The sequence below is a fragment of the Acinetobacter sp. AS23 genome (assembly GCF_023612055.1).
GTDB lineage: Bacteria > Pseudomonadota > Gammaproteobacteria > Pseudomonadales > Moraxellaceae > Acinetobacter > Acinetobacter oleivorans.
The window spans coordinates 807,401-922,743 of the sequence record NZ_CP082274.1; the positions used below are offsets into that span (position 1 = coordinate 807,401).

66 protein-coding genes and 4 tRNA genes (1 of these 70 cut by a window edge) are annotated in these 115,343 nt (G+C 41.2%); 42 read left to right on the plus strand and 28 right to left on the minus strand.

The features are described from left to right. Positions 1-230: 230 nt before the first annotated feature. The gene (gene trpS / locus K6I41_RS03940) at positions 231-1,244 is read right to left on the minus strand and encodes a tryptophan--tRNA ligase (protein WP_004789430.1); all 1,014 of its coding nucleotides are present in this window, start codon (positions 1,242-1,244) and stop codon (positions 231-233) included. A 207-nt stretch (positions 1,245-1,451) separates the two neighbouring features. Between trpS and K6I41_RS03945 the strand changes: the two genes are divergently transcribed. The 6 genes from K6I41_RS03945 (at position 1,452) to K6I41_RS03970 (ending at position 36,997) form a co-directional block, all read left to right on the plus strand. Further along, positions 1,452-2,381, plus strand: coding sequence for a DUF808 domain-containing protein (locus tag K6I41_RS03945; RefSeq protein WP_250375237.1), 930 nt, complete (start codon positions 1,452-1,454; stop codon positions 2,379-2,381). A gap of 26 nt (positions 2,382-2,407) precedes the next feature. Beyond that, positions 2,408-3,307 (plus strand): KPN_02809 family neutral zinc metallopeptidase, encoded by a 900-nt coding sequence (gene ypfJ / locus K6I41_RS03950; RefSeq protein WP_005310083.1) that lies wholly within the window; start codon positions 2,408-2,410, stop codon positions 3,305-3,307. Positions 3,308-3,548: 241 nt separating this feature from the next. Further along, entirely contained in the window at positions 3,549-5,051 is a 1,503-nt protein-coding gene (locus tag K6I41_RS03955) for a cation:proton antiporter (protein ID WP_004789435.1), read from the plus strand. A gap of 456 nt (positions 5,052-5,507) precedes the next feature. Further along, positions 5,508-33,470, plus strand: a complete 27,963-nt coding sequence (locus K6I41_RS03960) for a BapA/Bap/LapF family large adhesin (protein ID WP_250375238.1) — start codon at positions 5,508-5,510, stop codon at positions 33,468-33,470. Positions 33,471-33,614: 144 nt separating this feature from the next. Then, positions 33,615-35,270 (plus strand): glycoside hydrolase family protein, encoded by a 1,656-nt coding sequence (locus K6I41_RS03965; protein WP_250375239.1) that lies wholly within the window; start codon positions 33,615-33,617, stop codon positions 35,268-35,270. Continuing rightward, complete coding sequence (locus K6I41_RS03970) at positions 35,267-36,997, plus strand: CapA family protein (protein ID WP_250375240.1); 1,731 nt, start codon at positions 35,267-35,269, stop codon at positions 36,995-36,997. The genes K6I41_RS03965 and K6I41_RS03970 overlap by 4 nt, the downstream gene beginning before the upstream one ends. Before the next feature lie 5 nt (positions 36,998-37,002). Here the strand turns inward: K6I41_RS03970 and K6I41_RS03975 are convergent, their stop codons facing one another. Beyond that, on the minus strand, positions 37,003-37,719 hold the full coding sequence (locus K6I41_RS03975; protein WP_199944284.1) for a zinc metalloprotease: 717 nt from the start codon (positions 37,717-37,719) through the stop codon (positions 37,003-37,005). 81 nt (positions 37,720-37,800) lie between these two features. On the opposite strand from K6I41_RS03975, the gene K6I41_RS03980 reads away from it, so the two are divergent. Beyond that, positions 37,801-38,130: an MGMT family protein gene (locus tag K6I41_RS03980; RefSeq protein WP_081309557.1), complete on the plus strand. Its 330-nt coding sequence runs from the start codon at positions 37,801-37,803 to the stop codon at positions 38,128-38,130. A 70-nt stretch (positions 38,131-38,200) separates the two neighbouring features. On the opposite strand, the gene K6I41_RS03985 is transcribed toward K6I41_RS03980, so the two are convergent. The 5 genes from K6I41_RS03985 to carA form a co-directional block, all read right to left on the minus strand. Next, complete coding sequence (locus tag K6I41_RS03985; protein ID WP_250375241.1) at positions 38,201-38,638, minus strand: universal stress protein; 438 nt, start codon at positions 38,636-38,638, stop codon at positions 38,201-38,203. 123 nt (positions 38,639-38,761) lie between these two features. Beyond that, positions 38,762-39,394 carry a CatB-related O-acetyltransferase gene (locus K6I41_RS03990; protein WP_174765457.1) on the minus strand — a complete coding sequence of 211 codons (633 nt, stop codon included), beginning with the start codon at positions 39,392-39,394 and terminating at the stop codon, positions 38,762-38,764. Positions 39,395-39,468: 74 nt separating this feature from the next. Beyond that, positions 39,469-39,945 (minus strand): transcription elongation factor GreA, encoded by a 477-nt coding sequence (gene greA / locus K6I41_RS03995; protein WP_005307940.1) that lies wholly within the window; start codon positions 39,943-39,945, stop codon positions 39,469-39,471. Between the two features lie 88 nt (positions 39,946-40,033). Beyond that, positions 40,034-43,264 (minus strand): carbamoyl-phosphate synthase large subunit, encoded by a 3,231-nt coding sequence (gene carB, locus K6I41_RS04000; RefSeq protein ID WP_004790453.1) that lies wholly within the window; start codon positions 43,262-43,264, stop codon positions 40,034-40,036. Positions 43,265-43,278: 14 nt separating this feature from the next. Next, complete coding sequence (carA, locus tag K6I41_RS04005; protein WP_005307938.1) at positions 43,279-44,418, minus strand: glutamine-hydrolyzing carbamoyl-phosphate synthase small subunit; 1,140 nt, start codon at positions 44,416-44,418, stop codon at positions 43,279-43,281. Between the two features lie 123 nt (positions 44,419-44,541). On the opposite strand from carA, the gene K6I41_RS04010 reads away from it, so the two are divergent. Both K6I41_RS04010 and K6I41_RS04015 read left to right on the plus strand, forming a co-directional pair. Further along, a complete protein-coding gene (locus K6I41_RS04010; RefSeq protein ID WP_081399114.1) occupies positions 44,542-44,700 on the plus strand; it encodes a hypothetical protein in 159 nt (52 codons plus the stop codon). 29 nt (positions 44,701-44,729) lie between these two features. Next, a complete protein-coding gene (locus K6I41_RS04015) occupies positions 44,730-45,317 on the plus strand; it encodes a hypothetical protein (RefSeq protein WP_049837312.1) in 588 nt (195 codons plus the stop codon). 59 nt (positions 45,318-45,376) lie between these two features. Here the strand turns inward: K6I41_RS04015 and K6I41_RS04020 are convergent, their stop codons facing one another. Further along, positions 45,377-45,913 carry a DOMON-like domain-containing protein gene (locus K6I41_RS04020; RefSeq protein WP_250375242.1) on the minus strand — a complete coding sequence of 179 codons (537 nt, stop codon included), beginning with the start codon at positions 45,911-45,913 and terminating at the stop codon, positions 45,377-45,379. Positions 45,914-45,929: 16 nt separating this feature from the next. Then, on the minus strand, positions 45,930-46,253 hold the full coding sequence (yhbY, locus tag K6I41_RS04025) for a ribosome assembly RNA-binding protein YhbY (RefSeq protein WP_004790462.1): 324 nt from the start codon (positions 46,251-46,253) through the stop codon (positions 45,930-45,932). A 199-nt stretch (positions 46,254-46,452) separates the two neighbouring features. Between yhbY and rlmE the strand changes: the two genes are divergently transcribed. The 4 genes from rlmE to K6I41_RS04045 all read left to right on the plus strand — a co-directional run bounded on the left by rlmE (position 46,453) and on the right by K6I41_RS04045 (position 50,566). Continuing rightward, positions 46,453-47,103, plus strand: a complete 651-nt coding sequence (gene rlmE, locus K6I41_RS04030; RefSeq protein WP_004790464.1) for a 23S rRNA (uridine(2552)-2'-O)-methyltransferase RlmE — start codon at positions 46,453-46,455, stop codon at positions 47,101-47,103. 133 nt (positions 47,104-47,236) lie between these two features. Then, positions 47,237-49,132, plus strand: coding sequence for an ATP-dependent zinc metalloprotease FtsH (gene ftsH, locus K6I41_RS04035; protein WP_034591375.1), 1,896 nt, complete (start codon positions 47,237-47,239; stop codon positions 49,130-49,132). A gap of 135 nt (positions 49,133-49,267) precedes the next feature. Beyond that, positions 49,268-50,119 (plus strand): dihydropteroate synthase, encoded by an 852-nt coding sequence (gene folP / locus K6I41_RS04040; RefSeq protein WP_250375243.1) that lies wholly within the window; start codon positions 49,268-49,270, stop codon positions 50,117-50,119. Positions 50,120-50,251: 132 nt separating this feature from the next. Beyond that, entirely contained in the window at positions 50,252-50,566 is a 315-nt protein-coding gene (locus K6I41_RS04045) for a DUF5713 family protein (RefSeq protein ID WP_005307931.1), read from the plus strand. Between the two features lie 418 nt (positions 50,567-50,984). On the opposite strand, the gene K6I41_RS04050 is transcribed toward K6I41_RS04045, so the two are convergent. Further along, positions 50,985-51,070, minus strand: a tRNA-Leu gene (locus K6I41_RS04050). A gap of 196 nt (positions 51,071-51,266) precedes the next feature. Between K6I41_RS04050 and K6I41_RS04055 the strand changes: the two genes are divergently transcribed. Further along, entirely contained in the window at positions 51,267-53,030 is a 1,764-nt protein-coding gene (locus K6I41_RS04055) for an alkaline phosphatase D family protein (RefSeq protein WP_250375244.1), read from the plus strand. A 104-nt stretch (positions 53,031-53,134) separates the two neighbouring features. On the opposite strand, the gene K6I41_RS04060 is transcribed toward K6I41_RS04055, so the two are convergent. Continuing rightward, positions 53,135-53,220: transfer RNA gene (locus K6I41_RS04060), tRNA-Leu, on the minus strand. An 11-nt stretch (positions 53,221-53,231) separates the two neighbouring features. Continuing rightward, a tRNA-Cys gene (locus K6I41_RS04065) sits at positions 53,232-53,305 on the minus strand. Between the two features lie 152 nt (positions 53,306-53,457). Here K6I41_RS04065 and folD point away from each other — a divergent pair. Both folD and K6I41_RS04075 read left to right on the plus strand, forming a co-directional pair. Further along, positions 53,458-54,306 (plus strand): bifunctional methylenetetrahydrofolate dehydrogenase/methenyltetrahydrofolate cyclohydrolase FolD, encoded by an 849-nt coding sequence (folD, locus tag K6I41_RS04070; RefSeq protein WP_013196999.1) that lies wholly within the window; start codon positions 53,458-53,460, stop codon positions 54,304-54,306. Positions 54,307-54,546: 240 nt separating this feature from the next. Next, a complete protein-coding gene (locus K6I41_RS04075) occupies positions 54,547-55,215 on the plus strand; it encodes a class I SAM-dependent methyltransferase (protein WP_250375245.1) in 669 nt (222 codons plus the stop codon). Between the two features lie 21 nt (positions 55,216-55,236). On the opposite strand, the gene K6I41_RS04080 is transcribed toward K6I41_RS04075, so the two are convergent. Both K6I41_RS04080 and K6I41_RS04085 read right to left on the minus strand, forming a co-directional pair. Next, a complete protein-coding gene (locus K6I41_RS04080) occupies positions 55,237-55,659 on the minus strand; it encodes a hypothetical protein (RefSeq protein ID WP_005307920.1) in 423 nt (140 codons plus the stop codon). 116 nt (positions 55,660-55,775) lie between these two features. After that, positions 55,776-57,107 carry an MFS transporter gene (locus K6I41_RS04085; RefSeq protein WP_151768202.1) on the minus strand — a complete coding sequence of 444 codons (1,332 nt, stop codon included), beginning with the start codon at positions 57,105-57,107 and terminating at the stop codon, positions 55,776-55,778. 372 nt (positions 57,108-57,479) lie between these two features. On the opposite strand from K6I41_RS04085, the gene glpK reads away from it, so the two are divergent. Beyond that, the gene (gene glpK, locus K6I41_RS04090) at positions 57,480-58,988 is read left to right on the plus strand and encodes a glycerol kinase GlpK (RefSeq protein WP_250375246.1); all 1,509 of its coding nucleotides are present in this window, start codon (positions 57,480-57,482) and stop codon (positions 58,986-58,988) included. Between the two features lie 153 nt (positions 58,989-59,141). Continuing rightward, positions 59,142-60,659, plus strand: coding sequence for a glycerol-3-phosphate dehydrogenase (gene glpD / locus K6I41_RS04095; RefSeq protein WP_250375247.1), 1,518 nt, complete (start codon positions 59,142-59,144; stop codon positions 60,657-60,659). Between the two features lie 41 nt (positions 60,660-60,700). On the opposite strand, the gene K6I41_RS04100 is transcribed toward glpD, so the two are convergent. After that, the gene (locus K6I41_RS04100; protein WP_005307903.1) at positions 60,701-62,533 is read right to left on the minus strand and encodes a phosphoenolpyruvate carboxykinase (GTP); all 1,833 of its coding nucleotides are present in this window, start codon (positions 62,531-62,533) and stop codon (positions 60,701-60,703) included. Between the two features lie 389 nt (positions 62,534-62,922). On the opposite strand from K6I41_RS04100, the gene K6I41_RS04105 reads away from it, so the two are divergent. The 5 genes from K6I41_RS04105 to groL all read left to right on the plus strand — a co-directional run bounded on the left by K6I41_RS04105 (position 62,923) and on the right by groL (position 76,423). Then, positions 62,923-63,861 (plus strand): diacylglycerol/lipid kinase family protein, encoded by a 939-nt coding sequence (locus K6I41_RS04105; protein WP_151768408.1) that lies wholly within the window; start codon positions 62,923-62,925, stop codon positions 63,859-63,861. Further along, entirely contained in the window at positions 63,842-64,600 is a 759-nt protein-coding gene (locus K6I41_RS04110) for a metallophosphoesterase family protein (RefSeq protein WP_250375248.1), read from the plus strand. The genes K6I41_RS04105 and K6I41_RS04110 overlap by 20 nt, the downstream gene beginning before the upstream one ends. A 302-nt stretch (positions 64,601-64,902) precedes the next feature. After that, a complete protein-coding gene (locus K6I41_RS04115; RefSeq protein WP_250375249.1) occupies positions 64,903-74,199 on the plus strand; it encodes an Ig-like domain-containing protein in 9,297 nt (3,098 codons plus the stop codon). 240 nt (positions 74,200-74,439) lie between these two features. Next, on the plus strand, positions 74,440-74,730 hold the full coding sequence (locus K6I41_RS04120) for a co-chaperone GroES (RefSeq protein WP_002120604.1): 291 nt from the start codon (positions 74,440-74,442) through the stop codon (positions 74,728-74,730). Positions 74,731-74,788: 58 nt separating this feature from the next. Next, on the plus strand, positions 74,789-76,423 hold the full coding sequence (gene groL / locus K6I41_RS04125; RefSeq protein ID WP_005307896.1) for a chaperonin GroEL: 1,635 nt from the start codon (positions 74,789-74,791) through the stop codon (positions 76,421-76,423). A gap of 170 nt (positions 76,424-76,593) precedes the next feature. Here groL and K6I41_RS04130 read toward each other — a convergent pair whose 3' ends face one another. Then, positions 76,594-76,968 carry a diacylglycerol kinase gene (locus K6I41_RS04130; RefSeq protein ID WP_016137277.1) on the minus strand — a complete coding sequence of 125 codons (375 nt, stop codon included), beginning with the start codon at positions 76,966-76,968 and terminating at the stop codon, positions 76,594-76,596. Positions 76,969-77,074: 106 nt separating this feature from the next. On the opposite strand from K6I41_RS04130, the gene K6I41_RS04135 reads away from it, so the two are divergent. Beyond that, positions 77,075-78,037, plus strand: coding sequence for an MBL fold metallo-hydrolase (locus tag K6I41_RS04135; RefSeq protein WP_250375250.1), 963 nt, complete (start codon positions 77,075-77,077; stop codon positions 78,035-78,037). 44 nt (positions 78,038-78,081) lie between these two features. On the opposite strand, the gene K6I41_RS04140 is transcribed toward K6I41_RS04135, so the two are convergent. Next, on the minus strand, positions 78,082-79,224 hold the full coding sequence (locus K6I41_RS04140; protein WP_250375251.1) for a glycerophosphodiester phosphodiesterase: 1,143 nt from the start codon (positions 79,222-79,224) through the stop codon (positions 78,082-78,084). A 263-nt stretch (positions 79,225-79,487) separates the two neighbouring features. On the opposite strand from K6I41_RS04140, the gene K6I41_RS04145 reads away from it, so the two are divergent. Continuing rightward, positions 79,488-82,583 carry a multidrug efflux RND transporter permease subunit gene (locus tag K6I41_RS04145; RefSeq protein ID WP_250375252.1) on the plus strand — a complete coding sequence of 1,032 codons (3,096 nt, stop codon included), beginning with the start codon at positions 79,488-79,490 and terminating at the stop codon, positions 82,581-82,583. 72 nt (positions 82,584-82,655) lie between these two features. Further along, positions 82,656-83,231, plus strand: a complete 576-nt coding sequence (locus K6I41_RS04150) for a DUF4112 domain-containing protein (RefSeq protein ID WP_013197011.1) — start codon at positions 82,656-82,658, stop codon at positions 83,229-83,231. 49 nt (positions 83,232-83,280) lie between these two features. Here the strand turns inward: K6I41_RS04150 and htpX are convergent, their stop codons facing one another. Then, positions 83,281-84,186, minus strand: coding sequence for a protease HtpX (gene htpX / locus K6I41_RS04155; RefSeq protein ID WP_250375253.1), 906 nt, complete (start codon positions 84,184-84,186; stop codon positions 83,281-83,283). A gap of 246 nt (positions 84,187-84,432) precedes the next feature. Beyond that, entirely contained in the window at positions 84,433-85,293 is an 861-nt protein-coding gene (locus K6I41_RS04160) for a lytic transglycosylase domain-containing protein (RefSeq protein ID WP_215898301.1), read from the minus strand. Positions 85,294-85,798: 505 nt separating this feature from the next. Here K6I41_RS04160 and ttcA point away from each other — a divergent pair. Beyond that, on the plus strand, positions 85,799-86,704 hold the full coding sequence (gene ttcA / locus K6I41_RS04165) for a tRNA 2-thiocytidine(32) synthetase TtcA (RefSeq protein WP_005307874.1): 906 nt from the start codon (positions 85,799-85,801) through the stop codon (positions 86,702-86,704). A gap of 205 nt (positions 86,705-86,909) precedes the next feature. After that, a complete protein-coding gene (locus K6I41_RS04170) occupies positions 86,910-87,293 on the plus strand; it encodes an SCP2 sterol-binding domain-containing protein (protein ID WP_002118641.1) in 384 nt (127 codons plus the stop codon). A 90-nt stretch (positions 87,294-87,383) separates the two neighbouring features. On the opposite strand, the gene K6I41_RS04175 is transcribed toward K6I41_RS04170, so the two are convergent. Then, a complete protein-coding gene (locus K6I41_RS04175; protein ID WP_250375254.1) occupies positions 87,384-88,496 on the minus strand; it encodes an MltF family protein in 1,113 nt (370 codons plus the stop codon). Positions 88,497-88,868: 372 nt separating this feature from the next. Between K6I41_RS04175 and greB the strand changes: the two genes are divergently transcribed. Together greB and K6I41_RS04185 are read left to right on the plus strand one after the other, a co-directional pair. Then, positions 88,869-89,363 carry a transcription elongation factor GreB gene (gene greB / locus K6I41_RS04180; RefSeq protein ID WP_004790517.1) on the plus strand — a complete coding sequence of 165 codons (495 nt, stop codon included), beginning with the start codon at positions 88,869-88,871 and terminating at the stop codon, positions 89,361-89,363. Between the two features lie 89 nt (positions 89,364-89,452). Beyond that, a tRNA-Ser gene (locus K6I41_RS04185) sits at positions 89,453-89,542 on the plus strand. 106 nt (positions 89,543-89,648) lie between these two features. Here the strand turns inward: K6I41_RS04185 and K6I41_RS04190 are convergent. Both K6I41_RS04190 and K6I41_RS04195 read right to left on the minus strand, forming a co-directional pair. Beyond that, complete coding sequence (locus K6I41_RS04190) at positions 89,649-90,431, minus strand: SDR family oxidoreductase (protein ID WP_250375255.1); 783 nt, start codon at positions 90,429-90,431, stop codon at positions 89,649-89,651. Beyond that, entirely contained in the window at positions 90,431-90,754 is a 324-nt protein-coding gene (locus tag K6I41_RS04195; protein WP_250375256.1) for a nuclear transport factor 2 family protein, read from the minus strand. The genes K6I41_RS04190 and K6I41_RS04195 overlap by 1 nt, the downstream gene beginning before the upstream one ends. Before the next feature lie 107 nt (positions 90,755-90,861). Here K6I41_RS04195 and K6I41_RS04200 point away from each other — a divergent pair, with 107 nt between their 5' ends. From K6I41_RS04200 to K6I41_RS04210, 3 genes are all read left to right on the plus strand, one after another. Further along, a complete protein-coding gene (locus tag K6I41_RS04200) occupies positions 90,862-91,764 on the plus strand; it encodes a LysR family transcriptional regulator (RefSeq protein WP_009393614.1) in 903 nt (300 codons plus the stop codon). A gap of 278 nt (positions 91,765-92,042) precedes the next feature. Further along, entirely contained in the window at positions 92,043-96,041 is a 3,999-nt protein-coding gene (posA, locus tag K6I41_RS04205) for a delta-poly-L-ornithine synthetase PosA (RefSeq protein WP_250375257.1), read from the plus strand. A 466-nt stretch (positions 96,042-96,507) separates the two neighbouring features. Continuing rightward, positions 96,508-97,386, plus strand: a complete 879-nt coding sequence (locus tag K6I41_RS04210) for a MetQ/NlpA family ABC transporter substrate-binding protein (RefSeq protein ID WP_005307722.1) — start codon at positions 96,508-96,510, stop codon at positions 97,384-97,386. Between the two features lie 276 nt (positions 97,387-97,662). Here the strand turns inward: K6I41_RS04210 and K6I41_RS04215 are convergent, their stop codons facing one another. Further along, entirely contained in the window at positions 97,663-99,033 is a 1,371-nt protein-coding gene (locus K6I41_RS04215) for an SIR2 family NAD-dependent protein deacylase (protein ID WP_250375258.1), read from the minus strand. 664 nt (positions 99,034-99,697) lie between these two features. Between K6I41_RS04215 and K6I41_RS04220 the strand changes: the two genes are divergently transcribed. Then, positions 99,698-100,258 (plus strand): TetR/AcrR family transcriptional regulator, encoded by a 561-nt coding sequence (locus tag K6I41_RS04220; RefSeq protein WP_151822382.1) that lies wholly within the window; start codon positions 99,698-99,700, stop codon positions 100,256-100,258. A 75-nt stretch (positions 100,259-100,333) separates the two neighbouring features. Here K6I41_RS04220 and K6I41_RS04225 read toward each other — a convergent pair whose 3' ends face one another. Continuing rightward, positions 100,334-100,951 (minus strand): TetR/AcrR family transcriptional regulator, encoded by a 618-nt coding sequence (locus K6I41_RS04225; RefSeq protein ID WP_198308123.1) that lies wholly within the window; start codon positions 100,949-100,951, stop codon positions 100,334-100,336. A 78-nt stretch (positions 100,952-101,029) separates the two neighbouring features. Between K6I41_RS04225 and adeD the strand changes: the two genes are divergently transcribed. Further along, positions 101,030-102,154 (plus strand): multidrug efflux RND transporter periplasmic adaptor subunit AdeD, encoded by a 1,125-nt coding sequence (adeD, locus tag K6I41_RS04230; protein WP_250375259.1) that lies wholly within the window; start codon positions 101,030-101,032, stop codon positions 102,152-102,154. A 9-nt stretch (positions 102,155-102,163) separates the two neighbouring features. Next, positions 102,164-105,277 (plus strand): multidrug efflux RND transporter permease subunit AdeE, encoded by a 3,114-nt coding sequence (gene adeE, locus K6I41_RS04235; RefSeq protein ID WP_250375260.1) that lies wholly within the window; start codon positions 102,164-102,166, stop codon positions 105,275-105,277. Positions 105,278-105,354: 77 nt separating this feature from the next. On the opposite strand, the gene K6I41_RS04240 is transcribed toward adeE, so the two are convergent. Both K6I41_RS04240 and K6I41_RS04245 read right to left on the minus strand, forming a co-directional pair. Continuing rightward, a complete protein-coding gene (locus tag K6I41_RS04240) occupies positions 105,355-105,960 on the minus strand; it encodes a nitroreductase family protein (RefSeq protein ID WP_250375261.1) in 606 nt (201 codons plus the stop codon). 33 nt (positions 105,961-105,993) lie between these two features. Continuing rightward, positions 105,994-106,779: an SDR family NAD(P)-dependent oxidoreductase gene (locus K6I41_RS04245; RefSeq protein WP_192837065.1), complete on the minus strand. Its 786-nt coding sequence runs from the start codon at positions 106,777-106,779 to the stop codon at positions 105,994-105,996. A gap of 122 nt (positions 106,780-106,901) precedes the next feature. On the opposite strand from K6I41_RS04245, the gene K6I41_RS04250 reads away from it, so the two are divergent. After that, positions 106,902-107,468 (plus strand): TetR/AcrR family transcriptional regulator, encoded by a 567-nt coding sequence (locus K6I41_RS04250; RefSeq protein WP_250375262.1) that lies wholly within the window; start codon positions 106,902-106,904, stop codon positions 107,466-107,468. Here K6I41_RS04250 and K6I41_RS04255 read toward each other — a convergent pair. Next, positions 107,465-108,622, minus strand: coding sequence for a glycerate kinase (locus tag K6I41_RS04255; RefSeq protein ID WP_250375263.1), 1,158 nt, complete (start codon positions 108,620-108,622; stop codon positions 107,465-107,467). The two genes, K6I41_RS04250 and K6I41_RS04255, sit on opposite strands and share 4 nt — an antisense overlap. Before the next feature lie 396 nt (positions 108,623-109,018). Between K6I41_RS04255 and K6I41_RS04260 the strand changes: the two genes are divergently transcribed. The 5 genes from K6I41_RS04260 to epmA all read left to right on the plus strand — a co-directional run bounded on the left by K6I41_RS04260 (position 109,019) and on the right by epmA (position 114,977). After that, the gene (locus tag K6I41_RS04260) at positions 109,019-111,427 is read left to right on the plus strand and encodes an FdhF/YdeP family oxidoreductase (RefSeq protein ID WP_250375264.1); all 2,409 of its coding nucleotides are present in this window, start codon (positions 109,019-109,021) and stop codon (positions 111,425-111,427) included. A gap of 78 nt (positions 111,428-111,505) precedes the next feature. Continuing rightward, positions 111,506-112,291 (plus strand): formate dehydrogenase accessory sulfurtransferase FdhD, encoded by a 786-nt coding sequence (gene fdhD, locus K6I41_RS04265; RefSeq protein WP_107882995.1) that lies wholly within the window; start codon positions 111,506-111,508, stop codon positions 112,289-112,291. A 150-nt stretch (positions 112,292-112,441) separates the two neighbouring features. After that, the gene (locus K6I41_RS04270; RefSeq protein WP_250375265.1) at positions 112,442-112,834 is read left to right on the plus strand and encodes a YkvA family protein; all 393 of its coding nucleotides are present in this window, start codon (positions 112,442-112,444) and stop codon (positions 112,832-112,834) included. A 104-nt stretch (positions 112,835-112,938) separates the two neighbouring features. Continuing rightward, positions 112,939-114,006: a 4-phosphoerythronate dehydrogenase gene (locus K6I41_RS04275; RefSeq protein WP_250375266.1), complete on the plus strand. Its 1,068-nt coding sequence runs from the start codon at positions 112,939-112,941 to the stop codon at positions 114,004-114,006. Next, on the plus strand, positions 114,003-114,977 hold the full coding sequence (gene epmA / locus K6I41_RS04280; protein WP_250375267.1) for an EF-P lysine aminoacylase EpmA: 975 nt from the start codon (positions 114,003-114,005) through the stop codon (positions 114,975-114,977). The genes K6I41_RS04275 and epmA overlap by 4 nt, the downstream gene beginning before the upstream one ends. Positions 114,978-115,035: 58 nt before the next feature. Here the strand turns inward: epmA and K6I41_RS04285 are convergent, their stop codons facing one another. Then, positions 115,036-115,343, minus strand: the 3' portion of a protein-coding gene (locus K6I41_RS04285) for a Tim44 domain-containing protein (protein WP_013197042.1). It continues 685 nt past the right edge of the window; 308 of the gene's 993 nt are visible here — the last part of the coding sequence; its start codon lies beyond the right edge, outside the window — the gene reads right to left on this strand; the stop codon is at positions 115,036-115,038.

Consider the following 115,343-nt stretch of genomic DNA (forward strand, 5'->3'; position numbering starts at 1 on the left):
GTTTCGGTTTAAGGAGAAATGTCGTGAGGTTCATATAATGTAACCTACATGATGAATAATAGAGATAGTTAAGAAATTCTTCATCGCTATTAGCGTTAATAAGTGTTACTTCACGTTAATAGGGTAAAAGCATGTGAATAGTCGTCAATACATTAGTAATTCTAAAAAATTATGCTATGAATAAAATAAGCATAAAAAAAGCCCCGAAGGGCTTTTAGTTTTTAAAGGAATTAGAATTTAAATAATCCTAAACCGTCTTTAACTTCATCTAAGGTTTGTTGAGTAATAAGACGACACTTATCTGTACCTTGACGTAAAACATCCATAATGTAGTCAGGATCTTTAGCAAGTTCTTCACGACGTTCACGGATAGGACTAATCAATTCTTTCAAAACACCTTCAAGGCGTTTTTTAACAGTTCCATCACCTAAACCACCACGACGATAGTGTGCTTTTAACTCTTCAACTTCTTCTTTATTCGGATCAAATGCATCTAAGTAAGTAAATACAATATTTCCTTCAACCTGACCTGGATCTTCAATGCGAAGATGATTTGGGTCGGTATACATTGCGTTTACAGCTTTTTTAATGTCTTTATCAGACGCATTTAAAACAATGGTATTACCTAATGATTTAGACATTTTTGCCTTGCCATCAAAACCAGGTAAGCGTGCCATATTTGAAAGCAAAGCTTTACATTCAGGTAAAAGGTCTTGACCAATCTGACGATTTACTCGACGTACGATTTCATTGGTTTGTTCAATCATTGGAATTTGATCTTCACCCACTGGAACCACAGTCGCTTTAAAAGCAGTAATGTCTGCCGCTTGTGCAACAGGGTAGCAGAGGAAACCAGCCGGAATGTCACGCTCAAAACCGCGCATTTGAATCTCAGACTTAATGGTTGGGTTACGCTCTAAGCGTGCAACTGTCACGAAGTTAAGATAGAGCATAGTAAGCTCATTCAGTGCTGGTAAGCATGATTGAACGCAAATCGTGGTTTTTGTTGGATCAATGCCTACAGCTAAATAATCTAGAGCAACTTCCAAAATATTGCGACGGACTTTATCTGGGTTATCTGCATTGTCTGTTAGGGCTTGTGCATCTGCTAACAAGAGATGTTGATGATGGCTATCCTGTAAACCTACACGAGAACGCAAAGAACCGACAAAATGCCCAAGATGAAGTTGTCCGGTTGGGCGGTCGCCTGTCAAAATAATTGGACGCTGATCAACATTACTCATTATTTATTCCACTGTCTTATTGGCTTAATCAGGGGTAGTAAGCCCTGCAATATAAAAGATTGGCATTATTGTACGGGAAATAAAAAAAATTCGTCAGCGATTGGTTAAACTTTTCTTAAAATAATATTGTGAATTTATTCAGTAAAATTACAGAAATTGAAAAAAATCATCTTACAATAGCCTAATAAATACAAACTTGGATAAGAAATGGCAAGTGGCTTACTTTTATTACTAGATGATATTGCAACAATTTTAGATGATGTTGCTTTAATGAGCAAAATGGCAGCAAAGAAAACTGCTGGTGTTTTAGGTGATGATTTGGCTTTAAATGCACAACAAGTTACAGGTGTGCGTGCAGATCGTGAAATACCTATTGTTTGGAAAGTGGCCAAAGGTTCATTTGTTAATAAACTTATTTTAGTTCCTTTGGCTTTGTTGATTAGTGTGATTGCGCCTTGGCTGATTAATCCACTCTTAATGTTGGGAGGCTTATTTTTATGTTATGAGGGAGTTGAAAAAGTTCTTCATACCATTATGCATAAAAAGCCATCTACATCAGAAGAAGCAAAAGCAGAATTTGATAGTGAAGAATTAGATTTAGCAAATTTTGAAAAAGAAAAAGTAAAGGGAGCCGTTCGAACAGATTTTATTTTATCGGCTGAAATTGTTGTTATTTCTTTAGGTACCGTGGCTACAGCTAGTTTAATGACTAAGGTAAGCGTACTTAGTATTATTGCTATTGTTATGACAATTGGTGTTTATGGCTTAGTTGGCATGATTGTTAAGATTGATGATTTGGGATTATATTTAACTAAGCAAACTGCTTCATTTAAGCAAACTATAGGTCGAGGTTTATTAGCTTTTGCACCTATTTTAATGAAACTACTTTCAATCGTAGGCACCATTGCAATGTTCTTAGTTGGTGGCGGAATTATTAATCATACGATTCCACTACTTCATCACTTAACTGAAAACACAGTGGACCATGTAGAAACGATACCAGCAGTAGGCAATATTATTGGTGCTTTAACACCGACACTGATTAATTTTGGAATAGGATTGGTTGCGGGTGCAATTGTTCTATTAATTGTAAGCTTAATACAAAAAATGTGGCCAAAAAAAGCATCGGGTTCATGATGCCATTCTAAAATAAGAGGGAAATTATGCGCTGGAAAGGTCGTCGAATTAGTACCAATGTGGAAGACCGTCGAGGTGGGGGCGGTGTTAGAGCAGGTGGTATCAGCATTATTGGTTTGGTTGTTGCATTTGTTGCGTGGAAGTTTTTTGGGGTTGATCCACAACAAGCTTATCAGGCAACTCAGCAAGTCACTGCGTCACAGCAGTCAAATGCAACTGCGCCAGAAAGTTTAACACCCGAGCAAAAAGAAGCCTCTGATTTTGTTGGAACTGTTTTGGCTGATACAGAGGATACGTGGACTCCTATATTTAAACAGTTAGGTAAAACATATACGCCACCAAGGTTGGTGTTATTTAGTGGAATGATTCAATCTGGATGCGGTACTGCTCAATCTGCAATGGGACCATTTTATTGTCCAGCAGACCAAAAGGTTTATATCGATACAGAATTCTTTAAAGATATGCGTCAGCAAATGGGAATTTCTGGTGAGCAAAACCAAACTGAACTTTCTAGACAAGATCAGGCAGGCGATTTTGCTCAAGCTTATGTGGTTGCACATGAGGTAGGGCACCATGTTCAAACCCTGCTTGGTATTTCTTCACAAGTACAACAAGCCCGTGCACAAGCGAGCCAAAGAGAAGGTAATCAATTATCCGTTCGTCAAGAATTGCAAGCCGATTGTTTAGCGGGTATTTGGGCGAGTCATAATCAGCAACGTACTCAATTTTTAGAGCAAGGTGATATTGAAGAAGCGATGGATGCTGCTCAAAAAATTGGAGATGATTATTTACAGAAACGCTCAACTGGTCAGGTTGTTCCAGATAGCTTTACGCATGGTAGTAGTGAACAGCGAATGCACTGGTTTCAGGTTGGTTTAAAAACTGGCGATATTAACCAATGCGATACTTTTAACAATCCAGTTTAATCTTTTCTAGGATGAGTCTTGTTAAACATGTTTAAGAAGCTCATCCGTTTTTCTTTAGATCATAACTATAAATAATGTTAAGAAATTTAACAGAGTGATAGATTGTTCAATCAATTCGTTAAACTTGTGTCCTAATTTCTGTTTTTATGATTATGGCATTCTTCATGCCAGTTTTTTATTAAGTTTGGTCGATCTAACAAAGTTTCTCTTATTTGGTCGTTGACCCAGAAGAAGGGTATTCATGGGTAATTTTTTTCTACTACAAGCATTCACAGTGGTTTTTGCGCTATCAATCGCAACCACGATCTTCAATAAGCGCATTTTAGGCTTTCCTCAGGCTATTGGTGTGCCGCTGGTCTCAGCAATTTTTGTCTTTATTTTGCAATGGGGCGCAAGCCTACTAAACGGTAACCAGTTTATTACCATTAATATTCATAATATTGAAGAAGCCGTGCGCCATATCGATTTTTATGATTTTTTAATTAATGGTGTCATTTGTTTTATTTTAACTTCTTCAGCACTTAAATTTAAAATTTCTGATTTAAAAAGTTACTGGAAGCAAATTAGTATTTTGGCCACCATTGCATTAGTCATTTGCGCCGTTTTATTTGGTGGATTGCTCTACGGGTTCCAACTACTGGTTGGATATCATGTGCCAATTCTAGTGCTTTTACTTTTAGGTGCAGCTTTAGGAGCAACAGACCCTATTGGTATTAAAGGTGTACTTAGTTCGATTCGTGCACCGCATCATTTGATTGTTAAGCTGGAAGGTGAGTCACTCTTTAATGATGCAATGTGTATTGCATTGTTTATGACCTTACTCAATGTTTTACAGGGTGAACATTTCTCGTTGATGGCGACACTAGAAGCTCTACTCTATGAAATTGTTGTTGCGGTCGGGATTGGTTGGGCATTTGGGGTAGGGGTGTTGCGTCTATTACGTGGTAAACACGAAATGGAGTCCCTGATTTTGACAACAGCTTTGCTTGCGAGTGGAGCATATTTAGTGGCTTTGTTTGCCCATGCATCAGCACCGATTGCCTGTGTAATAGGTGGTTTAATTGTTGGAAACAAATGGAAAGAAATACGAGAAGAGCGAGAGATTCAAGAAGTTAATCATTTTTGGCATACCGTAGAAGGAATCATCAACTCATTCCTATTTACTTTAATTGGTCTAGAGTTATTTATTCTTGATTTAAACTTTAGCCTAATTTTAGGCGGTATTGTTGCGTTCTTTATCCTACATATCTCTCGTTTTGCAGCCAACTTCATGGCTTTCGCCTTTTTCCCGAATATGCGGAAAATGAAAAGTTATAATGGTAGCTTGACCATTTTATCTTGGGGTGGTGTACGAGGGGGGATTTCACTTGCATTGATTTTGGCGGTTGCCAATATTCCTGCATTAAGTCCTTATAGCAGTATTCTGATTGGCTATACTTTTATTAGTGTGTTGTTATCAGGCATCGTATGTGGTCTAGGCCTACCAGCTGTGATGAATGCTTTCTATTACAATCCGAATGAAGAAACCGAAGGCTTAAAAGGTCTCTATCAACGATTGTGTCATAAGATGAATCGAAGAGGCTTTCAATATATTGTTGGCGAGGATGCTCTAGGTAGAGAAACAATTACCGTTTTTAACCCGGATATTCTGGTTGATCAAAAAACTGAAGATGGAATTGCAACGATGCATGACCCAAATAAGTTACAAGAAGTAAAACGATTTGAGAGCCCAGATAATTTCTAAATATTTGCAGTTTTAAATTTTATAAAAGATTTATAAATTAGGTTTTAGTGTAATAGTGAAATATTACCTAAAGCCTTTTTTTTCTATATATATCATTAATAATATATTTTATTTTATTAAGATATTAATAATTGTTATATGAATATTTTAATTAAATGACATTTCAACAAATGGTAAATATAAAAAAAGAAATTTGTTTTATATATAAAACATTTAAAGAAATTTTCCATTAAATTAACACAAGATAAACTCAAAGAAGACTTATATATAATTTCTATTAATTAAAATTTTTTCTTTAGGTACTTTAGTATTTGTTTTTTTTATTTTAAAGTGGTTAATGTAAAAATGATCACATTACTTAATGTTTTTAAGTTGTAGGTCAAAAACTTGAAAACATTAAGTAAAAAGAATTATACAAAAAATCATTTAAATCAATAATATAAAAGGAATACAGATATGCCTGAAATACAAATTATTGCCAAGGATAGTCACGACACCTTGTCAACCATCAAGGGAACTTCCGCATCGCTTACAGAAGCATCGGTTGTATTGGTAAAAGTGGCTGCCAGTGATGTATTGGTAGTGAATAGGGAGGGAACCAATGCAGTCATTCGCCTTAAAAATGGCGAGACAATTGTTATTGAAGGCTTTTTTAGTGGAACAGCTGAGCCTAAAGATAACAGCCTTGTTTTTCAAGACGAAAATGGACAGTTAATCTGGGCAAAATTCAAAGATGCTGAAAATGATGCAGACGCGGACGCAGACGCGGATGCTGATGCCGACAGTGATGTTGAGCCACAAGCACTCGTAGCTGAAGATTTACCAGCTGCTTTACCAGCAGAGGCACCACAAGAGTTGGTGTCTGATGTCATTTATCAGCCTATTTCTTCAATTGAACCATTGCTTTATCACGATGGCGGCATAAACCCATGGCTGTGGGCTATCCCATTAGTTGCGGGTGGTATTATCGCAGCAGCATCGAACCATGATAGTAATAATGACTCTTCAACACCTACCGATACTACTCCACCAAATACAGATGGGGTAACTTTCTCTGTTAATTCAGTTACATCTGATAATGTACTTAATGCCTCAGAAGCAGCAGGTAATGTCACGATTACTGGTATTTTGAAAAACATTCCAGCAGATGCAGCAAATACTGTTGTGACCGTTGTAATCAATGGTGTGACTTATAATGCGATAGTAGATAAGGATGCGGGTACATGGAGTGTAAGTGTACCGGGTAGTGGTTTAAAAGCAGATCCAGATCAAACTATTGATGCTACTGTAACGTTTACAGATGCAGCAGGTAATAGCAGCACTGTTAAAGATACGCAAACTTATACAGTAGATACCACAGCGCCAAATGCACCAGTAATTGATCCGGTGAATGGGACAGACCCGATTACAGGTACAGCAGAACCTGGTTCAACAGTAACAGTGACTTATCCTGACGGTAGTACAGCAAGCGTTGTAGCAGGACCGGATGGTAGTTGGACTGTGCCAAACCCAGGTCTTAATGATGGTGATGAAGTTACGGCAGTTACAACAGATCCTGCAGGCAATACATCAGGACCTGCAACAGGTGTTGTGGATGCGCTTGCACCGACAGTCGCTCTTAATGATCTATTAACCAATGACAGCACACCAGCACTCACTGGTACAGTGAATGATCCGACTGCAACTGTGGTGGTGACTGTGGATGGTGTGAACTATCCAGCGACCAACAATGGTGACGGCACTTGGACCCTTGCAGACAATACACTGCCAGCATTAACAGACGGTCCACACACGATTACCGTGACTGCAACAGATGCAGCAGGCAATGTGGGTACGGATACTGCTGTGGTGACAGTGGATACCACTGCACCGAATGTGCCAGTGATTGACCCGGTTAACGGGACAGACCCGATTACAGGTACAGCAGAACCTGGTTCAACAGTAACAGTGACTTATCCTGACGGTAGTACAGCAAGCGTTGTAGCAGGACCGGATGGTAGTTGGACTGTGCCGAATCCAGGTCTTAATGATGGTGATGAAGTTACGGCAGTTACAACAGATCCTGCAGGCAATACATCAGGACCTGCAACAGGTATTGTGGATGCGCTTGCACCGACAGTCGCTCTTAATGATCTATTAACCAATGACAGTACACCGCCTTTAACAGGTACGGTAAGTGACCCAACTGCAACTGTGGTGGTGACAGTGGATGGTGTGAACTATCCAGCGACCAACAATGGTGACGGCACTTGGACCCTTGCAGACAATACACTGCCTGTATTAACAGACGGTCCACACACGATTACCGTGACTGCAACAGATGCAGCAGGCAATGTGGGTACGGATACTGCTGTGGTGACAGTGGATACCACTGCACCAAATGCACCGGTCCTTGATCCAATCAATGCGACTGATCCAGTAACAGGTACAGCAGAACCGGGTTCAACCGTGACTGTAAGCTTCCCTGACGGTACGACAGCAACTGTGGTTGCAGGTACAGACGGCAGCTGGTCAGTACCAAACCCAGGTGACTTGACGGATGGTCAAACGGTTACCGCAACAGCAACTGACCCTGCAGGCAATACTTCATTGCCAGGTTCAGGTGTGGTGTCTGCGGACATTACTGCACCTGTGGTTGCGCTCGATGATGTGTTGACCAATGACAGCACACCAGCACTCACTGGTACAGTGAATGATCCGACAGCAACTGTGGTGGTGACTGTGGATGGTGTGAACTATCCAGCGACCAACAATGGTGACGGCACTTGGACCCTTGCAGACAATACACTGCCAGCATTAACAGACGGTCCACACACGATTACCGTGACTGCAACAGATGCAGCAGGCAATGTGGGTACGGATACTGCTGTGGTGACAGTGGATACCACTGCACCAAATGCACCGGTCCTTGATCCAATCAATGCGACTGATCCAGTAACAGGTACAGCAGAACCGGGTTCAACCGTGACTGTAAGCTTCCCTGACGGTACGACAGCAACTGTGGTTGCAGGTACAGACGGCAGCTGGTCAGTACCAAACCCAGGTGACTTGACGGATGGTCAAACGGTTACCGCAACAGCAACTGACCCTGCAGGCAATACTTCATTGCCAGGTTCAGGCGTGGTGTCTGCGGACATTACTGCACCTGTGGTTGCGCTCGATGATGTGTTGACCAATGACAGCACACCAGCACTCACTGGTACAGTGAATGATCCGACAGCAACTGTGGTGGTGACTGTGGATGGTGTGAACTATCCAGCGACCAACAATGGTGACGGCACTTGGACCCTTGCAGACAATACACTGCCTGTATTAACAGACGGTCCACACACGATTACCGTGACTGCAACAGATGCAGCAGGCAATGTGGGTACGGATACTGCTGTGGTGACAGTGGATACCACTGCACCAAATGCACCGGTCCTTGATCCAATCAATGCGACTGATCCAGTAACAGGTACAGCAGAACCGGGTTCAACCGTGACTGTAAGCTTCCCTGACGGTACGACAGCAACTGTGGTTGCAGGTACAGACGGCAGCTGGTCAGTACCAAACCCAGGTGACTTGACGGATGGTCAAACGGTTACCGCAACAGCAACTGACCCTGCAGGCAATACTTCATTGCCAGGTTCAGGCGTGGTGTCTGCGGACATTACTGCACCTGTGGTTGCGCTCGATGATGTGTTGACCAATGACAGCACACCAGCACTCACTGGTACAGTGAATGATCCGACTGCAACTGTGGTGGTGACTGTGGATGGTGTGAACTATCCAGCGACCAACAATGGTGACGGCACTTGGACCCTTGCAGACAATACACTGCCAGCATTAACAGACGGTCCACACACGATTACCGTGACTGCAACAGATGCAGCAGGCAATGTGGGTACGGATACTGCTGTGGTGACAGTGGATACCACTGCACCAAATGCACCGGTCCTTGATCCAATCAATGCGACTGATCCAGTAACAGGTACAGCAGAACCGGGTTCAACCGTGACTGTAAGCTTCCCTGACGGTACGACAGCAACTGTGGTTGCAGGTACAGACGGCAGCTGGTCAGTACCAAACCCAGGTGACTTGACGGATGGTCAAACGGTTACCGCAACAGCAACTGACCCTGCAGGCAATACTTCATTGCCAGGTTCAGGTGTGGTGTCTGCGGACATTACTGCACCTGTGGTTGCGCTCGATGATGTGTTGACCAATGACAGCACACCAGCACTCACTGGTACAGTGAATGATCCGACAGCAACTGTGGTGGTGACTGTGGATGGTGTGAACTATCCAGCGACCAACAATGGTGACGGCACTTGGACCCTTGCAGACAATACACTGCCAGCATTAACAGACGGTCCACACACGATTACCGTGACTGCAACAGATGCAGCAGGCAATGTGGGTACGGATACTGCTGTGGTGACAGTGGATACCACTGCACCAAATGCACCGGTCCTTGATCCAATCAATGCGACTGATCCAGTAACAGGTACAGCAGAACCGGGTTCAACCGTGACTGTAAGCTTCCCTGACGGTACGACAGCAACTGTGGTTGCAGGTACAGACGGCAGCTGGTCAGTACCAAACCCAGGTGACTTGACGGATGGTCAAACGGTTACCGCAACAGCAACTGACCCTGCAGGCAATACTTCATTGCCAGGTTCAGGCGTGGTGTCTGCGGACATTACTGCACCTGTGGTTGCGCTCGATGATGTGTTGACCAATGACAGCACACCAGCACTCACTGGTACAGTGAATGATCCGACAGCAACTGTGGTGGTGACTGTGGATGGTGTGAACTATCCAGCGACCAACAATGGTGACGGCACTTGGACCCTTGCAGACAATACACTGCCAGCATTAACAGACGGTCCACACACGATTACCGTGACTGCAACAGATGCAGCAGGCAATGTGGGTACGGATACTGCTGTGGTGACAGTGGATACCACTGCACCAAATGCACCGGTCCTTGATCCAATCAATGCGACTGATCCAGTAACAGGTACAGCAGAACCGGGTTCAACCGTGACTGTAAGCTTCCCTGACGGTACGACAGCAACTGTGGTTGCAGGTACAGACGGCAGCTGGTCAGTACCAAACCCAGGTGACTTGACGGATGGTCAAACGGTTACCGCAACAGCAACTGACCCTGCAGGCAATACTTCATTGCCAGGTTCAGGCGTGGTGTCTGCGGACATTACTGCACCTGTGGTTGCGCTCGATGATGTGTTGACCAATGACAGCACACCAGCACTCACTGGTACAGTGAATGATCCGACAGCAACTGTGGTGGTGACTGTGGATGGTGTGAACTATCCAGCGACCAACAATGGTGACGGCACTTGGACCCTTGCAGACAATACACTGCCAGCATTAACAGACGGTCCACACACGATTACCGTGACTGCAACAGATGCAGCAGGCAATGTGGGTACGGATACTGCTGTGGTGACAGTGGATACCACTGCACCAAATGCACCGGTCCTTGATCCAATCAATGCGACTGATCCAGTAACAGGTACAGCAGAACCGGGTTCAACCGTGACTGTAAGCTTCCCTGACGGTACGACAGCAACTGTGGTTGCAGGTACAGACGGCAGCTGGTCAGTACCAAACCCAGGTGACTTGACGGATGGTCAAACGGTTACCGCAACAGCAACTGACCCTGCAGGCAATACTTCATTGCCAGGTTCAGGTGTGGTGTCTGCGGACATTACTGCACCTGTGGTTGCGCTCGATGATGTGTTGACCAATGACAGCACACCAGCACTCACTGGTACAGTGAATGATCCGACTGCAACTGTGGTGGTGACTGTGGATGGTGTGAACTATCCAGCGACCAACAATGGTGACGGCACTTGGACCCTTGCAGACAATACACTGCCAGCATTAACAGACGGTCCACACACGATTACCGTGACTGCAACAGATGCAGCAGGCAATGTGGGTACGGATACTGCTGTGGTGACAGTGGATACCACTGCACCAAATGCACCGGTCCTTGATCCAATCAATGCGACTGATCCAGTAACAGGTACAGCAGAACCGGGTTCAACCGTGACTGTAAGCTTCCCTGACGGTACGACAGCAACTGTGGTTGCAGGTACAGACGGCAGCTGGTCAGTACCAAACCCAGGTGACTTGACGGATGGTCAAACGGTTACCGCAACAGCAACTGACCCTGCAGGCAATACTTCATTGCCAGGTTCAGGCGTGGTGTCTGCGGACATTACTGCACCTGTGGTTGCGCTCGATGATGTGTTGACCAATGACAGCACACCAGCACTCACTGGTACAGTGAATGATCCGACAGCAACTGTGGTGGTGACTGTGGATGGTGTGAACTATCCAGCGACCAACAATGGTGACGGCACTTGGACCCTTGCAGACAATACACTGCCAGCATTAACAGACGGTCCACACACGATTACCGTGACTGCAACAGATGCAGCAGGCAATGTGGGTACGGATACTGCTGTGGTGACAGTGGATACCACTGCACCAAATGCACCGGTCCTTGATCCAATCAATGCGACTGATCCAGTAACAGGTACAGCAGAACCGGGTTCAACCGTGACTGTAAGCTTCCCTGACGGTACGACAGCAACTGTGGTTGCAGGTACAGACGGCAGCTGGTCAGTACCAAACCCAGGTGACTTGACGGATGGTCAAACGGTTACCGCAACAGCAACTGACCCTGCAGGCAATACTTCATTGCCAGGTTCAGGCGTGGTGTCTGCGGACATTACTGCACCTGTGGTTGCGCTCGATGATGTGTTGACCAATGACAGCACACCAGCACTCACTGGTACAGTGAATGATCCGACAGCAACTGTGGTGGTGACTGTGGATGGTGTGAACTATCCAGCGACCAACAATGGTGACGGCACTTGGACCCTTGCAGACAATACACTGCCTGTATTAACAGACGGTCCACACACGATTACCGTGACTGCAACAGATGCAGCAGGCAATGTGGGTACGGATACTGCTGTGGTGACAGTGGATACCACTGCACCAAATGCACCGGTCCTTGATCCAATCAATGCGACTGATCCAGTAACAGGTACAGCAGAACCGGGTTCAACCGTGACTGTAAGCTTCCCTGACGGTACGACAGCAACTGTGGTTGCAGGTACAGACGGCAGCTGGTCAGTACCAAACCCAGGTGACTTGACGGATGGTCAAACGGTTACCGCAACAGCAACTGACCCTGCAGGCAATACTTCATTGCCAGGTTCAGGCGTGGTGTCTGCGGACATTACTGCACCTGTGGTTGCGCTCGATGATGTGTTGACCAATGACAGCACACCAGCACTCACTGGTACAGTGAATGATCCGACTGCAACTGTGGTGGTGACTGTGGATGGTGTGAACTATCCAGCGACCAACAATGGTGACGGCACTTGGACCCTTGCAGACAATACACTGCCAGCATTAACAGACGGTCCACACACGATTACCGTGACTGCAACAGATGCAGCAGGCAATGTGGGTACGGATACTGCTGTGGTGACAGTGGATACCACTGCACCAAATGCACCGGTCCTTGATCCAATCAATGCGACTGATCCAGTAACAGGTACAGCAGAACCGGGTTCAACCGTGACTGTAAGCTTCCCTGACGGTACGACAGCAACTGTGGTTGCAGGTACAGACGGCAGCTGGTCAGTACCAAACCCAGGTGACTTGACGGATGGTCAAACGGTTACCGCAACAGCAACTGACCCTGCAGGCAATACTTCATTGCCAGGTTCAGGCGTGGTGTCTGCGGACATTACTGCACCTGTGGTTGCGCTCGATGATGTGTTGACCAATGACAGCACACCAGCACTCACTGGTACAGTGAATGATCCGACTGCAACTGTGGTGGTGACTGTGGATGGTGTGAACTATCCAGCGACCAACAATGGTGACGGCACTTGGACCCTTGCAGACAATACACTGCCAGCATTAACAGACGGTCCACACACGATTACCGTGACTGCAACAGATGCAGCAGGCAATGTGGGTACGGATACTGCTGTGGTGACAGTGGATACCACTGCACCAAATGCACCGGTCCTTGATCCAATCAATGCGACTGATCCAGTAACAGGTACAGCAGAACCGGGTTCAACCGTGACTGTAAGCTTCCCTGACGGTACGACAGCAACTGTGGTTGCAGGTACAGACGGCAGCTGGTCAGTACCAAACCCAGGTGACTTGACGGATGGTCAAACGGTTACCGCAACAGCAACTGACCCTGCAGGCAATACTTCATTGCCAGGTTCAGGCGTGGTGTCTGCGGACATTACTGCACCTGTGGTTGCGCTCGATGATGTGTTGACCAATGACAGCACACCAGCACTCACTGGTACAGTGAATGATCCGACAGCAACTGTGGTGGTGACTGTGGATGGTGTGAACTATCCAGCGACCAACAATGGTGACGGCACTTGGACCCTTGCAGACAATACACTGCCAGCATTAACAGACGGTCCACACACGATTACCGTGACTGCAACAGATGCAGCAGGCAATGTGGGTACGGATACTGCTGTGGTGACAGTGGATACCACTGCACCAAATGCACCGGTCCTTGATCCAATCAATGCGACTGATCCAGTAACAGGTACAGCAGAACCGGGTTCAACCGTGACTGTAAGCTTCCCTGACGGTACGACAGCAACTGTGGTTGCAGGTACAGACGGCAGCTGGTCAGTACCAAACCCAGGTGACTTGACGGATGGTCAAACGGTTACCGCAACAGCAACTGACCCTGCAGGCAATACTTCATTGCCAGGTTCAGGTGTGGTGTCTGCGGACATTACTGCACCTGTGGTTGCGCTCGATGATGTGTTGACCAATGACAGCACACCAGCACTCACTGGTACAGTGAATGATCCGACAGCAACTGTGGTGGTGACTGTGGATGGTGTGAACTATCCAGCGACCAACAATGGTGACGGCACTTGGACCCTTGCAGACAATACACTGCCAGCATTAACAGACGGTCCACACACGATTACCGTGACTGCAACAGATGCAGCAGGCAATGTGGGTACGGATACTGCTGTGGTGACAGTGGATACCACTGCACCAAATGCACCGGTCCTTGATCCAATCAATGCGACTGATCCAGTAACAGGTACAGCAGAACCGGGTTCAACCGTGACTGTAAGCTTCCCTGACGGTACGACAGCAACTGTGGTTGCAGGTACAGACGGCAGCTGGTCAGTACCAAACCCAGGTGACTTGACGGATGGTCAAACGGTTACCGCAACAGCAACTGACCCTGCAGGCAATACTTCATTGCCAGGTTCAGGCGTGGTGTCTGCGGACATTACTGCACCTGTGGTTGCGCTCGATGATGTGTTGACCAATGACAGCACACCAGCACTCACTGGTACAGTGAATGATCCGACAGCAACTGTGGTGGTGACTGTGGATGGTGTGAACTATCCAGCGACCAACAATGGTGACGGCACTTGGACCCTTGCAGACAATACACTGCCAGCATTAACAGACGGTCCACACACGATTACCGTGACTGCAACAGATGCAGCAGGCAATGTGGGTACGGATACTGCTGTGGTGACAGTGGATACCACTGCACCAAATGCACCGGTCCTTGATCCAATCAATGCGACTGATCCAGTAACAGGTACAGCAGAACCGGGTTCAACCGTGACTGTAAGCTTCCCTGACGGTACGACAGCAACTGTGGTTGCAGGTACAGACGGCAGCTGGTCAGTACCAAACCCAGGTGACTTGACGGATGGTCAAACGGTTACCGCAACAGCAACTGACCCTGCAGGCAATACTTCATTGCCAGGTTCAGGCGTGGTGTCTGCGGACATTACTGCACCTGTGGTTGCGCTCGATGATGTGTTGACCAATGACAGCACACCAGCACTCACTGGTACAGTGAATGATCCGACAGCAACTGTGGTGGTGACTGTGGATGGTGTGAACTATCCAGCGACCAACAATGGTGACGGCACTTGGACCCTTGCAGACAATACACTGCCAGCATTAACAGACGGTCCACACACGATTACCGTGACTGCAACAGATGCAGCAGGCAATGTGGGTACGGATACTGCTGTGGTGACAGTGGATACCACTGCACCAAATGCACCGGTCCTTGATCCAATCAATGCGACTGATCCAGTAACAGGTACAGCAGAACCGGGTTCAACCGTGACTGTAAGCTTCCCTGACGGTACGACAGCAACTGTGGTTGCAGGTACAGACGGCAGCTGGTCAGTACCAAACCCAGGTGACTTGACGGATGGTCAAACGGTTACCGCAACAGCAACTGACCCTGCAGGCAATACTTCATTGCCAGGTTCAGGCGTGGTGTCTGCGGACATTACTGCACCTGTGGTTGCGCTCGATGATGTGTTGACCAATGACAGCACACCAGCACTCACTGGTACAGTGAATGATCCGACTGCAACTGTGGTGGTGACTGTGGATGGTGTGAACTATCCAGCGACCAACAATGGTGACGGCACTTGGACCCTTGCAGACAATACACTGCCAGCATTAACAGACGGTCCACACACGATTACCGTGACTGCAACAGATGCAGCAGGCAATGTGGGTACGGATACTGCTGTGGTGACAGTGGATACCACTGCACCAAATGCACCGGTCCTTGATCCAATCAATGCGACTGATCCAGTAACAGGTACAGCAGAACCGGGTTCAACCGTGACTGTAAGCTTCCCTGACGGTACGACAGCAACTGTGGTTGCAGGTACAGACGGCAGCTGGTCAGTACCAAACCCAGGTGACTTGACGGATGGTCAAACGGTTACCGCAACAGCAACTGACCCTGCAGGCAATACTTCATTGCCAGGTTCAGGTGTGGTGTCTGCGGACATTACTGCACCTGTGGTTGCGCTCGATGATGTGTTGACCAATGACAGCACACCAGCACTCACTGGTACAGTGAATGATCCGACAGCAACTGTGGTGGTGACTGTGGATGGTGTGAACTATCCAGCGACCAACAATGGTGACGGCACTTGGACCCTTGCAGACAATACACTGCCAGCATTAACAGACGGTCCACACACGATTACCGTGACTGCAACAGATGCAGCAGGCAATGTGGGTACGGATACTGCTGTGGTGACAGTGGATACCACTGCACCAAATGCACCGGTCCTTGATCCAATCAATGCGACTGATCCAGTAACAGGTACAGCAGAACCGGGTTCAACCGTGACTGTAAGCTTCCCTGACGGTACGACAGCAACTGTGGTTGCAGGTACAGACGGCAGCTGGTCAGTACCAAACCCAGGTGACTTGACGGATGGTCAAACGGTTACCGCAACAGCAACTGACCCTGCAGGCAATACTTCATTGCCAGGTTCAGGCGTGGTGTCTGCGGACATTACTGCACCTGTGGTTGCGCTCGATGATGTGTTGACCAATGACAGCACACCAGCACTCACTGGTACAGTGAATGATCCGACAGCAACTGTGGTGGTGACTGTGGATGGTGTGAACTATCCAGCGACCAACAATGGTGACGGCACTTGGACCCTTGCAGACAATACACTGCCAGCATTAACAGACGGTCCACACACGATTACCGTGACTGCAACAGATGCAGCAGGCAATGTGGGTACGGATACTGCTGTGGTGACAGTGGATACCACTGCACCAAATGCACCGGTCCTTGATCCAATCAATGCGACTGATCCAGTAACAGGTACAGCAGAACCGGGTTCAACCGTGACTGTAAGCTTCCCTGACGGTACGACAGCAACTGTGGTTGCAGGTACAGACGGCAGCTGGTCAGTACCAAACCCAGGTGACTTGACGGATGGTCAAACGGTTACCGCAACAGCAACTGACCCTGCAGGCAATACTTCATTGCCAGGTTCAGGCGTGGTGTCTGCGGACATTACTGCACCTGTGGTTGCGCTCGATGATGTGTTGACCAATGACAGCACACCAGCACTCACTGGTACAGTGAATGATCCGACAGCAACTGTGGTGGTGACTGTGGATGGTGTGAACTATCCAGCCACCAACAATGGTGACGGTACCTGGACCCTTGCAGACAATACACTTCCAGTGTTGGCAGATGGCCCGCACACAGTGAGTGTGACTGCAACAGATGTAGCAGGTAACGTTTCAACGCCGGTAACAGGCACAGTGACTGTTGATGCAACAGCACCAACCCTTGCAATCACGACAGATGACCTTGCACTTGCGGCAGGTGAAGATGCCAACATCAGCTTCACGTTCAGTGAGGCGGTAGCAGGCTTTGATGCAAGCGACATCACAGTGGTAGGCGGTACATTGACTGGCCTGACTACGACTGACAACATCACCTGGACAGCAGTGTTCACACCAGATGGCACAGGCACAGCACCAAGCATTGCCGTGGCTGACGGTAGCTACACTGATGTCTTGGGTAACTTGGGTACAGGTGATGTACTTGATGGTACAGACGGCTTTATCGTTGACCTTGTTGCACCGGTTGTAAGCTTCCCGGATGTATCGACCAACGATACGACTCCTGCGTTGACTGGTACGATCGATGATCCTGCTGCGACTGTGGTAGTGACTGTGGATGGCGTGGATTACCCAGCCACCAACAATGGTGACGGTACCTGGACGCTTGCAGACAATACACTTCCAGTGTTGGCAGATGGCCCGCACACAGTGAGTGTGACTGCAACAGATGTAGCAGGTAACGTTTCAACGCCGGTAACAGGCACAGTGACTGTTGATGCAACAGCACCAACCCTTGCGATCACGACAGATGACCTTGCACTTGCGGCAGGTGAAGATGCCAACATCAGCTTCACGTTCAGTGAGGCGGTAGCAGGCTTTGATGCAAGCGACATCACAGTGGTAGGCGGTACATTGACTGGCCTGACTACGACTGACAACATCACCTGGACAGCAGTGTTCACACCAGATGGCACAGGCACAGCACCAAGCATTGCCGTGGCTGACGGTAGCTACACTGATGTCTTGGGTAACTTGGGTACAGGCGATGTACTTGATGGTACAGACGGCTTTATCGTTGACCTTGTTGCACCGGTCGTAAGCTTCCCGGATGTATCGACCAACGATACGACTCCTGCGTTGACCGGTACGATCGATGATCCTGCTGCGACTGTGGTAGTGACTGTGGATGGCGTGGATTACCCGGCAACCAACAATGGTGACGGTACTTGGACACTTGCAGACAATACACTTCCAGTGTTGGCAGATGGCCCGCACACAGTGAGCGTGACTGCAACGGATGTGGCAGGTAACGTTTCAACGCCGGTAACAGGCACAGTGACTGTTGATGCAACAGCACCAACCCTTGCAATCACGACAGATGACCTTGCACTTGCGGCAGGTGAAGATGCCAACATCAGCTTCACGTTCAGTGAGGCGGTAGCAGGCTTTGATGCAAGCGACATCACAGTGGTAGGCGGTACATTGACTGGCCTGACTACGACTGACAACATCACTTGGACAGCAGTGTTCACGCCAGATGGCACAGGCACAGCACCAAGCATTACCGTGGCTGATGGTAGCTACACCGATACAGTGGGCAACCCGGGTACAGGTGATGTACTTGATGGTACAGACGGCTTTATCGTTGACCTTGTTGCACCGGTTGTGAGCTTCACAGATGCATCTACCAATGACACGACTCCTGCATTGACCGGTACGATCGATGATCCTGCTGCGACTGTGGTAGTGACTGTGGATGGCGTGGATTACCCAGCCACCAACAATGGTGACGGTACCTGGACGCTTGCAGACAATACACTTCCAGTGTTGGCAGATGGCCCGCACACAGTGAGTGTGACTGCAACAGATGTAGCAGGTAACGTTTCAACGCCGGTAACAGGCACAGTGACTGTTGATGCAACAGCACCAACCCTTGCAATCACGACAGATGACCTTGCACTTGCGGCAGGTGAAGATGCCAACATCAGCTTCACGTTCAGTGAGGCGGTAGCAGGCTTTGATGCAAGCGACATCACAGTGGTAGGCGGTACATTGACTGGCCTGACTACGACTGACAACATCACCTGGACAGCAGTGTTCACACCAGATGGCACAGGCACAGCACCAAGCATTGCCGTGGCTGACGGTAGCTACACTGATGTCTTGGGTAACTTGGGTACAGGCGATGTACTTGATGGTACAGACGGCTTTATCGTTGACCTTGTTGCACCGGTTGTAAGCTTCCCGGATGTATCGACCAACGATACGACTCCTGCGTTGACTGGTACGATCGATGATCCTGCTGCGACTGTGGTGGTGACCGTAGATGGTATCAACTACAATGCGACCAACAATGGTGACGGTACCTGGACGCTTGCAGACAATACACTTCCAGTGTTGGCAGATGGCCCGCACACAGTGAGTGTGACTGCAACAGATGTGGCAGGTAACGTTTCAACGCCGGTAACAGGCACAGTGACTGTTGATGCAACAGCACCAACCCTTGCAATCACGACAGATGACCTTGCACTTGCGGCAGGTGAAGATGCCAACATCAGCTTCACGTTCAGTGAGGCGGTAGCAGGCTTTGATGCAAGCGACATCACAGTGGTAGGCGGTACATTGACTGGCCTGACTACGACTGACAACATCACCTGGACAGCAGTGTTCACACCAGATGGCACAGGCACAGCACCAAGCATTGCCGTGGCTGACGGTAGCTACACTGATGTCTTGGGTAACTTGGGTACAGGTGATGTACTTGATGGTACAGACGGCTTTATCGTTGACCTTGTTGCACCGGTCGTAAGCTTCCCGGATGTATCGACCAACGATACGACTCCTGCGTTGACCGGTACGATCGATGATCCTGCTGCGACTGTGGTAGTGACTGTGGATGGCGTGGATTACCCGGCAACCAACAATGGTGACGGTACTTGGACACTTGCAGACAATACACTTCCAGTGTTGGCAGATGGCCCGCACACAGTGAGCGTGACTGCAACGGATGTGGCAGGTAACGTTTCAACGCCGGTAACAGGCACAGTGACTGTTGATGCAACAGCACCAACCCTTGCGATCACGACAGATGACCTTGCACTTGCGGCAGGTGAAGATGCCAACATCAGCTTCACGTTCAGTGAGGCGGTAGCAGGCTTTGATGCAAGCGACATCACAGTGGTAGGCGGTACATTGACTGGCCTGACTACGACTGACAACATCACCTGGACAGCAGTGTTCACACCAGATGGCACAGGCACAGCACCAAGCATTGCCGTGGCTGACGGTAGCTACACTGATGTCTTGGGTAACTTGGGTACAGGCGATGTACTTGATGGTACAGACGGCTTTATCGTTGACCTTGTTGCACCGGTTGTAAGCTTCCCGGATGTATCGACCAACGATACGACTCCTGCGTTGACTGGTACGATCGATGATCCTGCTGCGACTGTGGTGGTGACCGTAGATGGTATCAACTACAATGCGACCAACAATGGTGACGGTACCTGGACGCTTGCAGACAATACACTTCCAGTGTTGGCAGATGGCCCGCACACAGTGAGCGTGACTGCAACGGATGTGGCAGGTAACGTTTCAACGCCGGTAACAGGCACAGTGACTGTTGATGCAACAGCACCAACCCTTGCAATCACGACAGATGACCTTGCACTTGCGGCAGGTGAAGATGCCAACATCAGCTTCACGTTCAGTGAGGCGGTAGCAGGCTTTGATGCAAGCGACATCACAGTGGTAGGCGGTACATTGACTGGCCTGACTACGACTGACAACATCACCTGGACAGCAGTGTTCACACCAGATGGCACAGGCACAGCACCAAGCATTGCCGTGGCTGATGGTAGCTACACTGATGTCTTGGGTAACTTGGGTACAGGCGATGTACTTGATGGTACAGACGGCTTTATCGTTGACCTTGTTGCACCGGTCGTAAGCTTCCCGGATGTATCGACCAACGATACGACTCCTGCGTTGACTGGTACGATCGATGATCCTGCTGCGACTGTGGTGGTGACCGTAGATGGTATCAACTACAATGCGACCAACAATGGTGACGGTACCTGGACGCTTGCAGACAATACACTTCCAGTGTTGGCAGATGGCCCGCACACAGTGAGCGTGACTGCAACAGATGTAGCAGGTAACGTTTCAACGCCGGTAACAGGCACAGTGACTGTTGATGCAACAGCACCAACCCTTGCAATCACGACAGATGACCTTGCACTTGCGGCAGGTGAAGATGCCAACATCAGCTTCACGTTCAGTGAGGCGGTAGCAGGCTTTGATGCAAGCGACATCACAGTGGTAGGCGGTACATTGACTGGCCTGACTACGACTGACAACATCACCTGGACAGCAGTGTTCACACCAGATGGCACAGGCACAGCACCAAGCATTGCCGTGGCTGACGGTAGCTACACTGATGTCTTGGGTAACTTGGGTACAGGCGATGTACTTGATGGTACAGACGGCTTTATCGTTGACCTTGTTGCACCGGTCGTAAGCTTCCCGGATGTATCGACCAACGATACGACTCCTGCGTTGACCGGTACGATCGATGATCCTGCTGCGACTGTGGTAGTGACTGTGGATGGTATCAACTACAATGCGACCAACAATGGTGACGGTACCTGGACGCTTGCAGACAATACACTTCCAGTGTTGGCAGATGGCCCGCACACAGTGAGCGTGACTGCAACAGATGTAGCAGGTAACGTTTCAACGCCGGTAACAGGCACAGTGACTGTTGATGCAACAGCACCAACCCTTGCAATCACGACAGATGACCTTGCACTTGCGGCAGGTGAAGATGCCAACATCAGCTTCACGTTCAGTGAGGCGGTAGCAGGCTTTGATGCAAGCGACATCACAGTGGTAGGCGGTACATTGACTGGCCTGACTACGACTGACAACATCACCTGGACAGCAGTGTTCACACCAGATGGCACAGGCACAGCACCAAGCATTGCCGTGGCTGACGGTAGCTACACTGATGTCTTGGGTAACTTGGGTACAGGCGATGTACTTGATGGTACAGACGGCTTTATCGTTGACCTTGTTGCACCGGTTGTAAGCTTCCCGGATGTATCGACCAACGATACGACTCCTGCGTTGACTGGTACGATCGATGATCCTGCTGCGACTGTGGTAGTGACTGTGGATGGCGTGGATTACCCGGCAACCAACAATGGTGACGGTACTTGGACACTTGCAGACAATACACTTCCAGTGTTGGCAGATGGCCCGCACACAGTGAGCGTGACTGCAACGGATGTGGCAGGTAACGTTTCAACGCCGGTAACAGGCACAGTGACTGTTGATGCAACAGCACCAACCCTTGCAATCACGACAGATGACCTTGCACTTGCGGCAGGTGAAGATGCCAACATCAGCTTCACGTTCAGTGAGGCGGTAGCAGGCTTTGATGCAAGCGACATCACAGTGGTAGGCGGTACATTGACTGGCCTGACTACGACTGACAACATCACCTGGACAGCAGTGTTCACACCAGATGGCACAGGCACAGCACCAAGCATTGCCGTGGCTGACGGTAGCTACACTGATGTCTTGGGTAACTTGGGTACAGGCGATGTACTTGATGGTACAGACGGCTTTATCGTTGACCTTGTTGCACCGGTCGTAAGCTTCCCGGATGTATCGACCAACGATACGACTCCTGCGTTGACCGGTACGATCGATGATCCTGCTGCGACTGTGGTAGTGACTGTGGATGGCGTGGATTACCCGGCAACCAACAATGGTGACGGTACCTGGACGCTTGCAGACAATACACTTCCAGTGTTGGCAGATGGCCCGCACACAGTGAGCGTGACTGCAACAGATGTAGCAGGTAACGTTTCAACGCCGGTAACAGGCACAGTGACTGTTGATGCAACAGCACCAACCCTTGCAATCACGACAGATGACCTTGCACTTGCGGCAGGTGAAGATGCCAACATCAGCTTCACGTTCAGTGAGGCGGTAGCAGGCTTTGATGCAAGCGACATCACAGTGGTAGGCGGTACATTGACTGGCCTGACTACGACTGACAACATCACCTGGACAGCAGTGTTCACGCCAGATGGCACAGGCACAGCACCAAGCATTGCCGTGGCTGACGGTAGCTACACTGATGTCTTGGGTAACTTGGGTACAGGCGATGTACTTGATGGTACAGACGGCTTTATCGTTGACCTTGTTGCACCGGTTGTAAGCTTCCCGGATGTATCGACCAACGATACGACTCCTGCGTTGACTGGTACGATCGATGATCCTGCTGCGACTGTGGTAGTGACTGTGGATGGCGTGGATTACCCGGCAACCAACAATGGTGACGGTACTTGGACACTTGCAGACAATACACTTCCAGTGTTGGCAGATGGCCCGCACACAGTGAGCGTGACTGCAACGGATGTGGCAGGTAACGTTTCAACGCCGGTAACAGGCACAGTGACTGTTGATGCAACAGCACCAACCCTTGCAATCACGACAGATGACCTTGCACTTGCGGCAGGTGAAGATGCCAACATCAGCTTCACGTTCAGTGAGGCGGTAGCAGGCTTTGATGCAAGCGACATCACAGTGGTAGGCGGTACATTGACTGGCCTGACTACGACTGACAACATCACCTGGACAGCAGTGTTCACACCAGATGGCACAGGCACAGCACCAAGCATTGCCGTGGCTGACGGTAGCTACACTGATGTCTTGGGTAACTTGGGTACAGGCGATGTACTTGATGGTACAGACGGCTTTATCGTTGACCTTGTTGCACCGGTCGTAAGCTTCCCGGATGTATCGACCAACGATACGACTCCTGCGTTGACCGGTACGATCGATGATCCTGCTGCGACTGTGGTAGTGACTGTGGATGGCGTGGATTACCCGGCAACCAACAATGGTGACGGTACTTGGACACTTGCAGACAATACACTTCCAGTGTTGGCAGATGGCCCGCACACAGTGAGCGTGACTGCAACGGATGTGGCAGGTAACGTTTCAACGCCGGTAACAGGCACAGTGACTGTTGATGCAACAGCACCAACCCTTGCGATCACGACAGATGACCTTGCACTTGCGGCAGGTGAAGATGCCAACATCAGCTTCACGTTCAGTGAGGCGGTAGCAGGCTTTGATGCAAGCGACATCACAGTGGTAGGCGGTACATTGACTGGCCTGACTACGACTGACAACATCACCTGGACAGCAGTGTTCACACCAGATGGCACAGGCACAGCACCAAGCATTGCCGTGGCTGACGGTAGCTACACTGATGTCTTGGGTAACTTGGGTACAGGCGATGTACTTGATGGTACAGACGGCTTTATCGTTGACCTTGTTGCACCGGTCGTAAGCTTCCCGGATGTATCGACCAACGATACGACTCCTGCGTTGACCGGTACGATCGATGATCCTGCTGCGACTGTGGTGGTGACCGTAGATGGTATCAACTACAATGCGACCAACAATGGTGACGGTACTTGGACACTTGCAGACAATACACTTCCAGTGTTGGCAGATGGCCCGCACACAGTGAGCGTGACTGCAACGGATGTGGCAGGTAACGTTTCAACGCCGGTAACAGGCACAGTGACTGTTGATGCAACAGCACCAACCCTTGCAATCACGACAGATGACCTTGCACTTGCGGCAGGTGAAGATGCCAACATCAGCTTCACGTTCAGTGAGGCGGTAGCAGGCTTTGATGCAAGCGACATCACAGTGGTAGGCGGTACATTGACTGGCCTGACTACGACTGACAACATCACTTGGACAGCAGTGTTCACGCCAGATGGCACAGGCACAGCACCAAGCATTACCGTGGCTGATGGTAGCTACACCGATACAGTGGGCAACCCGGGTACAGGTGATGTACTTGATGGTACAGACGGCTTTATCGTTGACCTTGTTGCACCGGTTGTGAGCTTCACAGATGCATCTACCAATGACACGACTCCTGCATTGACCGGTACGATCGATGATCCTGCTGCGACTGTGGTAGTGACTGTGGATGGCGTGGATTACCCAGCCACCAACAATGGTGACGGTACCTGGACGCTTGCAGACAATACACTTCCAGTGTTGGCAGATGGCCCGCACACAGTGAGTGTGACTGCAACAGATGTAGCAGGTAACGTTTCAACGCCGGTAACAGGCACAGTGACTGTTGATGCAACAGCACCAACCCTTGCAATCACGACAGATGACCTTGCACTTGCGGCAGGTGAAGATGCCAACATCAGCTTCACGTTCAGTGAGGCGGTAGCAGGCTTTGATGCAAGCGACATCACAGTGGTAGGCGGTACATTGACTGGCCTGACTACGACTGACAACATCACCTGGACAGCAGTGTTCACACCAGATGGCACAGGCACAGCACCAAGCATTGCCGTGGCTGACGGTAGCTACACTGATGTCTTGGGTAACTTGGGTACAGGCGATGTACTTGATGGTACAGACGGCTTTATCGTTGACCTTGTTGCACCGGTTGTAAGCTTCCCGGATGTATCGACCAACGATACGACTCCTGCGTTGACTGGTACGATCGATGATCCTGCTGCGACTGTGGTGGTGACCGTAGATGGTATCAACTACAATGCGACCAACAATGGTGACGGTACCTGGACGCTTGCAGACAATACACTTCCAGTGTTGGCAGATGGCCCGCACACAGTGAGTGTGACTGCAACAGATGTGGCAGGTAACGTTTCAACGCCGGTAACAGGCACAGTGACTGTTGATGCAACAGCACCAACCCTTGCAATCACGACAGATGACCTTGCACTTGCGGCAGGTGAAGATGCCAACATCAGCTTCACGTTCAGTGAGGCGGTAGCAGGCTTTGATGCAAGCGACATCACAGTGGTAGGCGGTACATTGACTGGCCTGACTACGACTGACAACATCACCTGGACAGCAGTGTTCACACCAGATGGCACAGGCACAGCACCAAGCATTGCCGTGGCTGACGGTAGCTACACTGATGTCTTGGGTAACTTGGGTACAGGCGATGTACTTGATGGTACAGACGGCTTTATCGTTGACCTTGTTGCACCGGTCGTAAGCTTCCCGGATGTATCGACCAACGATACGACTCCTGCGTTGACTGGTACGATCGATGATCCTGCTGCGACTGTGGTGGTGACCGTAGATGGTATCAACTACAATGCGACCAACAATGGTGACGGTACCTGGACGCTTGCAGACAATACACTTCCAGTGTTGGCAGATGGCCCGCACACAGTGAGCGTGACTGCAACAGATGTAGCAGGTAACGTTTCAACGCCGGTAACAGGCACAGTGACTGTTGATGCAACAGCACCAACCCTTGCAATCACGACAGATGACCTTGCACTTGCGGCAGGTGAAGATGCCAACATCAGCTTCACGTTCAGTGAGGCGGTAGCAGGCTTTGATGCAAGCGACATCACAGTGGTAGGCGGTACATTGACTGGCCTGACTACGACTGACAACATCACCTGGACAGCAGTGTTCACACCAGATGGCACAGGCACAGCACCAAGCATTGCCGTGGCTGACGGTAGCTACACTGATGTCTTGGGTAACTTGGGTACAGGCGATGTACTTGATGGTACAGACGGCTTTATCGTTGACCTTGTTGCACCGGTTGTAAGCTTCCCGGATGTATCGACCAACGATACGACTCCTGCGTTGACTGGTACGATCGATGATCCTGCTGCGACTGTGGTAGTGACTGTGGATGGCGTGGATTACCCGGCAACCAACAATGGTGACGGTACTTGGACACTTGCAGACAATACACTTCCAGTGTTGGCAGATGGCCCGCACACAGTGAGCGTGACTGCAACGGATGTGGCAGGTAACGTTTCAACGCCGGTAACAGGCACAGTGACTGTTGATGCAACAGCACCAACCCTTGCAATCACGACAGATGACCTTGCACTTGCGGCAGGTGAAGATGCCAACATCAGCTTCACGTTCAGTGAGGCGGTAGCAGGCTTTGATGCAAGCGACATCACAGTGGTAGGCGGTACATTGACTGGCCTGACTACGACTGACAACATCACCTGGACAGCAGTGTTCACACCAGATGGCACAGGCACAGCACCAAGCATTGCCGTGGCTGACGGTAGCTACACTGATGTCTTGGGTAACTTGGGTACAGGCGATGTACTTGATGGTACAGACGGCTTTATCGTTGACCTTGTTGCACCGGTCGTAAGCTTCCCGGATGTATCGACCAACGATACGACTCCTGCGTTGACCGGTACGATCGATGATCCTGCTGCGACTGTGGTAGTGACTGTGGATGGCGTGGATTACCCGGCAACCAACAATGGTGACGGTACTTGGACACTTGCAGACAATACACTTCCAGTGTTGGCAGATGGCCCGCACACAGTGAGCGTGACTGCAACGGATGTGGCAGGTAACGTTTCAACGCCGGTAACAGGCACAGTGACTGTTGATGCAACAGCACCAACCCTTGCGATCACGACAGATGACCTTGCACTTGCGGCAGGTGAAGATGCCAACATCAGCTTCACGTTCAGTGAGGCGGTAGCAGGCTTTGATGCAAGCGACATCACAGTGGTAGGCGGTACATTGACTGGCCTGACTACGACTGACAACATCACCTGGACAGCAGTGTTCACACCAGATGGCACAGGCACAGCACCAAGCATTGCCGTGGCTGACGGTAGCTACACTGATGTCTTGGGTAACTTGGGTACAGGCGATGTACTTGATGGTACAGACGGCTTTATCGTTGACCTTGTTGCACCGGTCGTAAGCTTCCCGGATGTATCGACCAACGATACGACTCCTGCGTTGACCGGTACGATCGATGATCCTGCTGCGACTGTGGTAGTGACTGTGGATGGCGTGGATTACCCGGCAACCAACAATGGTGACGGTACTTGGACACTTGCAGACAATACACTTCCAGTGTTGGCAGATGGCCCGCACACAGTGAGCGTGACTGCAACAGATGTAGCAGGTAACGTTTCAACGCCGGTAACAGGCACAGTGACTGTTGATGCAACAGCACCAACCCTTGCAATCACGACAGATGACCTTGCACTTGCGGCAGGTGAAGATGCCAACATCAGCTTCACGTTCAGTGAGGCGGTAGCAGGCTTTGATGCAAGCGACATCACAGTGGTAGGCGGTACATTGACTGGCCTGACTACGACTGACAACATCACCTGGACAGCAGTGTTCACACCAGATGGCACAGGCACAGCACCAAGCATTGCCGTGGCTGATGGTAGCTACACTGATGTCTTGGGTAACTTGGGTACAGGCGATGTACTTGATGGTACAGACGGCTTCGTTGTAGACATCGTTCCACCAACGCTTGCGATCACGACTGATGACCTAGCTCTTGCCGCTGGTGAAACAGCGAACATTAGCTTCACATTCAGTGAAGCAGTGACAGGCTTTGATGCGAGTGACATCACAGTGGTAGGCGGTACATTAGGTGCATTGACTACGACTGACAACATTACTTGGACAGCAGTGTTTACACCAGATGGTACAGGCACAGCACCAAGCATTACTGTGGCGGATAATACTTACACAGACCTTGCAGGTAACTTGGGTACAGGTGATGTACTTGATGGTACAGACGGCTTTGTTGTAGACATTGTTCCGCCAACACTTGCGATTACGACTGATGATCTAGCTCTTGCAGCTGGTGAAACAGCGAACATTAGCTTCACATTCAGTGAAGCGGTTACAGGCTTTGATGCGAGTGACATCACAGTGGTAGGCGGTACATTAGGTGCATTAACTACGACTGACAACATTACTTGGACAGCAGTGTTCACACCAGATGGCACAGGTACAGCACCAAGTATTACTGTGGCTGATAATACTTACACAGACTTTGCAGGTAACTTGGGTACAGGCGATGTACTCGATGGTACAGACGGCTTTGTTGTAGACATTGTGCCACCGACGCTTGCGATCAGTGCAACAGACCTGAATCTTGCTCTTGGTGAAAGCACCACCGTAACCTTCACATTCAGTGAAGCAGTAACTGGCTTTGATGCAACAGATGTAACCTTGACAGGTGGTACGCTTACTGGCTTGACCACAGCAGATGGTGGTGTGACCTGGACAGCGACCTTCACTCAAGATGGCAGTGCAACAGCACCGAGCGTTACTGTGGCGGATAATACTTACACAGACCTTGCAGGTAACTTGGGTACAGGTGATGTACTCGATGGTACAGACGGTTTTGTTGTAGATATTGTTCCACCAACGCTTGAGATCACGACTGATGACCTAGCTCTTGCGGCTGGTGAAACAGCGAACATTAGCTTCACATTCAGTGAAGCAGTTACAGGCTTTGATGCAAATGACATCACTCTTATTGGCGGTACGTTGAGTGCATTGGTTACAACTGACAACATCACGTGGACAGCAGTGTTCACACCAGATGGTACAGGCACAGCACCAAGCATTAGTGTGGCTAATGGTACTTATACAGATCTTGCTGGTAACTTGGGTACAGGTGATGTACTCGATGGTACAGACGGCTTTATCGTTGATATTATTGCGCCAGTAGTCGGCTTCACAAATGTAACTACTAATGATGATACGCCACCATTGACTGGTACGATTGATGATCCTACCGCGACTGTTGTAGTGACTGTTGATGGCTTGAACTATAATGCGACCAACAACGGTGACGGTACTTGGACGCTTGCGGACAATACACTTCCTTCATTAATCGATGGTCCACATACTGTAAGTGTAACTGCAACAGATCCTGCGGGTAATGTATCGATTCCTGCAACTGGTACGGTAACGATTAGTTCGTCTAGTATCATTGCCTTTGATAACACTGATACAGCAGTACTTGCACCTCAACCATTGCTTGTACAAGATGATGCAGCTCTAGGTAGCAAAACGTACTTAGCTCTTGTGTCACTTGCTGGACTTGATTTGCAACTTGGTTCTGAAGCGATTGGCTTTACAGTTGGTGCAGGTGATGAAGGTAATGCAACCTTTACGTACAGTGCTTTAATTGGCGTAGATGCATTATCTGATTACTCTCTAGTTCTTCAGAAATTTGATACAGCAACTGGACAATGGACTTCTGTCTATGGTGGTGGCCAAGCAGACATTCTTGACCTTACTTTATTAGGTACAACTCCTAGTGTAGTAATTGATGGTTTAGAAGAAGGTCAATACCGTGCATTCATGACTTATAACGGTCTTCTAGGTATTGGTTTACTTGGTACCTTAACTGGCACAATAGATGTTTATGACACGACGCAAGTAGGTGGATACTACACTGAAGTTGCTGATGGTAACGTCATCACAGAAGTGAATGGTTCAGGTGAAGTAGACATCGTGACCCCAACAACAGTTGTAAGTGCAGTTAACGGTCAACCTGTTGTAGCAGATGGTACGATCATTAATGGTGCTTATGGTACTTTGGAGATAAATCTTGATGGTTCATATATTTATACTCCTACTGCAAGTGCAGCTGGTGTAGGTCAAACAGATGTGTTTGTCTACACATTAACTGATCCTGCAACTGGGGATACTGCTCAAGCAAATCTCAATATTCAATTGAGCTCTGTGAAAGCAGCAGACAACCTAGCAGTGGCTGAAATTAATCCAGAATCGTTGCTTGTTGCAGATGACGTAGCTCTTGGTAGTGCAAGTTACTTAGCAGCAGTTTCTCTCGCTGGTTTGAACTTACAATTATTAGGTGATGCAACCATTGCATTTAATGTGGATGCAGACCGAGAAGGTACAGCTACATTTACCTTCAGTGGACTACTCACTGCGAATGTATTAAGTGACTACTCATTAGTTGTTCAAAAATACGATGCAACTACTGGACAATGGGTATCTATTGGTGGAACTAACCCAGAAGCTTCGCTCATTGATTTATCTCTGATTGGTGGAGTAGCAACTGCTGTAGTGGATGGCTTAGAACCAGGTCAGTACCGTGCATTTATCGGTTATGACGGATTGTTAGGTGTAGGTCTAGGTGGAACATTAACTGGTACGATGGATGTCTATAATCCATACATCGTGGCTGGTTACTCTGTCGAGCCAATTTCTGGCAACGTTATTAAAGATGTTGGTATCAACGGTGCAGTTGATGCTGCAACCCATGACGCTATTATCTCAACAGTTAATGGAAATGCAGTAAGTGCAACTGGTACAACTACGATTGCAGGTACTTACGGTACCTTGGTAATTGATCAAAATGGTAACTACACTTACACACCAAATGCGAATGGACTAAATCTCGGACAAGTTGATGAGTTTACTTATACGTTACTCGATCCAGTTACGGGCAATAGTTCTCAAGCGACTCTATATGTTCACTTGGATAGTGATAGTGTGGATATGACTTGGAACCCTAATGATCCATCTCAACCAGCTGTTATCACAAGCCCAGTTCCTGTTGATGCAATGGATAATGTTGATTCAGCAGCAATTGACATGGTTTATCCAACGACACAACAAGTCTTTGATAATGCAATTAGCTATAACTGGTTACTTGGTGTTGGTGGAGTTGTTATCGGTACTAAACAAGGTACTGCGACATTTACAGTTGACCCAGGCCATATTACTGAAGCAATTATCTCAGTGAACTTTGGTTCAGTTGCAACGATTGTTGATGGTTTACACGTGGTATTAACACGAGTTAATCCAGACGGCACTCGTACAGTAGTAGCGGATAGTGCAGATACAGGAGTGCTTGATTTATTAGGTATCTTTGGTTCTGAAGTGAAATTCAAGGTTGATAACTTAGGTTCTGGTACTTATGAGTTGTTTATGGAGAGCAATACGCTTCTTACAGCTCTAGGTAGTGTCACTGCGGATATTACTTTGAATAATGGTGATATTACTCAAGTACCTAGCTTAGTAGTGGATCCTATCATTGGTAATGTTCTGTCAGATGATAACTCTGCTGTATATGGACCAAACTATACGCCCGATTACATTACGACAACTTCAGTTGTGACTTCGGTAACTTCTGAAAATGGTAATACATCAGCTGTGAGTGTAGGTTCATCAGCAACAATTGTTGGTGCTTATGGTACTTTAACAATTAATGCGGATGGTACTTATAGTTATCAGGCTACAGCTAACACTTTAAATATAGGAAAAGTAGATAGCTTTACCTATACCGTGACAGACCCTGTAACTGGTAGAACAGATACAGCAACATTGCATATCCAAATTGGTTCGCCTGATGTGAATATCACTTGGGATACCGCTAACCCAGGTGTAGATGCGGTAATTCCTGCACCAGTCGCTAACGCGGATACTAATGATGCAACGATCAGCATGAAACAAGTAACTGATGCAGTTGTTGATGTGCCAAGTGGTAACGTATCACTTAGTACATTACCACCAGTTTTAAGCAGTACAGTGACATCGAACCAATTTGTTGTTGCTGCTAATACTGTAACTGATGTACATGTTCAGCTGAATTATTTAGCATCTTTAAGTTTATCTGTTCTACCGACGACTGGTTATAAGATCCAACAGTTTGTTGGTGGAGTATGGGTAGATACAGTTTACTCAGGTTCTTCGACAGCCTTGGCAGGTATACTCGGTGCTCCGGCATTCTCGGCAGATGTGTCTCATTTATCTGCTGGTACTTATAGAGTTGTATTTAGCTTATCTAGTTTGCTTCCAATTGGTAATATGTCACTTGATTCAGTTGTGACTACGAAAACAACTCATCTAGATCAATACACACCTGATGGTTTAACAGATTGGATTCATGGCAATATCTTGGTAGGTGATACTACTGGTGGGGTTGCAGATACTACAGTGGCTTCTCAATTGTATGTTGAAGTTACACCAGGAAACTATCAAATTGCCGCTGGTCAAGCGATTAATACTGGTGAAGGTACCCTCTATCTCTACAATGATGGTTCGTACTACTACAAACCATTAGATAGTGCAGCAAATGCTACGATTGATACGATTAACTACAAACTTGTATCAGTTACGGGCGCTGAATCTGCAAGCACATTAACGATTGATTTGAGTCAAGAATTGAATAGTCTTGCTGTAAGTACAAGTGCGAATGATACGTTTACGCTTGGTAATGGCTCGGATACTTTGATCTACAATACATTGACAGCTGCAAGTGTGAATAGTGCAACTGGTGGTAATGGGGTAGATGTATGGAATGATTTCCATGTAGGTAATACGGCAACTGATACTCAAGCTGACAAGATTGATATTAGTAACTTATTACTTGGCAATCCAAATAGTTTAACCATTGGACAATATGTATCTGTAAGCTATGATGCTGCGACTCAAAACGCTACGATTAGTGTTGATCGTGATGGTTTAGGTCTTACTTATTCAAATACTCAATTGTTGACGATTCATCTAGACGAATCTCGAACTTCATTGACCCTCAATGATCTTCTCAACAATGGTCAAATTATCTATTAATAGATAATTAACCAAATGAAAAAAGAGCCTTCGGGCTCTTTTTTTATGTTTAAACAATACGTTAATCTAGCTTTTAGTTTGTCCGTGCTATGATGTATTGAAAATTTTATAGAACAACAATTAACGAATAGGGACTAAATTCGAGTGACGGCATTTTTAAAATTCCAAAGACAAATGAACCTTTGGTTAGAACAAGTTATTCAGCACGTTCCGAGTCTTAAACAGGATATTATTTTATTTTTATCTTATGGCCCCAAAGACCAAAGATGTAGCGTATGGCACAGTGAGAAAACCAATTTAGAGCAGGCTAAAAAACAATTATTAGATTTTATTAATGACCAATTTGCACAGGCACCACTCGCTGATTATATAAAAATCGATATCGCATATAATTTAATGCAACAGGTCTGGAAAGAAGTAGAACAACAGGTCCACCATCAATTTCACAACAACCACTACCGTAAAGGGATTGGATTTGATGAACACTGTTCAGTAGCTTTTCTCGAACAAGAGATTTATGGAAAAGCAATCATTCGAGGCTTGAGCTACGACAAACCGAATTTTTTTGATGAAACAAATCTGAATTATGCCGTTAAGCAAAAATATAACACTCCAAAACCACAGATTAAATTACAAGAGCTGCAAGACATTTGGACTTTTGATACCTACGCAGCATTTTATGAAAATGAGGAATTTATTAACTTAGCGAGTGGTTATGATGTAAATGGAATTAGAGGAATTTCAAGCAATAAAAAACAGCATTTTCAACATCTAATTGAGCAAAACTCAGAATTTCTGCATGACCAGATTCAAGAAAATGGCAAATTTATATATGGCTATTTTTCTGCTTATGATCGTGACATTCGTAACTACAATACGGTGCGTCACTGTACCTCGGTATATGCCTTACTAGAAGCATTTGAAGTGCAAAGCAAGCCAGAATATTGGCCTAAAATACATGCTGCCATTCACTATGCACTGACCAACTTTTATAAAGAAAAAGACTTAGAAACTGCTTTTATGATTGATGGTAAAGAAGGGGAGTTCGAAATCAAATTAGGTGCGAATGCGGCCGCTATTTTAATGTTAACTAAATATCAAGAAATTACTCAAAAAAATGACTATCAAAAATATGCAGAAAAACTAGCAAATGGTATTTTAAAATTAGTCGATTCAAATGGCTCAACAACTCATGTATTAAATTATCCAGATTATGATTTAAAAGAAAAATTCAGAATTATTTATTATGATGGTGAAGCTGCTTTAGCTTTATTAAGGTTATATCAAATTAATCAAAATTCTATTTTATTAGAAACTGTTAAATTAATGTTTGAATATTTTATTAAAAATAGATATGAAAAATATCATGACCACTGGTTAAGTTATTGTACAAATGAACTCACTAAAATATGCCCCGAAGATAAATATTTTATTTTTGGTTTAAATAATTATTTAAAACATTTTATTTTTATTAAAAATCGAAAAACAACATATGCAACTTTATTAGAAATGCTAATGGCTGCTTATAAAATGGTGAACCGTTTAAAAGAGCAGGGGCGGACAGCACTTTTTGAGCAGGCGTATATGCCTGAGCTTCAAAAGCTAATTGAGTTTAGAGCTGATTTTCAAACTACAGGATTTTTTTATCCGGAAATGGCGATGTATATGGCTCGGCCAGATAAAATTTTACATGCGTTTTATATTCGCCATGATCGTTTTCGAGTACGGATTGATGACCAAGAACACAACTTATCGGGTTACATCGCTTACGTTAAAGATTACAAAGGTGATGAGCCATGAAATATCAGCCTGTTGAAATCAAGTTATTAGCACATATCGATACGACAAGTTTCGATGAAGATTTATGGCAATTCGAATTTGACGATGATATTTCAACACTACTGCTAATCGACTATGCATTAGAGCAATTTCAGCAAAAAAATGTACAAGCTCAAGATGACTATGTTGTCCCTGGACACCTATCTGAGCAATTAGGTCAGCAAAATCTAGGCTTAAAACCTTCGGAACATTACACTTTTACTGATCTATTGCAGTTGCTAATTTTCACCCAAGCAGTAGATGTGAAGGATGCTTTAAGCAATATGCTCTGCGGTACAGATGAGCAAGCCTATTTAATTTTGTCAAAAAGAGCTGCTACTTATAATTTAAATTTGAAAAAAGAAAGTACACAAAACCAGTTAAAACATTTGTTTTTATTAGTTAAAAATATTTATAGCCATCCAGCTGAAATTAGAAAACTTTTCTTTATAAAAGAGCTGAATTTTAAAGGAAAGTTTTATCTACCACAGACTCTATTAATGGCACAGAATGTAGTAGAGGTCTTATATCTTACAAATTCATTTAGAAAAATTTATCTGACGTTCTTTGAGGAAAACCAGACTATCGGTTTCTTTTCTTTCTTAGATGATATTCATCGTGCTGAGCACTTAATTCCTTATTATCACTGTTTTCAAGCACAGACTGTAAGACCTAAAGTTTGCTCTACTCCAAGCGGCATTATTAACATTTTAGGTGATACCTACTTTGGGGAAATCTACACCGAAAAACGTAAGGCTAAAGGGCAAATGGATGCTCTGCAGCAATATGGGTATGACTATCCATTTGATAAAATAAAAGCCTTTTTAGGGGAACATGACCTAAATATTGCTAACTTTGAAGCTGTCTTTGCTTTAGAAACCAAATCTCCTTTAGCACATAAAAAACCATTTATTCTTAAAGCTGATGCCGAACAAACATTAGCAGCGTTCAAAAATATTCACCTTAACCATGTGGTATTGGCAAATAACCATTTAAAAGACTATGGTGATCCTGGGTTAGCTTATACATTACAACAATTTGATCAGGCCAATATTTCTTATATCGGTGCAGGCACAAATCAAAAAGAAGCCCATAACTACTTTGAAATCACTTTTAATAACAAGCATTACACTATTTTTAACGGCTATTGGCACAGAGACACTGCCTATCTAGATTATGATTTTTATGCCTTAGGTCCTAAGAGTGGAGTTGCATGTCTAAATGGGGTTTTGCTTGAACAAATAGGTCGTTATAAGCAGACTAACCCTGAGCATAAAGTTATTGTTATTTCTCATTGGGGTATCGATTTTAAGCCAATTACAAAAGAGCAGAGCAAGCTTGCTGATATTCTGACTCAAGCTGGTGCGGACCTCGTTATCGGTCATGGAGCTCATACCATCCAACCGATTAAAGTGATTAATCAGAAGCCTGTAGTATTTGGTATTGGCAATGCAGTTTTTAATAGCAATGGTGAATATACAGAGCAAAACGCTTTACCGTATGGATGTATAGCACGGCTAGATTTGTCAAAAGATCGACTGCGTTTATATCCGATCTATACCAATAATTTGAAAACATTTTGGCAGTCGTATCTAGTCAATGAAGACGATTTTTCAGAGGCCAGCAGTTATATGACTTCATTACTGACCCCTGAAAATTATTATGCAGCACAAGATGATTTAGGTTTTTACGTCGAAATGAGTTTTTAAAATCTTTATGGATAACGTTGGTAATTTTCTAAAATTGTTTGAAGTTGGACCGGTGTAAAACCTAAATTTCTAAGTCCACCGCTGCCACGTTTACATTCGGCACTCGCCATGATGTTGGTCGGTGTACGTTTTGTAGCATTCGGCGCGCAGACATGTTTTAGTCCGAACACATGTCCCATTTCATGTACGCTACCAGCCTGAATATTATAATTGAGTCGGTTCCAGTCTAATAAAACAAAAGGTTTACCATTATTGCGAAATGCTCTACTTGTTACATCTTCAAATTTCCACTTAGTTGAATAGGCATCATAAATAAAAATGATGACTTCCTTGCTGACAGTTCTTTTAGGAAAACAGGTGTTTACACTGGCAGGAATAGTTTCAGTAGAGATCGGGTAGGGTTGATTGATTTGCTGCTTTAAATCGCAATGTAATTTTGAAAATTCTTCGTAAGGGATATAACGGTGTAATTTGAATTTAAAAATCTTATTATTTTTATCGTCTACATAATATTTGTTTAATATTTTGATTTCTTTACGCATCTGATGATGATTATCAAATTTTGTAGCTTCTGGAGAATTAGTGGTAAAAACGAATGTGACAGGAACGATAGGGCGGCCATCTGTAGAGACTTTAGGTACTTCTCCTAAAGGAATAGGGGGGCGAGTAGTACAAGAAACGCACAGTAAAGTCCCAGTAATCACCAATAATGTTTTTTTCATGCAGATTTCCCTCAAGCCCACCTTGGATTGCATTTAGTTTTAGTCAAAAATTTTTATATGATATGAATTATGTCAATTTTTATGGAGTCCATTTTGACAACTCAGTATGAACTACATCGGCAGATTTTAGAAGTCATTGCTTTGATTCCTTACGGAAAAGTCGCAACTTATGGGCAAGTGGCTCGTATGGCAGGGTTACCTAAACATGCGCGATTAGTGGGCTATGTTTTGAAACATCTTGAAGCGGATCATCAAGTCCCTTGGTATCGGGTTATTAATTCTCAAGGCAAAATTAGCCTAAGTAAATTTAATGACAAAGGTGAAAATGTTCAGCAGTTAAAGCTAGAAGCTGAAGGAGTCTATTTGTTAAACGGTAAAGTAAACTTAAAGCAATTTGCTTGGCAGCCTTAAAGATCCTGAAAAGGCTTTTTTTAAATCATTGCCTAAATTATTAGAATTAACAAAATAGGCAATATTGAAATTATCGAACAATTAAAACAGGAATATGACTTTCGCCTAAGACTTTTTGTGCAACACTACCCAGTACAAGTTTTCGGACCCCTGTACGGCCATGAGAACCCATAACAATCAGATCTACATTTAAGTCTTGAGCTGCCTGAATAATCTCTTCATGTACAACAAAACCTTCAAGTAGTTTGGTTTCGACAGTAATGCCTTCATTGGCAAATTCTTGTTTTGCATGTTCTAAAATATCGAGTAAATAGGTTCTTGTCCGTTCAATCAAATCATTCGTTTGACCAGTTTTTACATAGGCGTCAGCAATAAACGGATCAAGAGCCATAACTTGCACAACCGTAATTTTGCTATTTAACGCTTTTCCCAGTTTGATTGCCTCTTTCATGGCAATTAAAGAAGTTTCAGAACCGTCAATTGGTACAAGAATATGTTGATATAACATGAGTGTTTTCCTTATTGTAATGATGCTTATTTATTCAATACTTTATACTTATTTTTTGACGATTTAAATTCAAGCACGTAATCATTTGTGAGTTTATAACAACAAATTTTTGTAGATATATTTTTATAGATTCCGCAAATTTTCCATATGTGTAGATAAAGCATCTATATCTTCAGTTTGTAAATATTCGCGTATTTTTAAAATTTGCTTCTCATCCAAATCATAAAGTCTTAAAGCAAGCAGTTTATCGATTTGTTCTTGAGGAAAACGATATTTAATAATTTTCGCAGGCACACCACCTACAATTGCATAGGGGGGAACATCTTTAGTGACCACAGCCCCAGTTGCAACCACTGCACCTTCACCAAGTGTGACCCCTTGCATAATCATTGCACGACTACCAATCCAGCATCCATCGCCAATTACAGTATCACCAGCTGCTAAAAAACTACGGGTATCAAAAGGGAAAGTCGAAATCCAGTCTGGTCTATGAAGTTGGTTGCCACCCATCATAATGACGCATTCAGCACCAAAGCAAACAAAATTACCAATATAAAGTTGGTCAATTGGTTTGTCTGGTGTCGAGGCTTTATCATGTAAATAACGCACGACACAACGTTCAAAACCTTGATCCCAATAGGCTGAATAATAAGAATAATGACCACTGATATGGATATTGGGGTTTTTAACAGTTTTATGGATAAATTCAAACTCACACCAATGACGAACTGGAGTGTTAATTAAAGAGTTATCCATGTGTGATTTCCCAAAAATATATCAATGGTATTGAATAAAAACCCCTCATAAAGAGGGGCTAGTTGTGCATTATCTTAGAGATATTCTACACTTACAATCTCATATTCGACTTCGCCTTGAGGAGTCACGATTTTTACTTCATCGCCTTCACTCTTACTCAAAAGACCACGTGCGATTGGTGAGTTCACCGAGATTTTATTAATTTTAAAATCTGCTTCGTCATCGCCAACAATTTTATAAGTTTTACGTTCTTCAGTATCAAGATTTTCAATTGTTACTGTTACACCAAAAACAACACGGCCATTTTGCTCAAGTGTTTTAACATCAATTTCTTGAGCAGCGCCTAATTTACCTTCGATATCCTGAATACGGCCTTCACAGAAACCTTGCTGTTCACGTGCAGCATGATATTCAGCATTTTCCTTTAAGTCGCCATGTTCACGTGCTTCTGCAATAGCTTGAATAATACGTGGACGTTCAACAGATTTTAAATGTTGTAATTCTTTCTCTAAGGCAATTTTACCTTCAGGGGTCATTGGATAGCGTTGCATTTTGGTCCCTCTTAATTTGAGAAAACACAGTTAAAAAAAATGAAAAAATCCCGCCACCGATAAGGTGACGGGACTTATCGGTAACAAATTAACCTACAGTTAAATCTTGCAAGCGGTATACATCCATTGGCAATTTCACATCAAAAGCTTGGCAAACAGCTTCTGCACCATTGATAGTCGTTGTGTAATACACTTTGCCTTGTAGGGCAGCACGACGAATCATTGCAGAGTCATATTGAGCTTGTTTACCTTCAGTGGTATTGACAATAAGGTGTATTTCACCATTTTTCAAGCGGTCAACAATATGTGGACGACCTTCAGTCACTTTATTCACAGATTCACATTCTAAACCTGCTTCTTTAAGCACTTGGTATGTACCACCTGTTGCAATAAGCTTGAAGCCATATGCAGCTAATTTCTTAGCGATATCTGCAATATATTTCTTGTCAGATTCACGTACAGATAAGAAAGCATGTTTTACTTCGCCTTCAGTTGGTAAACCTGGTAAGCGATCATTTGAGCCTAAAACAGCTTTATAGAATGCTTCACCAAATGTTTTACCAACGCCCATTACTTCACCTGTAGACTTCATCTCAGGTCCAAGCATTGGGTCTACGCCTTGGAATTTAGCGAATGGGAAAACAGCTTCTTTGACAGCAAAGTGTGTTGGAATGATTTCTTTAGTAAACCCTTGAGATTCAAGAGATTGACCAGCCATACAACGTGCAGCTACTTTTGCTAAAGAATCACCAATACATTTCGATACGAAAGGAACTGTACGTGAAGCACGTGGGTTAACTTCAAGAACGTAAACATCATCGCCTTTAACTGCGAACTGAACGTTCATCAAACCAACCACACCAAGCTCTTTTGCCATAGCAACAGTTTGACGACGCATTTCATCCTGAATTTCTTTAGATAAAGAATAAGGAGGAATTGAACATGCAGAGTCACCAGAGTGAATACCTGCTTGTTCGATGTGCTGCATGATGCCGCCGATCACAACGTCTTTACCGTCAGATACACAGTCAACATCAACTTCAGTTGCATCATCTAGGAAACGGTCAAGAAGAACAGGAGCTTCGTTAGATGCCTGAACTGCTTCACGAAGGTAACGTTTAAGTTCTTCTTCGTTGTATACGATTTCCATTGCACGACCACCTAATACATAAGATGGACGAACAACTAACGGATAACCTACTTTCGCAGCTTCAGAGATACCTTCTTCAGCAGATTTTACAATGCTGTTGTTTGGTTGACGAAGCTGTAAACGTTGGATCATTTGTTGGAAACGTTCACGGTCTTCTGCACGGTCAATTGCATCTGGTGATGTACCAATAATTGGTGTACCAGCTTCTTCTAAAGCACGTGCCAATTTAAGAGGCGTTTGACCACCGTACTGTACGATCACGCCTTTTGGCTTCTCAGTACGTACAATTTCAAGTACATCTTCAAGTGTTACAGGTTCGAAGTACAAACGATCTGATGTGTCGTAGTCAGTAGAAACAGTTTCAGGGTTACAGTTAACCATGATTGTTTCATAACCATCTTCACGCATCGCTAACGCAGCGTGTACACAGCAGTAGTCAAATTCGATACCTTGACCAATACGGTTTGGACCGCCACCAATCACCATGATCTTGTCACGATTTGATGGATTTGCTTCACATTCTTCATCGTAAGTTGAATACATGTATGCAGTACCAGATTCAAACTCGGCAGCACATGTATCAACACGTTTGTAAACTGGATAAACACCTAAGTTCCAACGTTGTTTACGGAATTGCTTTTGTGAAATACCCATGAGGTGCGCAATACGAAGGTCAGATAAACCTTTGCGTTTGAATGCACGGATATTGTCAGCGTTTAAGTCACCAAAACCTAAAGCTTTTACTTCAGCTTCAGTTTTAACGATGTCTTGAATTTGAATGAGGAACCAACGATCAATTTTGGTTGCTTCAAACACTTCATCTAAAGAGAAACCATGACGGAAAGCATCTGCTACATACCAGATACGCTCAGGGCCTGGAACTTTAAGCTCTTTTAAAATGGTTTCTTTTGCATTTGTTGCGCCAGCTTCGATTTTTTCATCGAAACCGCTTACACCAACTTCAAGACCACGTAATGCTTTTTGTACAGATTCTTGGAAGTTACGGCCAATTGCCATGACTTCACCCACAGATTTCATCTGAGTGGTAAGAACTGGTTCTGCTTGCGGGAATTTCTCAAAGTTAAAACGAGGAATCTTCGTTACAACATAGTCAATCGATGGTTCGAAGCTTGCAGGAGTCACGCCACCAGTGATGTCATTTTTCAATTCATCAAGGGTATAACCAACAGCAAGTTTTGCTGCGATTTTTGCGATTGGGAAACCTGTTGCTTTAGAGGCAAGAGCAGATGAACGAGATACACGTGGGTTCATTTCAATGACAACCATACGTCCATCTTTCGGGTTAATACCGAACTGAACGTTAGAACCACCTGTTTCAACACCAATTTCACGAAGAACTGCAACCGAAGCATTACGCATCAATTGATATTCTTTGTCTGTTAATGTCTGAGCAGGAGCAACGGTAATTGAGTCACCCGTGTGAACGCCCATTGGGTCAAAGTTTTCGATCGCGCATACGATAATACAGTTGTCGTTTTTATCACGAACAACTTCCATTTCGTATTCTTTCCAGCCAATTAAAGATTCATCAATCAATAACTGGTGAGTAGGAGAGAGGTCAAAACCACGTTCACAAATTTCAAGGAATTCTTCGCGGTTATATGCAATACCACCGCCCGAACCACCCATTGTAAATGATGGACGAATAATTACTGGGAAACCAAAGCGTGATTGGATTGCTAAAGCTTCTTCCATTGTTTCAGCAATGGCAGCTTTTGGACATTCCAATCCAATTTTACGCATAGCGATATCGAAGAGTTTACGATCTTCGGCTTTCTCAATCGCTTCTTTGCTTGCGCCAATTAATTCAACATTATATTTTTCAAGAACGCCATGCTCATCAAGTGCGAGGGCACAGTTCAATGCAGTTTGACCACCCATAGTTGGTAATACTGCATCTGGACGTTCTTTTTCAATAATCTGTGCAACTGTTTGCCAAGTAATTGGCTCAATATAAGTTGCATCAGCCATTGAAGGATCTGTCATGATGGTCGCTGGGTTAGAGTTAACCAAAATAACACGGTAGCCTTCTTCACGAAGAGCTTTACATGCTTGAGCACCTGAGTAGTCAAACTCACATGCCTGTCCAATCACAATCGGGCCAGCACCAATAATTAAGATGCTTTTAATATCCGTACGTTTAGGCATTATTCGCTCCGTAATTACTGTTTAGATGCTTCGATAAGTTCGATGAAGTGATCGAACAAAGGTGCACAATCATGTGGACCAGGGCTTGCTTCAGGGTGACCTTGGAAGCTGAAAGCTGGTTTGTCTGTGCGGTGGATACCTTGTAAGGTGCCATCGAACAATGATTTATGCGTTGCTTTTAAGTTAGCCGGTAAAGTTTCTGCATCTACAGCGAAACCATGGTTCTGTGAAGTAATCATCACTGTACCATCTTCAAGATTTTGTACAGGGTGGTTAGCACCGTGGTGACCATGGTTCATTTTTACAGTTTTTGCACCAGAAGCGAGTGCCAAGATTTGGTGGCCTAAGCAAATACCAAATACAGGTAATGTTGTGGTTTCAACAATAGTTTTTACAGCTTCGATTGCGTAATCACAAGCAGCTGGATCGCCAGGACCATTTGAAAGGAATACGCCATCCGGATTAAGTGCCAATACTTTTTCAGCCGGAGTTTCTGCAGGTACAACGGTTAATTTGCAACCGCGGTCTGCAAGCATACGTAAGATGTTGGTTTTGACACCGTAATCGTATGCAACTACATGATATTTTAATTCAGGTTGAGAGAAGCCCTGACCTAGAGTCCATGAACCTTCAGACCATTCAAAACCAGTTGGATCACAACATTCTTTTGCAAGGTCTAAGCCATTTAAGCCACCAAAAGCACGAGCTTTTGCAATTGCTTCTTCTTCAGTAATATTTTCACCAGCAAGGATGCATCCGTTTTGTGCACCAGTCTGACGTAAAATACGTGTTAATTTACGCGTATCAATATCTGCGATTGCAACAACATTGTGTTCTTGCAGATATTCACTAAGAGACTGCTCAGCACGGAAGTTACTGTGTAGTAGAGGAAGGTCACGAATAATTAAACCATTCGCCCATACTTTATGGATACGACCAGATTCAACGTCTTCCGCGTTACAACCAGTGTTACCAATATGAGGGTAAGTTAATGTCACAATTTGTTGTGCATAACTTGGGTCAGTCAAAATTTCTTGATAGCCAGTCATGGCTGTGTTAAAAACGACTTCTCCAGTCGTACTTCCCGTTGCGCCGATTGACGTTCCTTTAAAGATCGTTCCATCTGCGAGGGCTAAAATGGCGGGGATGCTCAAACCAAAGCTCCTGAATTTCGGCTGTAAAAAAGCGAGTAGACCCAAAAAAGATCGGCAATGTTTGGATAAAACATGCCCTCCCTATCGGTCTGCCCGCTTGTAACTTAACAGCGCATTATACGCATGGAACCCCTCAAAGTCTATTTCTTTTCTGCTAAAAAATATAATTCATTGCTTGCTTTTTATAAAAAAATTATCCACTCATCTGAATCAGATACTTTTGATAAATTGTCTAACAATTTGCAAGGTGAATTCTTTGAACTGGATTTATTGTATTGCTAGTTAAAAAATAAACAATATGAGGAAATAGTATGAGCAATAATGAAGTTTCAAAAGAGGTGAGTGAAAAAACTCAAGCAGTAGTTGAATCAGTCAAAGCTGAGGTCAATGAAGTGAAAGAAACGATAGCTGCAACTACAACTAAGGCTAAAAAAACAGTAACCGCTAAAACTGCACAGGTAAAAGAAACTGTTGCTGAAAAAACTGAGCAAGTTAAAGAAGTTGCTACTGAAGCAAAAGCTCAGGTAAAAGAGGCGATTGCTGAAACTCAAGAACAAGTCCAAGAAGTTTTAAGTGAGGCTCAAGAGAAAATTGAAGCTGAAACTCACGAGTTAAATAAAAATATTCAAAATCAATTTGTCCAAATTAAACAAGATATTTTACAACGTCTTGATGTGATTAAGGCTCAGTTTAGTACTTCGCAAGAAGGCTTATCTGATCTTAAAAATGCTTTGAAAGCAGAAATTAATGCGCTTATTGAAGATTTAACGAAAGTGAGCAAAGAGCTTAAAGGTGATATTAGCCAGATTTCTTTGAAACACAAAGATTCTCTAAGTGAAAGTATTAAACGTACTAAAAATAATGCAGTCGAAGCTTGGAATAAAGCACGAGACAATTAATAATCTCTGCTTTGATCCAGCTATAAAAAAGCGAGAATTAATTTCTCGCTTTTTTATTTTTAGAACTGATGTAACCAGTCACGTTTATTATGGAAATCTGCACTTTTTCCACTATGCTGCATTGCATAGTACTGCATACCTTCTTTGGTTTTTAAAACTGTAGTTAAACCTAAATAAAGGTTTGCCCATTTCAAGCGATGCTGTTGCATAAATTGCCCTAAATCGAGACTAACATTTAAGCCATAGTGAGTACGCTTGAGATGATTCAGTTCAATATCGTAAGCAGCAAGGGGAGGTATACTTTCTGGATAGCGATATTCTTCAAACTGATATGACTGCCATGCTTGAGAAGGGGAAAGATTAATCTCCCGATAATAATCTTCATCATGCACGCCAACAAAAATTTCGAAACAAGTTTCTTCCCACAAAAAATCTTGACGAGGATGAGCCGCGATTTCTTGAGGCCAGATAATAAGTTGATTTGGATCACGGATCCAAAAACCAATATTTAAAGTATAAGGTGCTTGCTGTTCAATTGCGCCAACAACGGAAACAGCATGAAAACGATCAAAAGCTGAAAGTTCGTAACTTGCCATAGTTTGTCAAATTAAATTAGTTTGCTAAGTGAGCGTGACGAACAAGATTAGACAAATGCTGGTTTTGTTTAGCTGCTTTTTTGTAAAGCAAAACAATTTTACCAATTTTTTGCACAGCTTCTGCACCTGTTGCTTCTACAATTGCTTCAATTGTTGCAGTACGCGCTTCACGGTCTTCACCAGCAATCTTAACTTTAATAAGTTCATGGTCGTTTAAAGCACGAAGCGTTTCTTCGATTACCGCGTCTGTTAAGCCTTGTCCACCAATCATGACAACCGGATTAAGCACATGACCAATTTGACGTAAACGTTTACGTTCATGGATAGATAAAGCGGCCATTAAAAATACCTGATTTTAAAAACGGCTTAGTATAGCAAAAAACTTAAATCCAGATGTACGAAAAACTGTATAAATAATCGATCAACATTATTGGAAAAAAACTGTAAAACTTAGTGAGATTACGCTACATCCGTACTGTAATGAGAGTAATTTTCACGTACAATGAACGATCAGAAGTTTTTTTGATATTTAGTGAGTTATGGCAACACGCATTACAAACCAGAAATTGTCGAAAAGTAGTCGTGCGTGGATGAGAGAACATCTAGACGATCCTTTTGTTAAAAAAGCTCAAAAGGAAGGGTATCGTGCTCGAGCGGCCTATAAACTTCTTGAAATTCAAGAAAAATATAAGCTGATCAAGCCAGGCATGACGGTAGTAGATTTAGGCGCGGCTCCTGGTAGTTGGTCTCAAATCGCTGGGAAACTTGTTGGTAGCAAAGGTTTAGTGATTGCTTCCGATATTTTGCCTATGGATGCTTTGCCTGATGTCACTTTCTTACAAGGCGACTTTAGAGAAGAAGATGTATTTGAAAAATTGTTAAATATTTTAAATGGGCGACAAGTAGACATTGTAATTTCTGATATGGCCCCCAATACATCTGGTAATAGGGCTGTTGATCAACCTAGACAGATTTACTTATGTGAACTGGCTTTAGATTTTGCTCAAAAGGTTCTTGGTCCTAATGGACAACTTGTGGTTAAAGTGTTCCAAGGTGCAGGATTTGATGAGTTTCGTAAACAAGTAGTTGATAGTTTTGATGTGTTAAAAACAGTAAAACCAGCAGCTTCTCGTGCACGATCTAAAGAAGTTTTTTTGGTTGGACAAGGGCGTAAGAAAGCATTGCAATAAAGTTTACTTGCCAAGCTCCTAAAAATTGTGCATTTTGTACTTTTAGGTTATCCGCAAGCAATACAGTTGCTGCTTTTATGACGATCGGCCAAGATTGGGCATGATCAAATTAGATCGATATGGGAATAAAGCTTTGAGCGATTACTTCAAGAATGCCGTATTGTGGCTAATAATACTTGGTGTTCTGATTTTAATTTTCAGTAATATCAGTGACCGCAACAAGCCTACTGCGATGAAATATTCAGATTTCGTTGCAGCGGTGAATAGTGGCCAAATTAAGCAAGTCACAATTGACGGTTTAAATATTAATGGTGAAAAAACTAACGGATCACAGTTTGAAACTGTTCGTCCGCAAGTTGAAGACACTGAGCTTATGCCAAGCTTAAATAAACAAAATGTTGTTGTTGAGGGAACAGCTCCACAACGTCAAGGCATTTTGATGCAACTTCTCATTGCTAGTTTCCCTGTACTGTTAATCATTTTGTTATTCATGTTCTTTATGCGTAACATGGGTGGTGGTGCAGGCGGAAAGAATGGACCGATGAGTTTTGGTAAATCGAAGGCAAAAATGCTTTCTGAAGACCAGATCAAAGTCAATTTTTCTGACGTCGCCGGCTGTGATGAAGCAAAACAAGAAGTTGTTGAAATTGTTGATTTCTTAAAAGACCCTGCAAAATTCAAACGTTTGGGCGCGACTATTCCTCGTGGCGTACTTATGGTTGGTCCTCCGGGTACTGGTAAAACATTATTAGCTAAAGCAATTGCTGGTGAAGCGAAGGTTCCTTTCTTCAGCATTTCAGGTTCTGACTTTGTAGAAATGTTCGTGGGTGTGGGTGCGTCCCGTGTCCGTGATATGTTTGAGCAAGCGAAGCGTCACGCGCCATGTATCATCTTTATCGATGAGATTGATGCAGTTGGTCGTCACCGTGGTTCGGGTACAGGTGGTGGTCATGATGAGCGTGAACAAACCTTAAACCAGATGCTTGTGGAAATGGATGGTTTTGAAGGTAATGAAGGTGTAATCGTTATTGCTGCAACTAACCGTGTTGATGTGCTTGATAAAGCATTATTACGTCCAGGTCGTTTTGACCGTCAAGTAATGGTTGGTTTACCGGATATTCGTGGTCGTGAGCAAATTCTGAATGTACATTTGAAAAAATTACCTTCAGTTACAGGTGTGGACATGAAAGTGTTAGCACGTGGTACGCCAGGTTTCTCTGGTGCACAGTTGGCTAACCTTGTTAACGAAGCTGCATTATTTGCTGCACGCCGTAATAAGAATACGGTCGACATGCATGACTTTGAAGATGCAAAAGACAAAATCTACATGGGTCCAGAGCGTAAGTCGATGGTTCTACGTGAAGAAGAGCGTCGTGCAACTGCTTATCATGAAGCTGGTCATGCAATTGTTGCAGAGATTTTGCCTGGTACAGATCCTGTTCATAAAGTAACGATCATGCCACGTGGTTGGGCTTTGGGTGTAACTTGGCAGTTACCTGAACAAGACCAGATTAGCCATTATAAAGACAAGATGCTAAATGAAATTGCGATTTTGTTTGGTGGTCGTATTGCTGAGGAAGTGTTTATCCAACAGCAATCTACTGGTGCTTCAAACGATTTTGAGCGAGCTACTAAAATGGCGCGTGCAATGGTTACTAAGTACGGTATGTCTGATAAAATGGGCGTCATGGTTTACGAAGATGAAAACCAAAATGGTTTCTTTGGAAATGTAGGAAGCCGTACGATTTCTGAAGCAACTCAACAGTTAGTTGATGAAGAAGTGCGTCGTATTCTTGATGAGCAATATAAAGTTGCACGTAATATCTTAGAAGGTAATAAAGATATTGCCCATGCAATGGTAAAAGCTTTGATGGAATGGGAAACCATTGATCGTGATCAAATTCGTGACATTATGGAAGGCCGTGAACCGCAACCACCTAAGGTGTATGTTGCTGAAAATCCAGTGGCTGCATTTGAACCACCAAAAGATGGTCCATCTACACCACCACCATTACCAGCAATGAACTAAATGAGTTAAGCAAAAGAGCCACAGTCATGTGGCTCTTTTTTTATGCATGTATTTCAGACAAAGCCGAAAAGAAATCAGCAGTATATTGATCAGAGTCTTGTTAAAATATTGCCGAATATTAAATTGGAGCTTGTCATGCAGTTAATGCCTTTACCTCAGCAAATTCTACAATGTGGGCAGCTTCAGTTAGATTTATCACAGCCTCATGTTATGGGTATTTTAAATGTCACGCCAGATTCTTTTAGTGATGGTGGAAAACATAATCAAGTAGATCAAGCTATTGCTCATGCGCTAATCATGATAGAACAGGGTGCTACCATTATTGATATTGGTGGGGAATCTACCCGTCCAGGGGCATCTGAGGTAAGTGTAGTAGAAGAAATTAGAAGAGTTGTGCCTGTAGTTGAAACTTTAGCTAAACATGATGTGATTCTATCAATTGATACGAGTCAGCCAGATGTTATCCGTGCAGCAAAAGAAGCGGGTGCTCATATTTGGAATGATGTACGTGCGCTTACTCGACCAAATGCTTTAAAAACGGCAGTAGAGTTGGATATCCCTGTGGTGATCATGCATATGCGTGGTGAGCCAACTACAATGAATCAGCTAGATCAATATGCGAATGTGACATTGGATGTGATGCAAGAGCTTCAGCAGCGTCTGGAAGAGGCTTTAACTGCGGGTGTAAAAAAACAGAATATTATTATTGATCCTGGGTTTGGTTTTGCAAAAAATGCGCAGCAAAATTTAAGACTGTTAAATGAATTTTGGAAACTTAGTGAAATGGGTTATCCAATTTTATCTGGCCTTTCTCGTAAACGTTTTATTGGTGAAGCTTTACACGGCGTAGCTGCAGATCAGCGTGCGGTAGGAAGCGTTACGGGGCATTTACTTAGTATTCAGCAAGGAGCGTCAATTGTTCGTGCACATGATGTAAAAGCCATGCATGATGCAATTCTTGTTTGGAAAGCGATGAAACAAGCTTAAAAAATAGACTTTTATAATCAGGTCATGATTGATTAATTTCATGGGTTAGATGATTGAGTCAGGGAAAATTGTCGTTATTGTTTTGAAAATATGTTATAAGCGGCAGGTTTCTGCTGCTGTGTAAACTTTTGTATGTTCGAAGACTTACTTCTCCCAATGTTTGATGACGAGTATTATCCAGATATTTTAGTTGCTGAACTCAAGCAGTTAATTGAACAATTTGCCAAAAAAGTTCAGAAGCCTGCTTTAGCTGATCAGGATATTTATCGATATGCTCATCAAACTGTAATTGAAATTAATGAAATGAAACCTCAGTTCGAAGATCTAGATTCTTCCTTAGATGATAGTGCTGCTGACTATATTGCTGAAGCAATGATGATGGTGGCACAGGATGCAGGATATTTAGACCTTGAAATGGAAGAGCTGGTGATGAATCGAGAGTGGTGATTACTCTCGATTCACAATACCTTCAAATGCATCTAATAAATGACAAGATGCTTTTAAATGAATTTCATCTAGTTCTTTAGTTTTTAAAACTAAAACACCATTCTCTTGAGAGTTGGCATCTACTAATAAAGTGATCTAATACGTTTCTATTTTTCGTTCTAATATCTTGAATTTATTTATTATCTGTTTAGGTACGTTAATTAAATAATCATCTTTGATGATAGAGTAACCTGAAAAATACTAATGGTTATCTCTGAAATAAACAGTGCTAGAAAAAAGATCTGTAGCATGAACCTTTGTTAAGAGAAGGATGCTAAATAAAAGTAATAATATTCTTATCATACAATTCATTTTAATTAGGCATAAAAAAACCAGCTTACGCTGGATTCTTTGTAGCACCAAATTCAATATTTGAAAATGGTGCCCGGGGCCGGACTCGAACCGGCACGCTTTGTGGGCGGGGGATTTTAAATCCCCTGTGTCTACCTATTTCACCACCCGGGCATGTGCGCAATAATAGAGGACAAGTACGCGATTGGCAAGAGAAAATCAGATAGTTTGCTTTATTTTCAATCAGTTCTTGTTAGTATTTATATAAATTAACCAATTTATGTCATGATTTGTTCATTAAACTGAGATCAGTTGTTCATCTTATCTACTTAACTTTAAGACACTCATTGCTTAAAACTTAGGTAATTTTATGTCAGAGAAAATTTCACGCCGAGAATTAATTCAAAAAAGTCTATTTGGTTTTGGGGCGCTATCTTTGCCGGTAGCTTTTACGGGTTGTAATGATGGTTCCGATGAAGAAAGTTCGGAGGCACAAGCAGATTTTTTACATGGAGTTGCGAGTGGCGACCCTTTGCAGGATAAAGTAATTTTATGGACGCGTTTAACACCGGTAGATCTTAGTGCGCGCCTTAAGGTGACTTGGGAAATTGCTACCGATGACCAGTTTAAGGTGAACTTGAAGACTGGCGTGGTTCAAGCGACTAAGACAGATGATTTCACCGTGAAAGTAGATGCAACAGGTCTACAGGCGGATACCATTTATTATTACCGTTTTCATTTTGGTAATAAAACTTCACCTGTTGGTCAAACTAAAACTTTGCCTGTAAGTACTAATAAGGTCAGCTTTGCAGTATGTTCTTGTTCTAATTATCCTGCGGGTTACTTCTACGTTTATCGTGAAATAGCAAAACAGAATGTGGATGTAGTCATTCATTTGGGAGATTACATTTATGAATATGGCTTTGATGGATACGCGACAGAAGATGCCGAAAAAATGGGCCGCACTTTGCCATCTGATAATAATAAAGAAATTATTAAATTAGATGATTATCGTAAACGTTATGCGCTATATCGTCAGGATAAAGACTTGCAGGCAGCTCATCAACGTCATCCTTTCATTGTAATTTGGGATGACCATGAGTTAGCAAATGATACTTGGCGTGATGGTGCGGAAAACCATCAAGATAATGAAGGATCTTTTTCTGATCGTAAGTTAGCTGCTTTACAGGCTTATTTCGAATGGATGCCAATTCGTCCTGTTTCTAACACAGATCATCTAAATATTTATCGTCAGTTTAATTTTGGGTCACTTGTACAGCTAACAATGCTAGATACACGCATTATTGCGCGAGATAAACAGCTTGAATATAAGGACTATATGACAGCTGTTGGTTTGAATGCGCAAAAATTTCAGGCTGATTTAACAGACTCAAAGCGTACTTTAATGGGGCATACACAAAGAGATTGGTTGGTTGATAAATTAAAGCAATCGACATCAACATGGAATGTGATTGGTCAGCAGGTCTTAATGAGTAAAATGTGGATTCCTGCTGAGTTGTTGGTCTCTCTGGGACAAATTACTTCAGGTGAAACTTCGCCAGATGCGTTAGCTAAAATGAATGCGCAAATTACAGAATTAGTCACATTGAAATTGCGATTAGAGCAGGGTGATCCAACTTTAACTATTCAAGAAAGAGCGCGACTCACAACTTTAGTTCCATATAATCTCGATGCTTGGGATGGGTACTATGCTGAGCGAGAGTTTGTGTATGATAAATTGGCAGAGTTTAATAAGAAAATTATTGTTTTGGCCGGCGATACTCATAATGCATGGACATCTTACTTGTATAGCCAAAAAGGGAAGTATGTCGGTGTTGAACTGGCGACAAGCTCGGTTTCTTCGCCGGGTCTTGAAAAGTATTTAAGTATTCCTTTGGCTCAGTTGCAAAAGTTTGAATTTGCCTTTACTACACTTATCGATGAATTGACGTATTGCAATTTAAATCAGCGGGGCTATCTGGTGGTTACACTCGATGATACGCAAGTGCAATCGGATTGGATTTTTGTGGATTCAATTAAAAATGCAGAATATAAAGTAGATTCAAGTCGACACTATCAATTAGTGTTGGATGCGAACTTAACACCTGAAAAAGATAAGCAAAAAACTGCTTAAATAGATCGAGTGGAGAGGGGTGCTAATAAGCATCCTTTTTTTTTAGACATAAAAAAACCAGCTTACGCTGGATTCTTTATTACACCATTCTCTGAACTAGAAAATGGTGCCCGGGGCCGGACTCGAACCGGCACGCTTTGTGGGCGGGGGATTTTAAATCCCCTGTGTCTACCTATTTCACCACCCGGGCTTTACCAAATTTGGAGGCGGAGGTCGGAATCGAACCGGCGTCCACGGAGTTGCAGTCCGCTGCATGACCACTCTGCCACCCCGCCTACATTTGGTGATGCACATATTAGCAACCTTTAGAAAAAAAACAATACTGTTTTGAGATAAGATGAACATAAAAGCAACATCTAGAATAAATTTGTCCAAATAATCATGTATTATTGGCACATTAAATTCATGTCTACCTTGGAGATGTGCTGTGGCATTGGTTTTAGACGGTCGTGCATTAGCAAAGCAAATTGAAGAAAATTTGTCAGTACGTGTTGAAGCTTTAAAAGCTAAAACAGGTCGTACCCCAATTTTAGCGACTATTTTGGTTGGGGATGATGGCGCATCTGCAACTTATGTACGCATGAAAGGAAATGCTTGCCGTCGAGTAGGCATGGATTCTTTAAAAATTGAGTTATCACAAGAAACTACAACAGAACAATTATTAGCTGAAATCGAAAAGCTAAATGCTAATCCAGATGTTCACGGTATTCTTCTACAACATCCAGTTCCTGCACAAATTGATGAGCGCGCATGTTTTGATGCAATCTCTTTAGCTAAAGATGTTGATGGTGTAACTTGTCTTGGTTTTGGTCGTATGGCAATGGGCGAAGCTGCATATGGTTCAGCAACTCCTGCGGGCATTATGACCATTTTAAAAGAAAACAACATTGAAATTGCTGGTAAACATGCGATTGTGGTTGGTCGTTCAGCAATTTTAGGTAAACCAATGGCAATGATGCTATTGCAAGCGAATGCAACAGTAACAATTTGCCATTCACGTACACAAAACTTACCTGAGCTTGTGAAACAAGCTGACATTATTGTTGGTGCTGTAGGTAAAGCTGAACTCATCCAAAAAGACTGGATTAAACAAGGTGCAGTAGTTGTTGATGCTGGTTTCCATCCACGCGATGGTGGTGGTGTAGGCGACATCCAGCTACAAGGTATTGAAGAAATTGCTTCTGCTTATACGCCAGTACCAGGTGGTGTTGGTCCAATGACAATTACAACTTTGATTCGTCAAACTGTAGAAGCTGCTGAAAAAGCTTTAGGTTAATTTAATTTATTTACAACGGCATCCTACCGTTTAACGCAAATGTTAGGAGCTCGTATGTTACTTTTCTTTCGGGATGAGTAGCGAAGCTACGCAAGACCAAAACGGTTGCTGTAATTAATACATTGGAATTGAACTAACGTATTTTTTAGTAACTAAACGCTATCATGTTATAAGCCGCTGTTTTAGTCTTGCTCGCAATGTGGTTAATCAAATAGTAATTATAAATTGTTGAGCTTATTTATGAGCTGCACTTTCCAACTTACCAAAGCCCCTGAACATTTACTTCAAGCCTTGCATGAAGTTATTCCTCATTGTGAGTTGATGGTACAACAGTTACCAGAAACGCCTGTTTCCTTGTGGTTGATTCCACCCGTTTTCCCAACTGATCGCTTAGATGATGAAGTTATTCGCCGTATCTGGAATGACACGCCATATTGGATTTTTTGCTGGGCATCTGGTTTAGCAATGGCGCAGTGGTTACTTGCAGAGCCACATCATGTTAAAGATAAAGTTGTTCTAGATTTTGGTGCAGGTTCGGGCGTAGTCGCAATTGCAGCTAAAATGGCTGGTGCTAAAAGAGTAATTTGTTGTGATATTGATCAAGTTAGTCTTGCTGCCTGCCGTGAAAATGCTTTGTTGAATGATGTTGAGCTGGAATATTTGGACGATTTATATAAAGCAGAGCAAGTTGATGTTTTATTGGCTGCTGATGTGTTGTATGACCAGTGCAACCGTTTCTTTTTAGATGAATTCTTGAAATTTTCGCCAGAGGTTTGGGTCGCAGATAGCCGTGTTAAAAACTTTAGTCATCCAAAATATCAAAAAATTGATGAAAGAAGTGCATCGACATGGCCAGATCTTGATGAAGCTAAAGAATTTAGAAATGTAAGTTTTTATAAGACGCTGTAAAAGAACAGCGTCTTATTTATATTATGAGCAAGTATAACGAACTACTTTTAATGTACTTGGACGTGCTTCAAGTGCTTGGCGGGTCGCATAATCTTCACCATTGTTTAAGCTTGGCGTATTCGATAAACCAAATGAGGCACGAGTTTCACCCAATTGAACGCCATAATGTTCTTGTTGAGCTGGGTTTGAAATCTCATTAATGCTTAGAACTGATAATTTATAAACTTTTTGAGCGCCTAATACATTTTGACAAGCACGTTGCAATTTACGTTCATCTAACTGCTGATTAGTGCGGCTAGCCAATGTATAAGCTAAAGTTGCCGAAGTTTTTGTTTGGTTTTCAATCTGATAGCCAGTTGAACCATTGTATTGTCGAGGGGTGGTCTGACAAGCGGTTAAAACAAACATACTGCTTAATGCCAAACATAAAATACTTCTATTCATCAGTATCATCCTTATATTCTTATCTCTAGTATCTCATAAAACACAGCGATTGTTGGGGCTTAATCACACGATTTAAGCTAACATCGGCTTGCGATATTAGCTCTTTTGTTAAAATATTAATGTTCTTTAATTTTTGAATGATGCTTAGTATCTTTCATAAAAATATAAATAATAAGTGAAATGAAGATCATAATACTCACATAAATGAAGTACCAAGATTCATGTCCAGCTTCTTTAAAACTTAAAGCAAAGAACTCTGCTGTACCGCCAAATAATGTATTGGCAATTGCGTAGGGTAAAGCTACCCCTAAAGCTCGAATATGCGCAGGAAATAGCTCTGCTTTAACCACAGCATTAATTGAAGTGTAGCCAGTCACCATCACTAGACCTCCAAAACATAACCAGAAAGCTGTCCAGTAGTTATGCGTGTTTGCGAGTGCATCAAATAAAATATATGTGAATAAAACACCCGTTATTCCGAAGAAAATCATAAGAGGTTTTCGACCGATTCGGTCTGACAAAGCACCCGCTACAGGTTGTAAGCACATGAAAATAAATAGCGCTAACGTGGTAATTTGAGTGGCCTCGGGTTTTGTAAATCCGGACGTATTTACTAAATATTTTTGTAGGTAAGTGGTATAAGTGTAAAAAGCTAAAGTTCCACCAGCTGTTAAAAATAATACTGTAAAAGCTTCTTTAGGGTAGTGTTTGAATAAAGCAAACATGCCCGATTGTGGTTGGTCTTTTTCAGCTTGGGCATTTTTAAAAGATTGTGTTTCTAATAAACCACGACGAATACGGAACACAACGATGGCAAGTAAAGCGCCAATAAAGAATGGAATACGCCATCCCCAATCATGTAACTGTTGTTCGGTTAACACCATTTGTAATATTAAAAGAACACATAGAGCTGTCAGTTGTCCTGCAATTAAGGTGACATATTGAAAGCTCGAGAAAAAACCACGTCGATTTTTTTCGGCCATTTCACTTAAATAAGTGGCACTAGCACCATATTCACCGCCTACGCTTAAGCCTTGAATTAAACGAGCGACAACTAATAAAAGAGGAGCAAATACACCAATACTTTCATAACTTGGTGTCACAGCAATAAGAAGTGAGCCTATACACATCAAAGTAACGGAAAGTGTAAGACCTGCTTTACGTCCTTTGCGGTCTGAATAGATTCCCATAATCCATGCACCAATTGGGCGCATTAAAAAACCTACAGCAAAAATTGCAGCCGCTTGAAGAAGTTGAGCTGTTTGACTTCCTTTTGGGAAAAATGCATGAGCAAAATAGAGCGTAAATGCGGCATATACGTACCAGTCGTACCATTCGACAAGGTTACCCGCGGAACCGCCCAAAATTGATTTTAGCCGGGTTTTTGTATCTAAATTAGAATGCGGAGTTGTTGCGGTAGAAGGTTGATCAACCATGAGTCGCTCCATGTTTCGCTTGGGTTGAATGCTAAAAAAGAGAAGTTTTATTCCGTTTTTACATATTATCCAGAGGAGTATTTCACTTTATTTTTTTTATGTCTGTAAAACAATGTTTATTATTTAAGCAAAGGAATAAGTTGAATATTCATGTGATTTCAAATTAGTCAATCAGCTCATTTTTATAATCTTTCTCCAATCTTTGACATACTATTTTTTCCAAGTAGTAAAAAGTGATAAAGAATGCGTAATGTTTACGCCAAGAAAACCTATATCACTTAAAAATAATGATATATTCCAAAGAAAATTTTAAATAAATACATTTAGGCATGATGTCTTGGCATTGTGGACTAGATGTGTGTGGATAATGAAAGGGACATTCAGATGTCAAATTGCCCGAAAAAATATATTGTTGCTTTTGATCAGGGAACAACAAGCTCAAGAGCAATTGTTTTAGATCATGATGCTAACGTTGTAAGTATTGCTCAAAAAGAATTTACTCAGATTTATCCGCAGCCAGGTTGGGTTGAGCATGATCCTATGGAAATTTGGGCCACACAAAGTGCTGTTTGGGTAGAAGCTCTAGCTCAAGCTGGCATCAAGAGTGAACAAGTTGCAGCAATTGGGATTACAAACCAACGGGAAACCACAATTGTATGGGATAAGAAAACAGGCAAGCCGATTTACAATGCAATTGTTTGGCAAAGCCGACAGACAACTGAAATATGTAATCAATTACAAAAAGCGGGTTGGCAAGAATATATTCGTAAAACAACAGGTTTAGTTATTGATCCTTATTTTTCTGCTACCAAAATAAAATGGATTTTGGATCATGTAGAAGGAAGCCGTGAACGTGCTGAGCAAGGGGAGTTATTGTTCGGTACGGTGGACACATGGTTAATCTGGAAATTAACCAATGGCGCAGCCCATGTCACTGATTTTACCAATGCTTCGCGAACCATGCTTTTTGATATTGAAAAGCTCGAATGGGATGAAAAACTTTTACAAGCTTTAGATATTCCTAGAGCAATGCTACCAGAGGTGCGTAGTTCATCTGAGGTGTATGGATACACACATACCATTAGCGGGCAAGAAGTGGGGATTCCAATTGCCGGTATAGCAGGGGATCAACAAGCTGCACTTTTCGGGCAAATGTGTGTAGAACCTGGACAAGCAAAAAATACCTATGGCACAGGCTGCTTTCTACTCATGAACACAGGTAAAAAGATTGTTCGTTCAGAGCATGGTTTACTGACGACGATTGCATGTGGTGCAAATGGTGAAGTGAACTATGCCTTAGAGGGTGCCGTGTTTAATGGTGGCTCTTGCGTACAGTGGCTTCGTGATGAGTTAAAGGTAATTAAGAACGCTAAAGACTCTGAGCTTTATGCAACACGTGTAAAAGACAGCAATGGTGTATATGTTGTACCTGCCTTTACAGGTTTAGGTGCTCCCTATTGGGACCCGACAGCGCGTGGGGCAATCTTTGGTCTCACTCGTGGAGCAAGTATAGAACATATTATTCGTGCAACTTTAGAGTCAATTGCTTACCAGACAAGAGACGTACTTGATGCGATGCAGCAAGATGCAGAAGAAGAGCTTCGTACACTTAGAGTCGATGGTGGAGTAACAGAAAATAATTTCTTGATGCAATTTCAAGCTGATATTTTATCAACCCCAGTAGAACGCCCAATAATGAAAGAAACTACTGCTTTAGGTGCAGCTTTTCTTGCAGGATTGGCAACGGGTTTCTGGCAAGATCTTCATGAGTTAAGAAATAAGTCTGCGATAGAAAAAGTATTTGAACCCAAAATGTCTTCTGAGCAATCTGAAGTCATTTATAAAGGTTGGCTGAAGGCAGTTAAGCGTAGTCAAAGTTGGGCTGAGGATTGATCTGTTCTTTAACTGGTTAAATTCAATAGTAGGATAATCAATTAACGGTAAATACTTGGTTATTTAAAATTGATTATTCTACTTTTTTGATTGTTGTTTCATCAATTTGATGTTTTAATTTTTATAAGATCAACAATAAAAAGAAAATGAGAAATGACAGTACAGCCTAATGATTATTCAAAAATATATGACATTGCCGTGATTGGTGGCGGTATTAATGGCGTCGGTATTGCTAATGATGCAGCAGGCCGTGGCTTATCGGTATTTTTATGTGAAAAAGATGATTTAGCTAGTCACACCTCATCTGCGAGCAGTAAATTAATTCACGGCGGTTTACGCTATTTAGAACATAAAGAATTTCGGTTGGTTAGAGAAGCTTTAGCAGAGCGTGAAGTCTTGTTGGCTAAAGCTCCGCATATTATTAAACCAATGCGTTTTATTATGCCTCATCGGCCACATTTGCGTCCTGCGTGGTTAATTCGGGCAGGCCTATTTTTTTATGATCATTTAGGAAAACGAGAAAAATTATTAGGGTCAAATCTTATTTATTTCAAAGAAGATAGTCCCCTAAAACCCGCTATAACGCGTGGCTTTGAATATTCGGACTGTACTGTAGATGATGCACGTCTTGTTGTGTTGAATGCGCTACAAGCTAAAGAGAAGGGTGCCAAAGTTGTAACGCGGACAAGATGTGTTAAGGCTTATAGACAACAAGAACTGTGGCATTTGGAACTACAAAGCGGGGCTAAGTCTTATCAAATACGAGCAAAAGCCTTAGTGAATGCAGCAGGTCCTTGGGCCGAAGAAATTATTAGTGAAAACCTACAATTAAAATCGCCATATCAAATTCGGCTGATACAAGGTAGTCATATTGTTGTGCCTAAACTCTATGATTGTCATAAAGCATTTATTATGCAAAATGAAGACCGACGCATAGTGTTTGCCATTCCTTATTTAGAAAAATACACATTAATAGGTACGACAGATCAGGAATATTTAGATGATCCACAAAAGGTAGAGATTACCGATGTGGAAATAGATTACCTTTTGACAGTCACAAATTCACATTTTAAAAAGCAGCTCACCCGTACAGATATCGTCAGTCAGTTTTCTGGAGTTCGAGCTTTATGTGATGATGAGTCAGATAATCCGTCTGCAGTTACACGTGACTATACTTTGGCATTGCAAGTTGAAGATAAAACAGCTCCCTTGCTGTCGGTATTTGGTGGAAAGATTACAACTTATCGGAAATTAGCTGAATCGGCTCTGGAGCAACTTGGCCCGTTTTTTACAGATATGGGAGAGGAGTGGACTGCAAATGAAGTATTACCTGGGGCGGAGAATTGGACCACACTTGAAGATTTAGTTATAAAGATTCAAAACCAAGTTGAAGGGATAACCGAGCAGCTTGCTACTCGCTGGGCAAATGCCTATGGCTCTAGGGTTTGGGATATTTTGCATGAGCGAAAAGCTCTTGAGCAGTTAGGGCAAGATTTTGGTCACGGTTTATTTGAATCTGAAGTTCAGTATTTATGTGAAAATGAATGGGCAAATACGGCAGAAGATATATTGTGGCGTAGAACTAAGTTAGGTTTGGCATTTGATGAAAAACAAGTAAAAAATTTGGAAAGCTATTTGACTGGACGTCGACAAAAAGATGATGCCGCATAATAAAAAAGGCCGCACAAGGCGACCTTTTTTATATTTAGCAATTAGAAGCCAGTTTTTACAGCTTCAAGTAAAGCTGCTTGACGTTCTTTTAATGCTTTTGGTAAGCGCTCACCAAGTTTATTGAATAACTCAGTGTGGCTTTCAATTTCAGTAACCCACTGATCTTTATCTTGAGCTGTGATAAGGTCAAATTCTTCTTTAGAGAATTCAGTACCTTCCCAGTTCAAGTCATCGTAAGTTGGAACAAGACCAATTGGTGTTTCAACAGCGTTTGCACGACCTTCACAACGGTCAATGATCCACTCAAGAACACGCATGTTTTGACCGAAACCAGGCCATACGAAATTGCCCTCAGCATCACGACGGAACCAGTTTACATTGAAGATTTTTGGTAATTTATTACCAGCAGCTTCAGCTTTTGTGCTTACTTCTTGACCAAGGCTTAACCAGTGATCGAAGTAGTCAGCCATGTTGTAGCCAGCAAATGGAAGCATCGCGAATGGGTCACGACGAACGATACCTTGTTGACCAACAGCAGCAGCAGTAGTTTCAGAACCCATAGTTGCAGCTTTATAAACGCCATCAACCCAATCAAAAGCTTCAGAAACTAAAGGAACCGTATCTGCACGGCGACCACCGAAGATAAATGCAGAAATCGGAACACCTGCTGGATTTTCCCAGTCAGCATCGATAGAAGGGCATTGACCAGCAGCAACAGTGAAGCGCGCATTTGGATGAGCAGCTTTTTCACCATTTACGTGAGGTTGACCTTTCCAGTTAGTTAAGTTAGTTGGAATTTCTTTAGAAAGACCTTCCCACCATACTTGACCGTCATTAGTTACCGCAACGTTTGTATAGATAACATCTTTGTGAAGAGTTGCCATACAGTTAGGGTTAGTCTTGGTATTTGTACCAGGAGCAACACCAAAGAAACCAGCTTCTGGATTGATTGCGTATAGACGACCGTCTTCACCTGGTTTGATCCAAGCAATATCGTCACCTACAGTCTCAATTTTCCAGCCTTCATAGCCTGCTGGTGGAATTAACATTGCGAAGTTTGTTTTACCACATGCAGATGGGAAGGCTGCAGCGATATAGTGTTTTTCACCTTGTGGGTTAGTCACACCAAGAATAAGCATGTGTTCAGCTAACCAACCTTGTTCGCGACCCATAACAGAAGCGATACGAAGTGCTAAACATTTTTTACCAAGTAACGCGTTACCGCCATAACCAGAACCGTAAGACCAGATTTCACGAGTTTCTGGGTAATGAACGATGTATTTTTCAGGGTTACAAGGCCATGCAACGTCTTTTTGCCCTTCAGCAAGTGGAGCACCTACGGTATGAATACAAGGAATAAATTCGCCGTCTGTACCTAGTACGTCATAAACTGCTTTACCCATACGTGCCATTTTGCGCATGCTAACAGCAACGTAAGGAGAGTCAGTTAACTCGATACCGATATGAGCAATATGGCTTCCAAGTGGACCCATAGAGAAAGGCACAACGTACATTGTACGACCTTCCATTGATCCTTCGAACAAACCATTTAACTTTTCACGCATAACAGCTGGTTCTTCCCAGTTGTTTGTCGCACCAGCATCTTCTTTCTTTTGAGAGCAAATGTAAGTACGATCTTCAACACGCGCAACATCAGATGGGTCAGAATTTGCAAGATAAGAACCAGGATGTTTTTCTTGGTTTAATTTCTGCATGGTGCCGTTAGCGATCATCAAGTCGATTAGACGTTGATACTCTTCTTCGCTTCCGTCACACCATTCGATTTTTGCTGGTTTGGTTAAGTTTGCAATTTCTTCAACCCATGCGATAAGCTTAGGATGACGAACGAATTCTGGTGCGTTCACTGTGGTCATGGTGAGGCCTATTCAAAATATGTACAACGTACAAGTCATTCATTGAGGTACAATGAAAGATCAAATAAAAAAGTGGCTGTATTAAAGCACAAAATCATAAAAAAAATAAGACTAAAGAATAAGAAATAGATATTTTGATTTTTTATTTTTTTTAATTTAAATCATATATTTATTGTTTTTTGGTGTATTTTATTCTTTACATTTTTATGTTGTATGTGTGTTATTTATATTATTTATTTTTTTTAAAATCAATAACTTGATGTTTAAATTTTTCTTGAGAATTATTATTGATTAAACAAATGATCATCATTCGAAATTTACATAAAGAGACTTTTATTAGGCGATTTTCTATACAAAATACAAGGTAAATCCTCTTTAAGATAATAAAAATGCGGACTTTAAAACCTCTCTCTATCATCTATAACCAGAAGTCGGGTTTTCATGCTTCAAAACATGAAGATATGTATGAACAATTAATGACTGCACTCACCGAATTTGGTTTTGAAATACAAGTTTTTGAATTAGCGGAAGATGTTTCATTTGATGATTTAATGAATCAAGTGATTCATCGGCATAGTCAAAAAGCAAATTTAGGTGTTGTTGTGGCAGCAGGTGGAGACGGGACGTTAAATGCAGTAGCATCAAAACTTCGTCATACCAATATTCCTATGGGAATTTTACCTTTGGGAACTTTTAACTACGTCGCTAAAGTTTTAGATATTCCTTTAGATTTGTTAGAGGCGGCTGAAGTCATTGCTACAGGAACACCCCGTTCTGTACATATTGCGACTATTAACGATCATATTTACTTAAATAATGCGAGCCTAGGCCTTTATCCATTGTTTATAAAAAAACGTGAGCTCTACAATAAATACTTAGGACGTTTGCCTTTACATGCGTATACCTCAGCTTTGGATGTTTTATTAAGAGAAAATAAATCTATGAAGCTCTCCGTCACAGTTGATGGAAAAAAATATCCAGTCAAAACCCCACTAATTTTCTTTGGTAATAATCAACTGCAACTTTGTGATATGAAATTAAGAATTGCTGATTGTGCTGCACAAGGGAGAGTCGCTGGAGTAGTCATTACAAAAAGTGATAGGCTTAGTTTATTACATATGCTTTGGCAATGGATTCAAGGAAAGGTTGAAGAGACAAAAGATGTTTATAGTTTTTGTGCTGATCATGTCATTGTTGAATGTGCAAAAAAATCAAAACTTACTGTAGCTTTAGATGGTGAAATTTTAGAGATGAAAACACCATTAAATTTCACTGTAGAAAAGAATGCTTTAAATATTATGGTGCCCAATGTTATTACATCTGTCTGATTTGCATTTTGGAACAGAAATTGAGGCCTGTTTAGATGCAATTCGGCTTTTTTGTACCGAACATAAACCTGAAGTTATTGTTGTGAGTGGAGATATCACTCAGCGAGCCAGATATCAACAGTTTTATAATTGTCGTCAGTTTTTAGATAGTCTTAATATTCCTTATCTTGTTGTGCCTGGTAATCACGATATTCCGTTGTACCATGTCTGGAACCGTTTTTTCTCACCATTTACTCGCTATCAATATTTTTTTGGCCAGCTTGAGCCAACTTTAGAAACTGAACATTTCTATATTGTTGGCGTAAACAGTATACGCCGCCGTTATCATACTCGTGGACATATTTCGATTGAGCAAATTCAAACTACATATGAGCGATTACAGCAAGGGCCAGAGAATAAAATCAAATTAGTTGTTTTTCATCAGCCTTTTTATACCCCACCTGATGATGAGCATGGTATTAAAGATTGTCCTGTATTAGGGAAAATGGCTCTCGAAAAATGGAGTAAGACAGGACTATTTGGTATGTTACATGGGCATCTTCATAAAATAGCCGTATATGATTTAACGCAAATTTATCAATTAGAAATAGATCATCCTATTTATGATATTCATGCAGGAACAGCGACATCTAGCCGTTTGCATTATCATGTTCCAAATAGTTTTAATGTCATTTCAAATGAAGGAAGAATTAATCATTATTGGTTTAATTATGATTTAAAGATTTTTCAATTAATTTAATTTATAAAAATTCTATAAGACATTTAACTTAAGAGTAGATTGATAAAATTTTATCCATTACAATGCCTAAGCTTTAAATTCTATATATGGGGAATAGGAAAACATTCTTAATGTTTTATCATTTTAAAAATAATATTAATGGATACATAAAAATTTTTAACTATATAAAAAGCCATGTTTTTAACTAGCTATAATAAGGGTTTTAGTCTTTTGTGAAATTTAATAATATTTTATAAAATGAGTATCTATTGACTTAATATTTTAGAAAAACTTAATAATATTTAAAATTTCATGGTGGATAAATGGTACAAGTATCATTAATGGCAAATAATGCTTCAAAAAATAATACAGTTGATATTGATGTAGGCCAGACAAAAACTATTGTAGTAGATCCTAAAGAAATCGCAAAGATCGATATAAGCCCAGAAAAAATTGCCTCAATAACAAGAGAAGGAAATAATGCAATTATTCATCTAAAAGATGGAACTGAAATTATTTTAGAAAACTATTTTATTAGCGAAAATCCGCAAATTCTTTTAAATGATGGGCAGAGTTATTGGACTGCCAGTTTAGGTGAAGATGCTACTGGACAGACTACTGTTAATTATTTAGAAGTAAAAGATGCACCAGAACTTATAGACTCTTCATCTTCTGTACCTCTCTGGACTGGGGTGGTCAGTGCTTTAGCAGGCGCAGGAACAATTGCTTTATTGTCAAGGAAAGATCCTAAAGACACGACGCCTCCTGAGCCAGGTCATTTGATTCTCAAAAATCTTTTAGACTCAGGCGCCTCAACAACCGACCAGATCACTCAAGATAAAAACTTCACTTTAAAGATTGAGGGACAGGAAAGTGGAAGTCGAGTAACGTATTTGGTCTCTACCGATGATGGTAAGACGTGGCAAGAAACAACAGTAACTCAAAAAGATTTAGTAGATGGAAGTTATCTTTACAAAGCTGTAGTAACAGACCGAGCTGGAAATACATCGGAAACCGCTATACAAAAAGTGGTTGTGGATACCACAGCACCACAAGCAGGTGAACTGACTTTATCTGATTTGACTGATACAGGCGTCTCAGCAACGGATCAGATTACGCAAGATCAAACTTTTGATTTAAAGATTAGTGGACAAGAAGTAAATAGCCAAATTACTTACTGGATATCGAAAGATGATGGTAAGACGTGGGAGGAAACAACAGCTGAACAAAAAGATTTAGCTGATGGAAGTTATCTTTACAAAGCTGTAGTAACAGACGTTGCAGGTAATACCTCAGAAACTGCTATACAAAAAGTGGTTGTGGATACCATAGCACCGCAAGCAGGTGAACTGACTTTATCTGATTTGAGCGATACAGGTGTTTCAGCAACGGATCGACTTACGCAAGATAATAATTTTACTTTGAAGTTAACTCAACCAATTGTGATCGGTGAACAAGCTGCTTTACTAGACCACTATGAAATTTCGAAAGATGAAGGAAAAACTTGGCAGGAAACAACAGCTGAACAAAAAGATTTAGCTGATGGTATTTATCTCTATAAAGCCGTAGTAACGGATCTTGCTGGCAATACCTCAGAAACCGCTGTACAAAAAGTGATTGTAGATAATTCTTTAAATGTTGAAGAAATTGCAGTAACTGTAAAGCCGATTACTGAAGACAATACAATAAGCCTAGTTGAAAAAGATCAAGTTATTTCTATAAGACTGGACGTAGATAATCTACCAACAGATTTAAATAGCTCACTGACTTCAATAAATACGACATTAAATGATGTTGTTTATAACTTTCATTTTGATGAGCTAACTCAAGAATGGGTTGCTGAAATTCCAGCAGAGTTCTTGTGGTCAGAAGAATCGCAAACCAATATATCAATTAATATTAGCCTTACTGATCAAGCTGGCAATACAGCGATTATTAAACAGATTCAAAATTATAATGTAGATCATACTCCGAATTCACCAACACTAGATTCACTAACCTTTAATAATATAGATGGAGCTATCATTTCGGGTAGCGCATATAAAGGAAGTAAAGTCGATATCTACAATAAAAATGGAGATTGGCTTGCAAGTACAATAGCCAATGAAGAGGGTAACTTCACCTTACAAAATCTTTCAATTAGCTCAAATAATGAAGTTTATGCAGTTGCTACTTATAATGGATACAGCAGCGAAAACTCATCAATTGGACTAGTTACTGAAGTTCCAGCTCTTAGTATTTTACGAATTAGTCCAGAAGGCGTGATCACTGGTTATGCGACTGAAGGCAGTCATTTTATTGTAAAAGATCAGAATGGAAATATTCTACAAGAGTTTAACTCTATTGCATTTGAGGGCTCAGGTATTACACCTTTTAGTGTAATGGAATTAGGTGAAGTTAGACCATTTACTTTGTCCCTCGACCAACCTTTGGAGGAAGGTACTCAAATTATTATCTCTACCGATAAAGATAATGTTTCAGGCCATCCACAATATATTACCGCAGACTATACGCCCGCAGTATTTTTAGAAACGCCACAATTTGATATCAGTGGTGAAACCTTATCAGTACATGTCAATGAACCTAACAGCCTTATTCTTGTGTTTTCCGGAACAGGAAATCTAATCGCTAACGGTGTTACAGATGAACAAGGCTTTGCAAGTTTACCTGTGTTCCAATTTTTAAAAGAAGGTGAGTCGGTTACCGTACAAGTAGTAGATAAAAATCAAAATACGAGTGAAGCCCTAATCGAAGTTCCAAACTTTGCTTATATTCCACATGTTGAACGTATTACACAAGAAGGCTTAATTTCTGGGTTTGCTGAAGATAATAGTACGGTAATTGTGCGTGATGCTGACGGTAATGAATTAGGAAAGGTTACATTAGGTGATGACAATAGTTGGAATGAATTTAGTCATTTTAGCTTGAGTGTAAACCGACTTTTAATTGATGGAGAGCAAATTTCCGTTCAAATTATTGATAATAAAGGTCTGATGAGCCCTGAGCAGAATATTGTTGTAGATCTGACTCCTCCACCTGTTCCAACAGATTTAAATTTTAATGATGCTGGCGATTTAGTTTATGGTCATGCAGAACCTTTCTCTGAAATTTTAGTTAAAGATGGACAAGGAAACATTCTTAATAAATGGTTTTGGAATAACTGGACCGACGAGAGTGGAAGTTTCTCGATAGAATTAGGTATGTTTTTAACCAATGCTGAGACAGTTTATGTTACGGCTACAGATGTAAATGGAAATGTAAGTTTAGCTGCTCAGATACAGGCGCCTAACTATGCTTTTGCCCCATATGTAGATAGCTTTACTTCGGATGGAGTGATAAGTGGGCAAGCTGAAAATAATAGTACTCTCATTGTTAAAGATACCAAAGGTGAAGTCGTAGCTGAAATTAAAGTCGGTGAAGATAACGGCTGGAATGGATCAACTTATTTTAAACTCCAGCTTGACCGCCCTCTTGTTGATGGTGAGCAGTTGTTCTTATCAATTAAGGATGCTCGTGGACAAATAAGCACCGATACTGTAATTACTGCTGATACAGTTCCTCCTACACCAGCCAGTAATTTAGTTTTCTCAGAAGATGGTTCATATCTTACGGGTGTAGCAGAACTGAATACTACAATTCAGGTTTTTGATCATAATGGTCAGCCATTGAATATATGGAATAATACCGTCAACTCGGACGGTACATTTACTGTTTTCTTAGGTAGCAACAATTTACATGGAGAGGCATTCACGGTCACTGTTAAAGACCAAGCTGGAAATGTGAGTGAAGCTGTTTCAATTAAAGCTCCACTTGATGATATTGCACCGGATCCAATTAAAAATATTTTACTTGATGCAAACGGTCAAAACTTTACAGCACAAGCAGAAGCAAATAGTCAGATTGAAGTTTTTGATTCATTAGGTAATCAGACGGGTTGGGGCTCTACAGATAGTGCTGGTAATGTCTCAGGCTTTTTCAATCAAATCTATTTACATGGTGAAGAGCTTACTTTTGTTGTCATAGATCGAGTTGGTAACCGCAGTATCGAATTTAAGCAAAATGCTTTAATTGATACAATTGCACCAAATCCGATTGAAAATATCATCTTCAACGAAGATGGCCAAAGCTTTATAGCTCAGGCAGAAGCAGGAAGCTCTATTGAAGTATTAGATCAGGCTGGAAATAAGATTGGTTTTGGGTATACCGATAACTCAGGTAATGTATCTGGTTATTTTCAGCAAGTTTACTTACATGGTGAGGAACTCACTTTTGTCGTGATTGATCGAGCTGGTAACCGCAGTGCAGAGGTCAAGCAGAGTGCTCTGAATGACGATGCTGCACCAAATCCCATTGAAAATATTGTATTAGATATCAATGGACAGAGCTTTACAGCTCAGGCTGAAGCAAATAGCCAGATTGAAATTAAAAATACCAATGGTGACATTATTGGTTATGGATCAGCAGATAGCACAGGCAATGTTTCTGGTTACTTGTATCAGGTCTATTTACATGGCGAAGAGCTTACTTTTGTTGTCGTTGACCGAGCGGGTAACCGTAGTACAGAAGTTAAGCAGAATGCTTTGATTGATGATATTGCACCAAATCCGATTGAAAATATTGTATTCGACTCAAACGGTCAAAACTTTACGGCGCAAGCAGAAGCAAACACTCAAATTGAAGTCAAAAATGCTGCGGGTGAGGTCATAGGTTCAGGTTATGTAGATGGCGCTGGGAATGTGTCAGGTTATTTATATCAAGTCTATTTACATGGAGAAGAACTCACTTTTATTGTCGTTGACCGAGCTGGTAACCGCAGTGCAGAGATCAAGCAAAACGCTTTAACTGATGATATTGCACCAAATCCGATTGAAAATATTGTACTTGATGCGAACGGACAGAACTTTACAGCTCAGGCAGAAGCAAACACTCAAATTGAAGTCAAAAATGCTGCTGGTGAAGTCATAGGATCTGGTTCAACCGATAGCATGGGCAATGTTTCAGGTTATTTATATCAGGTTCATTTACATGGAGAAGAACTCACTTTTGTTGTAGTTGACAAAGCGGGGAACCATAGTACAGAGGTCAAGCAGAATGCCTTGATTGATGACATTGCTCCGAACGCCATTGAAAACATTATCTTTAATGAAAATGGTCAAAACTTTACAGCGCAAACAGAAGCAAATAGCAAAGTTGAAGTTAAAAATGCTGTGGGTGAGGTTGTAGGTATCGGTTATGTAGATAGTGCTGGTAACGTCTCGGGTTACTTGAATCAAGTTTATTTAAAAGGTGAGGAACTCACTTTTGTTGTGATTGATCAAGCCGGTAATCGCAGCGTTGAAGTAAAACAAACAGCCTTTCTCGATAATACGACACCAGAAAATGCGACTAATTTAGTATTTAGCGAAGATGGTTCATATCTAACTGGTATGGCTGAGCCAAATGCTACGATTCAGATATTTGATCAGAATGGTCAATTGGTAAATCAGTGGAATAATAATGTTAATTGGGATGGAACATTTAACATCTCTTTATACAGTAACTACTTGCATGGCGAAGAGTTAAAGGTAGTTGTAGTAGATCGGGCTGGTAATTTGAGTGGTGGGGTTACTGTAAAAGCACCGCTTGATGATATTGCTCCTGTGGCTGCAAGTAATCTCACGTTTAGTGAAGATGGTTCATCCCTTTCTGGTGTAGCTGAGCCAAATACCTTCATCCAGATTTTTGATCAGAATGGTCAACAGGTGAATACGTGGAGTCAGAGTGTAAATGCTGATGGTACATTCACTATTTTCTTGGGTAGCTCTAATTTACATGGTGAAGAATTCACAGTTATTGTTAAAGATCGAGCTGGAAATGTGAGTGATGTTGTTTCAGTTAAGGCTCCATTTGATGATATTGCGCCAAATCCGATTAAAAATATTGTACTTGATCCGAACGGTCAAAACTTTATAGCGCAGGCAGAAGCAAATAGTAATATAGAAGTCAGAAATGCTGAGGGTGCGTTAATAGGTCATGGTTCTACAGATAACGCAGGTAATGTGACAGGTTACTTCTACCAAGTTTATTTACATGGAGAAGAATTAACTTTCGTTGTCATAGATCGAATGGGCAATCAAAGTGTCGAACTTAAGTTCAATGCTTTGGTGGATACCATTACGCCAGATCCAATTGAAAACATTATCTTTGATGAAAATGGGCAAAATTTTACGGCACAAGCAGAAGCCAATAGTTTTATTGGTGTCAAAAATGCTGCGGGTGAGTTTGTCGGTTATGGTTATGTCGATAGCACTGGTAATGTGACAGGCTATTTCAATCAGGTTTATTTAAAAGGTGAGGAACTCACTTTTATCGTTATAGATAAAGCAGGTAATCAAAGTGTTGAATTTAAGCAAAATGCTTTGATTGATGATATTGCACCAAATCCGATTGAGAATATTGTGCTCGACTCACACGGTCAAAACTTTACAGCGCAAGCAGAAGCAGATAGTCGAATCGAAGTTAAAAATACTGTTGGTGAGGTTGTAGGATCTGGTTCAACTGATAGCATGGGTAATGTTTCTGGTTACTTATATCAGGTCTATTTACATGGCGAAGAGCTCACTTTTGTTGTCGTTGACCGGGCTGGTAATCGTAGTGCTGAAGTCAAGCAGAATGCTTTGATTGATGATATAGCACCAAATCCGATTGAGAATATTGTGCTCGACTCACACGGTCAAAACTTTACGGCGCAAGCAGAAGTAAATACTCGGATTGAAGTCAAAAATGCTGCGGGTGAGGTGATAGGTTCTGGTTATGTAGATGATACTGGTAATGTGTCAGGTTATTTTAATCAAGTCTATTTACATGGAGAGGAATTAACTTTCATCGTTGTAGATATAGCAGGTAACCGAAGTATTGAGGTTAAACAAAATGCTTTAATTGATGATGTCGCACCGCCAGCTGCTGCAAATATTACATTAGCCTCAAACGGATTGCTTTTTGGTGAGGCTGAACCAAATACAACTGTTGAAATTATTGATCAATATGGTGCAGTTATCACAACAATGTATGTTGGATATGATGGAAAATTTTATCAATGGATCAATCTGAGTCAATATCAGACACAAAATTTGAGTATTGTTGTCAAAGATATTGCTGGCAACCGAAGTGAAGTTGCTCATCAGTTAGTACCTGTATTTACGAACTCACCAATTGCTGCAACAGAGCTAAAATTGGATGTTGATGGCCATATTCTTACAGGTAAGGCGACAGTAGGAATGACGATTGTTGTTACATCCGCGGATGGTCAAAGCATTAATTGGGGGTGGAACAGTGTCGTGAACGAAGATGGTAGTTTTGCTATTGAGTTAAATGACTATTATCTAAAGGGACAGATATTACAAGTTCGAGTTTATGACCAGAATACCAATCAATATAGCCCAATCTCTGAAATTATTGCGCCTTTAGACAATATTGCTCCAGTGATTGACGATGTGGTGATTAACAATGATGGTCAGGGAATTTCAGGTCACACTGATTCAAAAGCAATCATTCAGGTAATGGATGCGGATGGGAATTTACGAGCAGAATCTCAATCGGATGAATTAGGATATTTCAATGCTAATATTTATCTACCTATATTACGTGGAGAGCAATTATTTATCACGGTAATAGATTTAGCCAAAAATATAAGTACACCATTGAATATTACTTTTAATGCAGATACTAATGCACCTCCATCAGCAGAGCATGTTGTTGTTTCTGAAAATGGTTTGTTTATTGAGGGAACTGCTGTAGTAAGTAGTTATGTACATGTTTTTAACGTATCTACTAATTATATTGGTGGTGGTTCTGTAGATGAAACAGGACACTTTAATATCCAGTTGTACTCACCTCAGGTGAGTGGACAGACCTTACGCATTGTTGTGGAACAAAATGGCTATCTAAGCACTTACACCGAAATTACCGCACCTATAGACATCGTCGCACCAAATGCAGCAACTCAGCTTGTCTTAGAAGATGGAAATGTACTTTCGGGACAAGCGGAAGCATATTCAACTGTTAATATTTTTGATGATAATAATTTAGTTGGTCAAACTACTGTCAAAAATGATGGAAGTTTCACAACATACTTATGGTCACAATATTGGCATGGTGAAACATTGACGGTAAAAGTAGTTGATGCCAATCAAAATGAGAGTGAGAGTACAACGGTTGTTGCTATAAATGATACAACAGCACCGAATGTAGCCACACAGCTTGCTATGAAGGGATGGGACGAGCTCACGGGGCATGCAGAAAGTAAGGCTACTCTTGAAGTTACATATCATTTTGCTGATCAAGAACCTTTTGTAACAAATACTATGGTCATGGCAGATGGAACTTTCTCTACTTATATGTATGAGAATGCGACATCATTTGATATTACTGTTATTGATCGTGCAGGAAATCGTAGTGAAACTATCAGTAAAGCGATTAGCGACTTACATACGATCACGGTTGATCAGTTTATAGGTGATGCTACAGATAATATTTATATAGTTGATCATATAAGTGATTTTGTTCAAGAATATATTGTTGAGCCGTATGAAATATATAAAGATGTCTGGATTGATAATAGTTATACCCATGCAGAATGGGTCACTGAAGGTCATTATGAACAGATATGGCTTGTTGATGGATATTATGAACAACAATTAATAACAGATGGATTTTATGAAACGCAATGGATCACAAGTGGTTATTCAACTATACAAAAAATATATATAAATCAGGGCAATATAACTTATATAGATAATGGAACATCAGAGAGCGACTATAGTCGATATGTAGAACAACATTATGATGCTGTAAATAAGCAATGGCAAGAAGGCTATGAACTGACTTATATCCGCTCAGAGGAAGGTTGGGTTGATACTAGTCATTTTGAAGATGTTTATATTGAATTCAGCCATTATCAAGATGTTTATATTGATACAAGTCGTTATGAAGATATTTGGGTAGATACTAGCCATTATCAAGATGTTTTCGTAGAAAGCGGTTACTGGGAAAGTCAACTTGTTGAATCTGGCTATCGAGATGTTGATTTTGATGGACACGATAAAATAATTAGCTCTGTGAGTTATAGTTTGGTTGGATATTCTGATTGGTCGACAGGTTTAGAAAGTGGTCGTTATGTTGAAGACTTGGAGTTAGTTGGCTCTGCTCATCTAAATGCAACAGGCAATGCTTTAGATAATCTTTTAACAGGTAACTCTGGGAATAACATTTTGAATGGACGTGAAGGTAACGATACCTATATGACTAATGACGGTGCTGATACTATTTTGTTCCAATTGCTAAATAGCCAAGATGCGACAGGAGGAAATGGACATGACACAGTGTTAGATTTTACTTTAGGTGATGTAAGAACTGACCTCCAAGCTGACAAAATTGATTTAAGTGAACTATTAATTGACTATTCTAAAGATGTAAGCACATTAGCGAAATTTATTACTGTAGAGCAAGATGCTGGAAACACGACTATTAGTCTTGACCGAGATGGAGAAGGTACAATGTTTAGTAGTGTGTCATTGATAACTTTAAATCAGGTAAATACAACATTAGATGAATTGTTAAATAACCAGCAACTCTTTGTTTAACATTAAAATTTATCTTTATAAAAGAGGCTGTGAAAATAGCCTCTTTTATTTTGTGCTTTAAATTTAATAAAAACTCTTCACAACCTGTTAAAAAATGACCAAAAAAGATAAGTTTTTTTTCATTTTCCCCTTGAAGCCTTTTTTTTCATCCCCACAAAAGTGACATCTAAATATTTTGTTATTGCTCTGGATTAAAGCAATAACGATTAATCAAAAAGACTTAGTCTGATGGAGTTAATTATGAGCAACATTCGTCCATTACATGATCGCGTTGTAATTCGTCGCGTAGAAGAAGAAACCAAAACCGCTGGTGGTATTTTACTTCCAGGTTCTGCTGCTGAAAAACCATCTCAAGGTGAAGTAATTGCAGTAGGTAATGGTCAAATCACTGAGAATGGCGTACGTGCTTTGGATGTTAAAGTTGGTGACAAAGTATTGTTTGGTACTTATGCAGGTACAACAGTGAAAGTAAGTGGTGAAGAACTCTTAATCATGAAAGAGTCAGACATTTTAGCTGTGTTGGAAGGCTAATCAATCCATAACTCAATTCATTATCAGATTCAGTATTTAAAAAGATTCGGAGTTTAATATGTCAGCTAAAGACGTAAAATTTGGTGATTCAGCTCGCTCAAAAATGATTGCAGGCGTAAACGTACTTGCAGATGCTGTTAAAGTGACTTTAGGCCCTAAAGGTCGTAACGTAGTGATTGACCGTTCTTTCGGTGCTCCACACATCACTAAAGACGGTGTAACTGTTGCTAAAGAAATTTCATTAAAAGACAAGTTTGAAAACATGGGTGCTCAACTTGTTCGTGAAGTTTCTAGCAAAACTAATGACATCGCTGGTGACGGTACTACAACTGCAACTGTACTTGCTCAAGCAATTTTAAATGAAGGGATCAAATCTGTAACTGCAGGTATGAACCCAATGGATTTAAAACGTGGTATCGATATCGCAGTAAAAACTGTAGTTGAAAATATCCGTTCAAATGCAAAACCTGCTGATGATTTTAAAGCGATCGAACAAGTTGGTTCTATCTCTGCTAACTCTGACACTACTGTCGGTAAACTTATCGCTCAAGCGATGGAAAAAGTAGGTAAAGAAGGCGTAATCACTGTAGAAGAAGGTTCTGGCTTCGAAGACGCTTTAGACGTTGTAGAAGGTATGCAGTTTGACCGTGGTTATATCTCTCCGTACTTTGCCAACAAGCAAGATACTTTAACAGCTGAGCTTGAAAACCCGTTCATTCTTCTTGTTGACAAAAAAATCGGTAATATTCGTGAATTGATTTCTGTTTTAGAAGCAGTTGCGAAAACTGGTAAACCACTTCTTATCATTGCTGAAGATGTTGAAGGCGAAGCGCTTGCTACACTTGTTGTAAACAACATGCGCGGTATTATCAAAGTATGTGCTGTTAAAGCTCCTGGTTTCGGTGACCGCCGTAAAGCAATGCTTCAAGACATCGCAATCTTGACTGGCGCAACTGTTATTTCTGAAGAAGTTGGTATGTCTTTAGAACAAGCAACTCTTCAAGATTTAGGTACTGCACACAAGATCACTGTTTCTAAAGAAAACACTGTAATTGTTGATGGTGCTGGTGATGCAGCTGCTATTGCTGAGCGTGTTCAGCAAATCCGTGCTCAAATTGAAGAATCTTCTTCAGAATACGACCGTGAAAAATTACAAGAACGTGTTGCTAAATTAGCAGGCGGTGTTGCTGTAATTAAAATTGGTGCGGCAACTGAAGTTGAAATGAAAGAGAAGAAAGACCGCGTAGACGACGCACTTCATGCAACTCGTGCAGCAGTTGAAGAAGGTGTGGTTGCTGGTGGTGGTGTTGCGCTAGTACGTGCTGTAAATGTATTAGACAACCTAAAAGGTGCTAACGACGATCAAACAGCGGGTATCAATATTTTACGCCGTGCGATCGAAGCTCCACTTCGTCAAATCGTTTCAAACGCTGGTGATGAGCCATCTGTAGTTATCAATGCAGTTAAAGCGGGTGAAGGTAACTTCGGTTATAACGCTGCAACTGGCGAATATGGCGATATGTTAGAAATGGGTATTCTTGACCCAGCTAAAGTAACTCGTTCTGCACTTGAACACGCTGCTTCTGTAGCTGGTTTAATGTTAACTACAGAATGTATGATTACTGACATTCCAGAAGATAAACCAGCTGTTCCAGATATGGGCGGTATGGGTGGTATGGGCGGAATGATGTAATAACGCATCAACGCTTGAACTAAAAAAATCCCTGTTTATACAGGGATTTTTTATTTTACGTGATTTTAAGAAATAGTTAAGTTCAATAACTTATATTAAAAAACAGGAACAGCAGCTAGAAGTTCCTCTTTGTTACAGCCATGCTTATTTACTTATAAGCATGGTTTTTTTTATCCTAATAAAATGAACAACCATGTAATAGCAATAATAGAAAGCGCAACAAATTGAGCCGCACTTCCCATATCTTTTGCATTTTTAGAAAGTTGATGTTTTTCAAGAGAAACTCGGTCAACGACTGCTTCAATAGCCGAATTGAATAATTCAACGATCATTGCAAATAGACATACAATAATGAGTAAGACGTGTTCACTGCGGGTTACGTCAAGAAAAAAACTAACTGGAATTAAAATAAGATTAATCAAAACAATTTGACGGAAAGCTGCTTCATTTTTATATGCTGCTTTAAATCCGGAAATCGAGTAGCCCGTTGCATTTAATATACGCTTAAGGCCTGTTTTACCTTTATAAGGAGAATAGCTATTCATTTACTTATATTTCTGACACATTTCATGCATTATATAATTTGGGTCTTAAAAAATTATTAAATCTTTTTTAAAGATTTTGACTTTATAACTGAATAGAGAAGAAGAGATGAAAAAATTATGTGTAGCTTTGGGTCTTGCATTTTGTAGCATGCATGCTGCGTATGCCGAACAAACTCCTACTCAACAAGTACCTGGATATTATAAGCATCAATTCGGAAAATACCGTGTAACATCTTTACTTGATGGCACGATTTATCTAAATCCTAACTTGTTTAAAAATTTAAATCAGACTCAAAAAACTAAAATATTAACTAAATATGCTGCTGTGAATGAGAAGGGTATTCAAACTTCGGTCAATGCATTTTTAGTAGATGATGGTAAGAATTTAACGCTTGTCGATAGTGGTGCAGCAAGTTGTTTTGGCCCACAACTGGGTTCGATTGCAAAAAATATTGAATTAGCAGGTTATCAACTTGCTAATGTAAAAACAGTATTGCTCACACATTTACACCCAGACCATGTATGCGGAATTGCTCAAAATGGGAAAGCTGTATTTCCAAATGCAACTGTATATGCACATGAACGCGAAGCTGATTATTGGTTAAATCCAGCTTCTGAAAAAACAGTGCCAGCAGATAAAAAGCAAAACTATTTAGGTACTGTGAAAAACATAAAAACTGCTCTTGCTCCATATCAAGCAAAAAAAGCATTTAAGACATTTAAAGATGGCGATGTTATTCAAGGTTTTGAAGTGATCGATACGCGCGGTCATACACCTGGGCATCATAGCTTTCGCTTAAAGAGTAATGATCAGCAAATTATTTTTGTTGGAGACATTGTTCACTCGCATTCTTTGCAGTTTGATGCTCCAAAAACAGGTGTGGATTTCGATGTGAATTCTGAGCAGGCGATTAATACCCGTTTAAAAATGTTTGCTGAAATTTCAAATAAGCAGCAATGGGTCGCAGCGCCACATTTACCATTCCCAGGGATTGGCCATGTTTATAAAGTAAACGCTGAGCAATATCAGTGGATCCCACTTTATTTTGATAATGTCGTAGAGAAATAAAAAAACAGGGCATTTATTGCCCTGTTTTTTATTAAAAGCTTTAATTATTTTGCGGCTTTTTCATAATTAATAACGGCTTCACGGCCAAGTGCTGGGTCATCTGTAAAGACTCCATCAACACCCGCTTTGAAATAGGCTTCAAATTCTTTTAAAGCACCAGTTGGGCAGCGCTCAGCTGGTTTATCTTGACTGCATTTTAAAGGCGTTGGTAAGAAATTATTTTCTGGACGGAAAGTATAAGGATGTACTTTTAAGCCAGCTTTATGCGCATCAGAAATAAACGAAGTCGTTTGAACTGAGCCATTCTCATTAAAGTTTAGAATATAACCTTTACTTGGTCCTACACCGTTTGCATATTTAGCAACATCTTTTAAGCCTTCTGCTGTGGCTAAATCAGCATAAGTTTTGGTTTCACCAGATTCAACGAAGTCGGCTGGTTGAGAGGTTTTAGCATCATATAATTGAATAATTTGTGCATGTTTAAGCGTCTTATGAAGATCCAGCTCCCTTTTTAAATCTTTTAAGTTTTGAACTTCAAAAGACTGTAAATAGACAGGTGCAATATCACGTGTATATTTATATTTGGCTAAGGTTTTAAGAAGGGTATCTTCCATTGCCAGATTATGATTTTTAAAGTAAGTCGGATGTTTGGTTTCAATATATAAACCAATAATTTTTCCCGTTTTCTTATAATTTGCTTCAGCTAGCTCAATCACTTGTTCTAGAGTCGGGACAGGATAAAGGTCATTATAAGCTGTGTTTGCAGGTCGGAACTCTGGAATACGTTCACGCGCTTTAAGTTGGTTTAATTCACTTAAAGTGAAGTCTTCTGTAAACCAACCCGTTAAGTCTTTGCCGTCAATATTTTTTGTTGTTTTACGATCTGCAAACTGAGTTAAAGTGCTTACATTGGTTGTTCCACCAATCTCATTTTCATGGCGAGTAACCAATACACCGTCTTTTGTAGATACTAAATCCGGTTCAATAAAATCTGCACCATCATCAATGGCTTTTTGATATGAAGCTAAAGTGTGTTCAGGGCGTAAAGCGCTAGCGCCACGGTGCCCAATCACTAAAATTTTAGGTAGTTGGTATTCTGGTGTAGTAGGCGTGTTTTCGGTTTTATCATCGTCATTACAACCAACCAAGCTAATTAAACTTAAGCATAAAATTGCTCTTTTAAACATAATTCTACTCATATTGTTTTAGTTGAAACGGCTCTAGTCTGCTTATTGAGTTTGACGTGATCATGAAGAATTCATGAATTTTCAGTGACACTTGTTAAAACCTTCTTTATGGGTTTGTAGGAAATAGCCATTCCTGCTTTGTTTTTGTCCTAATTGCATTTATTGTGTTAATTCTACTTGTCTTTTATATATCGCTCGTTGATGATCAAGATGCCGAATTCGGTATTGCCACCCGTTAATTGACGACTTAATTCTGAGCAGCCATGCTATCTAAATTTTTTATTCAGCGCCCTATTTTTGCCAGTGTACTTGCAATTATTGTTATGGCATTTGGTATTTTCTCGGTTCTGAATTTGCCAGTAGAACGCTATCCCGATATTGCACCTCCAAAAATTACAGTATCGGCGAGTTATAGTGGGGCAGATGCACAGACGGTTGAGCAAAGTGTTACTCAGATTTTAGAACAGCAAATACAAGGTATTGATCACTTACTTTATTTCAGTTCTACCAGTGACTCGTCGGGACGTAGCCGAATTACCATTAGTTTTGATAATGGAACAAATCCAGATACTGCACAGGTACAAGTACAAAATAGCATTAGTGGCGTGATAAGACGTTTACCAGATGAAGTACAACGCCAAGGGGTGACGGTAAGTAAGTCGCTGGGCGATACCTTTATGGTGGTGGGTTTATATGACTCGACTGGTAAAGCTGGGAATATTGAGCTATCAGACTATTTAACGACGCATGTGGTCGATAACCTGAACCGTATTGAAGGGGTGGGTGAGTCTGATGTTTTCGGTTCGCAATATGCAATGCGAATCTGGTTAAACCCTGATAAATTAAAACAATATAATTTAATGCCAAGTGATGTTGCCAGTGCAATCACTGCTCAAAATACCCAAGTGGCTGCGGGTGCAATTGGTGATTTACCTGTTATTGATGGGCAATATTTAAATACTAAAGTTACAGCTGGTTCTCGACTAAAAACAGTCGAAGATTTTAAAAATATTGTAGTGAAATCAAATCAAACTGCGAGCTATGTCTATTTAAAAGATATTGCTAGAGTTGAGTTGGGTGCAGAAAACTATCAGTCTTTTAATACCATTAATGGTTATCCTGCCGCAGGTTTAGGTATTTCATTGTCTTCGGGTGCAAATGCCATTCAGACCTCTAAACTTATCCATCAAACTCTAGATCAGCTTACAACCAAACTACCTGCGGGTTATAAAATTGTTTATCCACGTGATAACACGCCGTTTGTTCAAGAGTCGATTAAAGAAGTCGTAAAGACGCTTATTGAAGCGATTATTTTAGTTATTTTGGTAATGTTCCTATTTTTGCAAAGCTGGCGCGCGACACTCATTCCGAGTATTACCGTTCCGGTTGTTATTTTAGGAACTTTTGCTGTTTTATACGTGCTTGGTTTTAGCATTAACACCTTAACCTTATTTGCACTAGTACTCGCTATTGGCTTGTTAGTGGATGATGCAATTGTAGTCGTAGAAAACGTTGAACGGCTCATGCATGAACAGCACTTAACACCCAAAGAAGCAGCTATTGAGTCAATGGGCGAAATTAGTGGTGCTTTAATTGGGATTACATTGGTACTAACTGCTGTTTTTATTCCAATGTCTTTTTTAGGTGGCTCAATTGGGGTGATTTACCGCCAGTTTTCCATTACCTTAGTTGCCGCTATGGCGTTATCGCTCGTTGTTGCATTAGTTCTAACACCTGCATTGTGTGCCTTAATTTTAAAGCCTAATCCTCAGCCTATGCGTTGGGCAGTTTGGTTTAACCAAAAGATTGATCAACTTAAAAATCAATATATCAAGATCGTCCAAACAAGCATTCGTTACAGTAAGTCGGTTGTTGTGATTTTTGTGGCTTTAATTGCTGTATTCATGCTGTTCTATAGCGGTTTAAAAAGTGGATTTATTCCTAAAGAAGATCAAGGCATTTTAAGTGTTCAAATTAAGCTTGTTGATAGCGCCCCAATTTCTCAAAGTCAGAAAATTGGTGAACAAGTTCGTCAATATTTCTTGACTCAAGAAGATAAAAATGTCGATTTAGTTTTAATCCGTTATGGTCGAAACAATTCGGGTACAGGGCAAAATTTAGCACAAGGGTTCATTGCTTTAAAACCGTGGGATGTGCGTACTGGAAAAGAAAACTCAGCGGATGCTATACAAAAGCGGGCAATGAAATATTTTAGTCAATTAAATAATGCTCAAATTAATGTGACTTTACCACCTTCAGTAAATGGTTTAGGTCAAACCGATGGTATGGATTTATGGATTCAAGATTTAAATGGGCAAGGACAAGATTTTCTAGATAGCACCTTCCGTCAATTGCAAACTCAAAGTAAAAATTATTCAACTTTTGAAAACTTTGATAAGCAATCAACCAATAGTAAAGCAAATCTCAATATCAAAATTGATCAGAAACAAGCGTTATCAAATGGTTTAGAACTACCTGCGATTAACAACACTTTGTCGAGTGCGTGGGGCGGAACGTATGTAAATGACTTTATTGACCGTGGTCGTATTAAGCGTGTCATGATTCAAGGTGATGCCGAGTTCAGATCGAAACCAGAAGATTTATATAACTGGTCTGTGCGTAACAACCAAAATGAAATGGTTCCTTTTAGTTCATTTGCTAACTTTAGCTGGGGTGGTGCTCCTGAAATCGTAAAACGCTATATGGGTTATAGTGCCTTGCAGTTACAGGCAGACGTTGCGAGTGGCAGCAGTTCAGGTCAGGCAATGAAAGATGTTGAACAACTTGTAAATCAGCAAAAAGATGTTGGTTTAGCTTGGACCGGTTTATCTTTTGAAGAACAGAAGTCGACAAATCAGGCCGTCTGGTTATATTTAATTTCGGCAGGCTTTATTTTCTTATGTTTAGCAGCTTTATATGAAAGCTTGAGCATTCCAGCAGCTGTGATGACCTCTATTCCGCTAGGTGTCGGAGGAAGTGTCATTTTCTCTTATATTTTCGGACTACCAAATGATGTGTATTTCCAGATTGCACTGTTAACCACAATTGGTCTGTCATGTAAAAACGCAATTTTAATTGTTGAGTTTGCAGCTTTGGCTCAAGAAAAGGGTAAGAATGCCATTCAGGCGGCTTTAGAGGGCGCTAGCTTGCGTCTAAGACCGATTTTAATGACATCTTTAGCCTTTGGTGCAGGTGTGATTCCCCTCGTGTTTGCTCAAGGTGCAGGGGCTGTGAGCCGTCAAGAAATCGGTATTAGTATTTTAGGTGGCGTTATGTTTGGTACAGTGCTGGTTTTATTCTTTATTCCAGTTATGTATGTGTTATTGCGTTCATTATTTAGATCGAAAGCGTCTAGTTAAAAGTAAACAATTTAAAAAGAGGCATTAAATCAAGTATATTAAGTTTAACTTCTCTTCATATATTTGATTTAGATGCCTCAAGAAAAAAAATTAACAGAGCAACAGGTCATCGCATTAGAACGAGACCTTGCCAAGTTTGCTACCATGATGGACAGCGCGGTGCGTATTCCTTTTACGAAGCAGGGCATTGGTGCTGATGCTGCACTGAGCACGATTCCAATTGCTGGTGATGTCGCTGGTTTTGTACTGACGTGTTATGCAATTTATAAAGCTAAACAGATTGGTGTACCACAACACAAGTTAACTCCAGTTATCAAACTCGCTGTTGTAGATGCTGTAGTAGGTTTTGTTCCAGTTGCTGGGACTATTTTTGATATTTTTATCCGCCCTAGTAGAAAAGCATTAGATGTGGTTCATACGCACATACGTGAAGAATATGCGATTCAAAGTGATATTCATGTTGTTCATCCATATTTGCATGAAAAACTCGAAAAGAAGCAGCAACACTCAGCTTTCTGGCGTAATCCTGTGGTGAGTTGGTTATGGTTGCATATACCCGATTTATTAGGCGCGTTTGTATTGCTTTTAATTGGCTTCGCTGTTTGGTGGGGGGCAAGTTATCTTTGGGGTCTCTATCAAACCATGTAATAAAAATAAAGCCTCCAGTTGGAGGCTTTATCTCTTCACGTTAAACGTTTTATGGGCAATCTAATTGATGTAAAGCTGCCACACGTTGTTCAATTGTTGGGTGGGTTTGGAACAAAGCAGCTAAGCTAAAGCCTTGTTCTTTACCTTCCGCAATCGCGAAAGCTTTCATTTCTTTTGGCATTTGATCTGGCATTTCTGTCTCAGCTTGTAGACGTAATAATGCAGAAATCATTGCTTGTTTACCTGCTAAACGTGCACCTGCTTCATCAGCACGGTATTCACGATAACGAGAGAACCACATCACAATCGCAGAAGCGAGAATACCAAAGACGATATCTAATACCATGGTAATGAGGAAATAACCCATACCTGGGGCTTGATCATCTTGACGACCAAAAACATTACGGTCGATAAAATCACCGACTACGCGAGCAAAGAACATAACAAAGGCGTTCACGACACCTTGGATGAGTGCTAGGGTAACCATGTCACCATTAGCAACGTGACCAATCTCGTGCGCAAGCACAGCACGTAGCTCATCTTTGTTCATACGTTCAAGTAGACCAGATGAAACGGCAACTAAGGCATCATTCTTATTCCAGCCTGTTGCAAAGGCATTGGATTGATATGATGGAAAAATACCAACCTCTGGCATGTTAATACCAGAACGTTGAGAAAGTTCAGCGACTGTTTGCAATAACCAGCTTTCAGCTTGGTTACGAGGAGCATTCGGGTCGATCAGTTCTGTACCGGTCGTTTTCTTAGCCATCCATTTTGACATGAATAACGAGATTAAAGATCCCACCATACCAAACACAAAACAGATCACTAAAAGGTTGCCTAGATTCAAGCCACCCGCGCCATGGTAACTACCGACACCGAAGAGTGACAAAATAATGCCAGCTACAACCAGTACCGCGAGGTTGGTAAGCAAAAACAAACCAATCCGCATCATTGAGAAAATCCTCTTATAAATAAAATGTTATCTGATTTACAAATTCTAAATCATGCAGCTAATATGCGGGGCTTAGGGGAAAAATTCAAGAAAAAAATAAGGAATTGATACATTCTTTCACGAAGTAGAATGTACCTAAATTTAAAGAATAATTGGCTAAATTCGCCTAAATGGTAAGGATCAGGTAATAGATCATTACAATTTAAAGCACATAAACTTGACGAAATAAACTGTCAGTAAACGTTCTTACTCTATTCGAATATGTGCAATTGCTGTGGCATTGTTTGTGACATAAGTACCTGTAGGCGCATCAGTAAATGTTCCATTAGATAAAGTCACAATTTGACGAGAATTGGAATGTTTAGGAGCTGGTGCTGCTATTTGAGCTGTTGTGTTTTCCACTAAGTTAGTAGATTGAGAAGTGACTTGTGCTGAAGTATTAGAAAAAGATGAGAAACCAGAACCAGATGAATATAAGTTTTGATATCGGCTCGTTACACGGCGCACGTAATCTTGTGTTTCACGAAAAGGTGGAATACCGCCGTATTTATCAACGTTTCCTTCGCCAGCATTATAAGCAGCAAGCGCCATTTGAGTATTACCCCCAAAACGTTTGAGTAACCAGCTTAAATATTTTGCACCTGCAAAAATATTTTGCTGAGCATCAAAGGCATTGGTCACGTTAAATCGACGTGCAGTCGCAGGCATGAGTTGCATAAGACCTTGCGCGCCAACTGGAGAGCGGGCATTGACGTTAAATCCTGACTCGGTATGCATGACAGCCTTAATTAAGCCTTCAGATACACCATGCTGTAGAGCAGCTTGTTTAATAATATGATCAAAAGCATTTTTATTTTTATTGTAGCTTGGCAGAACAGAAGCTTCTGATGCTCCCCAGTTCGTATAACTATGAATATTACTATCAGGGTAGTAAGTCACTTTTACTTTTTTAAGTGATTGATCATAACTTTTTCGGTTGGTGAGCAATGTACTACCATTTTTATCTTGGTAAATATACATTTGGCCTGCTGAACTCGAAGTTATGCCGACCGTAAAAGTGGTCATCCCCAGCAAACAAGAAATCAGAAATTGAACCGAATTTTTCATTTTATGTTATTCACAATTTTAAGGTATTTAAAACTTGCCAAAGAGTTTATCAAAAAATATTACTTAAAGAAGTTTTGTGTAATTTTTTTTATTTCGACTCTTTCAAAAAATCAAGCTGTTTTGTTCGAATGCTCATCAAAAAAAATTAAAAATTATTTTTAAAATGATTCTATTGACTTGAATAACATGTTGATATTAAAAGGTAAAAAACATTGGTTAAAAAATGATCAATTTAAATAAAACCCTTAACAGAAGGTCAAAACAGTTTGTCAAGTACGAAGAAATCCACAATTTTATCCACAGGTTTTGTGGAAAACTGTGGAAAAGTCCAAAAAGTAAGCATTTTGCACATTTTTTGAACGCTTCAGTCAAAAATAGAGCATCACTTTTGCATCATGCATGAGCAATGTGACGACTTCAAGAATTGAAACTATTCTTTTGATGCGATTCTCTTCTGAATCATATAAAATTGCGCGGTATTTTTATTTATGGGTATATCTCGTCTATGTACGCGCCAGTTGAGTCCAATCAGGGATTTAATTTTAAGCCTGAACTTCCAACAAGCTCGGCCTATTACCGTTTGCTCAAGAAGCTTCGCCGTCAAGTTGGGCATGCTATTCGTGACTTCAATATGATTGAAGAGGGCGATAAGGTCATGGTGTGTGTGTCTGGTGGTAAAGACAGTTATACCTTGCTCGATATCATGTTGCAGTTTAAACGTATTGCACCAATCAATTTTGATGTTGTTGCGGTTAACCTTGACCAAAAGCAACCCGGCTTTCCTGAAGATGTCTTACCTCGTTATATGGAAGAAAATAACATTCCATATTACATTTTAGAAAAAGACACCTATACCATTACTAAACGTTTAACACCGGAAGGTAAAACCTACTGTGCAGTATGTTCACGTTTACGCCGTGGTTCTTTATATGGCTTTGCACAAGAAATTGGTGCGACTAAAGTTGCTTTAGGACATCACCGTGATGATATTCTTGCAACGTTCTTCTTAAACTTGTTTCATGGCGGAAGTTTAAAGGCGATGCCTCCAAAGCTTTTATCATCGGACAAAAAGAATATTTTGATTCGCCCATTGGCATATGTTGAAGAAAAAGACATCATCAAATATGCAGAGTTACGTCAGTTCCCAATCATTCCATGTAACCTTTGTGGTTCGCAGGAAAACTTACAGCGTGCCATGCTCAATGAAATGCTACGTGACTGGGATAAACAATATCCGAAACGCTTACACAGTATTTTCGGTGCGTTACAAAACGTATCACCGTCTCAGTTAGCGGACCGTGAATTGTTCGATTTCGAAGCTTTAGATTCTCAGCGCGAGTTAGATTTTAAAGATCCGGAAGAGCTTAAAAACCGTTTAGATGTCGTGAACTTAAGCTTTGCTGCTGAATAAACGCTAGACATAGACAATGTTAAAGGCACTTTATAAACAAGTGCCTTTAATGTATCAAAATACTAAAAAATGAATGTTCCGTACAAAAAGTCATAGCCCTAAATTTAAATTACATGCTATAACAACGCTCAAGCAGAATTGCTTCACATGATGTTGTCTGGATAGACAACTAGAGAAATTGAACAAATAAATTTGAGGAAGAATCATGCCTGCATTTTTAACTGAAGATTGGTTTGCTACTGTCGAAAAATTAACTGCTGAAGCAGGGGATCTTAATTTGCCACCTGCTCTTGCGAATTTGGCAATTAATTTAGTAGTTACAGATGCTTCTGGAAATACCGAATTAGCTTTAGATGGGGGTAAAATCCAAAAAGGTTTGTCTTCAAATGCCAAAACAACTTTAAATATGGATGCTGAAACTTTACGTAAAGTATTCTTAGAGTTTGATATGGCTGCTGCTATGCAGGCATTCATGACTGGTAAAATTAAAGTTCAAGGCGATATGTCTCAATTAATGGCTTTACAAACAGCTAAGCCAAGCCAAGAACAAAAAGATTTGTTTAAGAAAGTATTAGAGCATACAGCTTAAATCTAAAAGAATTCATATAAAAAGCTTACCCCAAGAGGTAAGCTTTTTATTCACACAAACAAAGAATTTATCAACTTTTAAATAATAAAATTAGATATTGATCCGTGTTTGCGCTGTTTTGATATGTTCAAGATAAGCACGAATACGAGTGACATATTGAACCGCTTGCTTATATCGACCATTACGCGTTTTATTACTTTGCAAATAATTGTAGAGATTAACCCATTGGTTGGGATCTTTCCCTTGTGCTTGCAAGCGCTTCTGAATCTGGTTTACCGCACCTGGTCCCATATTATAGGCCACCAGCGCATACCAGTTTCGATCAGGGAAAGGAATATCATCATATTCACTTAACATCTGGTCGTAATACTTCGCGCCACCTTGAATGCTTTGAGCTGGATCACTACGATTGCTCACACCCATTGCTCGAGCAGTGCTATTGGTCAGCATCATTAAGCCACGAACACCTGTGGGAGAAACAGATTCTGGCTTTAAATATGATTCTTGATAACCAATTGCGGCAAGCAAATGCCAGTCGAGATCGTATTTAGCTGCACTTTGTTTAAAGCTCGCTTTATAAATCGGTAAACGCGTTTTTAAGTCACGTTGAATGGTTGACCAAGCTTCTGGTTTCACCACATTACGATTATAGAAAGAAGCGAGTTGCTGAGTCACACCATTTTGCTTACTTTGGCATACAAAGCCACTAGCGGTCTGGGTGAGGGGGTCATCAGCTTGTTTAAACACCCAGCTTAACTCAGGATTTAAACCATTTTTTTGCAGATCGACTGTGTCACCACAGCTTGCAGAAAAAGACATCAAACCTTTGTTCTCGATGGTACTTAAACCAGTGGTCGTCATCGCAAAGTTTGCTTTACCTTGCTGAACCCATCTAAGGGCAGTGGCATTGTCTGCCACGATTTTAAAGTCCAGCTTTACATTAAGGCTTTGTGCATAGTTACGGGCTAAGTCGTAACCAAAACCATGTAAAAACTGATCTTCTTTGAAAACGGTTGTCGGGCTTTCTACCGCAACAACAGTTAAAGTGTTTGTATTTACTACAGTATTGTACTGTAGGGTTTTTCCTGCATTAATACTATGAAATGGAAAAAGCATAGTACTAAGTGCAAGTGCTTTTAACGGGAGAGAAGAAAATAAAGAGTTAAGGCAAAGCCTCGACCCTGAACTTGAATTACTGTGCATGTTGTCTCCGCTACAGGTAATTTATGCCCCAAAAGTCAGACAAAAAGCTGCCATAACTTCTAAAAGTTGATAAATTCAATAAGGGGTGGGCAGTCATGACGTCATTCAAAATGACATGAAATGAAAAAAACAAACTGTGTAGAAAATCTACATAGTTTTCTAGAAGGTTAAAAATTGCTCAACATTTAATCTGCGCGCATCATAGTATTGAAAAAAAGTATTGTCAAATTTCGTACAATTAAATATTCGATATATCATCATAAACACATGAATTTCTTAAGGAAGAAAATTTATACACTTCTGATATGAGAAAATAGGGTATAAAATGCTACATCTTGTAAGCGATATGTTGTTAAACAGTGGTTTTTAATCATGAAATCTAACTTAATCACTCGATCTGGGCATGACAAATTAGTTGCTGAATTAAAACAACTTTGGCATGAAGAACGACCGGAAATCACAAAGAAAGTGAATTGGGCTGCAAGCTTAGGTGACCGCAGTGAAAATGCCGATTATCAATACAATAAGCAGCTACTTAGAAAAATTGATCGACGAGTACGCTATTTAGGAAAACGTTTAGAAGAATTAAAAATCATTGATTACGCTCCTGAACAAGACGGTAAGGTTTACTTCGGCGCTTGGGTAGAGATTGAAAATGAAGAAGGCGAGCAAAAAACTTTACGTATTGTAGGGATCGATGAAATTTATGATCATCACCCGCAGCATATCTCAATTGAATCGCCGATGGCTCGTGCACTGCTCGGCAAAGAAGTCGATGATGAGATTGAAGTACACACGCCATCTGGAAAAAAGCTTTGGTATATCAATACAATTCGCTATGAAAAGAACGAAAATCCAGAAAACTAAATTAATTTGTATTTATTTTGAGCGTTTGAATTAAAAGTTAAATAAAAGGTTTGCCAACTTGAGTTTTTATTTATATTATAGCGCTCGTTGGAAGCGTGGCAGAGCGGTTTAATGCACCGGTCTTGAAAACCGACGAGGGTGTGAGTCCTCCGTGAGTTCGAATCTCACCGCTTCCGCCAAATTCTTAAAAAGCCCTTGTTAATGACGAGGGCTTTTTTTTTACCTGTAATTTAAAACTGCTCAAGTGAAGAGAAAATACAGTATAGGTGTGATTCAATATGACTATTAAATTGTAGGAATCGTCCCACCATCAATCACATATTCAGTACCTGTAATTGCAGACGCACGGGATGATGCCAAAAAGGCGATAAGATTTGCTATTTCATCAGGTTTAGCTGGTCGTCCAATAGGAATTCCTCCGATTGAATCCATAACTATCTTTTTACCACCCTCGTAATCTGTACCAGCTTGTAAAGCCAGTCGCTCTGCAAGAGCAATAGATGCCTCTGTTTCAATCCATCCTGGAGAGACTTGAATAACCCTAATACCTTTGGGAGATATTTCTTTTGACAGGCTTTTACTATAAGTCGCTAGCGCTGCTTTTGCAGCAGCATAAGCTGTCGTAGCTTCTGGTAATGGAAGTGAACGTTGTATTGACGTAACGTGGATTACAACACCTTGGCCTTGCTGAATCATATTGGGAATTAGTTGATGATCAATACGTATTGCAGGCATCAGATTTAGGTGAAGTTCTTTATACCACTCTTCATCGGTTAATGCTGCGAATCCACCTGCTGGTGCAGATGAACCACCAAGCATGTGTATAATTATATCCACACCACCTAATATCTCTTGTACTGCTTGGACGATAGCTTCACAACCTTCTCGAGTTGTGAGATCAGCAGAAACAAAATGTGCATTATTCGGTAAATAATCTGGTTGAGTTCTAGCCGTAGTTAGTACTGTTGCGCCGAGTTCATGGAATAATTGAACTGTGGCAGCGCCAGTACCTTTTGTACCCGCAGTGATTAAGGCACGTTTTCCTTTTAAAGTAATAAAATCTTCCATTAATAAATCCTCAATTTAACAACTTTGCCATTTTCAAGTGTGAACTGGAAGGTAAGTTTCACAGGGCTATTTGGAAAGTTGCCACTCCCTTGTGTTAAAACCGTGCTGATATGGTTAGTATTGGAAACCTCAATAATTTCAAGAGAGTACTGGTATTTTTCTTTCATTGTTAGTAACCATGTACGAATTTCCACAATTCCTCTGTATAGACTGCCATCGTCTTCAACAATGGCAGAGTCAGAAAAAATTTGGTTTAAAGCATCTACGTCGTTCGCTTGATCAGCATCAAAGTATGCACTAACCACTTCTGGTATATCTTTCATGAGTCGCTCTTTTTGAATGATCTAAATTAGTGTTTTAAATTTTATAATTTGACGATTGTTCTAACAATCCGTATAAAATGGGATGTTTAGTTGAATAAATCAGGATAATGGAACGAGCAAATTTAAATGATCTAAAAGCAGTAATGGCAATCGCCAAGCGAGGAACTTTTCGTGGCGCTGCGATTGAACTTGGGATGTCTACAACAGCTTTAAGTCATGCAATTAGTAAATTAGAGGAAAATTTGGGTGTACGTCTGTTTAATCGGACAACACGTAGTGTCTCATTGACAGAAGCAGGCAGACTTTTTGTAGAGCAAGTCGGGCCTGCTCTTCAGGATATTCATAGTGCCTTAGATATTGTACGTTCGCAGAGAGAAACACCCTCAGGTACATTAAGAATCAATGCGGCCGCATTTGCAGCGAGAGAGATTATTTCTCCTGTGATTATCGAATTTCTTCGACGTTACCCAGAAATGAATATTGATTTAGTGACCGAGGGTAAACTTGTTGACATTATTGCTGATGGTTTTGATTTAGGTATTCGAGTTGCCCATCTTGTTCCAAGTGACATGATTGCAGTGTCTCTTGGTAAACTTCAAAGATATGTTGTTGTTGGTTCACCTGAGTATTTGGAGCGTTACGGAAAGCCAAAAATACCAACAGATCTTTTTAGACATAAATGTATTCGAGTACGTCTTCCTGATGGTGCACTATTTAGCTGGAAGTTTGAAAAAAATGGAGAAATTATTCAAATTGATGTGCAAGGACCGATTACCCTTGATGAAGCAAGCTTATCAAGAGCTACAGTATTAGAGAACATTGGCTTAGGATACTTTATGGAACAGGATGTTCGTGCTGAAATTGAGTCAGGTCAACTTATTTCTGTTTTGGACGATTGGATGCCTTGTATGTCTGGTCTCTGTTTATATTATTCAGGGAGACGCAACCAATCTGCTGGTTTGAAAGCCTTCCTTGCCCTAGTTCGTGAAGTAGCGTTGTGCAATGAGTAATTCGTTATATATCAATTTTGAATAACACTAATTAATTTTTATAAAAATATGTGCCTATATTTTTCCTTATTGTCATCTTAGTTTGATTTATAAGTAATAAAAATCGTTTGTTCTTCTCATTTAATAGTTCACTCTCCATTCTTAAAATAAAAACTTTAATCTTCATTTAAGTTCAACTCTTTAATTTATTACATAGCAATTGATTTCTTTAATAGGTCAGAAAAACTCAAACGTGACTTTATTTTAGCTAAATCAAAAAATTAAAGTGAGTTATAAAAATGAACCAATTCGTAACAAGTTCGAAGAATATTATTCGTGGTAAATTTCACCCCGAATTTTTGCAAGATGAAGTACTCGCCGATATTTTTATTCAAACTGCTCAAAATCTCTCAGATAAAACAGCTTTAATTGAAGCAAATAAAACGTTGACGTATGGGGAGTTATATCAGCAAGCCTTAATTATGGCTCAACATTTGACAATAAGAGGGGTAAAACCAGGTCATATTGTTGGGTTATGGGTACCTCGTGGTATTGAGCTTTTAAAAGCCCAATTGGCGATTTGTTTGAGTGGCGCAGCTTGGCTTCCTTTTGATATGGATACGCCAGCCGACCGTATTGCGGTTTGTCTTGAAGATGCCGAAGCTGTCGGGATGATTACTACTGATGAATGGTATGAACACTTAGCTGAAGTGCCACAAACAAAATGGACAAATACTGAACTTCAAAAGCCACTCAGTGAAAATATTCCTTTAGCTAGAACGACCTCCGATCAACCTGCGTATATTATTTATACGTCAGGTTCAACGGGTAAGCCGAAAGGGATTGTAATTACTCAAAAAAATATTTGTCACTTTCTACGTAGTGAAAATAATGTTTTGGGTATTCAAGAGCAAGATAAAGTCTATCAAGGCTTTTCTGTCGCTTTTGATATGTCGTTTGAAGAAATCTGGCTGTCTTATTTGGTTGGTGCAACTTTGTGGATTGCACCTAAGTCGCTTGTAAGTGACCCTGAACGTTTATGCCAAACATTAAAGCAGGAACAAATTACTGTTTTACATGCAGTTCCAACATTACTGGCTTTATTTCCTGAAGATGTACCTAACTTAAGAATTATTAACTTAGGTGGGGAAATGTGTCCAGACTCACTCGTGGACCGTTGGGCATTACCTCACCATCAAATGTTTAATACCTATGGCCCAACTGAGACCACGGTTACTGCAAGCCTTGAGTCATTAGAACGTGGTAAACCCGTCACGATTGGTAAACCTTTACCAAACTATGGCATGTTGGTGATTAACGCAGAACGAGAATTACTGCCTCAAGGTGAAACAGGTGAGCTCTGTATTTTCGGTCCGAGTGTGGCACCAGGCTATTTAGGCAGACCTGATTTAACGGCTGATAAGTTTATTGAAAACCCTTGGGCAATGAGTGCGGATGAAGAGTTACTTTACCGTACTGGTGATTTGGCAAAAATTGATGAATTTGGTCAAGTCCACTGCTTAGGGCGTGCTGATGATCAGGTGAAAATCCGTGGTTTCCGTGTTGAACTCGGTGAAATTGAAGCGGCACTTTGTGATATTGATGGGATTGGTACCGCAGCAGTAATTTTGCGTCAAGAAGACGGAATTGATCAGCTTATTGCTTTTATTGCAGCCGAGCTTGATGCCAAACAACCGATAGAAATTAAGCAACTTCGACATACATTAGCTCAACGTTTACCACCTTATATGGTGCCGAATCGTTTTGAGATTATTGAAGAAGTACCACGTTTATTATCTGGAAAAATTGACCGTAAAGCGTTAAAAGTAAGACCGCTTACGAGTGTGATTGACCGCAGTGAATCTGATCAGCCGCAAAATCCAGCCGAAGAAATTTTATTTGAAATTTTAAACCGCCTGTTTCCAAACATGCCGATTAAACTAGATTCGGATTTCTTTGATGATTTAGGTGGGCATTCGCTGTTAGCAGCCGTTTTAATTTCAAACCTGCGTGAACATCAAGAATATAGCCATCTTACAATTCAAAGCTTATATCAAGCGAGAAGAGTGGGGGCAATTGCTGCTTTAATGTTGGAACAACCAGAACCGACATTATTTGATAGCCAGATTGGGCAAGACAACCCGCGTAATCAAACTTATAAATGGTTATGTGGTATTGCGCAGCTTACGACCATTCCAGTTTTAATTTCGATTAATATTTTGCAGTGGTTAGCGCCATTCTTTACCTATCACTATTTCACAGGTGGAACCCGAGACAGCATTCCATATGCAATCGCGTTGTCTCTATTGGTTTATATCAGCGTTATTATTAGTAGTTTTGTACTTTCAATTACGGTGAAACGATTATTAATGCTGGGCATTGGTGCTGGACGTTATCCACTTTGGGGAATGACGTATTTCCGTTGGTGGTTAGCAGACCGTATTAGTAATATTTCACCAGTTTATTTATTGTCAGGTTCAACTTTACTTAACCTCTATTTAAAAGCACTCGGCGCAAAAATTGGACATGATGTCACCATTAGTTCAGTTCATATTCGCATGCCATCTTTATTAACTGTTGAAGATGGTGTGAGTATTGGCTCTCAAGTGAATTTAGAAAATGCCAAAGTCGAACATGGACATTTGGTGTTGGGTTCAATTCATCTTAAACAAGATAGTTATGTGGGTTCATATGCTGTATTAGAAGAAAATACAGTGTTAGAAAAACAAGCCCATGTAAATGCCTTAACTTCAATTGAATATGACACGGTTGTACCAGCCGGAGAAGTTTGGGATGGTACGCCAGCTAAGAAAATAGGGCATGTAGATGAACACGCTAAAATGCCAGAACGTCCTAAATTATCGTTCATTCGTAAGATTGCTGAATATGGATATTATGGTGTTAGTGCGTTAATCATTGCTTGTCTGTTCTTTATTCCAATTTTCCCAAGTTTCCTTTTGGTCGATTGGTTAGATGTAAACGTATTTAATATCAATCCGAATAACCACCTGCAAATCGCACTTTATTATTTTGCTTTAGCGATTCCAGCTAGTGCAATGATGATGATGATTACCGCTGTTATTTCTTCAGCAATACGCAAAATTGCATTGCCTCGTCTTGAGACTGGAACGTACGCTGTTCATGGCAGCACCTATTATCGTAAATGGTTTGCATCTCAAATTTTAGAAACAAGCTTACAAACATTGCACGGCCTGTTTGCTACGATTTATGCACCTACATGGTTCCGTATGTTAGGGGCGAAAGTAGGTAAAAATACCGAAATTTCTACCGCAAATGGTGTTATTCCTGAAATGCTGACTTTGGGTGAAGAAAGCTTTATTGCCGATGCGGTAATGTTGGGTGATGAAGAGATCAAAGGCGGTTGGATGACATTAAAATCGACCAAAATCGGTAACCGTAGCTTTGTCGGAAACAGTGCTTATATTGCTGATGGAACTGTTTTACCAGATAACGTTTTAATTGGCGTACAGTCAAAAACACCAGATAACCTTGAAATGTATGATGGTCAAACTTGGTTTGGTTCGCCGCCATTATTATTGCCTGCACGTGAAGCTGCCGAAAAATATCCTGACCACTTAACGTTTAAACCAAGCTTCAAGCGCCGTTTCATGCGTGGTTTTATTGAAGGACTTCGCGTTGTATTGCCAGCCGCACTCGCAATTGGTGTGGGGTATATGATTGTGCTTGAAGTGATTGATGTTATTAACAAATACAACATTCCAACTGGTTTATTGGCTTTAACGCTTGCTGGTTTACTCTATGGTGTTGGCTGTTTCATTATTGTTGCATTGATGAAGTGGACTTTAATTGGTCGTTATCAACCACGTTCAGCGCCAATGTGGACCATGTTTGTGTGGTTAAGTGAAGGGATTACCAGCTTATATGAATCAGTTGCGATTCCTAACTTCTTAAACTACTTAAGAGGAACGCCAATGCTGCCATTCTTCTTACGTATTTTGGGTGTTCAAATTGGTAAAGATGTTTACATGGATACGGCTGATATCACTGAGTTCGACTGTGTAAGCATTGGTGACCGTGCAGAGTTTAATAGCTTCTCAGGCCCACAAACCCACTTGTTTGAAGATCGTATTATGAAAATTGGACAAGTGAATATTGGAAATGATGTAGTCGTAAATTCACGTAGCATTATTTTATATAACGCCAATGTTAGCCATCATGCAGTGTTAGGGCCATTAACTTTGGTTATGAAAGGTGAAAATATTCCTGCTAAATCTGCGTGGATTGGCTCACCAGCTGTGCCTTGGGTTCATAAGTAATTGAAACTGAGCTTAACTCACTAATTTAAAAAGCCTTTGTGAAAACAGAGGCTTTTTTTATGCATAGAACATAAATTACATTCATAGTTAGCTTAAATATTGCTAACAAATCCTGAAAATTTCATATAAATCAAATAAGTACATATTTTAATCAAAACTGTTTTATTTATATAATATGTTTTTTATTATCAGTCCCTTACCAAGAGCACATCTATATATCAAAATCGAACAAGTTATTTGTAGAATATTCACTTATTGATATATGATGATCCAATATTTAGAAACTGATTCAAAACATAATTCTGTTGTTCAGCGAGCAAGATCAAGGAAGAAATAAGGCTGAATTCAGGCTTCTAAACCCTTATATATCTGGAATTACTTCCAGCCAAATATTGCATTTCGACCCAATGGTTGGGAATGCCTCGCTCTTTTGTAGAGTAGGCGTTTCCTATTTTAGGATGTATCTATGAAAAAATTATTTAGTGTCCTGTTCAGTGCATCTGTACTCACACTGACTGCATGTAATAAACAACCTGCACAAACTGAAAATTCAGCACCAGCTAAAGACAAAACTGAGTCAGTACGCACAATTAAACTTGTTTCAACAGGTTCAGACACTGACGTATGGAAATATGTTGCAACGCTTCCTGAAACTAAAGAAGCAGGCATTAAACTCGAAGTGACTAACTTGACTGACTACGTTGTGTTGAACACATCTGTAGCAAGTGGCGAACAAGATGTAAATGCGTTCCAGTCATTTAACTATTTAGCAGCTTACAATGCTTCAAATACAGCTAAAGTTGCGGCTGTTGCGACGACTTACTTGGAACCAATGGGTCTTTACGCAAATAAAGTTAAAACTGTTGATGAGTTCCCACAAGGCGCTACAATCGCGATTCCAAACGATACTGCGAACGAAGCGCGTGCATTAACCTTATTACAGTCTGCTAAACTCATTAAACTTAAACCAGACTTTGACCCTGTAAAAGGGACAACGAATGACATCGCTGAAAACCCTAAAGGTTTAAAATTAAAACCAATTCAAATGACTACAGCAGTTCGTGTTAAAAACGACGTAGATGCAATTGTATTGGGTAATACATTAGCACTTGAAGGCGGCTTAAACGTTCTGAAAGATTCTATCTTCCGTGAACCTATTGACCAGTCTACAAAGCTTTATGTGAACTTATTAGGTGTGGCTGAAGCGAATAAAAATGACCCGATCTATACGAAATTGGGTGAACTTTACCACTTACCTAAAGTACAAAAGTTTGTGAGCGAAAAATTTGCAGGTACAAAAGTTGAAGTGAACAAACCTGTCTCTGAGTTTACTGACATCAAATAAGTAATTTTTTAATTAAAATTATTTTAAAGCTAAGCCTAGGTAATCGGGGCTTAGCTTTTTTATTTAGAGTGTTGTAATTGAATTAATTCATCCTACAAACAACTATTAATTTTTATAACTAGTTAATTATAAAGGGATTTTGTTGTCATATTTCATATAGTGTCCATTATATTAAATAAACGTTAAATTAATGGGAAACTCTGTTTTTTTTAAGATTTCGAATAAGAGATTCTATATTAAATAGACACCCCGTAAGGTGTCTATTTCAACTTATTACTAGATTTCTATTTCATAAGGCAAATCATTTTTAACCAGTTCAAGTAGGTCAATACATGCCTTTGAATACTTATCAATATTACTTTTTTGACCAGATTTAATTTTAAGGTGATAGCGGTTGTTTGAGTCTTTTATATTAATCCCTTTCTCTTCTGTGATCTTTTTGATTAAAGTATTTACAGGATACCAATGGTCATAACCCAAGGCTTCTGCAACTCCTGAAATGGTATAACAAAAACTCGCGTTAATATGTTGACCATCATCTAATGATCCTAACCCGAATAAAGTTGGTAATTTTGTATCATCATTTGAAATTTCTGATAACAATTCGAAATTAAATGGTAGTTCTCTTCTTGGTAGATCAGAAGTTACCATTTTATAGGTTCTATGTAATAGCGATCTTAATAATTTAGGATTTACAGTAATTTCAGGGGAGAGTTGAGAAATAGCTTTATATACCCAATCGTATTGATTTGCATAAATTACTTTAATACGAATATGTTTATTTTCATTTAAAGCAATCAGTTTTTCTTTAGGATAAGTATTTGCTTCATTAAATGTACTATCAAAAATTACCATATAGATATTAGGAACAAGTTCACCTTTAGAGACTAAGATCTCATCAATGTCTGATAATATATTTATTATATTAGGGTCATTTAAACTGTAACCCAAGAAAAATAGTGGATGTTCTGCAAAGTATGTTAAGAGCTTTGAGCTAAGGTATTTTTTCTTTTCATTAAAATAATCATAATCTTCACGAGTAAGAACAATACTTCTACTATCTTCATAACAGCCATGAATTTTTAAAATTTCGCCATATGATGTATAGTTTGCACGAATTACTTGTTGACCTATAACTTTTTGATAATCAATGAAAATTTTCTCTAATGCGCCATCGTAATTCGTGGTGATGATTGCATGTGGCTTTATATTTTGAAGTTCTTCAATTTCATCTTTTGATGAATTTGAGTTTAAATCTATAGATTCTGTTATTTCTTTAAAATACTTAGAAACAATGAATTTTATATAATCTTGCTTTTGAGCCTCATCTTCAAATAACTCATCTGGAAATGGGGATGTAGAAGGATCTGTTGCCCCCCATGCCCAATTGCTGTATGCCTCAACAAAACTACTAGCCATTTCGGTATAGTCTGTATCATTTCCTTCTCTAAATTGCTGTTCATAAAAGGCAAATCTTTTATTGGAAAGTTCTGGACACATTTCAACTAATTTTTTCATAAGCCCTTTCCATGAAGGAGCATTGAAGTAGCGCTGTGAAATACCTGATCCAATAAAAAGAATAGGTTGCACTTGTAAATCGGTCATAACCTCAGCAATATCCTGAGTTATTTCATCCTTATAGCTCATAGAACATCTCTTTAAATCAATTATTTAGTATTAAACACTCTATTTCTAAAGATTTCATATAATTTTTAAATTCATAACTCAATATAATATGACTTAAACTAAGAAAATGGCAGCTTATTTCTCCCATTTTGATTAATGATCTAATTTAAAACAAATGTCATTTTGTGTGCTTGACTGCAAAAGGGCGGAGCACTATCCTTTGCCTGCTGGCCTACATTGCCAGTCGGTTTTAGCAGACCGTACTCAAGAGCATTGAAAAAACTCGTTTTTTTTAATGTGAACTCGTTCGTCTCCCTTTTGTTGCGGTAGGACGGAAGGGGGACACCTTCGGGTGTGCTGGGTCTTGAGCCAGTCTGCTAACCCCCTTTCGTTCTGCCACCATAATTCTATAAATGTCTGGCAGAACTCCCAATAAAAAGGAGTTGGCTTTGCACATTCTTAATTTCTTGGCAGCGACTGCCAAAGTCTATATCGACACCACTTAAATCTATAAGCAGCTTGATTGCGATTAGCGCTTTTAGGCTTTAATTCGTCACGACAAAAACTTAATCAACAATAAAACTTGAGATGTGCCACGCACAGTCTTTACGGCTTTGCTATGCCTTTTTTTCTCCCAAAAAAGTATCTCGCTTATCTACAACAATAATTTTATAACGGTAAAACTATGCGACATTTAGTGATCTCACCACGTGCCATACAAGTCGTAAATAAATCGATTAATCTGTTTCACAACCACGGATTTCATACTGTTGGAATAGACAGAATTGTGAAAGAATCTCAAATTCCCAAAGCCACTTTTTATCATTATTTTCACTCTAAAGAGCGGTTTATCGAAATCTGTTTGAACGTTCAAAAAGAGCGCTTAAAAGAAAAAGTAGTTTCAATTGCTGACTACGACCAAGGTGCAGATGTGATGGATAAACTTAAAACACTTTATCTTTTACATACCGATTTAGAAGGGCTGTACTACTTATTATTTAAAGCCATTTTTGAAACGAAACTGACCTATCCCAAAGCCTATCAAATCGCCGTGAGGTATAGAACGTGGTTACTGAATGAAATCTATAGCCAACTTATAAAACTAAAAACCGATGTTTCCTTTCAGGATGCCAAACTATTTTTATATATGATTGAAGGCGCGATTATTCAGCTTTTAAGCTCAGATAAAAAAGGGGAGCGAGAGATGATATTAGAATGTTTTTTGAAGCAGTTTAAAGCGGCGTAATATGTATCATTCATCGTTTTCAAGTTTAGCTATTTCATAGAAAAGCCCTTCTTATCAAAGGGCTTTTTATAAAATCTATTCTTTATATTGCCATGCTTTTAAAAAGGTTTGGCAAACCTCTTCATTTAACTGCTGTAGCTCTTGAGGAGTCGGAATGTTTCCGCTAATCAGCGTAGCAGGATATGCATATCCCATTACAGCACCGAGGAATGCTTTTGTTGCTTCCTCTGGCTGATCAATTTTAACAATGCCTGCATTGTGTGCTGTTGCAAGAATATCGGTTAACGATCTTTTAATATTTCCTTGAGTACGCTGTTGAATTTTTGGAAGAATTTCCTTCATTTCAACTAATGCAATAATCAGCAATCTTTGCAGACGAATGACGTCAATATTATAAAAATGATTTTGTACAGCCTGCCCAATTTCTAAGAGTAATTGATCTAGGCGCTTATTTTTTAATTCATGTTGTTCAACAAAAGGCACTTCCATTTCTGTTTTTAAATGATCAAAAACTTCAATAAGTAGAGCCGTCTTAGTTGGGAAATGGTTATATAAAGTTTGTCGATTTGTTCCGGCTTTAGCTGCGATAGCTTCTAAACGAACTTCTAATCCATGCTCAAGAAATAGTGCACGTGCTGCTGCAAGGATAGTAGGGCGAATTCGAGAAGGGCGACCTGGAGATTTTTTTAACATATGAGGATTTCTTGCACATCTTATTTATTTACTTTACAGTAAAGTAAATAAATTGTCTATAAGTCTGGGGTCCCAGATATGCTTGTTTTTAATTTTTTTCATCGTAATACTTTGTGTTTATTGCCTTTGTTGCTTTTCTTGAATGGCTGTGATGCTGACCAGCCTGCGACCAAAAATATTCAACAGGTGGGCATTATCACTATAAAACCAGAGACGATTGAATCTACTTATCAATTGGCTGGAAGAACAGTTGCCTCTGAGATTTCTCAAGTGCGGCCACAAGTAAATGGCGTGGTTGTCGAGCAATTGTTTAAAGAAGGCTCTCAGGTGAATAAGGGACAACCCCTTTATAAAATTGATTCTTCACTTTATCGGGATAGCGTTGACGAGGCCGCGGGTAACCTTGCACTCGCTAAAGCAACAGTCAATTCGACTCGTTTACAAGCTGAGCGCTATAAAGAATTAATTAAAGTAAATGGAGTGAGTCAGCAAGAGCTTGATAATGCTCAAAGTGCATATGAACAAGCAAAAGCCACCGTGACAGTAAATGAAGCCCTACTGAAAACGGCACGAACCAATTTACGTTATACACAAGTTACTGCGCCTATTTCAGGACGGATAGGGCGCTCTTCGATTACACGTGGAGCTTTAGTCACTTCGGCTCAAACAGATCCTTTAGCAACGATTCAAAAACTAGATCCTATGTATGTCGATTTGACCCAGTCGAGTGATGAATACATGGCGCTGCGCAAACAGCTTACTGAAAATGGAATAAAACCAAATGAACTTTCAGTACGTTTACAGCTTGAGAATGGCACGAACTATGCGGAACAAGGAACGTTTAAATTTAGTGATATTGCAGTAGATGAAGCCACTGGAAGTGTCACGTTACGTGCTGCGTTTTCTAACTCGAATAATGCTTTATTACCGGGAATATATGTACGGGCGGAACTTGGAACGGGCACACGTCCTAACAGTATCTTAATTCCTCAAGGTGCGCTGTTCCGAGATGCAGAAGGCAATGCGCTTGTTTGGGTTGTTGGAAAAGATAATAAAGCCGAACAACGAAAAATTACTTTAGGGAGTGCGATTGATAATCGTTGGTTAGTGACCTCTGGCTTGAAAGCGGGAGATCAAGTCATTGTTGATGGTCTGCAAGGTTTAAGTACCGGCATGACGATTGATCCTACCCCAATGAGCTGAGGATTCTCTATGTTGTCGAGTTTTTTTATTGCACGACCTATTTTTGCTTGGGTCCTCTCTATTTGTATTATGGCATTGGGGACGATTTCGATTTTAACGTTACCCATTGAGCAATATCCCGATATTGCACCACCGGGTGTAAATGTTACTGCGAATTATCCAGGTGCATCGGCCAAAACTGTTGAAGACAGTGTGACCCAGATTTTGGAGCAACAAATTAAGGGTATTGATGGTCTCCTTTATTTTTCATCGAGTAGTAGTTCGGCAGGACAAGCACGCATAAGTCTTAGTTTCGATCAAAATACCAATCCCGATACCGCGCAGGTGCAGGTGCAAAATGCTGTGAATCAGGCACTGAGTCGATTGCCTCAAGAGGTTCAGCAGCAAGGGATCACTGTAACAAAATCACAAGGCGATAGTTTATTGGTCTTTGCGCTTTACGATGAAAGTGGGACTAGATCTTCTGTCGACATATCTGACTATATGGTGAGCACACTTCAAGACCCATTAAGTCGGGTAGATGGAGTAGGTGAAATCACTGTATTTGGTGCTCAATATGCAATGCGTATCTGGCTTGATCCTCATAAATTAAACAGTTATGGATTAATGCCATCAGACGTTAGAACCGCAATTGAAGCACAAAACACTCAAATTACTGCGGGAGAATTGGGCGCATTACCCACGCGTGATGGGCAGGCTCTAAATGCAACAGTAACTGCATTATCTCGGCTACAAACCGTGAGCCAATTTGAAAATATTATTTTGCGGACAGAAACAAATGGTGCGGTTGTATTACTTAAAGATGTTGCCCGAGTCGAGCGGGGTGCAGAGAGTTATCAGACGTCTACACGTCTGAATGGAAAGCCAGCTTCGGGTATGTCTATTCAGCTTGCATCTGGTGCCAATGCACTAGAAACCGCTGAAAGAGTTAAAGCTGAGGTCACACGATTAACTGCCTCTATGCCAGCGGGTTTAAAAGTTGCATACCCACGCGACAGTACGCCATTTGTAGAAGCTTCGGTAAATGGAGTGATTAAAACTTTAGCTGAAGCGATTGTTCTCGTCATTATTGTCATGTTCTTATTTTTACAGAGCTGGCGTGCGACTTTAATTCCGGCAATTGCAGTCCCAGTTGTATTGTTAGGTACATTTGGGGTGTTAAGCATATTGGGCTATAGCATTAATACACTGACTTTGTTTGCGATGGTTTTGGCAATTGGTTTGCTTGTAGATGATGCGATTGTAGTCGTAGAAAATGTTGAGCGGGTTATGCATGAGCAAAATGTTGATGCTCGGCAAGCCACCTTAATTTCAATGCAAGAAATATCTGGCGCGCTCGTTGGTATTGCCATGGTACTTGCGGCGGTATTTTTACCTATGGCATTTTTTGGTGGCTCAGTCGGGATTATTTATCGCCAGTTCTCGGTAACGCTCGTATCGGCTATGGTACTTTCTGCAATTGTTGCTTTAACACTTTCACCTGCGCTATGTGCAACCTTACTCAAACCTGCAAATGAAAAGCATAAACAGAGAAAATTTTTTACTTGGTTCAACCGTAAAGTAGAGCAAGGTCAATCAGGCTACCGTACAAAGCTAGTTGCTGTTTTAGGTAAACCCAAAATATTTATGATCATATTCGTGGGTATTACAGCTTTGTTAGGTTGGCAATATACGCGTATGAATACGGGGTTTTTACCCCAAGAAGACCAAGGCTCGGTTATGGTTCAATTTAGTACGCCTGTAGGCACGACACTAGCTGAAACAGAAAGGGTTGGTAATCAGATCGCAGATTATTTTTTAACGAAAGAAAAGGATAATCTCAATGTGATTTTCATGGTGATGGGTAGAAATAACGCAGGCAGTGGTCAAAATGTGGGAATGGCATTTGCTGGACTCAAACATTGGGATGACCGAGAAGGTAGTGAAAATACAGCTGAAGCTGTGATTGCTCGTGCAAATGCACATTTTAAGTCATTGCGTAACGCACGTGTTCAGGTACTTTCGCCCGCTGCTGTAAGAGGTCTTGGGCAATCAAGTGGTTTTGAACTTTGGTTGCAAGATGCTGAAAATAAAGGAAGAGATGCTTTAATCACTGCACAAAATAATGTGTTAAAAGCAGCAAATGCTGATTCTGGCCTAGCAGCAGTACGTTTGAATAGCTTAGAAGATAAAGCCCAGTTACAAGTCGATATCGATCAAAGAAAAGCCAGCGCTCTTGGTTTAGCCCAAGCTGATATCAGTAATACCTTATCTTCTGCTTGGGGCGGATCTTATATTAATGACTTTATTGATAGGGGACGTGTTAAGCGAGTTTATTTACAAGGCGAAGCGAACTATCGTTCTTTACCTCAAGATATTGGGCAGTGGTATGTTCGTGGCGCTACTGGTCAAATGACACCATTTTCTAGTTTCTCTTCTGTAAAGTGGCAAATGGGGCCTCAAATGCTGCAACGCTTTAATGGTCTTTCAGCCGTACAACTTCAAGGTTCTGCTGCAACGGGTGAAAGTTCTGGCGGGGCTATGGATAAGATGCAGCAGTTAGTTGACCAGCAACAAGGCTTTAATCTTCAGTGGAGTGGATTGTCTTATCAAGAGAAGTTAGCGGGTGGCCAAACGATCTGGTTATATTTGGCTTCAATCATCTTTATCTTTTTATGTTTGGCAGCACTTTATGAAAGCTGGTCTATTCCTGTTTCTGTCATGTTGGTTATTCCTTTAGGTCTTATTGGCGCTGTAGTTGCTGCAAGTCTGGCAGGTTTTGTGAATGATATTTACTTTCAGGTCGCTATGCTTACCACCATTGGGCTTTCTGCCAAAAATGCTATTTTGATTGTTGAATTTGCAGCAGCCAAATTGGAAGCTGGTCAGGCATTAATGGACGCCATTATTGAAGGTGCGGGTCAGCGATTACGGCCAATTATTATGACATCTCTGGCTTTTGTTGCAGGTGTTCTACCATTGGCTGTATCTACAGGAGCAGGAGCTGTGAGCCGAAAAGAAATTGGTATCGCCGTAACTGGTGGGATGATTTCGGGAACTCTACTTTCTATTTTCTTTGTGCCTTTATTTTTTCTTTTAGTTCGTCGTTTAACCAATAAGTTAAATGCCCAAAAGGCAAAATGATTTTACAAAACAGAATGTCATTAACAGTTAGGCCCTCATGCGATAAATAGCATGAGGGCCTAACTCCGACTAAAAACTTAGAATGTATTTTGAATAATGACATCATCGTAAGGAAGTTTGCCCACACGCGGGTAAGGCTGAGAGGCTGACTTACCAACTGCAATCATCAAACACACCACATGATCTTCAGGTAAGTTAATGAGCTTTGCCATTGCGTCAAAGTCAAAACCATCCATTGGGCAACTGTCTAAACCATGCTCTTGAGCAAGAAGCATCAAGGTTTGAGCAAAAATACCCGCACTACGCATCACTTCATCACGTTGAGTTTGCGGGCGGTCACGGTAATATTGATCAATCGCACCTACCATAATATTTTGCACTTCTGGAGTCGCGCCATCCCACACGCGTTTAGCATCGGCTTCCCACGAGCTTACTTTTGCGCATAACACAATGAGTAAAGAAGCCTCGGTAACTTGTGGTTGATCCCATGCAATCGTACGAATCTTTTGTCTTAACTCAGCATCTTCAATCACAACAGGGCGCCAATGTTGCAAGTTAAACGCACTTGGAGCATTTGCTAAAACTTCTTGTAATAACTGCTTTTTGTTATCGTCAGAAAGTTGAAATGCAGGATCAAAGCGTTTAACTGCACGGCGGTTATGGATGGCATCAATAACATTCATAAGATTTTCCTACTTGAGAATTGGGTAGCAGTATTAGTTAGTTTTATAACGTTGGGCTACTTCAGCCGAAGAAAAGTTTGGTAGTAATGTGATACGTGATTTTTCAAAATTATTCCATTGATTTTCGTCTTTCAGCACAGGAATTGTGATCGTTTCTTTACGGTCAAAACCTATCAGAGCCGCATCGACCAAATCTTGGACATCCATTAATGGTGGAACTTGGCTTAAGTCGATGCCAGAACGTTCCCAAATTTCGGTTTTAGTTGCAGATGGCAATACGGCTTGAACATGCACGCCATGATCTTTTAACTCTAAATATAAGCCTTGGCTAAAAAATTGGATGAAAGATTTACTTGCGCCATAAATGGTCGAACCAAGTTCAGGAGCTAATCCAAGCACTGAACCTAAATTAATAATGGCGCCTTTACCTTTGCGTAGAAGGGGTTGCGAAATTGCATGAGACAACCGAACAACTGCGGTCATATTTAAAGTTATAAGTTTTTCAATGTCTTTAATATCTTGAGTTAAAAAGTTTCCGTTCAGTGCAATCCCAGCGTTATTTACCAAAATTTCAATATCAGCATCGTTTTTGAGTACATCTTCAATTTTAGTGATGTCTTGATCTTTTGATAGATCGGCTTGAATGAACTCGACCTGTACACCGTATTTTTCTTGAAGGTCTTTTGAGATTTTATCTAAGCGATTGGTGTCTCGTGCAACCAAGATTAAGTTATGGCCACGTTGAGCAAATCGGTCTGCATAGACAGAACCAATTCCTGACGAAGCCCCTGTAATAAGTACTTTTGATTGAGCTGACATGTGATGTCTCCAGGCTTTAATTTTTAGATGATGAATATAATCTAAAATATGCGAGTTTTGATGTCAACCATAATCAATGTATAATTATGACCAGTAGGGTGAATAAAAGTGGGTGCGCCAAAATGAAAGTCAGTAAAACTCAGGTAAAAGAAAACCGAGATAAAATTGTTGAAAAGGCGACTCAACTCTTTCGTAGCAAAGGCTATGACGGAGTTGGCATTGCCGAGTTAATGTCTAGCGCGGGCTTTACTCACGGCGGCTTTTATAAACATTTCACTTCGAAGACCGACCTTGTCTCAATTACCGTTAAACATGGGCTTGAGCAGGTTTTAAAAAGAATAGAAGGTTTAAACTTAACTCAATTTATTCAGCTTTATGTGTCCCGCACTCATCGAGACAACCGAGATTTGGGATGTACCTTAACAGCGTTATCTTGTGATGCTGCAAGACAGCCAGACGAAGTAAAAGTCGAATTTGAAGAGGGTATTGAGCAACTTATTCAGTTCATTATGAATGAACGAGCCAAACAAGTTTCTTTGGAAGCGCCAGAGTTGAGAAAGCAAGCCATTAATATTCTTGCCCAATCTGTAGGGGCAATTGCATTGTCTCGCGCATGCCCAGACCAATCAAACCTTAGCGATGAAATATTGGAAAGCTGTAAAGAAAGCCTTTTAAAGTTAGCTGATTAAACTTTTTTATCTCTCAAACTGGTTTGGCTAAATTGAATTAACCTCGCAATATCGACAGTTCTTTCATAAATAAGTTTGGCCGCATGTTCGCAGGCTTGTTCTAAGGTAATAGGGCCATTAGTTAGCGAAAATGCAGCTGTAACGCCATGTTCATAGAGTGCTTGATAGCCTTCGCCTAATGTTCCTGCAATGACAATGACAGGAACATTGTGTGTTTTGGCAATTTGACTCACCCCAAAAACTGTTTTACCACTTAAGGTTTGTTGGTCAAATTTACCTTCGCCTGTAATGACCCAATCCGCGTTAGAGATTTTATGGGCAAGCTGATTGAGTTCAGCCACAACCTTAACTCCAGCTTTAAACTCAGCATTTAAATAACTTTTGGCTGCAAAACCTAAACCTCCCGCAGCACCAGAACCCGCTTCATCTCGTTTATCGAAACCTAAAAGCTTAAGCGAGACATCGGCAAAATGGGCAAGAGCTCCATCGAGTAACTCTACTTGAGCAGGGGAAGCACCTTTTTGTGGACCAAAAATATGAGATGCGCCGTTTGGACCACAAAGTGGATTGGTCACATCGGCAGCCAGTAAAAACCGAGTTTGCTGAATACGTGGGTCGAAATGTGTTAAATCAATTTTTGATAGGTTTTTGAGCGCGAGTCCACCAAGGGGTAAAACGTTGTGGTTAGCATCGAGCAAAACTGCGCCCAAAGCACTGAGTAATCCTGTACCTCCATCATTGGTTGCACTACCACCCACGGTTAAAATAATGTCTTTTGCACCTGCGTCTAAAGCATCCAAAATGAGCTGGCCTGTGCCAAACGTTGTGCTGTGACAAGCATCACGCTCAGACGGTGGAACTAACTGTATGCCGCTGGCTTGAGCCATTTCAATGATGGCGATTTTTTGTTTTTCTAACCATCCCCATCTTGCTTGAACAGGCTGACCTAATGGTCCCATTACGGTTTTTTCACGCCATTCCCCTTCACAGACCTCTAACACCGCTTCTATGGTTCCTTCACCACCGTCTGCCATTGGACATATCAGCGTTTCAGCATTTGGAAAAACCTCTTGCCATCCTTTGGCAATGGCTTGAGCGACGCCCAAAGCCGATAGGCTGTCTTTAAAAGAGTCTGGCGCAATCACAACCTTCATAAGTTCTCTGAATCTGTTTTTTTCAATTAATTTATACTGCTTAAACCCATAAAAACCTACTTAAAATGACGTAAATTTCAGCTCATTACATCATTTCTATTTTTTAAAAATATAAAGTGAATTATGTTTTTATCTGTAAAAAATAGATCGTTGTGTTTTTAAGATGTTGTTTTTATTTAATTTAAATAATTTTTTGGTTTTTGCTGAATGATTGTAATTATAAAAAATATGGCACATATTATAACTAGCGTTGAGGCTGCCTCTAAATATCATGAGTAAGATAAAAGTGGATTTTTACTTATTAAGATAAACAGCAAATAGCGTAGATATAACCATAATTAAGTTGTGATTTATTGCACCTATAGAATGTGTAAAAAGTAATAAGAGGATGACAAAGTGGATAATTCAGAAGAACAAAAGCATATTCAGGAAAATAACGGCTTTGCACGAATTGAACCCTATACTCATCCTGCGGGCGGATGGGGAGCACTTCTTAGTGTCGCTCGAAACTTAAAGCGGCAAGATATTTTAAAAAAAGGTTCGATTACCTTACTCAATATTAACCAGCCTACAGGGTTCGACTGTCCCGGTTGTGCATGGCCAGAAAAGAAAAATGCTCATGCCTTTAACTTCTGTGAAAACGGCGCAAAAGCAGTTGCATTTGAAGCAACCAGTAAAACAGTGACTCCCGAATATTTTGCAGGTCATACCGTCAGTTGGTTATCAGAACAAAGTGATTTCTTTCTAGAAGACTTAGGTCGCTTAACAGATCCAGTTCGCTACGATGCTGCAACCGATAAATATGTGGCAATTTCATGGGATGAAGCATTTCAGATTATTGCTAAGCATCTTCATGCCTTAGATAACCCAGATCAAGCTGCGTTTTATACCTCTGGCCGTGCAAGTAATGAGGCAGCATTTTTATATCAATTGTTTGTGCGAAGCTTTGGAACAAATAACTTCCCAGACTGTTCGAACATGTGCCATGAAACCACAAGCGTTGGATTACTTGATTCGATTGGTTTAGGAAAGGGCACAGTCACCCTAGAAGACTTTGATTTAGCTGATGCAATTTTTAGTTTTGGGCACAATCCCGGAACTAATCACCCACGTATGTTAGGTACTTTGCGTGAAGTGTCTAAACGTGGCGGTAACATTGTTGCGATTAACCCAATTAAAGAACGAGGACTTGAACGTTTCCAAGACCCACAAGCACCACTTGAAATGATGACTAACGGCAGTACCCCAATTAGTCGTTATTATTTCCAACCTAAAATTGGTGGTGACTATGCACTGATGTTAGGGATTTTAAAGCACCTAAATGAGTGGGATAAAAAGGCGCTCGCTTCAGGTAAACCAAGCGTTTTTGACCGAAACTTTATTGCGGTGAATACAATCGGTTTCGACGAGATGATTGCCGAGGTTGAAAAAACTGAGTGGAAAGATATTTATAAACACTCGGGTCTATCACCAGAGCATTTAGAAAAACTCGCTAAGCTCTTTTTAGAGTCTGAGCGCTCAATTTTCTGTTGGGGGATGGGTATTACTCAACATCGCCATGGAACAGCTAATGTGCATATGTTGGCGAATTTATTATTGGCTCGTGGGCAAATTGGTCGTCCGGGTGCAGGGCTTTGTCCAGTTCGTGGGCACAGTAATGTGCAAGGCGACCGAACTATGGGCATTAATGAGTTACCTAGTCCTAAATTACTCGACAACATTGACCGCGTGTTTGGGATTAAATCCCCTAGAAAAAATGGGCATGGTGTCGTTGAAACGATTAAAGCTATGGCTGAAGGTGAGGTCAAAGTCTTTATTGGTTTAGGTGGTAACTTTGCAGTTGCGACGCCAGATACACCGTATACCCAAGAAGCACTTAGAAAGTGTAATTTAACCGTTCATGTTGCAACCAAGTTAAACCGTAGCCATTTGGTTTGTGGTAAAGAGGCTCTGATTTTGCCATGTTTAGGCCGTACCGAAATTGATGAGCAGCTTCATGGCCCGCAGGCAATTTCAGTCGAAGATTCGATGAGTAATATTCATTTGTCGGCTGGGCGTAATACCCCAATTTCTGAAAATATTTTATCTGAACCAGACATCGTGGCAAGAATGGCTGAAGCGGTTCTACCAGACAGCAAGATCAAATGGAAATGGTACATTGAAAGTTATGATCGTATTCGTGACTCAATTGCTGAGGTTTTTGATGAGTTCCATGATTTTAATTTACGTGTCTATAACCCAGGTGGTTTCCATCTAGAGCATCCGGCTAATCAGCACATTTGGAACACAAAAAGTGGTAAAGCTCAGTTTATGATTACACCACTGAGTGAAGTCTATGGCGATAAAGAAAATCAATATGCTGCCGCTTATACCGACAGCAAAGTTTATACCTTAATGACCACTCGCTCTCATGACCAATACAACACGACGCTATATGGTCTCGATGACCGTTACCGCGGAGTCTTTGGGCAGCGCCGTGTGTTATTTATGAACCAAGCCGATATTGATGAAGCGGGCTTTGAAGCAAATCAATGGGTTGATATTGAAAGTGTTTTCTCAGATGGTGTTAAACGTATTGTGCATAGTTTCCGTATTGTGCCGTACAACATTCCACGTGGCAGTTTAGCTGCGTACTATCCAGAGACCAATCCGTTGGTGGCGTTAAGCAGTCATGATAAATACGCCAAAATTCCAGCTTCAAAAAGTGTTCCTGTGATTTTGCATCCCGGTGATGCACCTGCACACTTTAATTTGGCAACGGCAGTTGACCCTGAAGATGCTGATAAGAAAGTAAGTAACCTTTAAATTAACAGCGATATTAAAAATGTAATTCAAACAAATGGCGCTCTAAATAAGCGCCATTTCAAGATAAAGGAAATTATTTTGACACCACATTCTTATGGGGTTGAAACATTACAAGTAAAGCGGTTTAAGAAAACCGAATCTGAAAGTGTTTTAGATAATATTGTTCAAGAGCATCCGATTGCTTTGGTATATAACGGCATTTCTCATGCAGTAATGATGGCTACACCTACCGATGTGAGTGTGTTCGCTAAAGGTTTTAGTCTGTCCGAAGGAATTTTAACGAGCTTAAAAGAGTTGTATGCCATTGAGGTTCATGAAAGTGAACTGGGAATTGAAGTGAATATGACCATTTCATCTAGAGCATTTGCTGCGTTAAAAGAAAGGCGGCGTATGTTAGTGGGTCGTACAGGCTGTGGTTTATGTGGCATTGAAAGTTTGGAGCAGCTTCAGCTCGATATTTCTAAAATTACCATCGAACCTTCCAAAGAATGGCTTGAACAAATTCCAGTCGCGATTTCTCAATTAAAAGATCAACAGAAAATTACTGCCTTAACGGGTGGTGCTCATGCCGCTGCTTGGGTGGTTCAAGGCAAAATCATGGCATTGTTTGAAGATGTTGGTCGTCATAATGCCTTAGATAAATTGCTGGGTTATTTAGCTCAAGAAAACTACGACACCAGTTTGGGTTTTGTTGTTATGACTAGTCGTGCAAGCTACGAATTAATCCGTAAATGTGCTCAGCTTAATATAGGTTTATTGGCTTCAATTTCTGCCCCAACCAGTATGGCTATTCGACTCGCAAAAACTTCAGGCCTAACTTTAGCAAGCTTTTGTCGTGGAGATGATTTCGTTTTATACACATAAAGATCATGCATTGAAATATTGATCAGATCAGTTCAAATGCTAAGAATGATCAAACATAATGGAAATATACATTTCTATTTTGCCTAATTTTAAGTTAAGCACGAACTTTATACTTTATGATCAGAGTTATGTAGTTCAGAGTCTGTCCAAATGTCTTGGTTACAATCACTAAAAGAATGGGCAAAACGTCTAAAAAAACAAATTATTATGCTTTGGTTTGCATCAAAGCATCCTCAAATGCCATGGTTCCCAAAAGTTATTGCTGTGGTGGCTGTGGCTTATGCCTTTAGTCCAATCGATTTAATTCCAGATTTTATTCCTATTTTAGGCCTTTTAGATGAGGCCATCATTTTACCGATACTCATTTGGTTAGCGCTTCGATTTACGCCTCAACAAGTTATTTTCGATGCAGAACAGAAAGCTAATGAATGGCTAGAAGAACATGAAAAAGGGCCACGAAATTATTTGGTTGCTGTACTTATTATTTTAATGTGGCTCACTCTAGCGGTGATGGCTTATTTTTATTTTGGTGGTGGTTTGTAGGTGAACTACGCTTAGAAGCCTTATCGTAATTTAACGCCCTGAACATTGTGCTTTGCTACAACTCAAAGGATAATAACGTTTTTATAAGCTTTGAGTTGCAGATAATGAAAATCGTCGCAGATGAAAACTTGGCATTTACCGATTACTTTTTTTCAGAATTTGGCGATATTCAACACCATGCAGGACGCACCTTAACGCACGCAGATGTAAAAGATGCTGAAGCTTTATTGGTTCGCTCAGTCACCGCAGTAAACGAAAGTTTAATTCAAAACACCGCTTTAAAATATGTGGGTAGTGCCACAATCGGCACCGATCATTTAGATATTTCTGCTTTAGAAAAACAAGGAATTACATGGGCCAATGCAGCAGGTTGTAATGCGCAGGCAGTTGCTGAATATGTCATTACTGCTTTACTTCATTTAGATGTCAACCTTTTAGAACAAAAAGAAAAATTTACCCTAGGAATAGTGGGGCTTGGAAACGTCGGTAAGCGTTTGGCATATATGGCCCAGTTGCTGGGCTGGAATGTGATTGGCTTTGACCCATTTGTGCAGTTAGATTCAATTAAAAATGTGAGTTTAGAAACTCTTTTGCAACAAGCGAATGCAATTTCAATTCATGTGCCTTTAACCAAAAATGGTGAACATGCGACGTATCATCTGTTTGATGAGCAAGCGTTTGCTGCACTTCAACCGAACACGATTTTAATTAATAGTGCGCGTGGTCCAGTCGTGAAAGAAGCTGCTTTAATCGAAGATATTCAGCGTACCCAGCGTAAAGTTGTGCTCGATGTATTTGAACATGAACCCGTCATATCTGAAGAACTTATAGACATGTTAGCGTTGGCGACACCGCATATTGCAGGTTATAGCCTTGAAGGGAAGGCACGCGGTACACAAATGATTTATGAAGCATTCTGCCAAAAGTTTGGGTTTGATATAAATAAACGTTTCGAGACTCAGTTGCCTGCATGTGACGACTATTTTTCAGGAAATGATTTAAAAGAAGTGTTAAAGCAAAAAATAACTCAGATTTATGATATTGCTCAAGATGATGCCAACATCCGTGCCTGCATTAAAGAGGGCAAAGTAGAGCAAAAAGCATTTGATTTATTACGTAAAAACTATCCACTGCGCCGTGAATGGGCAGCACATAGAGGGCCGCAGGCATGAGTTTAAGTTATCAACCAACTTGTTCAATTGATGCCTTAAAAGCACGTGCTAAGCTCTATAACCAGATTCGTCAGTTTTTTGCTGAACGTGATGTCATGGAAGTCGAAACACCGATTGTTTCACAAGCAGGTGTCACCGATGTGCATTTAGCTTCTGTTCAGACTTTACGTCATATTAATGGCAAATTGCAGACTCAATATTTACAGACTTCTCCAGAGTTTGCCATGAAGCGTTTACTAGCGAGTGGTAGCGGGCCGATTTACCAAATCTGTAAGGTTTTTCGAGACGATGAACACGGACGTAAACACAATAGTGAATTTACCATGCTCGAATGGTACCGCCCGGGTCTAGACTTAAAAGCATTAATGCATGAAACCGCCGATTTATTGCAAAGCTGTTTGCAGCATCGTTTTGGTGAAGTTCGTCCGTTTATTTTAAGTTATAAACATGCCTTTCAAGATCGCCTCGATATCAACCCTTTACAAGCAACATTGAAGCAACTCAAAGATACTGCAAATCGTGTGGGATTAAATCTTGATTTAGGCGATGATCGTCTAGCTTACATGGATTTATTATTTTCTCATTTTGTTGAACCAAGCTTAGGATTTGATGCGCCAGTCTTTTTAACTGACTTTCCACCAGAAATGGCATCTTTGGCAAAAGTGAAAGTAGATGAAGATGGGGAAGAGGTCGCAGCACGTTTTGAGGTTTATATTGAAGGTTTAGAGCTTGCCAATGCTTACGATGAATTGCTCGACGCAGAGGTGTTACGTTCACGTTTTGAAGCAGACAATGCAGAGCGTGCTAAGCAAGGCCTTCATGTTATGCCTTTAGATGAACACTTGTTAGCAGCACTGCCTCATATGCCAGAATGTTCAGGAATTGCTTTAGGTATAGACCGCTTACTCATGGTTGCAATGGATCAGGTCAAAATTGAAAAAGTTATTACATTCCCAGCTGAAATTGCTTAAAAACTGACAAATAAAAAAGCCACAATATTGTGGCTTTTTTATTGAGGGTTTATTTAGCTTACGCTTGTTGAATACCTGCAACAACCCAATCTTGCTGAGAACCAGCAGGCTTAACGAAGTGCCAGATTTCAGTAAATGGTTGTGGCAAGCTGTTTAAATCTTCACTCACAGTACCAGTGAAGCGTACGCTTACAACGTATTGACCATTTTCAGTCGCGCTGTCTACAACCATCGCATTCAGATTGCTAAATTCAGCAACGTCTTGATCTTGGTTTTCCATGATGTCGTTATACATAGAACTATAAAGTTCTGGTGTTAAGTAACGGCGAATTTCTTCAATGTTACTTGCAGTATTCATCGATTGGA

Excerpts from the sequence above, each read along its gene's own strand:
- trpS (WP_004789430.1), bottom strand. The coding sequence starts at position 1,244 with ATGAGTAATGTTGATCAGCGTCCAATTATTTTGACAGGCGACCGCCCA.
- K6I41_RS03945 (WP_250375237.1), top strand. The coding sequence starts at position 1,452 with ATGGCAAGTGGCTTACTTTTATTACTAGATGATATTGCAACAATTTTA.
- ypfJ (WP_005310083.1), top strand. The coding sequence starts at position 2,408 with ATGCGCTGGAAAGGTCGTCGAATTAGTACCAATGTGGAAGACCGTCGA.
- K6I41_RS03955 (WP_004789435.1), top strand. The coding sequence starts at position 3,549 with ATGGGTAATTTTTTTCTACTACAAGCATTCACAGTGGTTTTTGCGCTA.
- K6I41_RS03960 (WP_250375238.1), top strand. The coding sequence starts at position 5,508 with ATGCCTGAAATACAAATTATTGCCAAGGATAGTCACGACACCTTGTCA.
- K6I41_RS03970 (WP_250375240.1), top strand. The coding sequence starts at position 35,267 with ATGAAATATCAGCCTGTTGAAATCAAGTTATTAGCACATATCGATACG.
- K6I41_RS03975 (WP_199944284.1), bottom strand. The coding sequence starts at position 37,719 with ATGAAAAAAACATTATTGGTGATTACTGGGACTTTACTGTGCGTTTCT.
- K6I41_RS03980 (WP_081309557.1), top strand. The coding sequence starts at position 37,801 with ATGGAGTCCATTTTGACAACTCAGTATGAACTACATCGGCAGATTTTA.
- K6I41_RS03985 (WP_250375241.1), bottom strand. The coding sequence starts at position 38,638 with ATGTTATATCAACATATTCTTGTACCAATTGACGGTTCTGAAACTTCT.
- K6I41_RS03990 (WP_174765457.1), bottom strand. The coding sequence starts at position 39,394 with ATGGATAACTCTTTAATTAACACTCCAGTTCGTCATTGGTGTGAGTTT.
- greA (WP_005307940.1), bottom strand. The coding sequence starts at position 39,945 with ATGCAACGCTATCCAATGACCCCTGAAGGTAAAATTGCCTTAGAGAAA.
- carB (WP_004790453.1), bottom strand. The coding sequence starts at position 43,264 with ATGCCTAAACGTACGGATATTAAAAGCATCTTAATTATTGGTGCTGGC.
- K6I41_RS04010 (WP_081399114.1), top strand. The coding sequence starts at position 44,542 with ATGGAACCCCTCAAAGTCTATTTCTTTTCTGCTAAAAAATATAATTCA.
- K6I41_RS04015 (WP_049837312.1), top strand. The coding sequence starts at position 44,730 with ATGAGCAATAATGAAGTTTCAAAAGAGGTGAGTGAAAAAACTCAAGCA.
- K6I41_RS04020 (WP_250375242.1), bottom strand. The coding sequence starts at position 45,913 with ATGGCAAGTTACGAACTTTCAGCTTTTGATCGTTTTCATGCTGTTTCC.
- yhbY (WP_004790462.1), bottom strand. The coding sequence starts at position 46,253 with ATGGCCGCTTTATCTATCCATGAACGTAAACGTTTACGTCAAATTGGT.
- rlmE (WP_004790464.1), top strand. The coding sequence starts at position 46,453 with ATGGCAACACGCATTACAAACCAGAAATTGTCGAAAAGTAGTCGTGCG.
- folP (WP_250375243.1), top strand. The coding sequence starts at position 49,268 with ATGCAGTTAATGCCTTTACCTCAGCAAATTCTACAATGTGGGCAGCTT.
- K6I41_RS04045 (WP_005307931.1), top strand. The coding sequence starts at position 50,252 with ATGTTCGAAGACTTACTTCTCCCAATGTTTGATGACGAGTATTATCCA.
- K6I41_RS04055 (WP_250375244.1), top strand. The coding sequence starts at position 51,267 with ATGTCAGAGAAAATTTCACGCCGAGAATTAATTCAAAAAAGTCTATTT.
- K6I41_RS04075 (WP_250375245.1), top strand. The coding sequence starts at position 54,547 with ATGAGCTGCACTTTCCAACTTACCAAAGCCCCTGAACATTTACTTCAA.
- K6I41_RS04080 (WP_005307920.1), bottom strand. The coding sequence starts at position 55,659 with ATGAATAGAAGTATTTTATGTTTGGCATTAAGCAGTATGTTTGTTTTA.
- K6I41_RS04085 (WP_151768202.1), bottom strand. The coding sequence starts at position 57,107 with ATGGAGCGACTCATGGTTGATCAACCTTCTACCGCAACAACTCCGCAT.
- glpK (WP_250375246.1), top strand. The coding sequence starts at position 57,480 with ATGTCAAATTGCCCGAAAAAATATATTGTTGCTTTTGATCAGGGAACA.
- glpD (WP_250375247.1), top strand. The coding sequence starts at position 59,142 with ATGACAGTACAGCCTAATGATTATTCAAAAATATATGACATTGCCGTG.
- K6I41_RS04100 (WP_005307903.1), bottom strand. The coding sequence starts at position 62,533 with ATGACCACAGTGAACGCACCAGAATTCGTTCGTCATCCTAAGCTTATC.
- K6I41_RS04105 (WP_151768408.1), top strand. The coding sequence starts at position 62,923 with ATGCGGACTTTAAAACCTCTCTCTATCATCTATAACCAGAAGTCGGGT.
- K6I41_RS04110 (WP_250375248.1), top strand. The coding sequence starts at position 63,842 with ATGTTATTACATCTGTCTGATTTGCATTTTGGAACAGAAATTGAGGCC.
- K6I41_RS04115 (WP_250375249.1), top strand. The coding sequence starts at position 64,903 with ATGGTACAAGTATCATTAATGGCAAATAATGCTTCAAAAAATAATACA.
- K6I41_RS04120 (WP_002120604.1), top strand. The coding sequence starts at position 74,440 with ATGAGCAACATTCGTCCATTACATGATCGCGTTGTAATTCGTCGCGTA.
- groL (WP_005307896.1), top strand. The coding sequence starts at position 74,789 with ATGTCAGCTAAAGACGTAAAATTTGGTGATTCAGCTCGCTCAAAAATG.
- K6I41_RS04130 (WP_016137277.1), bottom strand. The coding sequence starts at position 76,968 with ATGAATAGCTATTCTCCTTATAAAGGTAAAACAGGCCTTAAGCGTATA.
- K6I41_RS04135 (WP_250375250.1), top strand. The coding sequence starts at position 77,075 with ATGAAAAAATTATGTGTAGCTTTGGGTCTTGCATTTTGTAGCATGCAT.
- K6I41_RS04140 (WP_250375251.1), bottom strand. The coding sequence starts at position 79,224 with ATGTTTAAAAGAGCAATTTTATGCTTAAGTTTAATTAGCTTGGTTGGT.
- K6I41_RS04145 (WP_250375252.1), top strand. The coding sequence starts at position 79,488 with ATGCTATCTAAATTTTTTATTCAGCGCCCTATTTTTGCCAGTGTACTT.
- K6I41_RS04150 (WP_013197011.1), top strand. The coding sequence starts at position 82,656 with ATGCCTCAAGAAAAAAAATTAACAGAGCAACAGGTCATCGCATTAGAA.
- htpX (WP_250375253.1), bottom strand. The coding sequence starts at position 84,186 with ATGATGCGGATTGGTTTGTTTTTGCTTACCAACCTCGCGGTACTGGTT.
- K6I41_RS04160 (WP_215898301.1), bottom strand. The coding sequence starts at position 85,293 with ATGAAAAATTCGGTTCAATTTCTGATTTCTTGTTTGCTGGGGATGACC.
- ttcA (WP_005307874.1), top strand. The coding sequence starts at position 85,799 with ATGTACGCGCCAGTTGAGTCCAATCAGGGATTTAATTTTAAGCCTGAA.
- K6I41_RS04170 (WP_002118641.1), top strand. The coding sequence starts at position 86,910 with ATGCCTGCATTTTTAACTGAAGATTGGTTTGCTACTGTCGAAAAATTA.
- K6I41_RS04175 (WP_250375254.1), bottom strand. The coding sequence starts at position 88,496 with ATGCACAGTAATTCAAGTTCAGGGTCGAGGCTTTGCCTTAACTCTTTA.
- greB (WP_004790517.1), top strand. The coding sequence starts at position 88,869 with ATGAAATCTAACTTAATCACTCGATCTGGGCATGACAAATTAGTTGCT.
- K6I41_RS04190 (WP_250375255.1), bottom strand. The coding sequence starts at position 90,431 with ATGGAAGATTTTATTACTTTAAAAGGAAAACGTGCCTTAATCACTGCG.
- K6I41_RS04195 (WP_250375256.1), bottom strand. The coding sequence starts at position 90,754 with ATGAAAGATATACCAGAAGTGGTTAGTGCATACTTTGATGCTGATCAA.
- K6I41_RS04200 (WP_009393614.1), top strand. The coding sequence starts at position 90,862 with ATGGAACGAGCAAATTTAAATGATCTAAAAGCAGTAATGGCAATCGCC.
- posA (WP_250375257.1), top strand. The coding sequence starts at position 92,043 with ATGAACCAATTCGTAACAAGTTCGAAGAATATTATTCGTGGTAAATTT.
- K6I41_RS04210 (WP_005307722.1), top strand. The coding sequence starts at position 96,508 with ATGAAAAAATTATTTAGTGTCCTGTTCAGTGCATCTGTACTCACACTG.
- K6I41_RS04215 (WP_250375258.1), bottom strand. The coding sequence starts at position 99,033 with ATGAGCTATAAGGATGAAATAACTCAGGATATTGCTGAGGTTATGACC.
- K6I41_RS04220 (WP_151822382.1), top strand. The coding sequence starts at position 99,698 with ATGCGACATTTAGTGATCTCACCACGTGCCATACAAGTCGTAAATAAA.
- K6I41_RS04225 (WP_198308123.1), bottom strand. The coding sequence starts at position 100,951 with ATGTTAAAAAAATCTCCAGGTCGCCCTTCTCGAATTCGCCCTACTATC.
- adeD (WP_250375259.1), top strand. The coding sequence starts at position 101,030 with ATGCTTGTTTTTAATTTTTTTCATCGTAATACTTTGTGTTTATTGCCT.
- adeE (WP_250375260.1), top strand. The coding sequence starts at position 102,164 with ATGTTGTCGAGTTTTTTTATTGCACGACCTATTTTTGCTTGGGTCCTC.
- K6I41_RS04240 (WP_250375261.1), bottom strand. The coding sequence starts at position 105,960 with ATGAATGTTATTGATGCCATCCATAACCGCCGTGCAGTTAAACGCTTT.
- K6I41_RS04245 (WP_192837065.1), bottom strand. The coding sequence starts at position 106,779 with ATGTCAGCTCAATCAAAAGTACTTATTACAGGGGCTTCGTCAGGAATT.
- K6I41_RS04250 (WP_250375262.1), top strand. The coding sequence starts at position 106,902 with ATGAAAGTCAGTAAAACTCAGGTAAAAGAAAACCGAGATAAAATTGTT.
- K6I41_RS04255 (WP_250375263.1), bottom strand. The coding sequence starts at position 108,622 with ATGAAGGTTGTGATTGCGCCAGACTCTTTTAAAGACAGCCTATCGGCT.
- K6I41_RS04270 (WP_250375265.1), top strand. The coding sequence starts at position 112,442 with ATGTCTTGGTTACAATCACTAAAAGAATGGGCAAAACGTCTAAAAAAA.
- K6I41_RS04275 (WP_250375266.1), top strand. The coding sequence starts at position 112,939 with ATGAAAATCGTCGCAGATGAAAACTTGGCATTTACCGATTACTTTTTT.
- epmA (WP_250375267.1), top strand. The coding sequence starts at position 114,003 with ATGAGTTTAAGTTATCAACCAACTTGTTCAATTGATGCCTTAAAAGCA.